At 62.2% G+C, this 115,343-nt stretch carries 100 protein-coding genes and 1 riboswitch (2 of these 101 cut by a window edge); of the genes, 64 read left to right on the top strand and 36 right to left on the bottom strand.

Annotation, left to right across the window (positions count from 1 at the left end; all coding sequences use genetic code 11):
* The 3 genes from GGR30_RS03830 to GGR30_RS03840 all read left to right on the top strand — a co-directional run.
* Nucleotides 1-493: the 3' portion of a DMT family transporter gene (locus GGR30_RS03830; RefSeq protein ID WP_183482761.1), read on the top strand. The gene continues 398 nt to the left of window position 1, outside the view; 493 of the gene's 891 nt are visible here — the last part of the coding sequence; its start codon lies beyond the left edge, outside the window; it ends in the stop codon at nucleotides 491-493.
* Between the two features lie 126 nt (nucleotides 494-619).
* The gene (locus GGR30_RS03835; protein ID WP_183482763.1) at nucleotides 620-1,420 is read left to right on the top strand and encodes a creatininase family protein; all 801 of its coding nucleotides are present in this window, start codon (nucleotides 620-622) and stop codon (nucleotides 1,418-1,420) included.
* Between the two features lie 137 nt (nucleotides 1,421-1,557).
* Nucleotides 1,558-2,376, top strand: a complete 819-nt coding sequence (locus GGR30_RS03840; protein WP_183482765.1) for a hypothetical protein — start codon at nucleotides 1,558-1,560, stop codon at nucleotides 2,374-2,376.
* A 15-nt stretch (nucleotides 2,377-2,391) separates the two neighbouring features.
* On the opposite strand, the gene GGR30_RS03845 is transcribed toward GGR30_RS03840, so the two are convergent.
* Nucleotides 2,392-3,333, bottom strand: a complete 942-nt coding sequence (locus GGR30_RS03845; protein WP_183482767.1) for a LysR family transcriptional regulator — start codon at nucleotides 3,331-3,333, stop codon at nucleotides 2,392-2,394.
* A 193-nt stretch (nucleotides 3,334-3,526) separates the two neighbouring features.
* On the opposite strand from GGR30_RS03845, the gene GGR30_RS03850 reads away from it, so the two are divergent.
* From GGR30_RS03850 to GGR30_RS03880, 7 genes are all read left to right on the top strand, one after another.
* Complete coding sequence (locus GGR30_RS03850; RefSeq protein WP_183482769.1) at nucleotides 3,527-4,534, top strand: ABC transporter substrate-binding protein; 1,008 nt, start codon at nucleotides 3,527-3,529, stop codon at nucleotides 4,532-4,534.
* Nucleotides 4,535-4,610: 76 nt separating this feature from the next.
* Entirely contained in the window at nucleotides 4,611-5,429 is an 819-nt protein-coding gene (locus GGR30_RS03855; RefSeq protein WP_183482771.1) for an ABC transporter ATP-binding protein, read from the top strand.
* Nucleotides 5,429-6,283 carry an ABC transporter permease gene (locus tag GGR30_RS03860; RefSeq protein ID WP_183482773.1) on the top strand — a complete coding sequence of 285 codons (855 nt, stop codon included), beginning with the start codon at nucleotides 5,429-5,431 and terminating at the stop codon, nucleotides 6,281-6,283. The genes GGR30_RS03855 and GGR30_RS03860 overlap by 1 nt, the downstream gene beginning before the upstream one ends.
* Nucleotides 6,283-7,593 carry a cytosine deaminase gene (locus GGR30_RS03865; RefSeq protein ID WP_425488335.1) on the top strand — a complete coding sequence of 437 codons (1,311 nt, stop codon included), beginning with the start codon at nucleotides 6,283-6,285 and terminating at the stop codon, nucleotides 7,591-7,593. Before GGR30_RS03860 ends, GGR30_RS03865 begins: the two co-directional genes overlap by 1 nt.
* Before the next feature lie 2 nt (nucleotides 7,594-7,595).
* Nucleotides 7,596-9,005, top strand: coding sequence for an FAD-binding oxidoreductase (locus GGR30_RS03870; RefSeq protein WP_183482775.1), 1,410 nt, complete (start codon nucleotides 7,596-7,598; stop codon nucleotides 9,003-9,005).
* 1 nt (nucleotide 9,006) lies between these two features.
* Nucleotides 9,007-9,588 (top strand): NAD(P)H-dependent oxidoreductase, encoded by a 582-nt coding sequence (locus tag GGR30_RS03875; RefSeq protein WP_183482777.1) that lies wholly within the window; start codon nucleotides 9,007-9,009, stop codon nucleotides 9,586-9,588.
* Nucleotides 9,589-9,804: 216 nt separating this feature from the next.
* On the top strand, nucleotides 9,805-11,520 hold the full coding sequence (locus GGR30_RS03880) for a GH32 C-terminal domain-containing protein (RefSeq protein WP_343066464.1): 1,716 nt from the start codon (nucleotides 9,805-9,807) through the stop codon (nucleotides 11,518-11,520).
* Nucleotides 11,521-11,797: 277 nt separating this feature from the next.
* Here the strand turns inward: GGR30_RS03880 and GGR30_RS03885 are convergent, their stop codons facing one another.
* Nucleotides 11,798-12,187 carry a RidA family protein gene (locus tag GGR30_RS03885; protein WP_183482779.1) on the bottom strand — a complete coding sequence of 130 codons (390 nt, stop codon included), beginning with the start codon at nucleotides 12,185-12,187 and terminating at the stop codon, nucleotides 11,798-11,800.
* Nucleotides 12,188-12,342: 155 nt separating this feature from the next.
* Nucleotides 12,343-13,044: a uracil-DNA glycosylase gene (ung, locus tag GGR30_RS03890; RefSeq protein WP_183482781.1), complete on the bottom strand. Its 702-nt coding sequence runs from the start codon at nucleotides 13,042-13,044 to the stop codon at nucleotides 12,343-12,345.
* Between the two features lie 133 nt (nucleotides 13,045-13,177).
* Here ung and GGR30_RS03895 point away from each other — a divergent pair, with 133 nt between their 5' ends.
* From GGR30_RS03895 to GGR30_RS03910, 4 genes are all read left to right on the top strand, one after another.
* A complete protein-coding gene (locus GGR30_RS03895; RefSeq protein WP_183482783.1) occupies nucleotides 13,178-13,549 on the top strand; it encodes a DsrE family protein in 372 nt (123 codons plus the stop codon).
* A 196-nt stretch (nucleotides 13,550-13,745) separates the two neighbouring features.
* On the top strand, nucleotides 13,746-14,726 hold the full coding sequence (locus GGR30_RS03900) for an ABC transporter substrate binding protein (protein WP_183483413.1): 981 nt from the start codon (nucleotides 13,746-13,748) through the stop codon (nucleotides 14,724-14,726).
* A 1-nt stretch (nucleotide 14,727) separates the two neighbouring features.
* Complete coding sequence (locus tag GGR30_RS03905; RefSeq protein ID WP_183482785.1) at nucleotides 14,728-15,666, top strand: ABC transporter permease; 939 nt, start codon at nucleotides 14,728-14,730, stop codon at nucleotides 15,664-15,666.
* Nucleotides 15,666-16,463 carry an ABC transporter ATP-binding protein gene (locus GGR30_RS03910; RefSeq protein WP_183482787.1) on the top strand — a complete coding sequence of 266 codons (798 nt, stop codon included), beginning with the start codon at nucleotides 15,666-15,668 and terminating at the stop codon, nucleotides 16,461-16,463. The genes GGR30_RS03905 and GGR30_RS03910 overlap by 1 nt, the downstream gene beginning before the upstream one ends.
* Before the next feature lie 63 nt (nucleotides 16,464-16,526).
* On the opposite strand, the gene pglA is transcribed toward GGR30_RS03910, so the two are convergent.
* The 5 genes from pglA to GGR30_RS03935 all read right to left on the bottom strand — a co-directional run bounded on the left by pglA (nucleotide 16,527) and on the right by GGR30_RS03935 (nucleotide 23,417).
* The gene (gene pglA, locus GGR30_RS23645; RefSeq protein ID WP_343066465.1) at nucleotides 16,527-19,121 is read right to left on the bottom strand and encodes a polygalacturonase PglA; all 2,595 of its coding nucleotides are present in this window, start codon (nucleotides 19,119-19,121) and stop codon (nucleotides 16,527-16,529) included.
* A gap of 69 nt (nucleotides 19,122-19,190) precedes the next feature.
* Complete coding sequence (locus GGR30_RS03920) at nucleotides 19,191-20,465, bottom strand: ABC transporter substrate-binding protein (RefSeq protein ID WP_425488336.1); 1,275 nt, start codon at nucleotides 20,463-20,465, stop codon at nucleotides 19,191-19,193.
* A gap of 35 nt (nucleotides 20,466-20,500) precedes the next feature.
* Nucleotides 20,501-21,613, bottom strand: a complete 1,113-nt coding sequence (locus GGR30_RS03925) for an ABC transporter ATP-binding protein (protein WP_183482791.1) — start codon at nucleotides 21,611-21,613, stop codon at nucleotides 20,501-20,503.
* Nucleotides 21,614-21,618: 5 nt separating this feature from the next.
* Nucleotides 21,619-22,530 (bottom strand): carbohydrate ABC transporter permease, encoded by a 912-nt coding sequence (locus GGR30_RS03930; RefSeq protein ID WP_183482793.1) that lies wholly within the window; start codon nucleotides 22,528-22,530, stop codon nucleotides 21,619-21,621.
* 2 nt (nucleotides 22,531-22,532) lie between these two features.
* Nucleotides 22,533-23,417, bottom strand: coding sequence for a carbohydrate ABC transporter permease (locus tag GGR30_RS03935; protein ID WP_183482795.1), 885 nt, complete (start codon nucleotides 23,415-23,417; stop codon nucleotides 22,533-22,535).
* A 324-nt stretch (nucleotides 23,418-23,741) separates the two neighbouring features.
* Here GGR30_RS03935 and GGR30_RS03940 point away from each other — a divergent pair, with 324 nt between their 5' ends.
* Entirely contained in the window at nucleotides 23,742-24,659 is a 918-nt protein-coding gene (locus tag GGR30_RS03940) for an AraC family transcriptional regulator (protein ID WP_183482797.1), read from the top strand.
* Nucleotides 24,660-24,662: 3 nt separating this feature from the next.
* Here the strand turns inward: GGR30_RS03940 and GGR30_RS03945 are convergent, their stop codons facing one another.
* Both GGR30_RS03945 and GGR30_RS03950 read right to left on the bottom strand, forming a co-directional pair.
* Complete coding sequence (locus GGR30_RS03945) at nucleotides 24,663-25,571, bottom strand: sugar kinase (RefSeq protein WP_183482799.1); 909 nt, start codon at nucleotides 25,569-25,571, stop codon at nucleotides 24,663-24,665.
* Nucleotides 25,568-26,269 (bottom strand): GntR family transcriptional regulator, encoded by a 702-nt coding sequence (locus tag GGR30_RS03950; RefSeq protein ID WP_183482801.1) that lies wholly within the window; start codon nucleotides 26,267-26,269, stop codon nucleotides 25,568-25,570. The genes GGR30_RS03945 and GGR30_RS03950 overlap by 4 nt, the downstream gene beginning before the upstream one ends.
* A 106-nt stretch (nucleotides 26,270-26,375) precedes the next feature.
* Between GGR30_RS03950 and uxaC the strand changes: the two genes are divergently transcribed.
* The 13 genes from uxaC (at nucleotide 26,376) to typA (ending at nucleotide 41,177) form a co-directional block, all read left to right on the top strand.
* Nucleotides 26,376-27,779 carry a glucuronate isomerase gene (gene uxaC / locus GGR30_RS03955; protein WP_183482803.1) on the top strand — a complete coding sequence of 468 codons (1,404 nt, stop codon included), beginning with the start codon at nucleotides 26,376-26,378 and terminating at the stop codon, nucleotides 27,777-27,779.
* Nucleotides 27,780-27,835: 56 nt separating this feature from the next.
* A complete protein-coding gene (locus GGR30_RS03960; RefSeq protein WP_246413593.1) occupies nucleotides 27,836-28,801 on the top strand; it encodes a TRAP transporter substrate-binding protein in 966 nt (321 codons plus the stop codon).
* Between the two features lie 72 nt (nucleotides 28,802-28,873).
* Complete coding sequence (locus GGR30_RS03965) at nucleotides 28,874-29,389, top strand: TRAP transporter small permease (RefSeq protein WP_183482808.1); 516 nt, start codon at nucleotides 28,874-28,876, stop codon at nucleotides 29,387-29,389.
* Between the two features lie 4 nt (nucleotides 29,390-29,393).
* Complete coding sequence (locus tag GGR30_RS03970; protein WP_183482810.1) at nucleotides 29,394-30,674, top strand: TRAP transporter large permease; 1,281 nt, start codon at nucleotides 29,394-29,396, stop codon at nucleotides 30,672-30,674.
* Between the two features lie 176 nt (nucleotides 30,675-30,850).
* Entirely contained in the window at nucleotides 30,851-31,672 is an 822-nt protein-coding gene (gene kduI, locus GGR30_RS03975) for a 5-dehydro-4-deoxy-D-glucuronate isomerase (protein ID WP_183482812.1), read from the top strand.
* Nucleotides 31,672-32,421: a 2-dehydro-3-deoxy-D-gluconate 5-dehydrogenase KduD gene (gene kduD, locus GGR30_RS03980; protein ID WP_183482814.1), complete on the top strand. Its 750-nt coding sequence runs from the start codon at nucleotides 31,672-31,674 to the stop codon at nucleotides 32,419-32,421. Before kduI ends, kduD begins: the two co-directional genes overlap by 1 nt.
* On the top strand, nucleotides 32,399-33,868 hold the full coding sequence (locus GGR30_RS03985; protein WP_183483415.1) for a mannitol dehydrogenase family protein: 1,470 nt from the start codon (nucleotides 32,399-32,401) through the stop codon (nucleotides 33,866-33,868). The genes kduD and GGR30_RS03985 overlap by 23 nt, the downstream gene beginning before the upstream one ends.
* Nucleotides 33,869-33,935: 67 nt before the next feature.
* A complete protein-coding gene (locus GGR30_RS03990) occupies nucleotides 33,936-35,462 on the top strand; it encodes a UxaA family hydrolase (protein ID WP_343066466.1) in 1,527 nt (508 codons plus the stop codon).
* A gap of 302 nt (nucleotides 35,463-35,764) precedes the next feature.
* A complete protein-coding gene (locus GGR30_RS03995) occupies nucleotides 35,765-36,268 on the top strand; it encodes a ferritin (protein WP_246413558.1) in 504 nt (167 codons plus the stop codon).
* Nucleotides 36,265-36,552 carry a FeoA family protein gene (locus tag GGR30_RS04000; protein ID WP_183482817.1) on the top strand — a complete coding sequence of 96 codons (288 nt, stop codon included), beginning with the start codon at nucleotides 36,265-36,267 and terminating at the stop codon, nucleotides 36,550-36,552. The genes GGR30_RS03995 and GGR30_RS04000 overlap by 4 nt, the downstream gene beginning before the upstream one ends.
* 141 nt (nucleotides 36,553-36,693) lie before the next feature.
* A complete protein-coding gene (feoB, locus tag GGR30_RS04005; RefSeq protein ID WP_183482819.1) occupies nucleotides 36,694-38,532 on the top strand; it encodes a ferrous iron transport protein B in 1,839 nt (612 codons plus the stop codon).
* Nucleotides 38,533-38,542: 10 nt separating this feature from the next.
* On the top strand, nucleotides 38,543-39,169 hold the full coding sequence (locus GGR30_RS04010; protein ID WP_183482821.1) for a GUN4 domain-containing protein: 627 nt from the start codon (nucleotides 38,543-38,545) through the stop codon (nucleotides 39,167-39,169).
* Nucleotides 39,170-39,353: 184 nt separating this feature from the next.
* Nucleotides 39,354-41,177 (top strand): translational GTPase TypA, encoded by a 1,824-nt coding sequence (gene typA, locus GGR30_RS04015; protein WP_183482823.1) that lies wholly within the window; start codon nucleotides 39,354-39,356, stop codon nucleotides 41,175-41,177.
* A gap of 66 nt (nucleotides 41,178-41,243) precedes the next feature.
* On the opposite strand, the gene GGR30_RS04020 is transcribed toward typA, so the two are convergent.
* Entirely contained in the window at nucleotides 41,244-41,993 is a 750-nt protein-coding gene (locus tag GGR30_RS04020) for an SDR family NAD(P)-dependent oxidoreductase (RefSeq protein ID WP_183482825.1), read from the bottom strand.
* Between the two features lie 103 nt (nucleotides 41,994-42,096).
* Between GGR30_RS04020 and GGR30_RS04025 the strand changes: the two genes are divergently transcribed.
* Nucleotides 42,097-42,477, top strand: coding sequence for a winged helix-turn-helix transcriptional regulator (locus GGR30_RS04025; protein WP_210287933.1), 381 nt, complete (start codon nucleotides 42,097-42,099; stop codon nucleotides 42,475-42,477).
* A 3-nt stretch (nucleotides 42,478-42,480) separates the two neighbouring features.
* On the opposite strand, the gene GGR30_RS04030 is transcribed toward GGR30_RS04025, so the two are convergent.
* The 3 genes from GGR30_RS04030 to GGR30_RS04040 form a co-directional block, all read right to left on the bottom strand.
* Complete coding sequence (locus GGR30_RS04030; RefSeq protein ID WP_183482827.1) at nucleotides 42,481-43,977, bottom strand: tripartite tricarboxylate transporter permease; 1,497 nt, start codon at nucleotides 43,975-43,977, stop codon at nucleotides 42,481-42,483.
* A 92-nt stretch (nucleotides 43,978-44,069) separates the two neighbouring features.
* Nucleotides 44,070-44,558: a tripartite tricarboxylate transporter TctB family protein gene (locus tag GGR30_RS04035; RefSeq protein ID WP_183482829.1), complete on the bottom strand. Its 489-nt coding sequence runs from the start codon at nucleotides 44,556-44,558 to the stop codon at nucleotides 44,070-44,072.
* A 110-nt stretch (nucleotides 44,559-44,668) separates the two neighbouring features.
* Complete coding sequence (locus tag GGR30_RS04040) at nucleotides 44,669-45,634, bottom strand: Bug family tripartite tricarboxylate transporter substrate binding protein (RefSeq protein ID WP_183482831.1); 966 nt, start codon at nucleotides 45,632-45,634, stop codon at nucleotides 44,669-44,671.
* A gap of 151 nt (nucleotides 45,635-45,785) precedes the next feature.
* On the opposite strand from GGR30_RS04040, the gene GGR30_RS04045 reads away from it, so the two are divergent.
* The 4 genes from GGR30_RS04045 to GGR30_RS04060 all read left to right on the top strand — a co-directional run bounded on the left by GGR30_RS04045 (nucleotide 45,786) and on the right by GGR30_RS04060 (nucleotide 49,169).
* Nucleotides 45,786-46,544: an SDR family NAD(P)-dependent oxidoreductase gene (locus GGR30_RS04045; RefSeq protein WP_210287934.1), complete on the top strand. Its 759-nt coding sequence runs from the start codon at nucleotides 45,786-45,788 to the stop codon at nucleotides 46,542-46,544.
* On the top strand, nucleotides 46,541-47,455 hold the full coding sequence (locus GGR30_RS04050) for an NAD-dependent epimerase/dehydratase family protein (RefSeq protein WP_183482835.1): 915 nt from the start codon (nucleotides 46,541-46,543) through the stop codon (nucleotides 47,453-47,455). Before GGR30_RS04045 ends, GGR30_RS04050 begins: the two co-directional genes overlap by 4 nt.
* A 68-nt stretch (nucleotides 47,456-47,523) precedes the next feature.
* Nucleotides 47,524-48,240: a 5-oxoprolinase subunit PxpB gene (gene pxpB, locus GGR30_RS04055; protein ID WP_343066467.1), complete on the top strand. Its 717-nt coding sequence runs from the start codon at nucleotides 47,524-47,526 to the stop codon at nucleotides 48,238-48,240.
* Nucleotides 48,234-49,169 (top strand): 5-oxoprolinase subunit C family protein, encoded by a 936-nt coding sequence (locus GGR30_RS04060; protein ID WP_183482840.1) that lies wholly within the window; start codon nucleotides 48,234-48,236, stop codon nucleotides 49,167-49,169. The genes pxpB and GGR30_RS04060 overlap by 7 nt, the downstream gene beginning before the upstream one ends.
* A 6-nt stretch (nucleotides 49,170-49,175) precedes the next feature.
* Here GGR30_RS04060 and GGR30_RS04065 read toward each other — a convergent pair whose 3' ends face one another.
* From GGR30_RS04065 to GGR30_RS04110, 10 genes are all read right to left on the bottom strand, one after another.
* On the bottom strand, nucleotides 49,176-49,898 hold the full coding sequence (locus GGR30_RS04065; protein WP_183482842.1) for a GntR family transcriptional regulator: 723 nt from the start codon (nucleotides 49,896-49,898) through the stop codon (nucleotides 49,176-49,178).
* On the bottom strand, nucleotides 49,895-51,184 hold the full coding sequence (locus GGR30_RS04070) for a TRAP transporter large permease (RefSeq protein WP_183482844.1): 1,290 nt from the start codon (nucleotides 51,182-51,184) through the stop codon (nucleotides 49,895-49,897). Before GGR30_RS04070 ends, GGR30_RS04065 begins: the two co-directional genes overlap by 4 nt.
* Nucleotides 51,177-51,692, bottom strand: coding sequence for a TRAP transporter small permease subunit (locus tag GGR30_RS04075; RefSeq protein ID WP_183482846.1), 516 nt, complete (start codon nucleotides 51,690-51,692; stop codon nucleotides 51,177-51,179). Before GGR30_RS04075 ends, GGR30_RS04070 begins: the two co-directional genes overlap by 8 nt.
* Nucleotides 51,693-51,818: 126 nt before the next feature.
* Nucleotides 51,819-52,799, bottom strand: a complete 981-nt coding sequence (locus GGR30_RS04080) for a TRAP transporter substrate-binding protein (RefSeq protein WP_183482847.1) — start codon at nucleotides 52,797-52,799, stop codon at nucleotides 51,819-51,821.
* 4 nt (nucleotides 52,800-52,803) lie between these two features.
* Nucleotides 52,804-54,495, bottom strand: a complete 1,692-nt coding sequence (locus tag GGR30_RS04085) for a hydantoinase B/oxoprolinase family protein (RefSeq protein WP_183482848.1) — start codon at nucleotides 54,493-54,495, stop codon at nucleotides 52,804-52,806.
* A complete protein-coding gene (locus GGR30_RS04090) occupies nucleotides 54,492-56,576 on the bottom strand; it encodes a hydantoinase/oxoprolinase family protein (protein WP_183482849.1) in 2,085 nt (694 codons plus the stop codon). The genes GGR30_RS04085 and GGR30_RS04090 overlap by 4 nt, the downstream gene beginning before the upstream one ends.
* A 196-nt stretch (nucleotides 56,577-56,772) precedes the next feature.
* Nucleotides 56,773-58,386 (bottom strand): BCCT family transporter, encoded by a 1,614-nt coding sequence (locus GGR30_RS04095; protein WP_183482850.1) that lies wholly within the window; start codon nucleotides 58,384-58,386, stop codon nucleotides 56,773-56,775.
* A gap of 61 nt (nucleotides 58,387-58,447) precedes the next feature.
* The gene (locus GGR30_RS04100; RefSeq protein WP_183482851.1) at nucleotides 58,448-58,864 is read right to left on the bottom strand and encodes a universal stress protein; all 417 of its coding nucleotides are present in this window, start codon (nucleotides 58,862-58,864) and stop codon (nucleotides 58,448-58,450) included.
* 365 nt (nucleotides 58,865-59,229) lie between these two features.
* The gene (locus GGR30_RS04105; protein WP_183482852.1) at nucleotides 59,230-61,038 is read right to left on the bottom strand and encodes an ABC transporter ATP-binding protein; all 1,809 of its coding nucleotides are present in this window, start codon (nucleotides 61,036-61,038) and stop codon (nucleotides 59,230-59,232) included.
* Nucleotides 61,039-61,231: 193 nt separating this feature from the next.
* Nucleotides 61,232-63,676: a beta-mannosidase gene (locus tag GGR30_RS04110; protein WP_183482854.1), complete on the bottom strand. Its 2,445-nt coding sequence runs from the start codon at nucleotides 63,674-63,676 to the stop codon at nucleotides 61,232-61,234.
* 213 nt (nucleotides 63,677-63,889) lie between these two features.
* Between GGR30_RS04110 and modA the strand changes: the two genes are divergently transcribed.
* The 4 genes from modA (at nucleotide 63,890) to metE (ending at nucleotide 69,133) form a co-directional block, all read left to right on the top strand.
* Entirely contained in the window at nucleotides 63,890-64,651 is a 762-nt protein-coding gene (gene modA / locus GGR30_RS04115; RefSeq protein ID WP_183482856.1) for a molybdate ABC transporter substrate-binding protein, read from the top strand.
* A 34-nt stretch (nucleotides 64,652-64,685) separates the two neighbouring features.
* Nucleotides 64,686-65,351, top strand: coding sequence for a molybdate ABC transporter permease subunit (gene modB, locus GGR30_RS04120; protein ID WP_183482858.1), 666 nt, complete (start codon nucleotides 64,686-64,688; stop codon nucleotides 65,349-65,351).
* A complete protein-coding gene (gene modC / locus GGR30_RS04125; protein ID WP_183482860.1) occupies nucleotides 65,348-66,424 on the top strand; it encodes a molybdenum ABC transporter ATP-binding protein in 1,077 nt (358 codons plus the stop codon). Before modB ends, modC begins: the two co-directional genes overlap by 4 nt.
* 56 nt (nucleotides 66,425-66,480) lie before the next feature.
* Nucleotides 66,481-66,702: riboswitch (cobalamin riboswitch) on the top strand.
* Between the two features lie 109 nt (nucleotides 66,703-66,811).
* On the top strand, nucleotides 66,812-69,133 hold the full coding sequence (gene metE / locus GGR30_RS04130) for a 5-methyltetrahydropteroyltriglutamate--homocysteine S-methyltransferase (RefSeq protein ID WP_183482862.1): 2,322 nt from the start codon (nucleotides 66,812-66,814) through the stop codon (nucleotides 69,131-69,133).
* Nucleotides 69,134-69,158: 25 nt separating this feature from the next.
* Here the strand turns inward: metE and GGR30_RS04135 are convergent, their stop codons facing one another.
* From GGR30_RS04135 to GGR30_RS04165, 7 genes are all read right to left on the bottom strand, one after another.
* Nucleotides 69,159-70,094 carry a LysR family transcriptional regulator gene (locus tag GGR30_RS04135; protein WP_183482864.1) on the bottom strand — a complete coding sequence of 312 codons (936 nt, stop codon included), beginning with the start codon at nucleotides 70,092-70,094 and terminating at the stop codon, nucleotides 69,159-69,161.
* A gap of 35 nt (nucleotides 70,095-70,129) precedes the next feature.
* Nucleotides 70,130-71,563, bottom strand: a complete 1,434-nt coding sequence (locus GGR30_RS04140; RefSeq protein WP_183482866.1) for an aminobutyraldehyde dehydrogenase — start codon at nucleotides 71,561-71,563, stop codon at nucleotides 70,130-70,132.
* 195 nt (nucleotides 71,564-71,758) lie between these two features.
* Nucleotides 71,759-72,790: an ABC transporter ATP-binding protein gene (locus GGR30_RS04145; protein WP_183482868.1), complete on the bottom strand. Its 1,032-nt coding sequence runs from the start codon at nucleotides 72,788-72,790 to the stop codon at nucleotides 71,759-71,761.
* A gap of 10 nt (nucleotides 72,791-72,800) precedes the next feature.
* Nucleotides 72,801-73,604, bottom strand: a complete 804-nt coding sequence (locus GGR30_RS04150) for an ABC transporter permease (protein ID WP_183482870.1) — start codon at nucleotides 73,602-73,604, stop codon at nucleotides 72,801-72,803.
* On the bottom strand, nucleotides 73,597-74,424 hold the full coding sequence (locus tag GGR30_RS04155; RefSeq protein ID WP_183482872.1) for an ABC transporter permease: 828 nt from the start codon (nucleotides 74,422-74,424) through the stop codon (nucleotides 73,597-73,599). Before GGR30_RS04155 ends, GGR30_RS04150 begins: the two co-directional genes overlap by 8 nt.
* A gap of 357 nt (nucleotides 74,425-74,781) precedes the next feature.
* Complete coding sequence (locus tag GGR30_RS04160; RefSeq protein ID WP_183482874.1) at nucleotides 74,782-75,813, bottom strand: ABC transporter substrate-binding protein; 1,032 nt, start codon at nucleotides 75,811-75,813, stop codon at nucleotides 74,782-74,784.
* 35 nt (nucleotides 75,814-75,848) lie between these two features.
* On the bottom strand, nucleotides 75,849-76,325 hold the full coding sequence (locus tag GGR30_RS04165) for a DUF3830 family protein (protein WP_183482876.1): 477 nt from the start codon (nucleotides 76,323-76,325) through the stop codon (nucleotides 75,849-75,851).
* A 52-nt stretch (nucleotides 76,326-76,377) separates the two neighbouring features.
* Between GGR30_RS04165 and GGR30_RS04170 the strand changes: the two genes are divergently transcribed.
* From GGR30_RS04170 to GGR30_RS04180, 3 genes are all read left to right on the top strand, one after another.
* The gene (locus GGR30_RS04170) at nucleotides 76,378-77,187 is read left to right on the top strand and encodes a DsbA family protein (RefSeq protein WP_183482878.1); all 810 of its coding nucleotides are present in this window, start codon (nucleotides 76,378-76,380) and stop codon (nucleotides 77,185-77,187) included.
* Nucleotides 77,188-77,312: 125 nt separating this feature from the next.
* Nucleotides 77,313-77,924: a DsbA family protein gene (locus GGR30_RS04175; protein ID WP_183482880.1), complete on the top strand. Its 612-nt coding sequence runs from the start codon at nucleotides 77,313-77,315 to the stop codon at nucleotides 77,922-77,924.
* Between the two features lie 145 nt (nucleotides 77,925-78,069).
* Entirely contained in the window at nucleotides 78,070-79,872 is a 1,803-nt protein-coding gene (locus tag GGR30_RS04180; RefSeq protein ID WP_183482882.1) for an adenine deaminase, read from the top strand.
* A gap of 49 nt (nucleotides 79,873-79,921) precedes the next feature.
* Here GGR30_RS04180 and GGR30_RS04185 read toward each other — a convergent pair whose 3' ends face one another.
* Nucleotides 79,922-80,455 (bottom strand): hypothetical protein, encoded by a 534-nt coding sequence (locus GGR30_RS04185; protein WP_183482884.1) that lies wholly within the window; start codon nucleotides 80,453-80,455, stop codon nucleotides 79,922-79,924.
* 221 nt (nucleotides 80,456-80,676) lie between these two features.
* Between GGR30_RS04185 and GGR30_RS04190 the strand changes: the two genes are divergently transcribed.
* The 10 genes from GGR30_RS04190 (at nucleotide 80,677) to GGR30_RS04235 (ending at nucleotide 90,349) form a co-directional block, all read left to right on the top strand.
* Nucleotides 80,677-81,831: a Gfo/Idh/MocA family protein gene (locus tag GGR30_RS04190; RefSeq protein ID WP_183482886.1), complete on the top strand. Its 1,155-nt coding sequence runs from the start codon at nucleotides 80,677-80,679 to the stop codon at nucleotides 81,829-81,831.
* A gap of 2 nt (nucleotides 81,832-81,833) precedes the next feature.
* Nucleotides 81,834-82,991 (top strand): dihydrodipicolinate synthase family protein, encoded by a 1,158-nt coding sequence (locus GGR30_RS04195; RefSeq protein WP_183482888.1) that lies wholly within the window; start codon nucleotides 81,834-81,836, stop codon nucleotides 82,989-82,991.
* A gap of 4 nt (nucleotides 82,992-82,995) precedes the next feature.
* Complete coding sequence (locus GGR30_RS04200) at nucleotides 82,996-83,823, top strand: sugar phosphate isomerase/epimerase family protein (RefSeq protein WP_183482890.1); 828 nt, start codon at nucleotides 82,996-82,998, stop codon at nucleotides 83,821-83,823.
* 162 nt (nucleotides 83,824-83,985) lie between these two features.
* A complete protein-coding gene (locus GGR30_RS04205; RefSeq protein ID WP_183482892.1) occupies nucleotides 83,986-84,996 on the top strand; it encodes a Bug family tripartite tricarboxylate transporter substrate binding protein in 1,011 nt (336 codons plus the stop codon).
* A 145-nt stretch (nucleotides 84,997-85,141) separates the two neighbouring features.
* Nucleotides 85,142-85,642 carry a tripartite tricarboxylate transporter TctB family protein gene (locus GGR30_RS04210; protein WP_183482894.1) on the top strand — a complete coding sequence of 167 codons (501 nt, stop codon included), beginning with the start codon at nucleotides 85,142-85,144 and terminating at the stop codon, nucleotides 85,640-85,642.
* On the top strand, nucleotides 85,639-87,183 hold the full coding sequence (locus GGR30_RS04215) for a tripartite tricarboxylate transporter permease (RefSeq protein WP_183482896.1): 1,545 nt from the start codon (nucleotides 85,639-85,641) through the stop codon (nucleotides 87,181-87,183). The genes GGR30_RS04210 and GGR30_RS04215 overlap by 4 nt, the downstream gene beginning before the upstream one ends.
* Before the next feature lie 12 nt (nucleotides 87,184-87,195).
* A complete protein-coding gene (locus GGR30_RS23325; RefSeq protein ID WP_183482898.1) occupies nucleotides 87,196-87,864 on the top strand; it encodes a TetR family transcriptional regulator in 669 nt (222 codons plus the stop codon).
* On the top strand, nucleotides 87,861-88,700 hold the full coding sequence (locus tag GGR30_RS04225; protein ID WP_183482900.1) for a sugar phosphate isomerase/epimerase family protein: 840 nt from the start codon (nucleotides 87,861-87,863) through the stop codon (nucleotides 88,698-88,700). The genes GGR30_RS23325 and GGR30_RS04225 overlap by 4 nt, the downstream gene beginning before the upstream one ends.
* Nucleotides 88,700-90,055, top strand: coding sequence for an enolase C-terminal domain-like protein (locus GGR30_RS04230; protein WP_183482902.1), 1,356 nt, complete (start codon nucleotides 88,700-88,702; stop codon nucleotides 90,053-90,055). Before GGR30_RS04225 ends, GGR30_RS04230 begins: the two co-directional genes overlap by 1 nt.
* Before the next feature lie 150 nt (nucleotides 90,056-90,205).
* Nucleotides 90,206-90,349: a DUF1127 domain-containing protein gene (locus tag GGR30_RS04235; RefSeq protein WP_138747659.1), complete on the top strand. Its 144-nt coding sequence runs from the start codon at nucleotides 90,206-90,208 to the stop codon at nucleotides 90,347-90,349.
* A 299-nt stretch (nucleotides 90,350-90,648) separates the two neighbouring features.
* Here the strand turns inward: GGR30_RS04235 and GGR30_RS04240 are convergent, their stop codons facing one another.
* Nucleotides 90,649-91,449 (bottom strand): metallophosphoesterase family protein, encoded by an 801-nt coding sequence (locus GGR30_RS04240; RefSeq protein WP_210287935.1) that lies wholly within the window; start codon nucleotides 91,447-91,449, stop codon nucleotides 90,649-90,651.
* A gap of 199 nt (nucleotides 91,450-91,648) precedes the next feature.
* On the opposite strand from GGR30_RS04240, the gene addB reads away from it, so the two are divergent.
* From addB to GGR30_RS04270, 6 genes are all read left to right on the top strand, one after another.
* Nucleotides 91,649-94,849 (top strand): double-strand break repair protein AddB, encoded by a 3,201-nt coding sequence (gene addB, locus GGR30_RS04245; protein WP_183482904.1) that lies wholly within the window; start codon nucleotides 91,649-91,651, stop codon nucleotides 94,847-94,849.
* Nucleotides 94,842-98,366: a double-strand break repair helicase AddA gene (addA, locus tag GGR30_RS04250; RefSeq protein WP_183482906.1), complete on the top strand. Its 3,525-nt coding sequence runs from the start codon at nucleotides 94,842-94,844 to the stop codon at nucleotides 98,364-98,366. The genes addB and addA overlap by 8 nt, the downstream gene beginning before the upstream one ends.
* 59 nt (nucleotides 98,367-98,425) lie before the next feature.
* Nucleotides 98,426-98,797: a thioredoxin gene (trxA, locus tag GGR30_RS04255; protein ID WP_281378101.1), complete on the top strand. Its 372-nt coding sequence runs from the start codon at nucleotides 98,426-98,428 to the stop codon at nucleotides 98,795-98,797.
* A gap of 137 nt (nucleotides 98,798-98,934) precedes the next feature.
* Complete coding sequence (locus GGR30_RS04260) at nucleotides 98,935-100,506, top strand: OpgD/OpgG family glucan biosynthesis protein (RefSeq protein ID WP_210287936.1); 1,572 nt, start codon at nucleotides 98,935-98,937, stop codon at nucleotides 100,504-100,506.
* A 298-nt stretch (nucleotides 100,507-100,804) separates the two neighbouring features.
* Nucleotides 100,805-101,560 (top strand): SDR family NAD(P)-dependent oxidoreductase, encoded by a 756-nt coding sequence (locus GGR30_RS04265; RefSeq protein ID WP_183482910.1) that lies wholly within the window; start codon nucleotides 100,805-100,807, stop codon nucleotides 101,558-101,560.
* A 71-nt stretch (nucleotides 101,561-101,631) separates the two neighbouring features.
* Nucleotides 101,632-102,396, top strand: a complete 765-nt coding sequence (locus tag GGR30_RS04270; protein WP_183482912.1) for an SDR family NAD(P)-dependent oxidoreductase — start codon at nucleotides 101,632-101,634, stop codon at nucleotides 102,394-102,396.
* Here the strand turns inward: GGR30_RS04270 and GGR30_RS04275 are convergent.
* The gene (locus GGR30_RS04275; protein WP_183482914.1) at nucleotides 102,385-103,161 is read right to left on the bottom strand and encodes a SapC family protein; all 777 of its coding nucleotides are present in this window, start codon (nucleotides 103,159-103,161) and stop codon (nucleotides 102,385-102,387) included. The genes GGR30_RS04270 and GGR30_RS04275 overlap by 12 nt on opposite strands.
* 251 nt (nucleotides 103,162-103,412) lie before the next feature.
* On the opposite strand from GGR30_RS04275, the gene GGR30_RS04280 reads away from it, so the two are divergent.
* Together GGR30_RS04280 and GGR30_RS04285 are read left to right on the top strand one after the other, a co-directional pair.
* Complete coding sequence (locus GGR30_RS04280) at nucleotides 103,413-104,225, top strand: Slam-dependent surface lipoprotein (RefSeq protein ID WP_183482916.1); 813 nt, start codon at nucleotides 103,413-103,415, stop codon at nucleotides 104,223-104,225.
* Between the two features lie 154 nt (nucleotides 104,226-104,379).
* Nucleotides 104,380-105,627 (top strand): surface lipoprotein assembly modifier, encoded by a 1,248-nt coding sequence (locus tag GGR30_RS04285; protein WP_183482918.1) that lies wholly within the window; start codon nucleotides 104,380-104,382, stop codon nucleotides 105,625-105,627.
* A gap of 2 nt (nucleotides 105,628-105,629) precedes the next feature.
* Here the strand turns inward: GGR30_RS04285 and GGR30_RS04290 are convergent, their stop codons facing one another.
* A complete protein-coding gene (locus GGR30_RS04290; RefSeq protein ID WP_183482920.1) occupies nucleotides 105,630-106,556 on the bottom strand; it encodes a Gfo/Idh/MocA family protein in 927 nt (308 codons plus the stop codon).
* 94 nt (nucleotides 106,557-106,650) lie between these two features.
* Nucleotides 106,651-107,646, bottom strand: a complete 996-nt coding sequence (locus GGR30_RS04295) for a LysR family transcriptional regulator (RefSeq protein WP_183482922.1) — start codon at nucleotides 107,644-107,646, stop codon at nucleotides 106,651-106,653.
* A 304-nt stretch (nucleotides 107,647-107,950) separates the two neighbouring features.
* Between GGR30_RS04295 and ytfQ the strand changes: the two genes are divergently transcribed.
* The 6 genes from ytfQ to araA all read left to right on the top strand — a co-directional run.
* On the top strand, nucleotides 107,951-108,901 hold the full coding sequence (ytfQ, locus tag GGR30_RS04300) for a galactofuranose ABC transporter, galactofuranose-binding protein YtfQ (RefSeq protein ID WP_183482924.1): 951 nt from the start codon (nucleotides 107,951-107,953) through the stop codon (nucleotides 108,899-108,901).
* Nucleotides 108,902-108,995: 94 nt separating this feature from the next.
* Complete coding sequence (locus GGR30_RS04305; RefSeq protein WP_183482926.1) at nucleotides 108,996-110,513, top strand: sugar ABC transporter ATP-binding protein; 1,518 nt, start codon at nucleotides 108,996-108,998, stop codon at nucleotides 110,511-110,513.
* A complete protein-coding gene (locus GGR30_RS04310) occupies nucleotides 110,513-111,538 on the top strand; it encodes an ABC transporter permease (protein WP_183482928.1) in 1,026 nt (341 codons plus the stop codon). Before GGR30_RS04305 ends, GGR30_RS04310 begins: the two co-directional genes overlap by 1 nt.
* Nucleotides 111,535-112,506 carry a galactofuranose ABC transporter, permease protein YjfF gene (gene yjfF, locus GGR30_RS04315; RefSeq protein ID WP_183482930.1) on the top strand — a complete coding sequence of 324 codons (972 nt, stop codon included), beginning with the start codon at nucleotides 111,535-111,537 and terminating at the stop codon, nucleotides 112,504-112,506. Before GGR30_RS04310 ends, yjfF begins: the two co-directional genes overlap by 4 nt.
* Before the next feature lie 76 nt (nucleotides 112,507-112,582).
* On the top strand, nucleotides 112,583-114,241 hold the full coding sequence (locus GGR30_RS04320; RefSeq protein ID WP_183482932.1) for a ribulokinase: 1,659 nt from the start codon (nucleotides 112,583-112,585) through the stop codon (nucleotides 114,239-114,241).
* Nucleotides 114,242-114,285: 44 nt separating this feature from the next.
* Nucleotides 114,286-115,343 carry the 5' portion of an L-arabinose isomerase gene (araA, locus tag GGR30_RS04325; RefSeq protein ID WP_183482934.1) on the top strand. It continues 451 nt past the right edge of the window, so 1,058 of the gene's 1,509 nt are visible here — the first part of the coding sequence; it begins with the start codon at nucleotides 114,286-114,288; its stop codon lies off the right edge, out of view.

Genomic DNA, 115,343 nt, shown 5'->3' on the forward strand with positions numbered 1-115,343 from the left:
CGTAGCCGTGACGGTGTCCCATGGCGAACTCTCCCGCCTGCTCGGTCTCGAGATCAATTTCGGTGATTTTCTGGTTTTGATGGCGGTGCTTTGCTATTCGCTCTACACGGTCAACCTGCGTTACAAGCCACAGCTTGACTGGCGGGCCATGGCCATGGCCTGCTTCTTCGGTGCGTTCCTCGCCTCACTGCCGATGCTGGCGGGTGAGTTTGCACTTGGCGAGGCCATGTTGCCGCATGATCTCATCGGCTTCGGCGTGATCGTCTTCATCTCCCTGTTTCCCTCGCTCGCCTCCCAGATCATGTTCATCCGCGGCGTGGAGCTGATCGGCCCGAACAGGGCCGGATTGTTCATCAACCTCATTCCGGTATTCGGCACGGTCCTTGCCGTCGTCATCCTCGGCGAAAGTCCGGAAGGCTTCCATGCCGTCGCCTTTGCGCTTGCCATCGGCGGCATTGCGCTTGCGGAATGGGGAAAACCGAAAGAGGCCTGAAGCGCGCGCAAAAAGGCAGCGGACGGAACACAAAACGATGCTTTTGCCCGCATGACGTTTTTCCTACACCTGTGTTGAAGCCGCCCGAAGGGATGCGGCGGGGAACAACAAGACAGGTTGATCGACATGGCCAAGCGCTTCTACTGGAATGAACTGACAAGCCCGGAATTCAGCGCTCTGGACCCGGCGACAACCGTCGCCATCCTGCCGCTCGCCTCCACCGAGCAGCACGGCCCGCATTTGCCGGTCGCAACCGATGTGGCCATCGCCCAGGGCATGCTCGGCACGCTTCAGGAGAACCTTCCCGAACACCTCAACGTCCTGGTTCTGCCCGTCCAGGAAATCGGCAAGGCCAACGAGCATATCCACGGCCCCGGCACGCTCTCCTTCGGCGCGGACCTCCTGATTCCCGCCTGGACGACGATCGGCGAAAAGGTTGCCGCCGCCGGCCTGCGCAAGATCATCATGGTCAACAGCCATGGCGGCAATCTCGACATCATGAGCATCGTCTCGCGCGAGATGCGCGTGCGCTTCAACATGGTTGCCGTTGCCACCCAATGGGCCCGTTTCGGTTCGCCGGAAGGCATGATCAGCGAGGAGGAGCGCACCTATGGCATTCACGGCGGCGAGGTCGAGACCTCGCTGATGCTTCACTTCCGACCGGAACTCGTGAAGATGGAGAATGCCGAGAATTTCGTGTCGCTGGCCAAGTGGCAGAAGGAAAACACCCGCCGCCTGCAGCCGACGCCGCCCAATGCGCTGGCCTGGATCGCCCATGACCTCAACCCCAAGGGCGCGCTCGGCAACGCCGCGATTGCTACGGCGGAAAAGGGCGCGGCCATCGCGCAACACCAGATCGCCGGTTTCATCGAACTGATCGAGGATGTGGTCGCCTATCCGCTCGACAAGCTTTACACGCCGAGTTGAGCATGGCTTTTTTTGAGACGAAAATTCTCCCTCGAAAACAAAATTATTTTTTCTTTATAAAAATCAAATTTAACACATAAAAATAATATATATTTTCATATATTAAATTATACTCCTTCCTAAACGGAGGGGATAATATGTATCACGTTGTTTTCGTACATGGCGTATCTGTGAGGAAAATTCCAGGCAGTGATTCATATGATAAAGCAAAGGCGCTGCGACATAAGCTATTCTCGAAACACTGCTTCCGAGGGAGCGCAACGGCATATTACGATCCATATTGGGGCGGCGACGCAGCAGACCTGGATTTAGACGGCATATTCCTGGATATGCCTTATGGGAATACCCTCGGGGGAGCCGACGCTGGTGAAGCCGTGAGAAGCATGACAGAAATCTGGGCCGAAAGACTAACCAACTCACTCACGCCTGCGATCGCCATTTTCCTCGGAGACGCCTTTGTCTATTTCCACGATAGTCCACGCAGGGAAAGAATACTCGAAGTCGTCAGATATGACTTAATAAGAGCGGCCAAGGGCGCACACGAAGATGGCGGCCCGCTGGTTTTGGTCGGACACTCTCAAGGCGCCAACATCCTTTATGATATCCTCAGCGTCCCTCAGGAAATCGACTCTCTTAGTGAGGAATTGGGGTTCAGGTTTCAGCCTGACCTCTTTCTTTCTGTTGGCACTCAACTCGGGCTTTTCGAGGAACTCAATCTGTTCAAAAGCAGCAGGTCTGGAGTGGCACCTCGTCTGACTTCAGTCAAGAAATGGTGGCATGTCTACAATCGCGCAGACGTGCTTTCATTCGCTGCGGAAGGAATATTCGAGGGTGTCGAGCAATTCAGTATTGACACAGGGGCAGATCTTTCCGAGGCGCATGGCTCATACTTCGACAGGCCGATTTTCTTTCAACAACTCAGAAAACAACTAGAAATTTCCGGCCTGGTACAGTGAAGCGGATATTCGATATCAATGTGGCGCGGGCGGCAGGTGGTGCTTTTCCTGCAGCGTGTCGATGATGGCTGAGAGTTCCTTCAGCAGGTAGTCGACGAACAGGCTGCTTGCCGCATCCATCGGCGCGCGAGCGCGCGAGAACAGTTTCATCGGCTGATGGCGCACATGCGGATCGGCGAGCGGGCGGAAGGCCAGTTCGCCTTTCTGGCATTCGACATAGACGTCGAGCGGATTGAGGAAGGTCAGCCCCGTACCCCGCTTGACCAGAGCTTTCAGCATCTCCGACGAGTTCGTCTCGACCACGGGCTCGATCGGCAGCGACAGCGGTGACAGCGCAAGGTTGATGACGTGGCGCAGGCTGGTGCCGGGCTGGGCAAGCACCAGCGGCTCCTGCACCATGTCGGACACGTTGACGCGCTCTTCCTGCGCCAGTCTGTGATCGGGCGGCATCACTGCCCCGATCGGCACGTCGAAGGAGGCGAGGGTGCGGATGCCCGGCGTCGGCGGAATGTTGAAGCCGAGGCCGAGATCGACATCGCCGGTCAGTACATTGGCGATCGTGGTGGTGCCGCCATCGGATCTGAGATGGATGCGGATTCTTGGATTTTCGTCAACAAAACGGGCGATGATATCCGGCAGCGGCCCTGCGGCGAGGCCCACGGTTGCCACCAGCGTCACTTTTCCCGCCTGCGGCATTTTCAGCGCGCGGATGCGGGTTTCCAGCTTCTCGTAGCTCTTCAGAACCTCGCGAATATGCTCCACGCACATCTCGCCGGCCGCCGTCAGCCGTAAGCCGCGCGGCAGGCGCTCGAACAGAGGCGCGCCGAATTCCTCTTCCAGAGCAAGGATTTGCCGGTTGACGGCGGATGAGGCGACATTCAGCCGCTGGGCCGCCTTGCGGATCGAGCCGCAACGGGCGATCTCATCGATATATTGCAGTTTCCTCGAATGAAGCATGGGCGTAAACTCGTGGCGACAGGAGCCCGCGCTGACCAAATTTTGCGCAGTTCGATTACATTTATAACAATCGTGCCGGTTGTGCAAAAAAAGCATCAATGCGGACGAAAATTGATGCTTCTCAAACAGCGGTGAAGCCGCTCAAATGCAAAAATCGGAAAGCTACACGACGAAAAGCGAAGGGGAATAGCTTATGTCGACTACCTCAAAGACCGCCGCGCTCGCCGGTGCTGCCCTCATGGCAGCGGCCGCAACGCCTGCCTTTGCGCTGGACGAGGTCTCCTATGGCACCAACTGGCTGGCGCAGGCCGAGCATGGCGGCTTCTACCAGGCCGTTGCCGATGGCACCTATGAAAAATACGGGCTGGACGTCACCATCGTCCAGGGCGGTCCGCAGGCCGCCAACCGCGCGCTCCTGATCGCCGGCAAGGTCGATTTCTACATGGGTTCGCCGCAGGGCGAGCTTGACGCCGTGGTTGAGGACATTCCGCTGATCGACGTCGCCGCCATGTTCCAGAAGGACCCGCAGATCCTGATGGCGCACCCCGACCAGGGCATCGAGGAATTCGCCGATCTGGCCAAGCTGCCGACCATCTTCATGGGCAAGGACGGCTTCCTCTCCTACTTCCAGTGGATGAAGGCCAATTTCGAAGGCTTCGATGATGCCCAGTACAAGCCCTACACCTTCAACCCGGCGCCCTTCATCGCCGATCCGGAATCGGCCCAGCAGGGTTACCTGACCTCCGAGCCCTACTCGGTTGAAAAGGAAGCCGGCTGGACGCCGAAGGTCTTCCTTCTCGCCGACAGCGGCTATTCGCCCTATTCGACGATGATTACCGCCCAGAAGAAGCTGGTCGATGAAAACCCGGATCTGGTCCAGCGCTTCGTCGATGCCTCGATTACGGGCTGGTACAACTATCTCTACGGCGACAATGCTGCCGCCAACGAACTGATCAAGGCCGACAATCCGGAAATGACGGACGAGCAGATCAGCTATTCCATCGAGAAGATGAAGGAATACGGCATCGTCGTCTCCGGCGACGCGGATGAAGGCGGCATCGGCTGCATCACCGACGCCCACTACAAGACCTTCTTCGACGACATGGTCGACATCGGCCTGTTCACGTCTGACGTCGATTACACCAAGGCCTTCACGACCGAGTTCGTCTGCAAGGGCGTTGGCATGGACCTGATGAAGTAAGGCGAAGCCACACCGACACTCCGTTTCGCGTCACCCGGCGCGAAACGGCACCTTGAATTGAATGCAGGATAGCCGCATGCCGAACGCTCATGCCGAAACCCCGGCATCGCTACAAAAGCCGCTGGTGAAGATGGAGCATGTCACCAAGATCTTCTCCAACGGGACCATCGCGCTCAACGACATGTCCCTGACGGTGCGTCAGGGCGAGTTCGTCAGCCTGCTCGGCCCCTCCGGCTGCGGCAAATCCACCGCGCTCAGGATCATCGCCGCGCTCGGCGATGTCAGCCGCGGCACGATCGACTGGCCAAGCTCGCGCATTTCCGCCAAGGGCCGTCCGGAAGGCGATATCAGCTTCGTCTTCCAGGAACCGACGCTGATGCCCTGGGCAACGGTCTTCGGCAATGTCTACCTTCCGCTGAAACTGCGCGGCCAATCAAAAGCAGGCACGCGCGACCAGATCATGGACGTCTTGAAGACCGTCGGCCTGCAGGATTTCGCCAATGCCTATCCGCGCGAACTCTCCGGCGGCATGAAGATGCGCGTCTCGATCGCCCGCGCTCTGGTGACCAAGCCGAAGCTTCTCTTGATGGACGAGCCCTTCGCAGCCCTTGACGAGATCACCCGCCAGCGGCTGAACGACGATGTCCTGCGGCTCTGGCACGAGACGGGGATCACCGTCATCTTCGTCACCCATTCCGTTTTCGAATCCGCCTATCTCTCCAACCGCATCGTGGTCATGCGCGCGCGCCCCGGCCAGGTCTTCGACGATTTTCCGCTGGATACCAGCCAGGTCCGCGACGAGGACTACCGCTCCTCCGACGAATATCACCAGGCCTGCGCGAAAGTGTCCCACGCGCTGCAGGGCGCGATCCACGCCGCAGGAGGAGAACACTGATGAGCGACAAGGTGAGCGCCATGCAGCACGACGATGCGGCTTACGCCAAGCCCGGTTTCTGGTCCCGCCATGGCGAGACCATCCTGAAGATCGCGATCCCGATTGCCGTGCTGGCCTTTCTGGTGTTTGTCTGGCAGGCGATCGTCGTCATCTACCAGACCCCGCATTACATCCTTCCCGGCCCCGCGCTGGTGGTCGAGGCCTTTTTCGAGGACTGGGGCACGCTTGCCCCGGCGCTGTGGGTGACGACCAAGATCACCTTCATCTCGCTCGGCCTGGCCCTTGTCGGCGGGGTCGGCCTTGCCGTCATCATGGTCCAGTCGCGCTGGATCGAGACCGCGCTTTACCCGATCACGGTCATCCTTCAGGTGACGCCGATCGTCGCCATCGCGCCGCTGATCCTGATCTATACGCCGACAACGCAGGTCGCGCTCCTGATCTGCGCCTTCCTCGTCGCCTTCTTCCCGATCCTCTCCAACATGGCGCAGGGCCTGAAGAGCGTCGACCATAACCTGTTGAACCTGTTCGAGCTTTACGGCGCCTCGCGCTGGCAGACGCTTGTCCACCTGAAGCTTCCCGCTTCGCTCCCCTATTTCATGACCGGGCTTCGGATCGGCGGCGGCCTGGCGCTGATCGCGGCCGTTGTCGCCGAATTCGCCGCGGGCTCGGCCGGCGCCGGCTCCGGCCTTGCCTTCCGCCTGCTGGAGTCGCAGTACCGGCTCAACATTCCGCGTCTGTTTGCCGCGCTGTTCATGCTCGCCTGTCTCGGCGTGGCGATCTTCGCGCTCACCTCCTTCATTGCCTGGCTGTTCCTGCACCGCTGGCACGAAAGCAGCCTCAAGAGGGAAAACTGATGCCGGGATTCATGACACTGCCGGAAGCGCCGACCTTCGCGCTTCTGAGGGCAACTGTTCCGGCCGTCTGCCTTGCCAATGCGAGCGGCTTCGAGGCCAAGGAAGGTCTCGTCTCGGCCGATATCGTGATCGCCGACGGCAAGATCGACGCCATTCTGCCCGCCGGCACGGCGCCCGCCGCCCTTCCCGCAGCCGACATGCGCGACGGCATGGTCTGGCCGACCTTTACCGATATGCACACCCATATCGACAAGGGCCATATCTGGGAGCGCCGCCGCAACCCCGACGGCACCTTCATGGGCGCGCTTGAAAACGTGATGGCCGACCGGCAGGCCAATTGGACGGCCGATGACGTCGCCGCCCGCATGGAATTCTCGCTGAAATCGGCCTATGCCCACGGCACCGGCCTTCTGCGCACCCATCTCGACAGCCTGCCGCCACAGCACGAAATCTCCTTCGAGGTGTTTTCTCACATGCGCGAGGCATGGGCGGACCGGATCGAGCTTCAGGCCGTCGCGCTCTTTTCCATCGACATGATCTTCGAACCCTTCTTCGACGATCTGACGAAGCTTCTGAAACGCCACAACGGGTTGATCGGCGGCGTGACGCAAATGCTGCCGGATCTTGATGCCCGCCTTGACCGCATGTTCCGCGCGGCTGCCGACAACGGTCTGGACATCGACCTTCATGTGGACGAGACCGAGGATCGCGAGGTCCTGACCCTTGGCCGGATCGCGCAAGCCAAGCTTCGCAACGGCTTCGAGGGATCCGTCACCGTCGGCCATTGCTGTTCGCTGGCCCGTCAGGACGAAGACACGGCAAGGCGCACGATCGATGTCGTTGCTCAGGCCGGCCTTTCCGTCGTCTCGCTGCCAATGTGCAACATGTATCTGCAGGACCGCCATGAGGGTCGCACGCCGCGCTGGCGCGGCGTGACGCTGTTCAAGGAGCTTGCGGCCGCAGGGGTGAAGACGGCGGTCTCCTCCGACAACACCCGCGATCCGTTTTATGCATATGGCGATCTCGATCCCGTCGAGGTTATCCGCGAGGCCGTGCGCATTCTCCAGCTCGACCATCCGCTGGACGAGACCGCCCGCATCATCACCCGTACGCCAGCCGACATTCTCGGCCGGGGCGAGCGCGGGGTGATTGCCGAAGGCGGCTCCGCCGATCTCGTCCTCTTCAGCGCCCGGCGCTGGAGCGAATTTCTTTCCCGTCCGCAGGCTGACCGCATCGTGATGCGGAATGGCATGGGCATCGACCGCAGCCTGCCGGATTACCGCGAACTTGACCCGCTGATGGATAAGTGAACATGCCGGACTATCAACAGATCAAGGCCGAACTCGAGGGCATCACCATCGAGGACAATCCCAACATGGTTCTGCGCAAGAGCCGGGACTTCTACTGGTATTCGCCCATTCTGAAGGAACAGCTTGAGAACGTGACCGGCGATCTGGTCGTCTCGCCGAAGAACGAGGACGAACTGATCCGGATCCTGAAGGTCGCGTTCAGGAATGATGTTCCCGTCACCGCGCGTGGCGGCGGCACCGGCAATTACGGCCAGTGCATGCCGCTTTCCGGCGGCATCGTGCTCGACATGACCAAGATGAACGCGATCAAGGAGATCCATCCCGGCCGCGTCGTCGTCGAGGCCGGCATCATCTGCGCCCAGCTCGACAGGGAGCTGAAGGAGAAATCCGGTCAGGAACTGCGCTTCCACCCGTCGACCACCGGCCAAGCCACGCTTGGCGGCTTCATCGCCGGCGGCTCCGGCGGCGTCGGCTCGGTCCACTGGGGCGGGCTTCGCGATCTCGGCAATGTTCTGCGACTGAGGATCGTGACGCTCGAGGAAGAGCCGCGGGTGATGGAACTGACGGCGCGCGATCTCCTCAAGGTCAGCCACGCCTACGGCACCAATGGCATCATCACCGAGGTCGAAATGCCGCTGGCCCCCGCCTATGACTGGGTGGACGTGATAGTCGGCCACGAGACCTTCATGGACGCGGTGCGCTTCTCCGACCGGCTGGCGAAATCCTCCGGCATTCTGGTCAAGGAAATCGCCCCGATCGCCGCGCCCGTGCCCTATTCCTATTTCAACCGCCACAAGCCTTACCTCAAGGAAGGCGAGAGCGTCTCCGTGGTCATGGTCGCGCCGCACTCGATGGAACCCTTCGAGGCGCTGGTCAACCTCTACAAGGGCGAGATCCGCTTCCGCTCCGACAAGGCGGAAAGCCTGCGCGGCCTGCCGCGCGCCTATGAGCTTGGCTGGAACCACACGACGCTGCGCGCGCTGAAGACAGAACCGGATGCCTTCACCTACCTGCAGGTGCAATATCCCGGCCCCGACCATGTGGCCAAGGTCCAGGAGATGTCCGAACTCTTCGGCGACGAGGTGATCGGCCATCTGGAATTCCTGCGCTTTGACGGTGCGATCCAGTGTTCCGGCCTGCCGCTGGTGCGCTATACCACGGCCGAGCGGCTGGAAGAGATCATCCGTATCCACGAGGAGCACGGCTGCCCTATCTTCAACCCGCACCGCTATACGCTGGAAGAAGGCGGCATGAAGCAGACCGACGAACTGCAGCTTGCCTTCAAGAAGGAAACCGACCCCAAGGGCCTTTTGAACCCCGGCAAGATGATCGCCTGGGAAAACCCGGATTTCGATTTCAAGGCCGGTAAGAACTTCCTGTTCAAGGGCCTTTCCGAGACGGGAGCCGAATAGAATGCGCGTTCTCGTTCTCTTCAGCCATCCGGTGGAAACGAGCTTCGGCGCGGCGCTGCATGCCCAGGTCGTCGAAAGCCTGAAGAAGGCCGGACATGAAGTCGATGATTGCGATCTTTACGCCGAGGGCTTCCAGCCGGTGCTGACCCGCGAGGAGCGGATCGGCTATCACGACTATCCCGAAAACACCGCGCCGGTCGCCGGCTATGTCGAGCGGCTGCGCAAGGCCGAAGCCCTCGTCATCGTCACGCCGGTGTGGAATTTCGGTTTTCCGGCCATGCTCAAGGGCTATTTCGACCGGGTCTGGCTGCCCGGCGTTTCCTTCGCGCTCGAGGACGGGAAACTGACGCCGACGCTGCGCCATATCAAGAAGCTCGCCGCCGTCTTCACCTATGGCGCGACGCCGATGCGGGCGTTCCTGGCTGGCAACCCGCCGAAAAAGATCGTCAAGCGCGTGCTGCGCGCCCAGATCAAGCTCGGCGCTCCGGTGTCCTTCATGGCGCATTACGACATGAACAACTGCACCGACAAGACAAGGGCCGATTTCCTGGCAAAGGTGAAGGCCGAGATGGAAGCTTTCTGACGCTTCCGGCGCCCACCCCCTTTACATCACCGCTCAGACCACTAGGTCTAGGACTATCCCGCAAGCGCTCCCCTTAGGCGCTTGCGGGCTCTTTTGAGCGAGGCCGCAAGCCCCGTCGCACTCTGTTTGCGCGGGATTGGCTGTGGCTTTCAGGAAATACCGCATGGGTCAGGGGGCATTGCCCCGCCATGCGCCAGCAGCGGGGAATAGGGCCGAATGTCCATGCCAGAGCAGAAAACCGCCGATGAGACCCGCCTGCGCAAATTGCGCGGCACCGTACCGGTCAATGCCGTGCTTCATGTCTGGATGAAGGCCATCCACCCACACGCGCCCGCCGAGATTCAGCTCTCGCTCAACGGCAGCTTGTTCGGCAATATCTTTGCCCAGAACGCCGAGGAATATGAATTCCGCATGTTCTTCGTGCCCCATGGCGGCGAGCTGGAATGTTCCTACGATCCCGAGACGACGACGATTTCGGTCGCCTACTGGTTCACCGATGCCAAGGTGCTGGAGGAAGGCATTACCGTGCTGCGCACCCATGCGGCCAATGCGCCGGCCCCTGCCCCCGGCAGCTATCACTTCCGGCCGCCCTTCGGCTGGATGAACGATCCGAACGGCTTCGGCCGCTTCAACGGCTCGGCCCATCTCTTCTACCAGCATTATTCGCACGGGCTGACGTGGAACACGATGCACTGGGGCCATGCGATCTCGGAGGATTACCTGCACTGGCGGCATCTGCCGATCTTCCTGTTCCCCTCCGAGGACCTGACCCACCGCCCGGACAAACGCGGCGGCGCCTTTTCCGGCTCGGCGATCCCGATGGAAAATTCCGCCGGCATCCGCGTGTTCTTTACCGAGCATGTGATCGAGCGCGCACCGGAACGCGAAATCCAGATGGTCGCCACCTCGCAGTCGCTGATCTTCGCCGGCGCCGCGAAACCGCTGATCGACGAACGACCCGAGCTTGAAGGCCTGACGCTTGATTTCCGCGACCCTTACGTCTTCCGAGGGCCAGACGGTTACTGGAAAATGCTGCTCGGCAGCCGTCAGGGCGAGGAAGGCGTGGTCCTCCTCTACCAGACGGCCGACCTGACGGCGGCAGGCGGATGGGAATTCGTAGAAATCCTGCATCGTGAGGGCCGGTTCAACACGCAGGTGGTCGAATGTCCCTGCCTGTTGCCGCTCGACGGCCCGGCCGGTGACCCGCAGACGCATTGGGCGCTGGTCTGCGGCCTGATGCACAGCCACCACGAGGAGACCGGCCGCAAGAACCTGACCATGGCGACCGTCGGCCATTTCGACGGTAAGCATTTCACGCCGGAATTCGAGCAGGAACTCGATTTCGCCACGGACAACTACGCCTTCCAGGCCTTTCTCGACCAGGGCCGCCCGGTCGGCATCGGCTGGCTCGCCAACTGGGCCGATGCCGCGCCGGAAATCGACTTTCCGACGGCCATGACCCTGCCGCGCAATCTCGTCTATGACGCCGCCGACAACACGCTGCTGACGCCGCCGATCGAGGGCGTGGAGGTGCTGCGCGACGAACTGATCGATGACACCGCCCTAGCGGCCGGCGAGCCGGTGATGCTGGAAAAGGGCCAGGCCGAGATCGTCATCGAGCTTGACCGCAATGACGGGCCGTTCGAAATCGATCTCTATCACAACAATATCGAGATCACGGTGAAGATCGATGCGGAGGGGATGAGGCTTCTCTACATGGACGACAGCAAGACGCCGACGCCCGATTATTTCGCCCCTGGCGCCAACCCGAGCCATTTGCGGCTGTTCCTCGATATCGGTTCAGTCGAAGTCTTCGCCGATAACGGCCGCTGGGCCGGCACCAAGCGCATCGCCGGCTTCGACCCGATCCATTCGCTGAGAATCCGCGAAGGCGCGATCAAGTCGGCCAAGGTCTGGTCGCTGGCGCTTTGAGACAGATGGGGCCTGGAGCTTTTGTTTTGACGCATACCCGAGGTCAACAGATGTTTCCATCTGACTGCAAAATGCTCCGGGGCAGCGTGCTGGCAAACGCCCTCACCACCGTCATGCCGGCCTTGAGACGGCATCCAGGACCGAACACCGAGGACCATCGTTCTTAAGTTCTTGGCAAAAAAAGGATTTTTTAGCCCTGGACCCCGGATCAAGTCAGGGGTGACGGACAGTGGGTAGGCAGGCTTCGTTTGTCTGCAACAGGGGATTTCCAGCAGGCTTACGGCAGCTTGGCCGCCGTAACCTCGACCTCGACCAGAAACTCCGCGCGGGTGAAGCCCGAGACGATCAGCAGGGTCGAGACCGGCATGGGGTCGGCGATAAAACGGTCGCGGACATCCATATAGGCCGGAAAATCCTCGCGCGTCGTGACGTAGCCGGTGATGCGGATCACATCCTCGAACCCCATGTCCGCTTCAGCGAGGATCTTGCCGATGGCCGAAAAACAGAGTTCGGCCTGGGCGCTGACGGAACGCGGAATGACCTCGTCCGGACCGATGCCGAGCTGACCGGAGGTGACCAGAAGGCCGGCGCCCGGCGGCACGTACAGACCATGGCTGTAATTGCCGAAGGGCTTGCGAACGCCGGCTGGGTTGATGCTCTTCTTCATGTGAAACCGCCTCGTGAAAAACTGTCAAACCGCATGGCCGCATCGGAGCCCGGCTGTCAAGCGGCCATCCACCCGGACCGAACGATAATGTAGAGGCCGCGACGGAAATTATAAGGCGTCGCGGCGCATAATCCCCGACATTCCGCCCCCGCCCCTTATTCTTCGGCCGGATCTTCCGGCAATTGCCAGTCCACCGGCTCCATGCCCTGTTCCAGAAGAAACTGATTGGCCCTGGAAAAATGCCGACAGCCGAAGAAACCGTTATGGGCGGACAGCGGCGAGGGATGCGGGGCTTTCAGCACCAGATGCCGTGATTTATCCACGAAGGATGCCTTTTTCTGCGCATAGGCGCCCCACAGCATGAACACGACGTGCGGGCATTCGTCATTGACCACGCGAATGACGGCATCGGTGAAGTTTTCCCAGCCCTTGCCGCGATGGGAGGCGGCGGCCGCCTGGCGCACGGTGAGCACCGAGTTCAGCAACAACACGCCCTGGCGGGCCCAATGCTCCAGAAAACCGTGATTGACCTTCTGGAACCCGACATCGGTGGCCAGTTCCTTGTAGATATTGACGAGCGACGGTGGCACGCGCACGCCGGGCTGCACGGAAAAGCAGAGCCCGTGGGCCTGTCCTGGCCCGTGATAGGGGTCCTGGCCAAGGATGACGACGCGCACGCTCTCAAGCGGCGTCAGATCGAGCGCGCGGAAATATTCGCTGCCCTTGGGAAAGACCGTCTGGCCGGCGCGTTTCTCCTCCACCAGGAACGAGCGGAGCTCCGCCATATAGGTGCTCCCGAATTCCGGCTTGAGCTTTTCCCGCCAGCCGTCCTCAAGCCTGATTTCGCTGTCTGCCATTGCACCCTATCCCTTCTCAGCTGCTCTCCTTGTTATCCCCGCCGTCGCGGCGATGCAATTCTCTGCGAAAATGTCACACTTGCGCGCACAGTGCCGCGTACTAGATGTGGAACGACAAAGGAGGACCTCAAAAATGCAGCCAACAGCTTTCGTTTCAACGCTCTTCGACGGCAAATCCAATCCGAACAAGGTCACGGTCGCCTTCACCATGGCGGTCAATGCGCTTGCCAAGGGGCACAGCGCCACCATGATCCTGATGGCCGAAGCCGTGGAACTCGGCCGCCCCGGCGCTAGCGATGGCATGGCGATCGGCGCGCCCTTCGACCCCGTTCCCGACCTTCTGGCGCGCTTCCGCGAGGCCGGCGGCAGGATCGCCATCTGCGGCGCCTGCATGAAGCATAACGGCTTCACGGCGGAAGACATGGACCCCGAATTCGAGATCATCACCGCCCCCGACGTGATCGACCTGCTGATGAATGCGGAAGGCTCGCTCCAGATCACCTGATGCCTCACCCCGGATGGCGTGATCCCCCTTCACCGCAGCCTCTCCGGCGAGTGGACCAATCGTCATGGCTGCGTCAAATAAAGTCGCCGACGGCATGGTTCCGGCGTTGACCGGCGCTTTGCGCCGGGCCAAACTGCCGCGCGTGATCACGCCGCGCAAAAGGCGCGAAAGAACAATCCTGACAGGGGGTTTCGAAATGCTCAATTTCAACAAGGCGGTGCTTGCCACCGCCGCGGTGGCCGCGATTGCGGGGTTTTCCGCGCCGGTTCTGGCGCAGGATGCGACCGAGAAGACGGTCGCCATCACCTATATCGTCGAACATCCCGCCCTCGACGCCGTGCGCGAGGGCATCATCGAAAGCCTCGCCGAAAAGGGTTATACCGAAGGCGACAACCTCACCGTGGTTGCCCGCTCCGCCCAGGGCAACATGACGACGCAGACCCAGATCGCGTCAGAATTTGCTGGCCTGAAGCCCGACGTCGCCGTCGGCATTTCCACGCCGTCGGCACAGGCGCTGAAGAATTCGATGGGCGATGCCCCGGTCGTCTTCGCCGCCGTCACCGATCCGGTTGCAGCCGGCCTCGTTGAAAATCCGGAACATCCGGAAGCCAACATCACCGGCACCTCCGACAAGCAGCCGCCGAAGCCGGCGCTCGAACTGATCCAGTCTCTGGTGCCCGGCGTCAAGACCATCGGCGTCATCTACAATCCGGGTGAAGCCAACTCGGTCGTCCAGGTCGACGAGATCAAGGCAGCCGCCGGCGAACTCGGCCTCGAAGTCGTTGACAGCCCGGCCGCCCAGTCGACCATGGTGCCGGATGCGGCCCGCAATCTCGTCGGCAAGGCCGATGCGATCCTGCTGCCGACCGACAATTCGGTGATCTCGGTGCTCGAGGCCATCATCACCGTCGGCGAACGCGCCAAACTGCCGGTCTTCACCACCGATACGGATTCCGTCGAGCGTGGCGCGGTTGCGGCCCTTGGCTTCAACTATGCCGAAATGGGCAAGGTCACCGGCGACATGGTTGCCGAAATCCTCGCCGGCAAGGCACCGTCGGAAATCGCCGTCCTCGTACCCGGCAACCAGGATCTGTTCCTCAACATGAAGGCTGCCGAAGCCATGGGCATCACGGTTTCCGACAGCGTCAAGAACAGCGCCAAGAAGGTCATCGAATAATATGACGCTTTTTGCTCTCGCCGGGGCCTTTGAGACCGGCTTGCTCTTCGCCCTCGTGGCGTTGAGCATCTTTATGTCCTTTCGGGTTCTCGACTTTCCCGATCTGACGGTGGACGGGAGTTTTCCCCTCGGCGCGGCGGTTTCGGCCGCCGCCATCGTCGGCGGTTTCGATCCTTTCATCGCAACATTCTTCGGCATGCTCGCAGGCGCCGCCGCCGGTTTCGTCACCGGCCTCCTGAATGTGCGCTTCGGTATCATGAACCTGCTCGCCGGCATCCTGTCGATGGTGGCTCTATTCTCCGTCAATCTGCGCATCATGGGGCGGCCGAACCTGCCGGTCTACGGCCAGGATACCGTGTTTTCGCGCTTCGAAAGCGTGGTCGACGCGGGACTCTGGAGCAACACGATCCTGCTTCTGATCATCGCCATCGGCGCCAAGCTGATCGTCGACTGGTTCCTCAAGACCGAGATGGGCCTCGGGCTCAGGGCATCGGGCGAAAACCCCGCAATGGCCGAAGCCCAGGGCATCCGCAACGGCGCAATGACGCTGCTCGGCATGTCGATCGCCAATGCGCTCTGCGCGCTCGGCGGTTCCCTCTTTGCCCAGATGCAGGGCGTGGCGGACGTGACCATGGGCGTAGGCACCATCGTCACCGGGCTTGCCGCGCTGATCATCGGCGAGGCGATACTCGGCCGACGCACGGTGTTCCTGGCAACGCTCGGCTGCGTCATCGGCGCGGTCGTCTATCGCCTGTTCATTGCGCTTGCGCTTTCCGCCGGCTTCATCGGCATCCGCCCGCAGGACCTCAACCTGATCACCGCCGTGGTGGTCGCCGTTGCCGTGGTTCTCTCCCAGAGGCGGGGCAAGCGCGGTCGTAAGCAGCTCTTCAACTTCAAACTGGTGCGCGGCGCCCAACAAAACGACGAGGGACAGAACTGATGCTTTCCCTTTCCGATATCCGCCTTACCTTCAATCCGGGCACGGCGACCGAGGTCAAGGCGCTGCGCGACGTCTCGATGCAGATCGACGAGGGCGAATTCGTCACCGTGATCGGCTCCAACGGCGCGGGCAAGTCGACGCTTCTGTCCACCGTCGTCGGCACGGTCAAGCCGGATGAGGGCTCCGTCAAGCTCGACGGGCTTGATGTGACCGACTGGCCGGCAGCCAAGCGCGCGCGCTATGTCGGCCGCGTCTTCCAGGAGCCGCGCCTCGGCACCTGCTCCTCACTGTCGATCGAGGAAAACCTGGCACTGGCCGCGGCCCGCGGCAAGAAGCGCGGCCTGGGGCTCGCGCTCGGCAGGAAGGGTCAGAAGGCGATGTTTGCCGAACATCTGGAAAAGCTCGGCCTTGGGCTCGAACACCGGATGGGGACGCCGATCGGCGCGCTATCCGGTGGCCAGCGGCAGGCTGTGAGCCTGTTGATGGCGACGCTTCTGCCGATGAAGATCCTCGTGCTCGACGAGCATACGGCAGCGCTCGATCCGTCCGCCGCCCACAAGGTGCTGACGCTTTCGGCCGAAATTGCCCAGGAGCGCAAGCTGACGACGCTGATGGTGACCCATTCAATGCGCGACGCGCTCGCCTATGGCAGCCGCACGCTGATGATGAATGCGGGCCAGATCGTTCTCGACATCAAGGGCGAGGAACGCTCGCGGCTCAAGGTCTCCGACCTGCTGGAACGCTTCGGCCGCGCCGCGGGCACCGAGATCGACGACGACCAGCTGGTGCTGGCGTGAGATCATAAAAAAGGCGGCTGACCTTTCGGCCAGCCGCCAGCCCTGGGAGGAAGGTTTTTCGCGTTACTGCCGGGCCAGAAGCTCGGCAAACCCCATCATGAACGGCCCGACGCCCTTGATATCGTCGGGATTGATCGTCTCGGTCAGGTAGTAACCCGGCGTGCCGTCGCGGTACTGGCCGTTGAAGCCGCCAAGACCGGCCACGCAGACGATGGTGCCCAGCACGCGCCGCCCTTCGGCGTCGACCTCAAAGGCATGTCTGTAGAGCGCTTCGAATGCCGTGCGACCGATAGCGGCGCTGTCGCTCACATCGAGACGGCTGGCCTTCAGATAGGCATAGGCGAACATCGCCGTTGCCGAGCTTTCGGCATAATTGCCGCCGAGATCCGGGCGATCCGGCACCTGCAGCCAGCGTCCGTCGGCTGTTCTCAGCGCGGAAAGCCGTTCGGCAAGCGCGGCCCAGCGGGCTATGATCGCATCGCGGGCGTCACCTTCCGGCAGATATTCGATGAGATCGACCATCGCCATCGCCGCCCAGCCGATGGCGCGCGACCAGTGGGCGGGCGACTGTCCGGTGTCCTTGTCCGCCCAGGGCTGCGCCTTGGCGGAATCATAGGCGTGGCGGTAGAGCCGGCTGTCGGCATCATAGGTGAGTTCGAGCCCGGCCAGCAGTTCATCCGCGGCTTCGGAAACCAGGTCCGGCCTGTCGAAGGCCAGACCGTATTCCGCCTTGAACGGCAGGCCCATATAGAGGCCGTCGAGCCAGACCTGCTCGGGATAGCGATGCTTGTGCCAGTGCGGGCCTTCCTTGACGCGCGGATGATCAGCAAGCTGCGCGACAAGCTGATCGGCGGCCTTGCGATAGCGCGGATCGTTGGAATGCCGTGCCAGCCACACCAGCGCCCGGCCGGAGAGGATGTTGTCGATGTTGAAATCCTCGGCGACATAGCCGTTCATCACGCCATCTTCGTTGACCTGCGCATTGACGTGGCGGACGAGGTGATCGAACCAGCGCGCTTCGCCGGTCGCCTCGTAAAGCGCGATCAGACCGCGATAGAGGCAGCCATCCTCATAGCAGAGCGCCCCGCCCTTGTAGGCACGGTAGTCGGCGGCATATTCGTCGCAGTAGCGCAACAGTGCCTGGCGGTACCAGGGCTCTTCGGCGCCCTCTCGGACGAAAACGACATTGCTGGCCGTAACGGCCGCGTTTTCGGCAATGATGCCGCCGTGGCGAACGGGGTCGATATTACAGGCCATCACAGGCGGCTGGGCCTCGGCGTCCGGCGCATAGGAAACGGTATAGTCCTCGATCGTCACATTCTCGATCGGCATTTCCGGCAGACCGTAAAAGGCTGCGGCGGCGGTGTGGACATTGCGCGCGACGATGCGGCGGAAGGTGATATCCGACATGCGCGGCGTCACCTCGCTGACGGGGTGCGGATCGCGCGACTGGACATAGTCCGACTTGCCGTCGGCGTCGCAGAAATAGAAGGCGTTCATGACGAAGGGGCTGACGACATTGTCCATGTCGCAATCCTCGACGAGGATGCGGGAGACGAAGCCGCCGCGTCCGCGCCGGGTCTTCACGCGCAGGCCGCGATCCGTATCGCGCATCTCGCAGCGCGCCACCGTGACGCCGGACACCGTGCCGCTCATTTCCGAGCCGATGACGACGCCGCCATGACCGCGTTCCATGAAGCAGTTCTCGATGCGGATGTTGCGCGTCGGACCATCAAGCCCGCCCTTGGGATCGCGCTTGCCCGCCTTGATGGCGATGCAGTCGTCTCCGACAGAAAAGTGAATGCCGCGCATGCGGACATTCTCGCAGCATTCCGGATCGAAACCGTCGGTGTTGGGTGATTCCGGATCGCTCTCGATTTTCACGTCGGCCACCAGCATGTCGCGGGTAAAGACGGGATGAACCATCCAGGCCGGAGAGTTGCGCACGGTGACGCCGGTGACGGTGACGTTCTCACAGCGGTTGAAGAACAGGCTGCGCGGACGGCGCGCGCCATTGCGAGTTTCCTTGTGCCAGCTCCACCAGTCGCCGCGATCTCCGCCGGCATCGATGACGCCGCCGCCGACAATGGCGATGTTGGAGGCGTTGATGGCTGTCAGCAGGCTGGCATAGCAGGCTTCCGCCACGCCCTCCCAGGTGCCGAGCACCCGGCCTTTCTCGTCGCGGGCCGCCAGGATCGGGTACTGGTCGCGATCGGCAATGCCGTAAAGCACGGCTTCGGGATCAAGCATCAGCGTCAGGCCGGACTTCAGGAAAAGCGGTCCGCTTTTCCAGACGCCGGGACCGAAATAGAGCGTTGCGCCCTCGGGCAGGTCATCGATCGTCTTCTGGATCGCCGCGGCGTTGTTTTCTGACTGGAGGCTTGCGCCATGAGCGGAAACATCGGCGAAGGCGCTCTCGGTTCTTGTGACGAAATCGAAAACCTCGCCGCCAATGGCAAGCCGGTATGCGGTGTGCGGCTCGAGGCCATTGATCGAGAAGACGGTGCGCTCGCTCACGCCTTCGGCCACCGTTTCATCGGTGCTCTCCGTCGCAAGTCGCCAGGAAACGGGCGCCTTCAGGAAATATTTGTTCTCGCCGGAAAAGACAGCAAAGGTCACCGTCCTCGCCGAAACGGCGAGCAGCTCAATGGCAGTCATCACAATCGTCCAAAAAGGATTTGGGAAGTGGGGGCGGCGGCAAGAAGCGCCGCCCCCGGCAAGGCTTGGTTAGTTGCGGACGCGGTCCAGCACGTCGTTGACATTGTAGATGATGTCATCGGCGGCCGTTTCGGCGTCGATCTGGCCATAGGCGAACTCTTCGAGCGTGTCGCCGATGGCCGAAGCGATCTGCGGATGCTCGAAATAGGGCGAGATCGTCGGGCCGGTGGCATCCAGGATGATCTGGTGGGCGTCGATCTGTTCCTGCTCGATGGCGCCTTCAGCCGTCAGCTGGTCGAACGCCTTCTTCGAGGCCGGAATGCCGCGGGTCGTGCCGAGGATGTCGATTGCGCCTTCGTCGTTCAGTAGGCAATTGACCACTTCGGCGGCCGCATCCCCATTGTCGGAATTGCGCGAGATCGAGAACAGCATGGACGGCTTGCGGTAGACACCATCATTGGTGGCGCCTTCGGCAAGCAGGATCTTCGAGGGAACCAGAACCTGGCCTTCCTGCAGCGGGTCGGAGATCTTGAAATAGACCGTATCCCACTGATAGGTGCCGGCGATGTGGCCATCGGCCCAGGCCGGGTTTTCATGCAGAACCAGATTGCCGCCTGCGGCGACCTTCGGCCAGGGGATGATCACGCCTTCGTCGGTGTAGCGCTTGTACATTTCCAGCGCATCGACCATCTCGTCCATCGTGTAGTTGAACTCCAGCGTCTCCGGATCGATCATCGTCTTTCCGGTCTTCTGGGTGAGATAGGCCGTCATCAGAAGGCGGGCATCGAGGCCGTCGGAACCGGTTGCCTCATAAGGATAGTAGTCGTCGCCGAGCTTTTCCTTGAACACCTTGCCGGCTTCTTCCAGTTCGTCCCAGGTGGTCGGGATCGAAAGGCCTGCCTTTTCGAAGGTCGTCTGGTTGAACCAGGGCAGACGGCCGGTGATCGACAGCGGCAGGCCCTGCAGGTGACCGTTCACGGTCGAAGTGGCAAGTTCCGCATCGGTCCACTGCGAAAGGTCGATGATGTCGGAATACTCGTTGAGATCGGCAAAGCCTTCGCCGTTCGGCGTAAAAAGCGGCAGCCAGGGCCAGTTGATCTGCATGATGTCGGCTTCGGTTCCGCCGGCAAGCTGCGTGGTGATCTTCTCCTGGTGACCGGACCAGCCGGTGAATTCCGGAGAAATGGTGTGGCCGAGTTTCTCGCCGCAATATTTCAGCGCTTCCTGGGTTGCAAGGTGACGGCTGTCGCCGCCCCACCAGGACATGCGAAGATCGGCGGCATTGGCGACCGAAAGCGATGTTGCGGCCATCAGGCCGGCGAGGATTGTCAATTTCATGGTCATATTTTCCTCCCTTTGAAAAAGACGGTTTCGAAGACTTATGCCGACAGCGAGATGTTCTCGCCGGTGCGACGGTGGAAGATGTGCAGGGCGTCTTCATGCGGCATGATGCGGATCGCCTCATCGCGCAGATACTGACGCTCCAGCCCCGTTGCCGGGACGACGACGATGAAGGACTGATCCTCGACAGTGATGTAGAGGTAGACCTCGTGGCCCATGAACTCGACATGGGAGATGCGTCCCAGAAGGCCCTCATCGGCATCCTGATCGACAATGTGGAAATGCTGCGGACGCACGCCGAAGGTGACTTCCGTCGGCGCGTCCTTGTCGATGCGGGCTAGCGCCTTGTCGTCAATGGTAAAGGTCTGCGTGCCGATCCGAAGCTTGTTGCCGCCGACCAGGGTCGCATCGCCGATATTCATCTCCGGCGACCCGATGAAGCCCGCAACAAAGGCATTGGCCGGCTTGCGGTAAAGCGTGAAGGGATCGGCGACCTGCATGATCCGGCCTTCCTTCATCACGCAGATGCGGTTGCCCATGGTCATGGCTTCCGTCTGGTCATGGGTGACGTAGACAACGGTCGAGTGCATGCCTTCGGCAAGCAGCTGCTTGTGCAGGTCGGTGATGCGGACGCGCATCGAGGCGCGCAGCTTGGCGTCGAGGTTCGAGAGCGGTTCGTCGAACAGGAAGACCTGCGGCTTCTTGATCAGCGCGCGGCCGACGGCGACGCGCTGGGCCTGGCCGCCCGAAAGCTGCTTGGGCAGGCGCTCCAGATAGTCCTCGATCTCGAGGATGTGCGAGACTTCCTCGGTCGAGGCGGCGATCTCCGCCTTCGGCGCATGCTTGAGGCGCAGACCGAAGGAGAGGTTGTTCTTCACCTTCATATGCGGGTAGAGCGCATAGTTCTGGAACACCATCGCGATGCCGCGCTGGCCCGGGGGCTTGTCGTTGACGAGATCGTCGCCGATGCGGATCTCGCCGCCGGAGATGCGCTCCAGACCGGCAATCATGCGGAGCGTCGTCGACTTGGCGCAGCCGGACGGGCCGACCAGCACCATGAACTCACCATCCTCGATTTCCAGGTCGATGCCGTGGACGGCCTTGAACTTGCCGTAGACCTTTTCGAGACTCTTAAGCTGAACTCTGGCCATGGTTTTTATCCTTTGACTCCGCCAGCGGAGATACCTTCGATGAAATATTTCTGTGCCATGAAGAACACGACGAGGGCGGGTGTGATCGCGAGCACCGACATGGAGAGGATCTTGTTCCAGGCAAATGCTTCGGTGGTATCGATCGACAGTTTGAGGGCCAGGGAGACCGGGTATTTGTCGACCGAGGACAGGTAGATCAACGGCCCGAGGAAGTCGTTCATCGTCCACATGAACTGGAACAGGCAGACCGAAATCAGGGCCGGCGTGAGCAGCGGGACGACGATGAAGAGAAGGGCCTGCCAGCTCGATGCGCCGTCGACGCGCGCGGCCTCTTCCATGTCGCGTGGGATGGCGCGCAGGAACTGGACCAGCATGAAGACGAAGAACGCATCACCGGCGAGCGCCGAGGGCACCCACAGCGGCAGGAAACTATCGAGCCAGCCGAATTCCCGGAACAGCAGGTACTGCGGGATACGGGTGACGACGTTGGGCAGAAGCAGGATCGCGATCAGCGATGAGAACAGCACCTTCTTGCCGGGGAACTCGAACCGGGCGAAGCCATAGGCGACGGCCGTTGCCGAGATCGCGGTCCCGATCATCTTCGGGATCAGGATCAGGAAGGTGTTGAGGAAGAACCGTCCGAACGTGTAGGGCGTCGAGGTCTTCCAGCCTTCGATATAGCCGCTGACGGTCGGGTGGGTCGGCCAGAAGCCGGCGCTTGTGAACATCTCGGCATTGGTCTTGAACGATGCGCCGATCAGCCAGATCAGCGGATAGAGCATGATCAGACCGACCACGAACAGGATCACATAGCGGAAGATCGACGAAATGAAGATCTTGCGCTGTTCGCGCTTGCGGGCGCGGATGGCTTCGAGATCGCGGGCGGACAGCATGCTCGACAAGGTTTGCTCTGTCATGATCAGCTCCTCTTGTCGCCGGCGTAGTAGACCCAGTGGCGCGATGACCAGAAGGCGATCAGCGTCAGGACCATGATGATGGCGAACATGACCCAGGCAATGGCCGAGGCATATCCCATGCGGAAGTTCTTGAAGGCCTCGTCATAGATGTAGAGCGGCAGCAGGTAGGTCGATTTCAGCGGGCCGCCATCGGTGATGATGTAGGGACCGTTGAATTCCTGGAAGGCCTGGACCGTTTGCATGATGAGGTTGAAGAAGATCACCGGCGTGATCAGCGGCAGGGTGATGAAGAAGAAGGTCTTCCACTTGCCGGCGCCGTCAATGGCGGCAGCCTCGTAGAGCGAGTTGTCGACGCTCTGAAGGGCGGCGAGGAAGATCACCATCGCCGAACCGAACTGCCACAGACGCAGCAGCGTGATCGTGAACAGCGCGTTGTTGGGATCGCCGAACCAGTTGACGCCCTGAAGGCCGATGCTTTCCAGCATCATGTTGATCAGGCCGACATCGGCAAAGAGATAGCGCCACAGCACCGCGATCGCGACCGAACCGCCAAGGATCGACGGCACGTAGAAGGCCGTGCGGAAGAAGTTGATGAACTTCAGCTTGTAGTTCAGGATCACCGCGATGAACAGCGCGAAGGCGAGCTTCAGCGGCACCGTCGAGAACACGTAGATCAGCGTCACCGACAGCGACTTGTTGAAGGTGCGGTCATGGGTGAACAGACGGATATAGTTCTTCAGGCCGACGAAATGCGGCGAGCTCATCAGCGAGTAGTCGGTGAAGGACAACACGAATGACGCAAGAAATGGCACTGCAGTGAAAAGCAGCAGGCCGATGATATATGGGGACAGATAAGCGAGCCCCATGAAACGATTTTCACCGCTCATGACCGCATTCCCGTTTGTTGGTTCCGGCAGGCGCGACTGACCCGTGGGAGCGCATCGCTACGGCTTGTCCGCCTTCAAGGCGGTGAGCTGAGGGCATGCGTAAAGGCAGCCGACCCCGAAGGGCAGCACGGATGTTGTTGTGTTCTGATTTGTGCATGGCGCTAAGGCGCAGGCGAGGGATAAACCCTAGAGGGTCTTGATTTTTCCCATACGAGCGACATCCTCCCAGATGTTTCTTGATGCGATACGCCTTTATTTCGGCGTTCCCACTGTTCATAATCATGTTTGGCCACAAATTTGGAATAGAGGGTTTCGGACAAAAGGATGGATAAAATCGAAGGTGGGGTTCTTGACGGTCTTGCGGTTAACGCCCTCAATCTGACGCTGACCCGTTCGACCATCAGAATGCTGCACACCTCGACCTGGACGGCCGACAAGGTCAACAAGGTGCATGACCTCGTCATCTGCCTGACGGGCAGGGCCGAATACGAGGTCGCCGGCGAGACCTTCGAGATGAAACCGGGCCGGGCCATGCTGATTCCGGCCGGAGAACGCTTCATCGGGCGCTCGACATCCGACGAGCTCTATACCGGCGTGGCCCAGCATTTCCGGGCCGAGGTCTTCGGCCGCATGGACCTGTTCGAACAGATGGACTGCCGGCTCTGGGTCGACTTCCCGCGATGGGAGATGATCGCACCGCTTGCCCGCCACTATCGCGAGACCGCGCCGCTGTCGTCCACCACCTTTGCCCAGCACCACATCTTCATGGTGCTGCTGATCGAGTTCGTCGAAGCCGCCTTCATTCGCTGGCGGCCGCAGCAGGATGTCGCCGTCAACAACCCGGACAGCCTGTCGCTTTCGGTCATGGTCGCCGCATCGCAGATCGCCGCCGACCCCTTGAGCCCGGACACGGTGGACCGCGTGCTTGGCTCGATCCCCTATAACCAGGATTATTTCCGCCGCGAGTTCAAGAAACAGGTCGGGCTCACGCCGCCGAAATATCAGGAGTTCAAGAGGATGGAGCGAGCGATGGCGCTGCTGGCCAGCGGCCAGACCGTGAAACAGGCCTCCGCCTTTGTCGGCTATGACGACAGCTATTATTTTTCGCGGATGTTCAAGCGCTATATCGGCGTCAGTCCGGCCGGCTACAAGATGCTGAACAAGCGCCACCAGGAAGGCGCCTTTCCCCGGCGCGAGGAAGACGGCATGGCCGTCTTCCCCCTGTTGCGCCAGGCGGAGTGAGCGTCAGACGGCCACCAGCGCGCCGCGCGCGCCGATCACCCGGGCCGAAAGCGCCGACCCCTGTTCCAGCGCCTCGACCAGCGGAGCGCCGGTCATCAGCGCGGCGATCAGTCCGGCATTGAAACTGTCGCCGGCCGCCGTCGTGTCCACGACGTTTTCCGAGGGCGTCGGCTTGAAGGTCACCGGACCGTCCGTCTCGTCCTCGGCATGGATCGTGTCGGGTCCGTTCTTGACGATCACGGTCTTCACGCCCGCGGCCCGGTACCTGGCGATCGTCGCCTCAGGGTTTTCATCGCCGAACACCGCGCCGTCCTCGTCGAAGGAGGGCAGGACGATGTCGCTGACGGCGGCCGCCTTCATGATCGTCTCCGCCATGACCTCGCGCGAGGGCCAGAGCCGGGCGCGCATGTTCGGATCGAAGGCGATGACCGTTCCCGCCGCGCGCGCTTCCGCCAGGAGGTCGAACAGGGTCTGGCGATGTTCTTCATTGACCACGGCCATGGTGATGCCGGAGAACAGCACGAGCCCCCTGCCCTTCAGCGCGGCGGATAGGACGTCCGGATCCTCGGCCAGAAGCTTTGCCGCCGACTGGCCGCGCCAGTAGGAAAAGCTGCGCTCGCCATTCTTCAGCGCGATCATGTAAAGCCCGACGGTGCGCTCGTCGATGCGACGGACAGATGAGGTGCCGACGCCGGCCTTCTCCATGAAGGTCAGCATCTCGTCTGAGACCGTGTCGGTTCCCGCGCCGGTGAAATAATCGACGGTGAAGTCATCGGGCAAGGTGCGGGCGAGGTACCAGGCGGAATTGAAGGTGTCGCCGGCAAAGCCGCGCGTATAGGCGCCGTCTTCGCGCGGGGCCATTTCGACCATGCATTCGCCGACACACAAAATGTTCTTGGGCAGGTTTTTCATTCGTCTTCCGTTTCGAAAAAGGCGGGATGCGAGACATTGATACGCTCGACGATCTTGGCAATTTGCGACAGGTGGCTCTTCATGGCGGCAACAGCCGCCCCAACGTCATGCACCTCTATCGCGTCAAGTATCCCGGCATGTTCGTGAAGCGCGCTTTCGGCGCCGAAGGACAGGCTGAGATACCGCACGCGATCCATATGCGCCTTGTGGTCGCGGATCAATGTCCAGGCATCGCCATGACCGGAAAGTTCGCAGATCTGCTTGTGGAACTCATCGTCAAGGGCGTGAAAGCCGGTCTTGTTCCCGGCCCGGACAGCGGCTTCCTGCGCGGCAATGTTATTCCGCAGGATATCGGCATCCTCCTTCGTGCAGCACCGCGCGGCGGCTTCCGCCGTCGCCAGTTCAAGTGCGCTGCGAATGAAATGGGCCTGCATCACCGCCTGCCTGGAAATGTGGGTCACAAGCGTCGCACGCTGCGGGCGGATGAGCAGGAAGCCCTGCTGCGACAGCCGGTAAAAGGCATCGCGCACGGGCTGGCGCGAGACGCCGAGAACGCGCGCGACTTCCACTTCCGAGAGCTTGGAGCCCGGCGGCAGTTCATTCTCGATGACCTGACGATAAAGGTGATCATAGACCAGATCGGTCACGGTCGGCTGGCGGGCCTGTTCAAGCGCCCCGATTTTTAATTTCCCGACCATTCATTCCTCCCATTGACAGGTTTCGCATACTAACATATTAGTTTTCGTAAGAAATGCAATCGCGCATTTCGACCATACAAAAAAACCCGATGCGGGAGGCTATGACATGCTCAACAAGGACCGGCTTTTTCCGACCGAACCGAAGACGCGGGACCTGGCGCGCGCGCTTTACAACGAAATCAGCACGCTCCCGATTGTCAGCCCGCACGGCCACACCGACCCCCGCTGGTACGCCGAGAACGAGCCCTTCCCGGATCCGGCAAAACTGTTCGTGGTTCCCGACCACTATGTCTTCCGCATGCTCTGCTCGCAAGGCGTGAAGCTGACCGATCTCGGCGTGCCGCGCGTCGACGGCGGCGAGACGGAAACCGACAGCCGCAAGATCTGGCGCCTCTTCGCCGAAAACTTCTACCTGCTGCGCGGCACGCCAAGCCGGGGCTGGCTGGAGCACTCCTTCGAGCATGTCTTCGGTCTTACAAAGCGCTTCGGTCCCGAGACGGCGGATGAGTTCTACGACCATATCGACGAATGCCTGCAGAAGCCGGAATTCCGCCCGCGCGCCCTGTTCGAACGCTTCAACATCGAAGTGATCGCGACCACGGAAAGCCCGCTTGATGATCTCAAATGGCACGCGATGATCAAGGATTCCGGCTGGACCGGCGGCAAGGTCGTCACCGCCTATCGTCCGGACCCGGTTGTCGACCCCGACTTCGAAGGCTTTGCCGAGAATATCGAGAAGTTCGGCGAACTGACCGGCCTCGACACCACCAATTACGACAACTATCTCGAAGCCCATCGCGTCCGCCGCGCCTTCTTCAAGAAGTTCGGCGCCACTTCGACCGACCACGGCCACCCCACGGCCCGCACCGAGGACCTGCCGAAGGCTGAAGCCGCCGCCCTATTCGCCAAGGCGCTGAAGGGCGAATGCACGGCCGAGGAAGCCGATGCCTTCCGCGGCCACATGCTGACCGAAATGGCCCGCATGAGTGTTGATGACGGCCTGGTGCTTCAGATCCACCCGGGCTCGACCCGCAACCATTCGGCTGAAGTCATGGCCCGCCACGGTCGCGACAAGGGCTTCGATATCCCCTCGCAGACCAATTACGTCGAGGCGCTGCGTCCGCTTCTGAATGCTGTAGGCATGGAGCCGGACCTGACCATCGTCCTGTTCACGCTCGACGAGACCGCCTATTCGCGCGAACTGGCTCCGCTTGCCGGCGTCTATCCCGCGCTCCGTCTCGGCCCGGCATGGTGGTTCCACGACAGCCCCGAGGGCATGCGCCGCTACCGTGAAATGGTCACGGAAACGGCAGGCTTCTACAATACAGTCGGCTTCAACGACGACACGCGTGCATTCTGCTCGATCCCCGCACGCCATGATGTCGCCCGCCGCGTCGACTGCGCCTTCCTGGCGACCCTCGTCGCCACCGGACGTCTCGATGAAGATGAGGCCCCGGAAGTCGCGCGCGACTTGACCTACAATCTGGTCAAGCGCGCATACCGGCTGTAGCCACAGCCATTTTCAAGCAGGGAGAGGACCTTATGAAAAGCTTGAAAGAACTGGGAATGGGAATTGCAACTGTCGCGATCGTCGCGGCAGGCGCCGTGTCGGCCAATGCGGCTGAAATGACACTGCGCTCGTCGGACACGCATCCGGCGGGCTATCCGACGGTGGTTGCCGTCGAATATATGGGAGAGCAGCTCGAAGCGTGCACAAACGGCAAGATCGGCATCGACGTGTACGATTCAGCCCAGCTCGGCGAGGAAAAAGACACGATCGAACAGGCCCGTTTCGGCGTCATCGACCTTCTGCGCGTGAGCCTCGGACCGTTCAACGGCCTGATCGAGGAAACCCAGATTCCGTCGCTGCCTTACATCTTCCGCTCCACCGACCATATGCACAATGTCATGGACGGCGAGATCGGCGATGAAATCCTGGCCGCCTTCGAACCCTATGGCCTTGTCGGCCTCGCCTTCTACGATGGCGGTTCGCGCTCCTTCTACAACCGCGAAAAGCCGATCACCTCGATGGAAGACCTGCAGGGCATGAAGTTCCGCGTCATGCAGTCCGATATCTTCGTCGACATGGTCAACGCGCTTGGCGCCAACGCCACGCCGATGCCCTATGGCGAGGTCTATTCCTCGATCCAGACCGGCGTTATCGACGGCGCTGAAAACAACTGGCCATCCTATGAAAGCTCCAGCCACTACGATGTTGCCCCCTACTACACGCTCGACCAGCACCTCATCGTGCCGGAAGTGCTGGTGATGTCGAAGGCGACCTGGGACAAGCTTTCGGCGGAAGACCAGAAGTGCGTGCGCGACACCGCCAAGGCTTCGGTCGCCTATCAGCGCGAGAAATGGGCTGAACGCGAGGCTGAATCCGAAGCGCTGGTGCGCGAATCGGGCGTCGAGGTCATCACCGACATCGACAAGACGCCGTTCATTGAAGCCATGGTCCCCGTCTACGAAAAGCATGTCACCAGCGAAAAGCTGAAGGACATGGTCAAGCGGGTTCAGGCCGTCCAGTAAGCACAATCAAGAACGCGGCGGCATGCCCCGCCGCGTTCTCTCCTTGGGGGAGTTGAAAAAGTGCAAGAGACAATGAAATCTGTAGCGCAGGTGCTTGGCGTCGTCGCCAGGATCGCGCTTTGGGGGGCGGCGATCGGACTGACCTTGATGACAGTCTTCATCGCCTGGCAGGTCTTCGGCCGTTACGTATTGAATTCCACACCGATCTGGACCGAACAGACATCCGTGCTGCTCATGGGCTGGTTCATCTTCCTCGGCGCCGCAGTCGGCATCCGCGAAGGCTACCACCTGAGCTTCGACATTCTCATCCACGTCATTCCGAAGAAGCTGAAGCTCACCTTCTTCACCATCTCGGATGCCTTCGTCATCGCCTTTTCCGTCGGCATGGTGGTCTACGGCTCGCAGCTCGTCATCGGCACCTGGAGTGCCACGACGCCTTCACTCGGCATCCCCGGCGGTATCGACTACCTGTCGCTCGTCTGCGGCGGTGTGTTGATGGCCATCTTCTCGCTCGAACGCATCGCGCGGCGCGCGGCCGGCCTTCCGACGGCCCGGTTCGGCGAAACCGACCTTTTCGACGAGGAGTAGGATCATGGAACTTATCGTCCTTTTCGGAACCTTCGTCGTCCTGCTTTTCATCGGAACGCCGGTCGCCTTCTGCCTCGGCATTTCGTCCTTCGCGACCATCCTTTACCTCGGCCTGCCGCCGCTCGTCGTCTTCCAGCGCCTGAATTCCGGCGTCTCGGTCTTCGCGTTGATGGCGATCCCGTTCTTCATCTATGCGGGCGAGATCATGGTGCGCGGCGGCATTGCCCGTCGGCTCGTGGCGCTTGCCGGTGCTGCCGTCGGCCATTTCCGCGGCGGCCTCGGCCAGGTCAACATCGCGGCCTCCGTTCTCTTCGGCGGTATTTCCGGCTCGGCCGCGGCCGACGCGTCTGCCATTGGCGGCCTGATGGTGCCGCAGATGAAGGAACGCGGCTATGACGCCGACTATGCGGTGAACATCACCGTCACCGCCGCCATGATCGCGCTGATGCTGCCGCCGTCCCACAACCTGATCATCTATTCGATCGCCGGCGGCGGACGCATCTCGATCGCCGACCTGTTCACGGCCGGCATCATTCCGGGCATCGTTCTGGCGCTGTCGCTGATGGTCGCCGCCTATCTGGTCGCCAAGAAACGCGGCTATCCGACCGAGGAATTCCCCGGTGCGAAGATGGCGTTCGCGCTGTTTCTTGACGCCATTCCCGGCCTGATCCTGATCGCGATCATCTTCGGCGGCGTCCGCTCGGGCATCTTCACTGCCTCGGAAAGCTCCAACATCGCCGTTGTCTATGCGCTGCTCTGCACGCTGTTCCTCTACAAGACGATGGACTTCAAGACCTTTGTCGACGTCACCGTCGGCGCGGTCAAGACGACGGCCATGGTGCTTCTGGTGATCGGTTCGGCCGCCTGCTTCGGCTGGCTGTTGGCTTATCTTCGGGTCCCCGCCAACATCGTTGCCTTCATGCAGACGATTTCGGAAAACCCGATCGTGATCATGCTGCTGATCAATGTGGCGCTCCTGATCCTCGGAACCTTCATGGACATGTCGCCGTTGATCGTCATCACCACGCCGATCTTCCTGCCGGTCGCCACCGCCTTTGGCGTCGATCCGGTGCAGTTCGGCGTGATCATGATCCTGAACCTCGGCATCGGGCTCTGCACGCCGCCCGTGGGTTCGGTTCTCTTCGTCGGCTGCGCCGTCGGCAAGATCCCGGTCACGCAGGCCATCAGAACCATCTGGCCGTTCTATTTCGCGGCCGTCTTCACCCTTCTCCTGGTAACCTACATCCCGGCACTCACGCTCTTCCTGCCGTCGCTGTTCCACTAGGAGTGAAGTTTGACCGGCAAGCCGGTCCGGAAAATGCCTCTCGCCGAAACCGGCGGGGGGCTCCAAACCTGGTCAAGGCCTTGAACCCAAAGCTGTTGGAGGCACTCGCGGTTCATGGCGACCAAGGCTTCACGTCCCAAGCGTGAGGCATTTTCAATCAAGTGAAGGAGACAACTATGCTGAATATCGAAATTCGCCACGCGATCGATCCGGTCACGGCGAGCACATTCGACACGAGCGAACTGCGCGAGCATTTCCAGACAAGCAATCTGTTCGTCCCCGGAGAAATCAACCTCATCTACACCCATTACGATCGCATGATCGTCGGCGGCGCGTGCCCGGCTGATGGCCCGCTGGAGCTCGATCACGTTGCGCCCTGCGGCACGGATTCGATCCTCGACCGTCGCGAAATGACGATCGTGAAGCTCGGCGGCCCGGGCAAGGTCACCTGCGATGCCGAATATGACATGGTCCATGGCGACATGCTCTATCTCGGCATGGGCGCCGGCAAGATCACCTTTTCGGGCGAAGGCCGTTTCTACATTCTCTCGGCCCCCGCGCACCAGACCTACCCCTCGCGCCTGATCAAGATTGCCGAAGCTGCGAATGTGACGCTGGGCGCTGCAGAGAACTGCAACGAGCGCACGATCTACCAGTTCGTCCATCCGGACGTGATGAAGTCCTGCCAGCTCGTCGTCGGCATGACCAAGCTGCAGAAGGGCTCGATCTGGAACACCATGCCGGCCCACGTTCACGACCGCCGTATGGAAGCCTATCTCTATATCGACCTCGATGAAGAAGCCCGCGTGTTCCACATGATGGGCGAGCCGGATGAAACCCGCCACCTGGTCCTGAAGAACGAGGAAGGCGCGATCTCGCCGCCCTGGTCGATCCATTGCGGCGCAGGCACGTCCAACTACACCTTCATCTGGGCAATGGCCGGCGACAACGTCAACTACAAGGACGTCGAAATGGTATCCATGGAGACGCTCAAGTAATGGCTATTTCTTTCTCTCTTGAAGGCAAGCGCGCGCTGGTGACAGGCGCCAACACCGGTATCGGCCAGGGCATCGCGATTGCCCTCGGCGCCGCTGGTGCGGAGGTTTTATGCACCAGCCATCAGGACAGCGATGAGACGGTCAAGATCATCAAGGACGCTGGCGGCAAGGCCGTCAGCGAGATCCTTGATCTTTCCGATCCGATGAATGGCAAGACGTTCATCGAGGCCTATGACAAGCCGATCGATATCCTGGTCAACAATGCGGGCCTGATCCGCCGCGATGACGCCGTCGACTTCACCGAGAAGGATTGGGACGACGTCATGGACATGAACGTCAAGGCGGTGTTCTTCACCTGCCAGGGCTTCGCCAGGAAGGTTCTTGAGCGCGGCGGCACCGGCAAGATCATCAACATCGCCTCGATGCTGTCCTTCCAGGGCGGCATTCGCATCCCCTCCTACACCGCATCGAAAAGCGGCGTGGCCGGCATCACCAAGCTGATGTGCAACGAGTGGGCGGCCAAGGGCATCAATGCGAACGCGATTGCGCCCGGCTATATCGCCACAAACAACACTGCCGCATTGCGCGCCGATGAAAAGCGCTCTGCGGAAATTCTTGGCCGGATTCCGGCCAATCGCTGGGGTGACCCGGCTGACCTGGGCGGCACTGCCGTCTTTCTTGCTTCGCCCGCGTCCGATTACATCAACGGGGCGATCCTTAATGTCGATGGAGGGTGGCTTGCCCGCTAATGCCGAAAGCCTTCCCCGGTTGAAACGTCCGGACGCGCCGCGTCCGGGCTCGGGGATTGTGCATCTGGGCCTGGGAGCGTTTTATCGCTCCCACGGCGCAATTTACTTTTATGAAGCAATGCAGAAGTCCGGTGGTGACTGGGGCATTGTCGGCGTCAATCTGATGACGCCGCCGAAACAGCGCGAGATCTTCGAGCCGCAGGGCTTTGCCTATACGGCCGTCTCGCTCGCGCCGGAAGGCATCGAGCCGCAGGTTATCCCTGTGCTGAACGATGTGCTTGATGCGCCGGACGATCCGGAAGCCGTCCTCTCCCTGATGGCCGATCCGAAGATCAAGATCGTCACCTCCACGGTGACCGAAAAGGGCTATTGCCACTTCCCCTCGACCGGCAAGCTCAACCGCGAACATCCCTTCATCATTGAAGACCTGAAGGACCCGAACAAGCCGAAATCGGCACTCGGTTACATCGTCCGCGCGCTGGACCGCCGCCGCAAGGCCGGCATTCGCCCGTTCACCATGATGAGCTCCGACAACCTGCCGAACAACGGCCATGTCGTCCACGCCGTCGTCGTCGAACTGGCCGGCATGATCGATCCCGAGTTGCAGGCCTGGATCGAGAAGGAAGTCACCTTCCCCTGCACCATGATCGACCGCATCGTGCCGGCGACCAAGCCGGAAGACATCGAGCGCGTCGCGCAGCTCACCGGCGTCTACGATCCGGTTCCGGTGATGCACGAGCCCTTCCGCCAGTGGGTTGTCGAAGACAAGTTCGTCGATAGCGAGCGTCCGGATATCGGCGCGGTCGGCGCCCAGGTCGTCGAGGACGTGACCCCGTTCGAGCACATGAAGCTTCGCTGCCTCAACGGCACGCATTCCTCGATTTCCTATCTCGGCTATCTGGCCGGCAAGGAAACGATCTATGACACGGTTTCCGACACGGTATTTGCGGCCTACTGCAAGTTCCTGTGGGAGAAGGAAATCATTCCCGCCGTTGATGCGCCTCCCGGCGTCAGCCTCGAGGAATACACCGCTGCCCTGTTCGAGCGCTATTCCAACCCGTCGATCCGCCACCTGACATGGCAGATCGCCATGGACGGTTCGCAGAAACTGCCGCAGCGCATTCTCGAGACGGTTCAGGAAGACCTCGACGCCGGTCGCCCGGTCAAGGGCCTTTCGCTCGCGATCGCGGCCTGGATGCGTTACGTCGGCGGCGTCGACGAACGCGGCAATCCGATCGACGTGCGCGATCCGCTCGCCGAGAAGTTCAAGGCGCTTTCCGATGCCGGCGCAACGCCGCGCGACAAGGTCGAGGCGCTGGTCGGCGTTTCTGACGTGTTCCCCAAGGCGCTGCAGGACAACAAGGACTTCGTGGAAGGCCTCGTTGCCGCCTATGAGGGCCTCGTCGAAAAAGGCGCCCGCGCCATGGCCGAGGCCGTGGTAAAGTAATCCGGGATCAAGGCGCCGGTCCGCCGGCGCCTTTTCCACGCATATGCATTTTTCCAAAGGAGCTACCGTGGCTGAACTCTGTCTCAAACTTCACCCCAAGGACACGGTGTCCATCCTCGCCGGGCGCGCCGACAAGGGTGATACGCCGCTCGGCTTCGGCGTGCCGCTCGAAGCGCCCGTGACCCGTGGCCACAAGATTGCCAATACCGACATTCCCGAAGGCGGCGGCATCTTCAAGTTCGGCCAGTTGATCGGCTATGCCGCACGCGACATCAAGGCCGGCGAGCACGTGCATGTGCACAACTGCACCTTCGGCGACCATGGCCGCGATTACGAGATCGGCGCCGATCTGGAAGCCGCCAGGGCCGCCATCCCCGAAGTCGCGCCCCGCACCTTCATGGGCTATCGCCGCGCCGACGGCTCCGCCGGCACGCGCAACTACATTGCCATCTGCGGAACGGTGAACTGTTCGGCGACGGTGATCCGTCGCGCCGCCGACATCATCAACCATTCCGGCATTCTCGACAAATACCCGCATGTCGACGGCGTTGCCGCCTTTGCCCATGGCACCGGCTGCGGCATGGCCAATTCCGGCCCCGGCTTCGACAATCTGCAGCGCGTTCTCTGGGGCTATGCGACGCATCCGAATGTGGGCGCGGCGCTTTTCGTCGGCCTTGGCTGCGAGCAGATGCAGCTTGCCCGCATGCGCGAGATCCATGGCGAGATGGACGAAAGCCGTTTCTTCATGATGACCATCCAGGAGAACGGCGGCACGCAGAAATCGATCGACAAGATCGTCGACCACATCAAGGCACTCCTGCCGAAGGTCGATGAGGCGCGCCGGGTGGAGATACCGGTTTCCGAGCTGAAACTTGCCCTGCAATGCGGCGGTTCCGACGGCTTTTCCGGCATCACCGCCAATCCCGCGCTCGGCATCGCTTCCGACCTTCTCGTCGGCATGGGCGGCACGGTCGTGCTATCGGAAACGCCGGAAATCTACGGCGCCGAGCAGCTTCTACTGCGCCGCGCGGCCAGCAAAGAGGTGGCCGAGAAGCTTCTCGCCCGCATCAAGTGGTGGGAGGAGTATACCGAAGTCAATCACGGCTCGATGGACAACAACCCCTCGCCCGGCAACAAGCAGGGCGGACTGACCACCATTCTGGAAAAATCCCTCGGCGCGGTCGCCAAGGCCGGCAGCACGCCGCTGATGGATGTTCTCGAATATGGCGAGCAGATCCGCGAAAAGGGCCTCCTGTTCATGGATACGCCCGGATATGACCCGGTTTCCGCCACCGGCCAGATCGCCGGCGGGGCGCAGATCCTCTGCTTCACCACGGGACGCGGCTCGGCCTTCGGTTCCAAGCCGACGCCGACGGTCAAGGTCGCGACCAACTCCGCGCTCTATGCCTCCATGCCCGACGACATGGACCTCAACTGCGGCGACATCCTCTCCGACGGCGCGGACCTTCACAAGAAAGGCGAGGAACTGCTCGACTATCTGATCGCCACCGCCTCGGGCCAGAAGACCAAGTCGGAAGCGCTCGGCCTCGGCGACAACGAGTTCGTGCCGTGGCAGGTCGGCGCGACGATGTAGTCCGACGCCACACCCAAACGTTTTTCAGAGAGGCCGGATGCCGCGAGGCATCCGGCCTTTTTTCGTCCTTGTTTGAGGAAGATAGCGGATCTCAACGCCCGCTGAAGCTCGTATTCTGCCCGCGCCGAAGAACTGTATGCGTTATATTCAGCTAACATTCAGAAATGAACATCTATCAAGAATCATCCGTTTTCGAGCGTGAATACAGTAACTTAAGAAATCTTGCCTATTTTAGTAAAGTATCTTGCGCGCAATCATTCCGCGTGTCATAGAGAGAATAGACGGACAGGAAAGGGCATCACATGACCGTAACCAATGCTGGCGCCATGGCGCCGCAGCTCAATGAACTCCTGAATGGCGAGATGGAAGCCGCCCGCTTCTATTTCCAGGCCGCTGCATGGTGCAACCAGCGCAACATGGCCGGTTGCCAGAGTTTCCTTCTCGGCCATGCCAATGAGGAACTCGACCATATGCGCCGCTTCCTCGCCTACCTGTTCGACCTCGATTTCGCGGTGAAGATCGCCGAGATGGAGGCCCCCGAGATCAAGGCCGAAACGCCGCGCGAAATGTTCGCCGCCATTCTGGAAACCGAAAAGCAGGTGACCCGCAACATCTATGCGGCAACCACCCGCGCGGAAGAGGAAGGCGATCACGCCACCTTCGAATTCCTGCAGTGGTTCGTGCGCGAGCAGCGCGAAGAAGAAACGCTTTTCAGCGATATCCTCGACAAGATCGACCTGATCGGCGATGGGCCGCACGCCAAGTACTTCATTGATCGCGAGATCGCGGCCATGGGGCAGAAATGAGCAACGATCCAACCATGGAGACGCTCCGCGAGGGCCGGATCGTCTCGCTTGAAAGCCTCCAGCCCGGCGAAAGCGGCATTGTCGAAATCGTCGAGGCCGGAAGTTTCGAGAACGGGCTTTCGGTGCGCCTCAGGGCCCTCGGCCTTTCAAGCCCGCACCAGGTCTCCATGGTCAGACGCGCCTGGTTCGGCGGGCCGCTTGTCGTGCGCGCCGGCAAGGCGACGGAAATCGCGATCCGCCGCACGGAGGCCGAACTGGTCAAGGTGCGCAAGATCGAAGACTGATTGAAGACAGAAGCGGCGCGACGAACGCGCCGGCTATCCAGAATACAAAGAATGCCGGAAACGGCGCGCGGGTCAAAACCGAGCACACTGCAAACACCGGCGGGCGGAGCCTTTCCGCCGGCCCAAGCTCCGGAAGACGCCATGTCTCATTGTTCGCCGGCAGAAGCCAATCTCGACCTGAACGACGTTCCCCGCATCGCCATGATCGGCCAGCCGAATACCGGCAAGTCGATGCTCTATAACCGCATCACCGGCGCCAGCGCCTATGTCGGCAACTGGCCGGGCATCACGGTCTCGCTCTCCAATGCGCGCGTCAAACTCGGCGGCAAGACGCTGGAATTCGTCGATCTTCCCGGCATTTACGACCTCGAGGGCTTTTCCGAGGACGAGACCGTCGTCGCCGATTTCCTCAAGACCTATCCCGTCGATCTCGTCATCATCGTCATCAATGCCAGCCAGATCGACCGCCAGATCCTGATGCCGCTGCAGGTCAAGCAGCTCGGACTTCCCGCCGTCGTCATGCTGAACATGGCCGACGAGGCGCGCAAGAACGGCATCGAGATCGATACGGAAGCGCTGTCCGCCCGCCTCGGCCTGCCGGTGCACCTGATCAGCGCCAAATATGGCGAGGGCTATCCCAAGGCGATCGACAGCGTCAGCACAATGCTCGACGGACGAAAGGAAGAGCCGCCGGTTCTGGCCGATTACGAAGCGCTGCGCACCACGCTGATGACCGACGAGACGCTTGCCGAAACGCTTTCCGGCGCCGTCGTCTATCCCGAAGCGCCGCCGCAGACGACCACCCAGAAGCTCGACCGTGTCCTGCTTCACCCGGTTTTCGGCCTGCCGCTGTTCTTCGCGGTCATGCTGTTCGTCTTCTATATCGTCTGGTCCATCGGCCTGCCCTCGCAGGACTGGGTCGGCTTCATCACCGACTGGATCCAGAACCGCATCCTCGAACCGGTGCTGAGCCTCGGACCGGGCTGGCTGCGAAACTTCGTCATCAACGGCATCTGGCTGGGCGTTGCCACCGTCGCCTCCTTCGTGCCGCTGATCATGCTGTTCTTCTTCTGCATGGCGGCGGTGGAAGACAGTGGCTACCTCTCGCGCGCGGCCTATCTGATGGACACATGGATGCGCCGCATCGGCCTCGACGGGCGGTCCTTCGTCATGCAGATGATGGGTTTCGGCTGCAACGTGCCGGCGCTGATGGGCACGCGGGTGATGCGCTCGCAGCCGCTCCGGCTGCTCTCCATGCTGATCATCCCGTTCTCGCTCTGCTCGGCGCGCCTGGCGGTGTTCGTCTTCATCATCGCCGCCGTCTTCCCGCCCGCCCAAGGCCCATTCGTCCTGTTTTCCTTCTACGTCATCTCGTTTGCCGCGGCCTTCCTCGCCGCCGCGATCTTTTCGCGCTCGAAGCAGTTCAGGAATACCGAGCCCTTCGTGCTGGAACTGCCGCCCTACCGGGTGCCGACGCTTCGCCAGGTCTGGCTGCGCGGCTATGGCGAGCTCAGGGAATTCCTGCACCGGGCGACGAATTTCATCATTATCGGCACGATTGCCGTCTGGTTCCTGACCAATTTTCCGACCGATGCCACCGGGCTCGAGACCTGGGGCGGCAAGCTCGGCGAGCTTCTCCAGCCGGTCATGGCCCCGATCGGGATCAACCCCTATCTGACGCTGGCGCTGATCTTCGGCTTCATCGCCAAGGAAGTGGTGATCGGGTCGCTGTCGACGATCTACGCCATGTCTTCCGGCCTCGTCGCCCACCAGATCGCCGTCTCGGTCTCGCCTGCGGCCGCCTATTCCTTCTGCCTGTTCTGCCTGCTCTACACGCCCTGCCTGACGACGGTGGCAACGGTAAAGGCGGAAAGCCGGTCCTGGGGCTTCATGATCTTCTCGCTGATCTTTTCGCTCCTCTATGCCTGGGTGATCGCCTTCCTGTTCTACCAGGGCGCCCTGCTGCTGGGCTTCAAATAGGAGAGAACGGATGCGCCATTTCAGGGAAAACAAGACACTCATCGCGGCCGGCGGCATTTTCTTGATCATCGTCATCTCGGCGCTGACCTTCCTCAAGCCAAAGGGCATGCACGACCCGGCCGCGCGTTACGACCAGTTGCGCGCCTATCTGCAAAGCGGCGATTTTCGCGCCGCCAATACGGAAGCCTCCGAAATCACGCTGGTGCTTGCCGGGCGCACCAATGAGGGCTGGCTCGGTGTCGAGGATGTCGAACGCCTGCCCTGCGCCGACATCGCCTATATGGACATGCTGTTCTCCGAGGCCTCCGGCGGCCGGTTCGGCCTGACGGCCCAGCGCCAAGTGCTGGACGACCTTCCGGAAACGACACCCGACGGCGTGCTGCTCTCCTCCGCGCCGGAAGCGCTGGTAGCCTTCGGCGATGCCGTCGGCTGGCGCGAGAACGGTGCCTGGATCAGCTATGATGACATGCGCTTTTCGCCGGCGGACGCACCGAAGGGCCACCTGCCGGTGTTCAAGCCGAGGGACGGCATCCGCATTCCCTTCAAGTCCCGCGATGGCCGGCCGCAAAGGGGCGGCGCGCTTTACGACCTTCTGACTTCGCGGCTTGAAACCTGCCGGCCCGAGATCGCTGGATAAGGGCGAAGCCGGCCTGACTTATCGTTGGCCGCTCCCAGTCCTTCAGCCCCTGCCACAAAACATTCTCTTTCGTTTTCGTCAAAAAATGTGTATGAGCGCGGCAAGTGTAACAGGCGCCTCCCAATTGGCAGCGGTCCTCCCACCGTTGCGACATGCCCGCGCCCAGCCCCAGAGATCGATAAAAATGGCACTTCGCAATATCGCGATCATCGCGCACGTTGACCATGGCAAGACGACGCTCGTTGACGAGCTCCTGAAGCAGTCCGGCGCCTTCCGCGAAAACCAGCGCGTCGATGAGCGCGTGATGGACAGCAACGACCTCGAGAAGGAACGCGGCATCACCATTCTCGCCAAGGCGACCTCGGTCGTCTGGAAGGATACCCGCATCAACATCGTCGACACCCCCGGCCACGCCGATTTCGGCGGCGAGGTTGAGCGCATCCTCTCCATGGTGGATGGCGCGATCGTTCTGGTGGACGCAGCCGAGGGCCCGATGCCGCAGACCAAGTTCGTGGTCGGCAAGGCGCTGAAGGTCGGCCTCAAGCCGATCGTCGCCATCAACAAGATCGACCGCCCTGATGCCCGCGCCGATGAAGTCGTCAACGAGGTCTTCGACCTGTTTGCCGCGCTCGACGCCACCGACGAACAGCTCGATTTCCACATTCTTTACGGCTCCGGCCGCGCCGGCTGGATGAACACCGCGCCGGAAGGTCCGCAGGACCAGGGCCTCGGCCCGTTGCTCGACCTCGTCGTCGAGCATGTTCCCGCGCCGAAGGTTGCCGAAGGCCCGTTCAAGATGATCGGCACGCTGCTGGAGGCCAACCCCTATCTCGGCCGCATCATTACCGGCCGCGTCTTCTCAGGGTCGATCAAGCCGAACCAGCCGGTCAAGGTCCTCTCGCAAGACGGCAAGACGGTTGAAACCGGCCGTGTCTCGAAGATCCTCGCCTTCCGCGGCATCGAGCGCCAGCCGATCGACGAAGCGCAGGCGGGCGACATCATCGCCATTGCCGGCCTTTCCAAGGGCACGGTTGCAGACACGTTCTGCGATCCCTCCGTGACCGAGCCGCTTCAGGCCCAGCCGATCGATCCGCCGACAGTGACCATGTCCTTCATCGTCAATGACAGTCCGCTTGCCGGCACCGAAGGCGACAAGGTGACGAGCCGCGTCATCCGCGACCGGCTGATGAAGGAAGCGGAAGGCAATGTCGCGCTGAAGATCGAGGAAGCCGAGGGCAAGGATAGTTTTTATGTGTCCGGTCGCGGCGAACTCCAGCTTGCCGTGCTGATCGAAACCATGCGCCGCGAAGGCTTCGAGATTGCCGTTTCGCGTCCGCGCGTGGTCATGCACAAGGACGAGGAAACCGGCCAGTTGATGGAACCGGTCGAGGAAGTCGTCATCGACGTCGATGAGGAACATTCCGGCGTCGTCGTGCAGAAGATGGCCGAGCGCAAGGGCGAGATGGTCGAGCTGCGTCCCTCGGGCGGCGACCGTGTTCGTCTGGTGTTCTTTGCCCCGACGCGCGGCCTGATCGGCTACCAGTCGGAGCTTTTGACCGACACGCGCGGCACGGCGATCATGAACCGCCTGTTCCACAACTACCAGCCCTTCAAGGGCGAGATCGGCGGCCGCAACCAGGGCGTTCTCCTGTCCAACCAGGCCGGCGAGGCCGTGGCCTACGCGATGTTCAACCTTGAGGATCGCGGTCCCATGATCATCGAGCCCGGCGACAAGGTCTATGCCGGCATGATCGTCGGCATCCATACCCGCGACAACGACCTCGAGGTCAACGTGCTGAAGGGCAAGCAGCTGACCAATATCCGCTCGGCCGGCAAGGACGAAGCGGTGAAATTGACCCCGCCGATCCGCATGACGCTCGACCGCGCCCTGTCGTGGATCCAAGACGACGAACTGATGGAAGTGACGCCGAAGTCGATCCGCCTCAGGAAGCTCTATCTCGACTCCAACGAGCGCAAGCGGTTTGAGAAGACCCGCGCTGCGGGCTGAGCAATCATCAATTCCCGAACGAACGAACCCGGCCATCGCAGCCGGGTTCTTTTTTTCTGCAATGAGTCAGACCTGCGCCAAACCGCCGTCGACGAAGACTTCGCTTCCGGTCATGAAACTGCTGTCGTCGGATGCCAGCAACATCGCCGCTGCGGCAATCTCGGACGCATCGGCGACCCTGCCAAGCGGCGTCTGTTCGGCAAAGGCGGCGAACATGGCCTCTTTTTCGACCCCGGCCGAAGACGCCACACCCTCGAGCCCCGGTGTTTGTGTCGATCCGGGAGAGAGAACGTTGACGCGGATGCCCGTTCCCTTGAGATCAAGTGCCCATGAACGCGCGAAATTGCGGATCGCCGCTTTTGTTGCGCTGTAGACGCTGAAGGCCGGCGTGCCCATTATCCCGGTGGTCGAGCCGGTCAGGATAATGGTTCCGCCGGCATTCATCAGCGGCAATCCCTTTTGTACCGTGAAGACCATGCCTCGGACATTGATCCCAAAAGCGTGGTCGAACTGTTCCGGCGTGATGCTGCCGAGCGGCGCCACATCGCCAACACCGGCATTGGCGAAGAGAATGTCGATGCGCCCGACTTCGTCATCGATGGTGGCATAGATCCGGTCCAACTCGTCGAGCTTTGCGACATCCCCCTGGATGGCGCGCGCTCCGTGCCCGATTTCAGCCACGGCTGCATCGAGTGCCGCCTGTCGACGTCCCGTGATATAGACGGTGGCCCCTTCTGCGGCAAAACGCTTTGCGCTGGCAAGTCCAATACCGGTCGAGCCGCCGGTGATCACAGCGATCTTGTTTTTCAATCTCATCTCAGTGTCTCCAGTTTTAGATGGGAGACATCTGGTCTTCCACTTGCCTTTTCTCTAGTATGAACCATTTGGTAAGTAGCAAGATTTTGTCTGGAGAGAGATATTGCGCGACACCACTCAAACCTTCACCTGCGGCCTGCATGCGGCGCTGGCTCTGATCGGTTCCAAATGGAAACCGCTCATTCTCAACTTTCTCGGTCAGAAGACATGCCGCTATGGCGAGCTCAGGCGCAGCGTACGCGACGCGAGTGACAAGGTCCTGATACAGCATCTAAAAGAGCTGGAGGCCGATGGGCTGATCCTGCGCACTGATTTCGGCGAGGTGCCGCCGCGGGTCGAATACTCGCTGACGCCGTTCGGCGCGAGCCTCGTTCAGACGCTCGAGCCCTTATGCGCTTGGGGTGAAGAAAACCGGGCTTCGATAGAGGCCTCCATGTCAAACCGCAAAACCACCCGCATTCCTCTCAACCACACAACGCCTTGACAGTCAGTGCCGGCGCGGTTTCCTCAGTTGTGCAATTCCCATGCGCACCAAGGGCCAGCACAGCGTCATCGCGGTAATCGCAAACAGGATGGCGGCGATCGGGCGCTCGAAGAAGCCCCAGAAATTGCCGTGGGTGAGGATCAGTCCCTGTCGCAGTGACATTTCGATGGTTGGCTCCAGCACCATGCCGATGACGATGGGAGCGACGGGAAAGCGGAAATAGCGCAGCACAACGCCCGCAACGCCTGCAGCAAGCGCCACCCAGACATCGAAGACATTGCCGTTGACGCCATAGGCGCCGACAGTCGCGATGATCAGGATCAGACCGATCAGGATCGGCTCGGGAATGCGCAGCACCCGGGTGAAGAGCGAGGCTCCAAGCGCGCCGGTCAGGAACATCACGATGTTGACGACGATGAGGCAGAGAAAGATCGCGTAGATCAGGTCGAGATGGTTGGCGAAGAGCTGCGGCCCCGGCGCGATCCCCTGGATCACCAACGCGCCGAGCATGACGGCGGTGACCGGATCTCCGGGAATACCGAGCGCGAGCGTCGGCACCAGCGCCGAGCCCGTCACGGCATTGTTGGCGCTTTCGCAGGCGACCAGACCGTCGGGCTCGCCATAGCCGAAATTATCTTTCCGTTTGGAGGCGCGCCTGGCTTCCGAATAGGCGATGAAGGCCGAAGTTGCCGCCCCCGTTCCCGGGAGCGCGCCGACGAAGGAGCCGATCAGCGAACCGCGCAAAAGCATGCCGAGCCGTGCCCGCCAGGCGCTCCAGGGCGGCATGCGAAAACCAACGCGCATCTCGCTCGCCTCCGGGCCTGGGCGGTCCAGCTGCAGCACGCGCAGGAACATCTCGGAAAAGGCGAACAGGCCGACAATGACTGGAATGAGGCCGATGCCGGCGGAAAGCTGGAAGCTGTCGAAGGTGAAGCGCAGATCGCCCGTCACCGGATCATTGCCGACCGTAGCCAGGAGCAGGCCAAGCGCGCCCGCGACAAGCCCCTTGACCAGATTGCCCGACGAAACGCCAGCGATACAGGTCATGGCAAACAGACCGAGCGCGAAATACTCGATCGGCGTGAACTGCAGCGAAAAGGCGGCAAGCGAGGGACCGGCGATGACGAAGACCAGAACCGAGAACAGGCCGCCGAAGGTCGATGCCGTCGTCACCCAGCCGATCGCGAGATCCGCCTCCCCGCGCCGGGCCATCGGAAAGCCCTCGAGAGCCGTTGCCGCTGATTGCGGCGTGCCCGGCGTGTTGAGAACGATTGCGGTGATCGAGCCGCCATAGACCGAGCCGCAGTAGACGCCGAGCATCAGCGCGATCGCAGGGATTTGCGACATTGAAAAGGTGAACGGCAGAACCATGGTCAGCCCGATCACCGAGCCGAGACCCGGCAAAACGCCGACGATAACGCCGACAATGGTTCCGGCGACGATCGCCAGGAGCGTGAGGGGCGTTGAGATCTGGGCCGCGGCCGAGATGATGAGGTCCATGAATAATCCCCAGGGCATGATCCGCTCGAAGCGAGGGATGGCGGAACATGCGGCTAATGCAAGATGTTGGAGCCGGCGCAGGCCGAGCCGGTTCAGAGCGGCCAGGCAAACCCCGGCAACAGGATCAGGAAAACCCGCTCGAACAGCAACCAGACGGCCAGCGAATAGCTGATGGCGACGGCAACCAGCAGGCCGATGTCACGCCGGCCAAGCACGAGCGGAACGGCAACGGCGAAGAGCACGCTTGCCGCCAGAAATCCGATCACGGGCATCAGCGCGCAATAGACGGCGGTCGCAGCCATCAACGCCACCATCTTCAGCGCGGGCGCCAGCGGCGGCAACTCGCGGCTGCCATGCTTGAGCCCGGGCAAGAGCAGCAAGAGAAGAAACGCCATCACCGCCAGCACGAAGCGGGGAAAGAAGAACGGGCCCTTTCCCTGGCTTGCGCGGGCAAAGGCGCTGATTTCCTCGAATGTCTGGATCGTAAAGACGATGACGAGCAGAAAGAGAGCGGCGATGACCGCGGTTTCCGCTGCCCTCGATGCGCGGGATACCGCGCCGCGCCTGTTTGTTTCGGCCATGCTTCCTCCAAGCTCGCCGCAGCATGTTACGTCGAAGAAGACGCCTCCAGCGCCCGCTCCGCCGCGCAAATCGCAAGGCGGGAGCGGTCCGAGCCGCTCCCGTCCGGCCATTAGTTCGCCAGAAGGCCGGCCTTTTCAAGCAGTTTGCGGTTAGTTTCGTACTTCTCGTGTACGAAGGCGGCAAAATCGGCCGCGCCCATATAGGCGGAAGGCTGTTTCAGCGCCTCCATCCGCTCCTGGAAGGGGGCGGAATCGATCGCGGTCTTGCAGGCGGTCTCGAACCTGGAGATATCCGCATCGTCAAGACCGGCAGGCGCGACCAGGCCGCCCCAGATCGGAAAGTCGAGCGGAAAGCCCTGCTCCTCGGCTGTAACCAGATCAGGCTGCTCCTCAAGCCGGCCCTTTTTCAGGAGCGCCAGCGATTTAAGCTGCTCGGCATTGCTGGTGTAGAAGGACACATGCGGAATGAAGAGGTCCGCCGTGCCGTCCAGCAACGCCTTCAGCGCGGGCCCGTCGCCGTCAACCGGCAGGAAGGTCATCTTGATCCCGGCGGCGTCTTCAAGGGCGAGACCGGCAATGTGCGGGATCGAGCCGATCGCCTGCACAGCGAAGGTCAGTTCGCCCGGATTTTCCTTGGCATAGGCGACAAGGTCATCAAGATTGGAAAACGGCGAGTCCTCGCGGACGGCAATCACCGTCGGAGCCGAATAGGCAAGGCAGATATAGTCGAAACTGTCGACGTCATAGGGCAGCTTGCGCAGATGCGGCTGAGTGGTGAGCGGCCCGACCGGGGCCATGCCGAGCGTCGTGCCATTGGGACGCGCGCGGGCAACTTCGCCAACGCCGATCGTGCCGCCGGCCCCGGCTGTATTCTTGACGGCCACGCTGACGTCCAGCGTATCGGCCATGCTCTCCTGCATGGCGCGCGTGGTTATGTCCGTTCCGCCGCCGGCGGCGAAAGGCACGACCACGGTGATCGGCCGGTTCGACTGCGCGGCAGCAGCGCCTGCAATGACGAACACCGAAGCCGACAATACCATACCGAGGCGGCTCACGGCCTCCTTGCGAAATTTCATTGAGAATCTCCTCCATATTCATGGCTCGCTGTGGAGCCTGGCACAAAAACCACTGGCCTGCCGGCCACAAGTTTTGCATAGTGGTATTATGTACCATTTTTATTAATGATCAATCCCTATTCAATCCACCGGGAGGAATGTCTTGAATAGAATGAAGGGAAGAACCGCGCTCGTCACTGGCGCGGCCGACGGGCTGGGAGCGGCGATTGCGGCAAGGCTGGCAAGCGAGGGAGCGCGGATCGGCATTATCGATCGTAGCGAAGAGGCTATCGGAAGGGCGCGGGAGAATGCGGCGCTGGCAGAGGCCTTCTTCGTCGCCGGCGACCTGACCGATGGCGCCGACATCGCCCGCATGATGGCGGAATTTGCCGCGAACGACATGGTTTTCGACATTCTCGTCAACAATGCCGGCGGTTCGCTTCACACCCCACGCGCCTTTCTGGAGGAGACCGACGAAGACTGGGACCGGGTAATGGCGCTGAACGTCACGGCGGCCGTAAGGGTCAGCCGGCATGTTCTGCCGGGCATGATCGAAGGTGGTTTCGGCCGGGTAATCAATCTCGGCTCCAAAGCAGGGCGCTATGGCAGCCTGTTTACCGGCGCCAATTATGTCGCCGCCAAGGGTGCGATCCAGTCGATGACGCTGCAGATGGCGCAGGAATTCGGCCCCAGGGGTATCACCTGCAACGCGGTCTGCCCCGGCGCGATCTCCACGCCGCGCGTGGAACGGCTGCTTAACGAACGCATGTCGCCGGAAGAACGCCAGCGCGCGCTTGAAGGCGTGCCTGTGCGTCGCCACGGCCGTGTGGAGGATGTGGCCGCCGCCGTCGCCTTCTTCGCCTCAGAGGAAGCGGGTTTCATCACCGGGCAGTTGCTCGACGTCAACGGCGGACAGGGAATGGCATCATGAACACCATGGAAAGCAACTCACAGGCGCCGCTCAACGTGCTGGTCACCGGCGGCTCCGGCTTTCTCGGCCAGGCGTTGACGCAGGCCCTTGCCGCGCGCGGCGACCGGGTTACCGTTTTCGATCTCAAGCTGCCGCCCGAGGCGACGCGCATTGCCGGCGTCACTTACGTCGAAGGCGACATCACGCGCCAAAGCGCCATCGATCCGGTGATCGCCCGTTTCGGCATTGATGCCATTCTGCATCTGGCCGCCCTCGTCATTCCCGCCTGCCGGTCGAACCCGGTGCTCGGCGCCGAGGTGAATGTAGTCGGTCACATCAACATCATGGAAGCAGCCCTGAAGGCCGGCATTTCGCGCGTTGTCTATGCAAGTTCGCTGGCGGCGCGGCCGCGCGGGCCATATGCTTCGCCGGTCAATCTCTATGGCGCGTTCAAGCATTGCTGCGAGGAAATTTCCAAGGTCTATTTTCTCGACCATGGTCTGGGATCGGTGGGACTGAGGCCACATGTTGTCTACGGGCCGGGCCGCACGAGCGGGGAGACGGCTGCAATCACGCTTGCCATGCGCGCTGCAGCCCAGGGGGAGCCCTACGAGATCCCTTTTTCCGGGCAGATGTGTTTTCAGCATATCGACGAGGTGGCCGAGATATTCATACGCTCGCTCGAGCACCCTGCCCCTGCGCCGATCGTCAGCGACCTCACCACGGCAATCGGTTCAAGCGAGGATGTAGCGGACGCAATTCGCGCCGTGGTGCCGGAGGCACAGATCACCATTGCCGACCGTCCCCGGCCGATGCCGGACGCGCTCGACAATGCTCCGCTGCGCGATCTTCTCGGCAGTTGGAACGCCGTTTCCCTTGAGGAAGGCACCCGCAGGACGATTGAGGCCTTTCGCGCGACCGCCAATAGCTGATAGAGATGAACCGCGCGGCGCGAAAAGGCGACGCCGCGCGGTGATATCGAGCCAGGGACAGGCTTTTGGTGAGGATCAAACCGGCCGGCGATCAGGCCGTGACGATTGAATTTGGCGATACTATCGACGAAGCCGTCAGCGCGCGCGTGATCGCGCTTGAACGCTCCTTGAAGGATGACCCGGTAGCCGGCATTGCCGAGACCGTGCCCACCTATCGTTCGCTTCTGGTCTTCTACGACCCCGCAATCCTCAATGGCCGCGACCTGAAGGCCATCCTCGGCGAGCGCGCGGAAACCGCCCCTGCAACGGACGATGCACGCGCACGCCATTTCGCCGTGCCGGTCTGCTATCAGGGCGCGGACGCGCTTGACCTCGCAGATGTCGCAGCGGAAAGGAATATAGACCCAGAAGAGGTGATCGCCTTGCACACAAGCGCCACCTATCGGGTCTACATGATCGGGTTTGCCCCCGGCTTTGCCTATCTCGGCGGCCTGCCCTCCGCCCTCCACACGCCACGCCTTGCCGAGCCGCGCCAGAAAGTGCCGGCCGGCGCGGTCGGCATTGGCGGCGCGCAAGCAGCGATCAACTCTCTCGCGGGCCCGAGCGGCTGGCGCTATATCGGTCGCACGCCTCTCAGGCTGTTCGATCCGGCGCGCGCCGACCCGGCCTTCTTCCAAGCCGGCGACATCCTGCGTTTTTTTGCCGTTTCGCCGGACGAGATGACGGCCCTTGAACGGCGGGCGGCTGCGGGCGACGTCATCGTGGAGGCGCAAGCGCCATGGTGATGCTGGAGGTCGCAAAGGCAGGACTGATGGTCACCGTGCAGGCAAAACCGCGCACGGGCTACCTGGCAGCCGGCGTCTCGCCGTCCGGACCGATGGACGAGGATGCCTTCCGGATCGCCCAGGCGCTGGCCGGCAACGGGCCTGACGCGGCCGCCCTCGAATTTGCGCAGTTCGGCGGAAGCTACCGCGTCAGCGAACCGACCCTTGTCGCTGTCACCGGCGGAGCGGCGGAGGTGCAGATCGACGGTCGCCCCGTGCCGTGTTGGGAAAGCCACCGCCTCGAACCGGGCGCGCGGCTCGATGTCGGCGTGCTTCGCGGTGCGATCTGGGGCTATATCGCCTTTTCCGGCGGCATAGACGTTCCCCTCCTGCTCGGCTCGCGCACCACCCACGTGCGAAACGCCATGGGCGGCTTTGAAGGGCGTTCGCTGGTCGCGGGCGACAGGCTTGCGCTTGCGCCTTCCGCGATGCTGACGCCCCGCCGGATGCGTTCGATCTTCCGAAAGCCCTCGGGGCCCATCCGGGTGATTGCAGGCCCGCAGGACGACTATTTCGATGCCCGCGCCTGGTCGCTTTTTCTCGATGAGCCCTTCGCCGTTTCGACCCGCCGCGACAGGATGGCTAGCCTTCTCTTCGGCCCGGCTCTCCACGCCGCGCGTGGCCACGACATCATCTCCGACGGCACGCCGCCCGGCTCCATCCAGGTCCCGGGCTCGGGCACGGCCACCGTTCTGACGGCCGAGCGGCAGACGACGGGCGGCTACCCGAAGATCGCGACCGTGATTTCGGCCGACCTGCCGCGCCTGGCGCAAATGCCGGGCGGTCTGCCCTTCCGCTTTGCGGTTGTGGAACAGGAACAGGCCGAAGACAGCCTTCTTTCCGCGCGGAAGCAGGCCGACACGGTCATCGCCGAGATCGAAAACGGCTGACGCGGTTTACTTCAGCAGCACGTCATTGCGCAACTGGAAGCGCGCCGGGTCATAGATGGCCTGGGAGATTTCGACGAGCTCGCCATTATGGCTGTAGAGCTCGGCCTCGATGGACAGTACCGGCGTGCCTTCCGAAAGGCCGATGGCATCGGCTGCCGGCTGCGGGCAGGCAATCGCATTGGCGCTCTGGCTGACGCGCACGATCGGCCGGTCGAACATTTCTTCGATCAAATTGTAGACCGAACCGACCCGGTGGCGCGACAGCGACGGCTCGATGCCGGCATAGGGCCCGGCGACGAACATGCGCGACCAGTTGAACGGCCTCAATCTTCCGGGAATGCGCCTGACGCCGATCACTTCCAGCCAGAACCCGGTGGCGCTTTCGTGACCGCCAAGCGCCGGATCGGAATGGTTCTCCACATGACGTGAAGTCCAGACTTCCAGAACCGTCTCGCGTGTGACGCGCATCAATTCGGGCATGCTGTTGGTCGCCATGCGAAAATGCTGCTGCGGCGTCTGCGAGGCGATCACCGTGCCAACGCGCTTGCGCCGCGCCACCAGGCCCTCGGCTTCCAGTTCGCTCAACGCGCGCCGCAGCGTCGTGCGGCTGACACCGCGTTCAACGGCAAACTCCACTTCCGGCGGAAGACGGTCTCCGACCTTCCAGCGGCCCGACGTTATTTCCTCGCGTAAAGAACGGGTTAGCAATTTATGTCGTGGTGCGCTCATTCCATCTTTCCGGGCAGCCAGAGGACGATCTCCGGGAAGATCGCCAGTAGCAGCGCAAAGGCGACCAGAATAAGGAAAAAAGGTGCGACTGCGCGGACCAGTTTTCCAATCGTTTCGCCAGTTTGCGCCTGTATGACAAACAGGTTGAAACCCACCGGGGGCGTTATCTGGGATATCTCTACAGCAACAACGACAAAAATACCAAACCAAATCGGGTCAAAACCTGCGGACGTAACCAAAGGTAGTGTAATCGGCAAGGTCATGACGATGATCGACGTGCCGTCTAGGAACATGCCGATCAGCACGTAGAACAGCAGAAGAATGGTAATCAGGGCGAAGGGCGCGAGATCGAGGGCCGCGATCCAGCCGGCAATGGCGCGCGGCAGACCGAGAAAACCGAGAGCCGAATTGAGCAGCGCCGCGCCGATCAGGATCAGGCCCATCATCGCGCTCGTGCGCACCGCGCTGTTGCCTGCAGCAACGAGATTGGAAAAGGTCAGCTCGCGCCTGAGCGCGGAAAGAATGATGGCGCCGAGAACGCCCACCGAAGCCAGTTCCGTCGGGCTGGCCAGGCCGAAATAGAGCGCGCCCATGATGCCCGCGATCAGCGCGACCATCGGCGTGATCTCGAAAAGCCCGCGCCAGCGTTCGGCCCAGGAATAGCGCTCGGCCGTCGCCCGTCCGCCCGAAACCGTGTGAGCAGCGGCGATATAGAGGCTGTAGAGGCAGGCAAGCAGCAGGCCGGGCACGATGCCGGCGATGAACAGGCGCAGGATGCTCTGCTCGGAGACGACGCCGTAGATGATCATGATGATCGAGGGCGGGATCAGGAAGCCAAGCGTGCCCGCGCCCGCAAGCGAGCCGATCGACAGACGCCGATCATAGCCATGGGCCTGAAGCTCGGGCAGCGTCACGCGTCCGACGATCGCCGTTGTCGCGGCCGAGGAGCCGGAAACGGCGGCAAACAGCGTGGACCCCGCGACATTGACATGGACCAGGCCGCCGGGAAGCCGGCTCACCCAGGGCGCAAGACCCGAAAACAGCGAACGGCCGAGACGGGCCGAAACGAGAATATCGCTCATTAGGATAAACAGCGGCAAGGCAAGCAGTTCCTGCGCCGTGCCCGCCTGCCACATCAGCTTGCCGGCGAAGGCCTCGAGCGGAATATTGGGCTTGTAGACGGAAAGCAGGATATAGCCGACGCCGAAAAGCGACAGGCCGACCCAGACGGACCCCAGAAGCAGCACGGCAAATAAAAGGAGCGTGACGAGGCCGATCTCAACCATCCTCCGTCTCCCGTTCAAGCTCCGGTGCCATGCCGAGCGAAAGCCTGAGCAGCCTTGCCGCCATGGCCAGCACGAATTCCACCGCCCCGGCAACCGCAACGGCCTGAGGGATGGCTAGCGGCGTATTCATGTAGCTCGACTGACGCAGCCCGCGCGTGAAAGAGGCTTGAAACACGCTCCAGAACGCCTCCAGCAGCAGGCAGGCGAGCACGAGGCCGATCAGGGTGGCGACGATATCAACGATCCGGGCAAAGCGGGGGCCACGGGAGAGAAGCAGGGAGACCCGCACCTGCGTCCCGTGCTGCAGCGCCGGACCGAGGCCCAGAAGAAACACGCCGCACATGGCAAAGGCGGAATACTCCCAGGAGAAGGCAAGGCTGCGGGCGAGGAAGCCGCGGCTGAAGACCTCAGCCAGCATCATCGCGCAGAAGCAATAAAGCAGGACCATTGCGACGGCTTGCGCAATCCGGGCGGTGAAGTCTGTGAATGTCAGAAAGGCACGAACCATCGCATATCCAGCGCAAGCCGTTTCCGGGACCGCGATCCCGAAAACCCCGTTCATGAAAGAGCAACGCTCGGATGCGGCAGAAGCCGGGCGTTGCCGAAAGACCCGCCAAGAGGCGGACGGAGGCGACTACTTGCCGGCCGCTTCGGTATAGGCTTCGATGACTGGCCCGGCGGCCGGAACCCGCTCGATGAAGCTTCCCCACATTTCGTGACCGGCTTCAGACATGACCGCCTTCATCGAATCCTCGGCTTCGGTAACGGTGATTCCGTTTTCGACGAGAATTTCGGTCTTGCCCTCATCTTCCGCAGCGCTCTGCGCCCAGAATTCGGCCTCCAGCTTCTCGACCACGCCTTCGATCGCGGCCTGGTCGTCTTCGGAAAGAGCATTCCACGCGTCGAGATTGATGGTCACCGCATCGGTCGATGTCGACCACTGCAGCGGGTTGAAATAGGAAGTCGTGTCCCACAGCTTGCCGTCCACGCCGGACGAGGTCGAAGTCGCCACGCCATCGATCGTTCCTGCGGCAAGCGCCGGCACCACATCGCCCCACGGCATTTCCAACGGCGCGGCGCCGAGCTTGGTCAGGAACTCAAAGCTCGCCGGATTGAAGGCGCGGATCCTCTGGCCTTCCAGATCTTCGGCGGTGGTGATCTCGGAGCGCGAGTAGAGCCCCGGCGACGGCCAGGGAACGTAGTAGAGGATCTTCTGGTTGTGGGCTTCGGCAATCTCGTCAAAAACCGGCGAGGCCACTTCCAGGAATGTCGCCATTTCTTCCTGACCCTGGATCAGATAGGGCAGCGTATCCATCGCAAGGATCGGCTCCTCGCCGGCCTGCAGGAACAGCAGGAAATCGGCCATCTGCACGATACCCGTCTCTACCGCCGCCATACTTTCGGAGCCGGACACGCCGATTTCGCCGGCATTGAAGACATTGATCTGCACATTGCCGTCAGTTGCCGTGGCGACGGCTTCCGCGAACTGGCGCGCGGCCTTGGCCTGGAAATTGGTGTCCGGCCACGGCGTGGAAAAATCCAGTGTCGTCTGAGCCGATGCAGCACCGGCGCTCAGGCTGGCGGCCGCAACGACCATCATGGGTATCATACGCATTGCACTATTCTCCTCTGTTGGTTGGTTGCACCCTACCATCGTGTTCACTCTTGTTGTAGCCGTATTCCCGCTCGGCCGAGGCCTGGCTGACGAGCCCGCGCTTGAGGTCGACCGCGAGTTTTTCCCGGTCCCGGCGCTCCGGCGGACCGAAACCGCCGCCACCCGGCGTGCTGAGGATCAGCGCCTCTCCCGGGGGAATGGTATAAAGCCCCTTGGAGGTGATCACGGTTCCGTCGGTGATCTCGGCATGACCCGGCGCGCCGGGCCTTCCGCCTTCCCGGCCGTCCGCGCCCTTCTTCAGGCGTTCGAAGGCTGCCGCCGAAAGCGTCAGGCTCTGGCCGCGCGACGAACGAATCCGGATTTCCTGGCCGAGACCGCCGCGAAATCGGCCCGCGCCGCCGCTGTCTGGAGCAAATTCCTTTTTCTCGTAGATCAGTGGCGCAACGGTCTCCGCAACCTCGACCGGCACCGTGCCGACGCCGGAAGGAAAGGCTGTCGTCGAAAGACCGTCGGAAGCCGGCCTTGCCCCCATGCCGCCAAGCGCGACATTGAGAGAGGCGAAACCGTCCTCGCCTTCGGCCGTGATCGCCAGAACCCAGAGAGCGCCTGCGCTTTCCGCCAGGATTTCGCCACGTCTGGCCTCGGCCAGGCAGCCAAGCATCAGGTCGGGCAGAGCCTGTCCCACGACGTGGCGCGCCGTTACCGGCCAGGGCCGTTCGGCGCTGACGATCAGGCCCGGCGGCGCATCAATCCGGATCGGCGACAGAGAGGCGTGATTGTTGGGAACCTCCGGCGCGATCGCGACCTTGATGCCGAAGGAGGCATAGGCCTGGCTGTAGTTCAGCGGACAATTGATGCCCTTGGCTACGGCCGGCGACGACCCCTTGAGGTCAACGGAGATCTCCCCGTCCCGGACCGTCATTTCCGCCTTCAGCCGGATCGGCGCGTCATAGCCGTCGAGTTCGATCTCGGAACGATAGACGCCTTCCGGCACCTTCTCGATTGCGGCCCGCGTCGCCTCGGCGGAACGCGCGAAGATGAAGCCGGCAAGGGGCGCAAGCGTGTCTGCGCCATATTCGTCCATCAGGGCGAGAAGTCGTCTCAAACCCTCGTCATTACAGCTCATCAGCGAGATCACGTCGCCGCGGGCCTCGCGCGGGACGCGCGAATTGATGGCAATCAGCGAAAGAAGTTCCTCGTTGATCTCGCCCCTGCGCCTCAACCGCGTCACCGGAATGACCACGCCCTCCTCGAACACCGAGCGCGCCTCGGCCGACCAGCCGAGCCCGCCGATGTCGACCACATGGCAGGTCGAGGCGATATAGGCGACAATCCTGCCTTTCTTGAAGACCGGGGTGACCAGCACGAAATCGAAGACATGTCCGGCTCCGAGCCAGGGGTCGTTCGTCACCAGCACGTCGCCCTCTGCCAGGGTATCGGCCGGCACATGTTCCAGCATGGCATTGACCGATTTCGCCATCGTGTTGACATGGCCGGGAGTGCCGGTCACGGCCTGAGCCATCATCCGGCCCTCGGCATCGAAAATGCCCGCCGAAAGATCGCCCGCCTCGCGCACGATGGCGCCGAAGGCGACCCTCAGCAACGCGTTCGCCTGCTCCTCGCAGACCGAGACCAGGCGGTTCCACATCACGTTCATGGCGATGATGTCCGCGTCTGAAAGATGTGTTGCGCTCATGATGCTGCTCCTTCCCGCTCCAGCACGACATGGCCGAGCGCATGGATGTAGCCGCGCCAGCCTGCGGGCGCATAGATCGTGGTCTGGTCCTCGACCATCAGCATGGGGCCCTCGAAAACCGCGCCCGGCGTCGCCTCATCGCGACGGTAGCGCTGGAAGGTGACCCTTTCGCCGGAGGCGGGCGAGAATACGTCAGCCGTGCCGACCGGGGCAGCGGGGCGAGGAACGAAGGACCCGTCCGTCACGGTCGCGACCACGGGGTCCGGCCCCTTGGCGACCAGGCTGAGCGCCACCAGTTCGATCGCATTTCCGGTATGCTCGGCGCCATACACCGAACGATAGGTTTCAACAAAGGCTAAGCGCATCTGTTCCAGGGCATCGGCTGTTTCAACAGGCCCGGCAAGGCTGATCCTGAGCGCATGGCCCTGCCCCTCGTAGCGCAGTTCGGCGGCGATCGCGATATCCGGCTTGACGCCTGCGGGAAGCGCCGGCCTGACCACCGCATTGGCTTCATCGGCCATTTCGGCTTGCAGCAGGCCAAGGCGCGCGAGGTCGATCTTGCCGAGCGGCGCCAGCACGCTGCGCGCCACTTCATAGGCAATCGGCGCGCTCAGGAAGCCGACAGCCGAGCCGACTCCGGCGAAGGCCGGGATGACGACGCGGGCAATGCCGAGCTTTTCGGCGAGGCGAACGGCATGAAGGGGGCCGGCGCCGCCGGAAGCCATCAGCGTGTAGGCGGAGACATTCTTGCCCTGCTCGACGGCGTGGACGCGCGCCGCGTTGGCCATCGCCTCCTCGCCGATCTCGGTGATCCCGGCCGCGGCCCATTCGCACGAACTCATGCCGAGGGGCCCAACAACCTTGTCGTCAATCGCGGCAACGGCCAGGTCCGGCCTTAGCGCAAGCCTGCCGCCGGCAAAGCCTTCCGGGGAAAGCTTGCCGAGGACGACGTTGGCGTCGGTGATCGTCGGCTCGCTGCCGCCGAGGCCATAGGCAGCCGGTCCGGGCGCCGCACCGGCGCTCTTCGGGCCGACGGCAAGGCGGCCAAGCGTGTCACGCCGTGCGATCGAGCCGCCGCCGGCGCCGATCTCGACCAGCTCTGTCGTCGGGATGCGCACGGGAAGGCCAGAACCCTTGATGTCGCGCCAGGCGCGCGCCACTTCGAAACGACGCGCCGTAGCAGGCTGCGCATTCTCCAGAAAGCAGATCTTCGCGGTGGTGCCGCCCATGTCGAAGGCGAGCATTCTGGCTATCCCGATCTCGCGCGAGACCCGCGCACCGAGAGCGACACCGCCGGCGGGACCCGATTCGACCAGCCGGATCGGCATGCGTGCGGCCTGCTCGACCGTGGTCAGGCCGCCGCCCGACAGCATCAGCAGAAACTCGCCGGCAAAGCCGCGCGCGCGCATCGCCGCGTCGAAACGGCTGAGATAGCGCGACATGAGCGGGCGCACATACGCATTGGCGGCGACGGTCGAAAACCGTTCATACTCCCGGATCTCGGGTGAGACCTCGCTCGAGAGACAGATGGTGACATTATCGGGCAGGCGCGCGCGCAGCCAACTGGCCACCTGCCGCTCATGCGCATCATTGGCGGTCGCATGCAGGAAACCGATGGCGACGGCTTCGACCCCTTCAGCGCGAAGCCTGTCTGCGATCGCGCCGATTTCCGCCTCGTCCGGTATGCGCAAGGCTTGACCATAGGCATCCATGCGCTCGTCGATGGTCAAGCGCAATTCGCGCGGCACCAGCGGCGTCGGCAGTTCCAGGTTCACGTCATATTGCTCGAAACGGCGCTCATAGCCCATCTCGAGGATATCCCGGAAACCTCTGGTAGTGACCAGGGCCGTCTTGGCGCCGCGCCGCTCGATGAGCGCGTTGGTCGCAAGCGTCGTACCGTGAATGACGGCAGACACCTCGGAAAACTCCACCTTGTTTTCGGAAAGAAGCGCCAGACTACCTTCAAGCGCGGCCTTTTCGGGGGCCTCCGGGGTCGTCAGCACCTTCAGCGAGGAGAGCCCCTCGCCCTCCAGCACCACATCCGAAAAAGTCCCGCCAATATCGATCGCTAGTCTAAACATAAGATATTATGTTCGTACTTTTTAGCAGGCGTCAAGTCGATTGTCGCCCTCGGGACGTGCGGATATCATTTCGACCTATATCAAAGAATACCCGGCTCCGCCACGGCCGCAAGCAGATCGAAAGGTCGAAAGGAAACGAAAAAAGCGGCGACCCGGACAGGGCCGCCGCCTTTGAGGTTCAACAGTGCCGTCTCGCTTAGCGCGGCTCGCTTCTCAGCCCCTTGATGATGGCGAAGCAGGCGAGCAGCAGCACGATGGTGAACGGAAAGCCGGTTGAAACCGCCATGGCCTGAAGTGCCGTCAGTCCGCCGCCAAGCAGAAGCGCGATTGCGACCAGCCCCTCGAAGCTCGCCCAGAAGACGCGCTGCGGAACGGGCGCGTCGACCTTGCCGCCGGCTGTGATCGTGTCGATCACGATCGAGCCGGAGTCCGACGAGGTCACGAAGAAGACGATGACCAGGATGATGCCGATGATCGAGGTGATCGTGGCCAGCGGCAGCGCCTCCAGCATGACGAACAGCTTCAGGTCGAGCGGCGCGTTGCCGAGCGCCTCGTAATTGTTGACGATGATCTCGCGGATCGCGGTATCGCCAAACACCGTCATCCAGACGATCGAAACGACCGAGGGAATGATCAGCACGCAGGTGATGAACTCGCGGACCGTGCGGCCGCGCGAAACGCGGGCGATGAACATGCCGACGAAGGGCGACCAGGAGATCCACCAGGCCCAGTAGAACGACGTCCAGCCGTCAAGGAAGTTCTTGTCGGTTCGCCCGAACGGGTTGGCAAGCTCCGGCAGGTAGCGTGCATAGTCGACGAAGTTCGAGAACAGCCCGCCGAGAATGGCAAGCGTCGGGCCGACGATAATGACGAAGAACAGCAGGATGCCCGCAAGCGCCATGTTGATCATCGACAGGCGCTGCACGCCGGCGTCCATGCCGGCAACGACCGAACCCAGCGCAATGCCGGTGATCGCGATGATCAGAACCACCTTGGAAAGATCGTCCACGGGCAGGCCGAAGATGTGGTTCAGCCCGGCATTGGCCTGTTCCGCGCCGATGCCGAGCGAAGTGGCAAGGCCGAAGAGCGTCGCAAGAACCGCAAGCACGTCGATGATATGCCCCGTCCAGCCCCAGACGCGGTCGCCGAAGATCGGGTAGAACACCGAGCGCATGGCGAGCGGCAGACCCTTGTTATAGGAGAACAGCGCCAGCGCCAGCGCAACGATCGCATAGATCGCCCAGGGATGAAGCGCCCAATGGAAGATGGTCGCGGCCATCGCCAGGCTTTTTGCTTCCGCGGGGTTTCCGGGCGCGCCGCCGAGCGGCGCCCAGCTTTCGGCCGTTCCGGCGTTTTCGGCGACGGAGGATGTGAAGTGCGATATCGGCTCGGACACGCCGTAGAACATCAGGCCGATGCCCATGCCCGCAGCAAACAGCATCGCGAACCAGCCGGTATAGGAATAATCCGGCGTCGCCTCCGCGCCGCCGAGACGGATCTTGCCGTAGGGTGAGAAGATCAGGAAAATGCCAAGCAGGACGAAGACGTTGCCGGCGATCAGGAAGAACCAGTCGAAGGTCGACGTCAGCCAGTCCCGCATCCCGTTAAAGATGGTCGCGGCCTCCTCCTGAAAGGCCAGCGTCGCCAGCACGAAGGCGACAACGGCGAGACCTGAGATCAGAAAGACCGGGTTATGGATGTCCAGCCCGAAGGGACCGATGTTCGTCGTGATATTATCCTGACCGATCTCGTAATCGGTATCGATAATCTCCGTTTCGCCCTCGGGCTCGGGAATCCCCGTGTCGGTCATAAAAAATCTCCTTGTTTTGCAATCGTTTCGCGCCGGACCGGATTGGCCGGCAACCGCCGCTTCAGCCGCGGACCAGGAATACCGATGCGTCGGTATGGGTAGCGAGCTGGCCGCCATGCGAATGCATGAAGTGGTCCGCAAGATTGGGCACATGAGTGGCCATGATCACCAGATCGCAGCCAAGCTCGCCGACGGTGCGGGCGAGAGACTGATTGAGATCAACGGCGGGATCATGCGCGATAACGGAATGGCTGTCTGCACTAATGCCGTTGCGGGCGGATTGTTCCTCGGCAAAGGTCTTGAGCTTTGCCTCGAATTCCTTGGGATTGTGGCCGAGCGAGCCGGGCGCCGAAGAGGTCACACCGACAAAGGTGACGGGCGCGTCGTAAAGCTTCGCGATTTCGGCTGCCGTCTGAAGAGACCGTGACAGCTTGTCGGCATGCGCAAGGTCGACGGGCACCATGATTTTCTTGAACATCTTGAATTACGGTCCTTCACCGTTTGCGGGCTTGCCGACCCGCATATTTCCTTCCTCTTCTGCCTCGCCTTCAAGGGCGAGCCGGTACGGCTCGACAAAGCCGGACACGAAAATGCCATATTTCAACTAACATCGCCAAAAGCATCACGCAAATCAATCCCTGTCGAGCCTGCTTGTGAGGTACTGCGGCGCGACACTCGCCGGCAGACCACCCACAGCGCCTGCAGTGCAAGGTTTGAGGGCGCGAGGAGCCGGCTCACACAGGCGTCGCGCACTGAGAATGCGGAACAGCTAACGTAAAAAGGCCTCAGCGCTTTGTGCGCCGAGGCCTTTCTGTTTCGACAGGACTGGACGAGGAGTGCGCCTTACGCCTCTTCGAGCTGGGGTAGGATCTGAAGTTCGTAAAGCCTGCGATAGGGTCCGTCGTGACCAAGCAGATCGCGCTGCGGACCCTGCTCGAGGATCTCGCCGTTTTCGAGAACGACGATATTGTCGGCCGAGGTGATGGTCGCCAGACGGTGCGCGATCACGATCGTCGTGCGATCCTTCGTCAGTCGCGCAAGGGCGTCCTGGACCAGCGATTCGGCATAGGAATCGAGCGCGCTGGTGGCTTCATCGAGGATCAGGATATCGGCATCGCGCAGCATGGCACGCGCGATCGCCAGTCGCTGTTTCTGGCCGCCGGAAAGGTTGCCGCCATTTTCTCCGACGAAGGAACTATAGCCATTGCTCATATTCATGATGAAGTCGTGCGCATGGGCCGCCTTGGCTGCCTCGATGATTTCTTCGTCCGAGGCGCCCTGCCGTCCGAGCGCCAGATTTTCCCGGACCGTGCCGTTGAACAGGAATGTATCCTGGCCGACATAGGACATGTGCGCGCGCAGGGACTCGAAGGAAATCTGCCTGAGGTCCAGGCCATTGACCGTGATCACCCCTTCATCCGGATCGAACATGCGCATGATGAGGTTGATGATCGTCGACTTGCCGCCGCCGGAAGCACCCACCAGAGCCGTGGTCTTGCCTGCCGGAAAGACCAGATTGAGGTTCTTGAACAGCGGCTTGTTCTCGTCATAGGAGAAGCCGACATTGTCGAAATGGATCTCGCCGCCGCCGGGGGGGACCGGCTGTGCGTCTTCAGCTTCCGTCAGCAGGATCGGATGATCCTTGAGTTCATACATCATCCTGACGCCGACCATTGCTGACTCGAGGTTGACGCGCATGCGGGCCAGCCGCTTGGCCGGTTCATAGGCCAAAAGCAGAGCGGTGATGAAGGACATCAGCTCACCGGGAGTCTGGCTGCCGCCGACGACCCACAGACCGCTGAGCGCAATCACACCGGCGATCGCGAGGCCGGAAAGTGTCTCCATGATCGGGCTTGTGGCAGCCGAAAGCCTGGCAATGCTGTTGGCGCGATGTTCGACCTGGGTGACCTGCTTGTCCATGCGCGTGCGCATGTGCTCTTCCAGGCCGAATGCCTTGATGATGCGCACGCCGGTGGACGCTTCCTGAACGCTTTCGATGATTTTCGCGAAAGCGGTCAGTTCCTGCTGCATGATATCGCGAACCTTGTTGGTCAGATAGCGAACCCCGACAAAAGCCGCCGGCCCGAGGATGAAGGAGACCAGGGAAAGAATCGGCTGCTGAATGAACATCACGATCACCAACCCGACCAGCGAGAACAAGTCTCGGATCGCTGAGGTCAGAATCAGATCCATCGCCGTCCGCGCCGCCTGCGCATTGTTCGTCAGACGCATGACAAGGTCGGAGGACGGGAACTTGATAAAGAAATTCAGGTCCTGTTGCAGTATCCGGCTGAAAATGCTGCTTTGCGTCTTGGCGATGATATTGTTGCCGGCCTTGCTCAGGATCACGATCTGGAAATAGGTCGCGATACCCTTGACGATGAAGATCAACGCGACGCCGCCGGCAAGCATGAACATCCGGTTCATGTTCTGCGAGACCACGGTCTCGTTGACGATGTCCTTCATGATCCAGGCACTGAGCGAAGTCATGCCCGCAACGATTAGCATTGCTACGGTTGCAAGGGCGTACCAAGGCGCCTGGTCTCGGAGGTTCTCCGAAAGAAGACGATAAAGCAGGCTGCGGTTCGCTCTCGGAAGGAACCGCGCCGCCAGCGCGTTGAGCAAACCGGCGAAAGGCTTGGATAGCTGCATGGGAATCCGCATTTCCATATGGGTTCGTGGCCTCCATTCTTCGAAGGGACGGCGTTTTCGTCGCGTCCTGATCCCTCATCGGCCTCGGCGCGAGAGGAATAGGGCAAACGGCATGCAAGAGCAAGTCCTCGTTTGTCCCGCCTTTAGCGGCATTTCACCGATCTTCGCAGGCCAGGGAGCCCTACATTTCCTCTCAGCCCTTCAGACAACTCACGGTAGGCGCGCCTTGTCTGGATAGATGCGACCGGCGCTCGCGCAGAACAGTGATCGTCTTCGGCACGCCGGGCAGCAGCGTGAAGCAGTTGTCGGTATAGATATCATCGCCGCCATGGTCGTAGGTCACGTAAAGGGCGGGACGATCGCTCGTCAGCGTGATGCGGCGGTTGCCGTCGGTTCCGGTTTCGACTTCCGACCCGATCCGCGGCGCCCCGAAACGGTAGGCCTTCGGCCGTTGCGGCAGATACTCGTTTTCGCCAAGAGGGTTGCCGGCGGCATCCTGCCAGTCGAAGACGAGAAAGGCACCGTCGGCCAGGGTCTCTGGGCGGATTCGCGCGACTTCGACGACACCGGCCGCCCTGGCAGTCATCGGATAGGAGCCGATTTCCGCCACCTTGCCGGACGCCGCCTCGACGCTCCGCAGCCGCACTGTGATCTGGGTGTCCTCGCGCCTGTCGGAAACAGCGAGCAGCGTGATCGCGCCGGTCTCGGGGTCCGGCTGCGCCGTGACCATCAGGTCGGAAAAGAAACGGCGGGCGAGATACTGCGTTGCCTTCCAGCCGCCGCCATATTCAAGACTCGACCAACTCGCCACCGGCCACGTGTCGTTGAGTTGCCAGAAGAGCGTGCCCATGGTGCGCGGCATGCTGGAACGCCAGAACTCGATCGCCGTCTTCATCGCCAGCCCCTGCCCGAGCTGGCTCAGATAGACCATGTCCTCGAAACCGTCGGGGAAGCGGAAGTAGCGGGCTATGGTTTCCACGATCCGGCTGTTGCCGCCTTCATTGCGCTGGTGAACATCCATGACGGCGGAGGAGACGTTGCGGTCCTCCTCGGTCGTGAAGCTCTCGATCACCCGCATGGACGGGAAGGACTGGAAGCCAAATTCCGAACAAAAGCGCGGCCGGACGCTGCGGTAGTGCTCGAAATCCCTGGCCGAGTGCCAGACATCCCAGAAATGCATGTCTCCAGACGTGTCCACATGCCAGCCGTCGCCGAAATCGAGACGCCCGACCGAGGGCGAGGACGGGCGGAAGGGCAGGCCGAGATCCTCGTCCTCCACCGCCTCTTCCAGCGCATGGTTCAGCCGATCGTAGATCGCCAGATAGCGGTCGCGGTTGTCCAGGCTCTCCTTGTACCAGGTCAAGGCGCCGACAAGCTCGTTGTCGCCGCACCACAGCGCGATCGACGCAAAGCGCGAAAGCCGGCGCAATTGCTGGCGCGCTTCCTTTCGCACGAGATCGAGAAAGCGGCGATCATGGGCGGGGTAGAGATTACAGGCGAACATGAAGTCGTGCCAGATCATCAGGCCGAGCTCGTCGCACAGTTCATAGAACCAGTCGGCCTCATACTGGCCACCGCCCCAGATCCGGATCATGTTCATGTTCGCATCGACTGCAGACTGCAACAGGTCGCGGACCTGTTCGGGCGAGGCACGCTCGGGAAGAGCGTCGCCCGGTATCCAGTTCGCGCCCTTCATGAAGATTTCGCGACCGTTGATCCTGAAGGCAAAGCGGTTGCCGATCTCGTCCGCGTCGGTCAGCAATTCGACATCGCGCAGGCCGATGCGGTAATCGCGTGTCTGTCCGCCGAGCGAGACGGCGAGATCATAGAAAGCCTGCTCACCCTGCCCTGCCGGCCACCAAAGGCGCGGATTTTCGACCCTGACGGTGACGCAGACGCGATTTTCGCCGGGAAAGGCCCGCAGCGTGGCCGTGGCCTCATGACCGTCGATGGCGACGACCGCCTCCTCGACCGTCGGAGAAAATGCGAATGCATGCAAGGTCACATCCAGCTCGACCGCGCCATCCTCGTGGCGCTGGCGGATGGCGACGTCGTCCAGGCGCAGGGGGCCGGTGCGTACCAACGTGATATCATCGTAAAATCCGAGCGGGCAGAGCGCGATACCCCAGTCCCAGCCACCGTGGCACTGTGTCTTGCGCAGAAAGTTCAGATGGCCGATCCGGCTGTTGGTCGTGTGAGGCATCGGAAATTCGGAGTTTTCCGCCCGCCTTTCAGCTTCGAGCGAATTGGAGTGAAACACGACCTCGATCACGTTCTCCCCTTCTCTGAGAAGCCCGGTCACATCGAAGTCATGTCTGAGAAACTGGCTTTCACAGAACCCGGCGCGCTCGCCGTTGACAAAGACATCGGCCAGGCAATCCACGCTTTCGAAACGCAGCGAGAAGTGACCTTGCTCAAGTCGATCGAGGTTGAAAGACCGTCTCGCGGTCCAGCCGGAGCGGTGAACCCAGTCGGTTTTGGTCTCGTTGTCGCGCCAGTAGGGGTTTTCGATCCTGCCGGCTGCAAGCAGGGCTGAGTGGACGTCGCCCGGCACAGACAGGCCGACTGAAACGTCCGCTACCTCGCATGTCGCCGTCCAGCCATCATTGAGATTCAGTATTTCTGCAGCGTCTGTCATGATGATCCCGTCCATTCCTTCGTCACAGATGATCCTGCGCGGCAATCCGTCGTTCATCGCCTTTTAATCCATTTAGGTCAGCGCGCGAACCGGCCTGCCACCCGAATCGTCGAAATTTCGACCGGCGCCGGCAAAGGGCGAAGAAAATAGCCGTTTGACGCTTGTGCCATGGGGATGCACTCTTGCGAGAATCATTTACATCCAAGCATCGCCATGAAAAAAACATCTGCACTCTTCGCCATTCTCGTGATCGCCGCCGCCTTCGGCGCCACGCGGCCTTCTGCCGCGGAGACGGTCAATATCGCCGTCGCCGCCAACTTCACTGCGGCAGCCGAGGAGATTGCCACCCTCTTTGCCGAGGAAACCGGCCATGAGGCCGTGCTCAGCTTCGGGTCCACCGGCCGTCTTTACGCCCAGATCCTGCATGGCGCGCCGTTTTCCGTGTTCCTGGCGGCCGATCAGGAACGGCCGCGCCTCGCAGTCGAGGCGGGTCTGGCGCTGGCGGATAGCCGGTTCACCTATGCTCTTGGCGCGCTGGTTCTGTTCAGCGCCGAGGAGGGCTTGGTCGATGATGACGGCAGCATTCTTGAGCGACCGGACGACTTCAACCGGATCGCCATAGCCAATCCCGCTTCCGCTCCCTATGGCGCGGCCGCCGTCGAGACGCTGGAGGCGCTCAAGCTCTACGACAGCCTGAAGGAGAGGATCGTCCAGGGCGAAAACATCACCCAGGCCTTCCAGTTCGTGGCGACAGGCAACGCCGATATCGGCTTCGTCGCTCTCTCCCAGGTGGCCGGACGCGAAGGCGGATCGCGCTGGCGCGTGCCGCAGGATCTCTACCAGCCCATCGCCCAGGACGCCGTGCTTTTGAAATCCGGCGCAGACAATCCGGCCGCCATATCGTTCATGGCATTTCTGAAAAGCGACGTCGCCCACAAAATAGTCCAGAACCACGGATACCAGATCGCCCCGTGATTCCCGCAAATTCTGGCAAGGGCAAGGAGAAGAGATGGGGGAAGCCGTATTTCTGACGCTGAAACTGGCGGCGGTCACCACTTTCTTCCTGATGCTTCTCGGCGTGCCGCTTGCCTGGTGGCTGGCGCGCTCGGAGCGCTGGTGGAAGGAAGTCATCGGCACGCTTGTCGCCCTGCCGCTGGTGCTGCCGCCGACGGTCCTCGGCTTCTATCTCCTGATCGCGCTTGCCCCCCAGAGCCCGCTCGGCGAGGCGATCAAGGCGATCACCGGCTTCTCCCTGCCCTTCACCTTCGCCGGGCTGGTGGTCGGCTCGGTGATCTATTCCCTGCCCTTTGCCGTGCAGCCCGTGCGCAATGCGTTCGAGGCGATCGGCAATGATCCGCTGGAGGCGGCGGCGACGCTGAGGGCCGGGCCGTTCGACCGCTTCTTCAATGTCGCGCTGCCCCTGGCGCGCCCCGGCCTTCTGACCGGCGCGATCCTCGGCTTTGCCCACACCGTCGGCGAATTCGGCGTTGTGCTGATGATCGGCGGCAATATTCCCGGCGAGACCAAGGTCCTCTCCGTTGCCATCTATGACTATGTCGAGACGCTGCAGTGGCAGAAGGCCCATATCCTCGCCTTCGGCATGGTCACCTTCTCCTTTGCCGTGATCCTGTCCACCATGCTGATCGAGCGTCATGTCCGGAGGCGGTTTCCATGAGTGAAGCCATGCTCAAGGCCCGGTTCGAAGGCGCTCTCGGCGCTTTCGCGCTCAATGCCGAATTCGAATTTCCGCAAAACGGGGTGACCGGGATCTTCGGGCCCTCCGGCTGCGGCAAGACTACTCTGTTGCGCTGTTTCGCCGGCCTGGAGCACCTCAGAAACGGCGCATTTTCGATCGATGGCCAAACCTGGCAGGACGCACGACGCTTCCGGCCCGCGCATCGGCGCGAGGTCGGCTATGTCTTCCAGCATGCCAATCTCTTCCAGCACCTGACGGTGAGGGACAATCTGCGTTTTGCTATCAAGCGCGCGCGCGCCGAAAACACCGGCCGCTTCGACGAACTGACATCCCTGCTCGGCCTTGGCGATCTTCTCGAGCGCATGCCGGGCCGGCTTTCCGGCGGCGAGCGCCAGCGCGTCGGAATTGCCAGAGCGCTGCTTTCAGCGCCGCGATTGCTGCTGATGGACGAGCCCATGTCCGCTCTCGACCTCCAGGCCCGTCAGGACATTTTCCCCTACCTGGAAAACCTCCGCAACACGCTGTCCATTCCCGTGCTCTACGTTACCCATGCGCCGGAGGAGGTGGCCCGCTTCACCGATCATCTCGTGGTCATGCGCGAGGGCAAGGTCATCGGCGCCGGTCCGACGCCGGATACGCTGGCCAGGCTCGACCTGCCGCTCGCCCATGAACGCCGCGCCGGCATCGCCGTCGACGCCCGGATTGCCGACATCGACCTCAAATGGCATCTGGCGCTTGCCAAGTTCGACGGCGGCGCGCTCTGGATCAGCGACGCCGGAAAGGCCGTGGGCGAGCGCGTGCGGCTGATGATCCAGGCCCGCGATGTCTCGATCGCGCTTATCGAAAATCCCAAGGTTTCGATCGTCAACCGCATTCCGGCGACGATCCGTCAGATCAGCCGCAGCGAAGACCCGTCGGTTCAGGTCGTCACGCTCGAAATGGGCTCCACCGTGATCATGGCACGGGTGACGGCACGCTCGTCCTATTTGCTCGACCTGAAACCGGGAATGACCGTCTTTGCCCAGATCAAGTCCGTGGCAATGGTCGATTAAAGACTTAACCATATAAATATATCTTTATATGATATTGACAATCATGTCCGACCCAACGACACTGTGCCTGCTTTGGTTCGCGGCGCGGGATCTTCTCCCGTGGCTGCGCTAAGAGGGAATCCGGTGCGCTGTCCGTCCTTATCGTCGGCGGCAATTCCGGAGCTGCCCCCGCAACTGTAAGCGGTGAGTGCCTTTCCAAACCGTCACTGGAAACCCGGGAAGACGGAAGGGCGCATTGACCCGCGAGCCAGGAGACCTGCCAGGGCGTCTTTCTGTCCACGGGCGGGGTGTCCCGGTGGTGCTGCGAATCCGGTGCGGACAGCCCTGTCCGCGCGTGTTTTCCCATGCTTTCCGCCAGCCCATGCCCCCAGCATTTTGGGGTATGAAATGTCTGTTACCAAACCTGCCGTCGCAAGCCTCGGCTTTCCGCGCATCGGCGCCAGGCGCGAACTGAAATTCGCGCTCGAATCCTTCTGGGCCGGCAAGTCCGGCGCCGGCGAACTTCTTGATACGGCCGAGCATCTCCGGCGCAGGAACTGGATTCTTCAACGCGACAAGGGGATCGACGTGATCCCCTCGAATGATTTTTCGCTCTATGACCACGTGCTCGATACCGCCGTGATGGTCGGCGCGATCCCTTCGGAATACGGCTGGGCCGGCGACGATGTTGCACTCGATGTCTATTTCGCCATGGCGCGCGGCGCACAGACCGACGGCGAGGAAGCCGGCTGCGATCATCCGGACCATGGCCGCGACGTCCGCGCGCTGGAAATGACCAAATGGTTCGACACCAACTACCATTACCTCGTTCCGGAACTCACGCAGCAGCAGACCTTCGCTCTCTCCTCGACCAAACCGGTCGATCACTTTCTCGAAGCAAAAGCGCTCGGAATCGAGACGCGGCCGGTCATCCTCGGCCCCGTCACCTTCCTGAAACTTGCCAAGGCCAGGGGCGGCGATTTCGAGCCCCTGACGCTGCTTTCAAGTCTGCTGCCGGTCTATGGCGAACTGCTTTCCCGGCTTCAGCAAGCCGGCGCGATCTGGGTGCAGGTCGACGAGCCGGCGCTGGCTCTCGACCTGACGGAAGGCGAGCGCGCCGCCTATGTTGAAGCCTACGATGCCATCGCCACGGCCGTGCCGGACGTCAAGCTGATGCTCGCCAGCTATTTCGGAAGCCTCGGCGACAATCTCGAAACGGCGCTCAGCCTCCCGGTCGCAGGGCTGCATCTCGATCTCGTGCGTGCGCCCGATGCCCTTGCCGACATCCTGGCGAAGGCCCCGGCGGACCTGGTGCTTTCGCTCGGCGTGATCGACGGCCGCAATATCTGGCGGGCAGACCTTGCCGCAATTCTTGAACGGCTGCGCCCAGTCATCGATGCGAGAGGCGCGGACAAGGTTCAGATTGCCCCGTCCTGCTCGCTGATCCATGTGCCGATCGATGTTGATCTTGAAACCGAGCTCGATGCCGAGTTGAAGGGCTGGCTTTCCTTTGCTGTCCAGAAGCTTGGTGAACTCTCGACGATTTCCGGCGGCCTTGCCGGGGCGAATGTCTCCGATGCGCTGTCATCGGCGAGCGAAGCCCTTGCCGCTCGCGCCGAGACCTCCCGCGTCCACGACAGGGCGGTGTCGGCCCGGCTTGCATCTCTCAAGGAGACCGACCGCAACCGCAGGAGCGGCTTTGCCGACCGCATCGCCCTGCAGCGGAAGAAGCTCGGCCTCCCGTTGTTTCCGACCACCACGATCGGCTCTTTCCCGCAGACGGGCGATGTGCGCAAGGCCCGCGCCGCCTTCAATCGCGGCGATCTCGACCGCGCGGCCTATGACGGTTTCCTTCAGGCCGAGACGGAGAAGACGATCCGGCTCCAGGAGGAAATCGGGCTTGATGTCCTTGTTCACGGCGAATTCGAGCGCAATGACATGGTGCAGTATTTCGGCGAGAAGCTCTCAGGCTTCGCCTTCACCAGACATGGCTGGGTGCAAAGCTATGGCTCGCGCTATGTGCGCCCGCCGATCATCTTCGGCGATGTTTCCCGGCCCGAGCCGATGACGATCGACTGGTGGCGCTTTGCCCAGGCGAAAACGCAAAGGCCGATCAAGGGCATGCTGACCGGGCCGGTCACCATCCTCAACTGGTCCTTCGTGCGCGACGACATTCCCCGCGCCGAGACATGCCGGCAGATCGCGCTGGCGATCCGCGATGAGGTTCAAGACCTCGAACGGGCGGGCGCGGCGATCATCCAGATCGACGAGGCGGCGCTGCGCGAGGGTCTGCCGCTTCGGGTATCCGAGTGGAAGTCTTATCTCGACTGGGCGATCGACGCCTTCCGGCTTTCGGCCTCCGGCGTTTCGGACGAGACCCAGATCCACACCCATATGTGCTACTCGGAGTTCAACGACATCATCGCGGCGATCGCGGCGATGGATGCCGATGTGATCTCGATCGAGACTTCGCGCTCGAAGATGGAACTGCTCGATGCCTTCACCGCCTTCGACTATCCAAGCGAGATCGGGCCGGGCGTCTACGATATCCACGCGCCCCGCATTCCCGCGACCTCCGAGATGACCGAGCTTCTGGATCTTGCCCGAAAACGGCTCGACGACCGCCAGATCTGGATCAATCCCGATTGCGGGCTGAAGACCCGCAGATGGGAAGAGGTTAAACCGGCGCTGAAGAACATGGTGGCGGCGGCCAAAGCCCTTCGGGGATAGGCCTGCCTGAAAAGCCCTCGGCGCTTCATGGCGCCGGCGGCACCCAGGCGCTTTCGGATGCCGCACTATCGCAGAAACTCGCGGCGCTCTTGCGCGCCTCCTCCGCCACGGCACGCAGAATATTCTGGCCGACGGCGGTCTGGTAGCTCGCCACGATCGGCATGGGCGGAAACGGCTTTGCAACGCTGACGCGGCAAAGCAGGCGGTTTTCGAGTTCGCGCGCAATGGCAACCGAGGGGATGGCGGCGACCCCGAAACCGCCGATCAGAAGGTTGATCATGGCGAACAGCGAGTTGGAACTGGTGAGCTTGGAAGCCAGAACCCGCTCATCCTGAAAATAGGGCGCGACATAGGCGTAAGGCGGCGTGCCCTTGGGAAAGGTAATGATCGGCATGTTCGACAATTCATCGACGCTGTAGGTGGTCTTCTCATCGATCACGGCGGGCGCCGCCGCCCAGACCATCTCGTAATAGCAGACGATGAAGGAGCGGAAAGTGTCGCCGATCGCCGGTTCGATGCCGAAGATCAGGTCGAACTCGCCGCGCGACAGGCCGGCGACCAGATCACGCGTGCCTTCTATGGTCAGTTCCACCCTGAGATTGGGCATGGCATGGCTGAGCGCCTCGATGAAGTCCGGCATCCAGGTGGCGACGACGGAATCGATGGCGCCGATACGGACAGTATAGGCTGCATCGCTGCCGCCTTCCTTGAGGTCGGATTTCAGCGTGTTGAGCCTCTCCAGCACCTCCTGAAACACCATCAGCGCCTCTTCGCCGGCGGGCGTCAGGCGGAATTCGCGGTCACCGCGCTCCACCAGCCGGCAGGCATATTCGCGCTCCAGAATGGCAAGACGCGAGGAAATGGCCGGCTGCGTGGTGTTGAGCTCCTGCGCCGTCCGGCCGAAATGCCGGTTGCGTGCCAGGGCAACAAAGGTGGCCATGTCGATGATGCGCATGGGCATCTTTTACCAGCCTCCCTTGCAGCAGACAATCTGGCTCAGTCGAGCGCCGTCATCACATGGCGGACCTGGGTATAGTCGAGAAGCGACTGCATGGAGAGGTCCGAGCCATAGCCGGAATTCTTCATGCCGCCATGGGGCATCTCGGTGGCGAAGACGCCGTGGGTATTGATCCAGGTGACGCCGTATTCGAGCGCGCCGGCAATGCGCGCCGCGCGTGCGCTGTCCTTCGACCAGACGGAGGAGGCGAGCCCGTATTCGGACGCATTGGCGATGGCGAGCGCTTCCCTCTCGTCGGCGATGCTTGTGAGCGAGATCACCGGGCCAAAGACTTCCTTCTGCACGATCTCGGCTTCGGCGCGCGCTTCCACCAGCGTCGGCTCAAAGAAATAGCCTTCGCCTTCCGGCGCCTTGCCGCCGGCAAGCACCGTGCCGCCATCGGCTTGCGCGCGCTCGACGAAACCGGCGATGCGGTCGCGATGGCGGGCGGTGATGACGGGGCCGAATTCGACATCGTCGCGTTCCGGCGCGCCATAGGTGAGATCGCCGATCATGGCGACGAGACGCTCTTTCAACTCATCGGAGCGCGACCGCTCGACGAGAATGCGGCAGGCGGCGGTGCAGTCCTGCCCGGCATTGTAGAAACTCGCCTCGCGCAGCGTGGCGACAAGCTTTTCCAGATCGGCATCATCAGCCACGATGACCGGCGCCTTGCCGCCAAGCTCCAGATGGGTGCGTTTGATCATCGGACCGGCGGCAGCCTGCAGCACCGCGCGGCCGGTGCGCACATCGCCGGTGAGCGAAATCATCCGCACCAGATCGTGCGAGATCAGCTTCTGGCCGACGGCAAGCCCGTTGCCGAGCACGACATTGACGACGCCCGGCGGCAGAAGATCGCCGATGATCTCGGCAAGCTTCAGCAGGCTGAGGGGCGTGTGCTCGGATGGCTTGATCACCACCGTATTGCCGGCCGCCACGGCCGGCGCGATCTTCCACGCCGCCATCAGCAGCGGATAGTTCCACGGTGCGATCTGGGCAATCACGCCAACCGGATCGCGCCGCATCACGCTCATCATCGAAGGGGAACGATAGTGACCGCCGGCCGTTGCCGGCATGTTGCGAATGGCGGAGGCGAAGAAGCGGAAGACATCGGCCACATTGGCAAGCTCGCCGGCAACGACAAAACGCAGCGGCTTGCCGGCATTGACGGATTCGATTGCCGCGAGATCCGCATTGCCCTCGACCTTGTCGGCAATCGCATTGAGGGCGGCGGCCCGCTCCTTCGGCGTAGTCAGCGCAAAACCGGTTCGCGCGGCGTCGGCGGCTTCGACGGCGCGGTTCACCTGCGCTTCGCTGGCCGAAGCGACATCAGCGAGCTTCCTGCCGGTTGCGGGCTCGAACGCGGTTTCAGGGCTGCCCTCGCCCGCCTCGAACCGGCCATTGATGAAAAGTCGCGTCTCGAAATCCGACATGGGGATCTTCCTTCGGTTGAATTCAGGCGTTCTAGTGGTCCGATTCCAACATTTGGTTCCCGTTTCAGCGACCTCGGTGCCAAATGTTGGAATCAACAGGACCACTAGCAAGTTTATGTTTCTAGTGGAATTTTCGAATTTGACATTTGATGTATGCGCTCGCTGAGACGGGAATCAAATGTCAAATTCATTCCACTAGCGATCAAGAATGCGGATGCGGTCTGCGGCGATGGCAAGCGCCACCTCTTCGCCCGGCTTGAGCACGACCTCGTTTGCCGTCAGCATGCGGATGGTCTGGCCGGCAAGCGACAGGACGTACCGGTTGCGTCCGCCGAGATAGACGCGGGTCTTGACCTCTGCCTTCAGGCCGGCGCCATCGGCGGCGACGCCGAGGTCTTCCTGCCGGAGCGCAACGGAGACGGGGCCATCCGGCCTGTCGGACATCGGCAGGTCGAGGCGCTGTCCGTCCTCCAGCACAGCCGCGCCCGCCTCGATCTTCGCCGGCAGGATATTAGCCGAGCCGATGAAGCCGGAGACGAATTCGGTAGCCGGTTCGGCATAGATTGCCTCCGGCGCGCCTTCCTGCTCCACCTTGCCGGCGTTCAGCAGCACCACGCGGTCGGAAAGACTGAGCGCCTCCTCCTGGTCGTGGGTGACGAACAGCGTCGTCAGGCCGAGACGGCGGTGGATCTCGATCAGTTCCACCTGCATGTCCTCGCGAAGGCGCGCATCGAGATTGGAGAGCGGCTCGTCGAGCAGCAGTACTTTCGGGTTTGACACGATGGCGCGGGCAAGGGCGACGCGCTGCTGCTGGCCGCCGGAAAGCTGGCGCGGGTAACGGTCGGACAGATGCGGCAATTGCACGGTCTCCAGCGCGTCCTTCACCCGCTGGTCCTGTTCGGCCCGCGTGCCGATGCGGCGCATGCGCAGGGGAAAGCGGACATTCTCATAGACGGAGAGATGCGGCAGCAGCGCATAGGACTGGAACATCATCGCGATGTCGCGCCGTTCCGGCGGCAGGTTGGTGACATCCTGATTGTCGATGACCACCCGCCCGGCGGTCGCGGCCTCAAGGCCCGCCACGGTGCGCAACAGCGTGGTCTTGCCGCAACCCGAAGCGCCCAGAAGGCTGACGAATTCCCCGGAGGCAAGCTGAAGGTCGATGCCGTGCAGCACTTCCACGGGGCCATAGGATTTTCTGATCTGGTCGAGATGAATGTCTGACATGATTTTATTCCTATGCGCTCGCGAATTTGCCGATCCCGAGAACGCGGTCGATCACGAGAATGAGCAGAACGGTGAGCGCGATCATGATCGTGGAGACTGCGGCGACGGAAGGGTCGGGGCTGAATTCGAGCTGGCCGTAGATCTGCACCGGCAGCGTGGTGAGATCGGGTGTTCTCAAGAACAGCGACAGCACCGCCTCGTCAAAGGAGATGTTGAAGGCGAAGAAGGCGCCGGCGGCAAGGCCCGGCCGGCATTGCGGCAGCACCACGAAGAACAGCCGCTGCAGGCGTCCCGCGCCCATGGTGCGGGCCGCCTCCTCGATGAAGGGGTCGGATTCCGTCAGCACGGCAAGCGTGGTGCGCACCACATAGGGCAACGTGATCGCCGTATGCCCGATCCACAGCGTGACGAAGGAGACGCGGCCGAAGGTGGCGCTCCAGAACATCAGGAGGCCGATGGCATAAATGATTGTCGGCAGGATCAGCGGCGACAGGAACAGCGCGCCGAGAAGCTCCGATTTCGGCAATTGCCGCCGGTGGATCGCAATCGCCGCCGCACCGCCGACGATAACGGAGGAAAGCGTGACCAGAAGCGCGATCGCCAGGCTGAGGCCCGCCGATCCGAGATAGGCATCCGACGACAATACCTTCTGATACCATTCCAGCGAAAATCCCTTCGGCGGGAAGGCAATGAACTGATTGGCCGAAAAGGACGTACCGACCACCACGACAAGCGGCGCGAGCATCAGCACGACGATCAGTGCGATGAAGACATAGGTCGCAATCTTCAGCCAGAGCGGAACCGCCTTAACCATGCCGACCTCCCGTGAGCCTGAAATAGGGAATGAGGGTGAGCGCGATGCCGAGGAACAGGATGACCGCCTGGGCGGCGGCGAAATGCCAGTCGAGCGTCTGCGTCACCGATGAATAGATCGAGGAGGCAAGAACCTGAAGCCTCGGACCACCAAGCAGGCTGGGGGTTACAAAGGAGCTTGCCGACAGCGTGAAGGCAAGCAGCGATCCGGCGGCGATCCCCGGCATGGAAAGCGGCAGCACGACATGGCGGAAGGACTGGAGGAAATTGCAGCCCATGGTGCGCGCGGCTTCTTCCAGCCGCTGGTCGATGCGGGTGATGACGCCGAGGATCGACAGCGTCATGAAGGGCAGCAGCACCTGGACCATGCCGATGACGATCGCGGTTTCGGTGCGCATCAAGGTGAAATTGCGCTTTACCAGCCCGAGATCATAAAGCGTGCTGGAGATGATGCCGCCGCGCTCGAAGATCACCATCCAGCCGAAGGTGCGGATGACGACGCTGGTCATCAGCGGCAGCAGGATGACGATGATCAGCCACAGACGCGCACGCGGGCCGGAGCGCGCCATGATGTAGGCGAGCGGAAAGCCGATCAGGGCGGAAATGACGGTGATGATGAAAGAAAGCCGGATCGTGCGCCACAAGACGCCGAGATAATAGGGTTCGCTCAGGAACTGGACGAAGTGGTCAAGCGTGAAGCCCCCCTCTTTCGCCATCACCGAAAGCCCCAGCATGCGGGCAATGGGCAGGAAGAAGGCAAGCGCCAGCAGCAAGAGCCCCGGCGAAACCAGAAGCGCGTTTTCTGCACGGTCGGTCTTCATCCAACTTCCTCTCGACTTTGATGCTGCGGCAATCAGTTTGTTGACGAGGGTCCACAGGCACGTCCGTCATGCCGGGCCTGACCCGGCATAAAGGGCCAGATATCGAGGACTATCAAAAATAAACTCGTTGCATGCAAGGCGTTCCACAGCCCTTAACCCCGGATCAAGTCCGGGGTGACGGACAGAGGATGAGCGCATTGCGCGTGATTGCAAACCGGTTTGTCGTCACTCCGAAACTCCCTTCTTAAACATGGGAGATCGGCTCTTCGCGGGATCCGGCTGTGATTTGCCATCGCGCGATTTGATCGCCCCGCATTCCGGTGGGGTCCGGAATGCGGGGCGCGGGCGCACCCCGTATTATTGGGCGATTGCCTTGTTCCACTCGACGACCCAGTCGGCGCGGTTTGCCTCGATCACGGCCGGATCGAAACGCAGAAGGCTCTTCACACCTTCCTCGCCGTAAGCGACGTCGGCGGCGACCTCTTCCGGCAGTTCGGTCTTGGAATTGGTCGGCGTGTAGCGCAGCGCCTCGGCAAAGCAGGCCTGGGCCTCTGGCGAGAGCTCGATATCGATGAACTTCAGCGCCAGATCCTCATTGTCGCGGCCCGCCACCAGATTGGTGGTGATGTAGCTTGCCGGCGTGCCTTCCGCGCCCTGCTGGAACTTGACCGGCAGACCGGCCTTTCTCAGCGTATAGGCATAATCCGAGGCGTAGGGAGCAATGAACGCGCCGCCCTGCGCGAAGGACTGCTGGATTTCCGGCGACTTGGAGACGACATAGGCGCCGTTTTCAAGCATCGATTTTACCGCCTCGAGACCCGGCTCGATATTGTCGAGATCGCCGCCGGCAACCTGGTTCAGCATCAGGAAGCCGAACAGGCCATAGGTGTTGGAGATGTCGGTCAGCACCAGGCCCTCGGCCATTTCCGGCTTGGTCAGGTCTGCCCAGTTCGCCGGTGCCTCGGAAAGCTCGTCGCTATTGTAAAGCAGGCCGATGGCCGCGATCTGGTAGGCCGGGCCTTCGCCCTTTTCCATGTTGGCGCCGGCGAAGGGGTAGAGGTCGGCGGCGTTCGAAAGCTTCGACGGATCGATCGGAGCAAGAAGCCCTTCCGCAGCGCCGACGATCTCCTGACCGCCGGAGAAATGGATGACGTCGAACTGCGGCGCGTCCTTCTGGGCGCGAAGCTGGGCGAAGGCGTCGGCCGAATAGGCGGTGACGATCTTCACATCCGCGCCGGTTTCTGTCGTGAACGGCTCGATGACGCATTTGCGGTGAGCCTCCTCATAGGCGCCGCCGAAGGAGTTGATGGCGATCTCCGCCGCGAAGGCGGGAGCCTGCGAGGCGGCGAGAACTGACACAGTCGCCAGCAATGTGGTTACGCGTTTCATGCTATTCCCTTCCTCTTTTTATGGTTTCGGGTGGCTCAGGCCAGACGGCCAACCTCCACCCGCTTTGCGCCCTCGACGCGGATGAGTTTGCACTGCTCGGCAACCGCATCAAGGTTTTCAGTCATTTTTCCGATATAGGTGCAGGATATCCAGCCGGTCGGACCGAAGGTGCGGCCGCCTTTTCCATAGAACATGCCAAGTTCCCAGAATTCCGAAGGATCGTCCTTGAAGAAATTCTTGGGCTGATAGAACCACAGCATTTCGCCGGGCTCCGGCAGAATCGTCTGGTTTTCCGGCGGGAGTTTCGTCGGGTCGAAGTTGCGCGCTTCTTCCGGCAGGCCCATCATGATCTCGGGACCTGCGAACATGGCATGCGTCGCCGGCCACTGGATCGGCTTTTCGAGCGCCCCCCAGATTGCCGCGCAGGTCTCGGGCGCATTTTCCCAATAAAGAGAAATTATGCCCTGCACGTTGGCGTCGATGAATTTGAGATAGAGTTTCTTGTCGGTCACCTGATCGCTCCCTTCATTTTCTTATGGTGAATGAAGCGGAACAACGCTGTCCATGTCCAATTTCAATTTCTCATGTTTCGATAGATTTTTTTTATCGTTTTTCAATTTTCGAAAATTTAGCGCCCGAACCCGATCCGCCGTCTTGCTGACATCGTTATTGAAGCGCCATCCCAAAAAAGTGGATCCAACACACCGCGCGGTATTTCGCCGGGCGCATTATCACAAGCGAAAACAGAACATCATGCATAACAGACGCAGCCTTCTCAAGGCGATGCTGGCGCTCGGCGCGGCGCCGCTGTTCGGCGCCGACCGCGCGAATGCCGCAGCAACCATCCCGACCGCCGCCTTCGATTACGATCTCGTGCCCGCCTTCGGCAATCCGCACGGGGATGTCACCATCGTCGAGTTTTTCGATTATCAATGCGGCTATTGTCGCGAGATGTACAAGATGCTTCATCGCGTTGTTGCCGAAGACGGCAATATCCGGCTGGTGATGAAGGACTGGACCGTTTTCGGGCCCGATTCCGTCTATGCCGCGACGGCGGTCGCCGCCGCCGCCAAACTCGGTCGCTATCGGGCCGCCCACGACGCATTGATGCGCAGTTCCGGGCGGCTTTCGCAACGCAAGACGGATGCCCTTCTATCTCGCCGCGCCGGTATCGACGAGGCGACCCTGGCGGAGACGATCAACGCATATCGAACGGAGATCGGCAGTGCGCTGCAACGCAATGACAACCAGGCGCGCGGCCTGCGGCTGAAGGGCACGCCGACCTTCCTCATGGGCGACCAGATCTATTCGGGCGCCCTCTACAAACGCGAAGTTCTGCGGGCGATCGAAAAGGTGCGAACAGCCGGAGTCTGAGCAGGCCCGTGTCAGGGCCGGCCGAAACCCGCTCTGTTCCATGACGCCGATCACGCGCTTGTTGGTTGCAGATCGCGCATCGCTGGCCGAACATGATCGTTCGCAATTGACGAAAGGACTGCGCCATGACGAAGAGACGCACGGTTTTGAAAGCCATGCTTGCGACGGGCGGGCTCGCCGTGATGCCCTTTGCGGCGCGGGCTCATGAACCCACGCCACAGCAGGTGTTTGCCGACCCCAACGCGCCTGTGCTCGGCAATCCTGACGGCGACGTGACCGTGGTCGAGTATTTCGATTTCCAGTGCACCTACTGCAAGCGCGACTACCCGATGGTGCGCGATGTTGTTGCCAAGGACGGCAATGTGAAGCTGGTGATGAAGGACTGGCCAATCTTCGGCGAAGCCTCCGTCTATGCGGCGCAGGCGGTTCAGGGCGCGGCGGCGCTCGGCCGATATGACACCGCCCTCAATGCGCTTATGACCGCCGAGGGCCGGCTGACCCATGCGCGGATCGAGGCGCTTCTGACCGGCGCGGGCCTTGATTTCGACGCGATCGCAGAGGCGGTGAAGGCAAATGAGCAAAAGATCTCCGCCCTGCTCGACAGCAATTACCATCAGGCCGAGGCCTTCCAGTTCAACGGCACGCCGTCTTACGTGATCGGCCGGATGGTCTATCCGGGCATCCTCGACAGGATCATGCTGGAATCGGCGATCGCCGAGGCAAGGTCGGCGGGTTGAGCCTTCGCCCGCAATTCGCCGGAAACATGGTTTTAAAGAATTATCTGGACCGCATCCCGCCCTGCCGTTAGCCTCCGGCATCACAACGCCTTGAGGCGGAAACCGTCCGCTCCGCGCGCCACCTTGACCAGCACGAAGGCCCATCATGAGCAAGCTGACCCGTTTTTCCGTCGCCCCACTCTCGGACATGACGCGGCGGCTAGCCGACGTCGCCTTCGAACGCGAGGAACCCGATCTCGTCATCACCGGCGCGCGCGTTCTATCGACCTATTCGGAACGGATGCTGGATGACCGCGAGATCTGGATTTCCGGTGGACGCATCGCCGCGATGAAGCCGGCCGGCGCCTATCTTGGCAAGGCGGCAGATGTCTACGACGTCAAGGGCGGCATCATCGCGCCCGGCCTGGTGGATCCGCATCTGCATATCGAATCCAGCATGGTGACGGCCTGCGCCTATGCCGAGGCAGCCCTCCTGAACGGCACCACGACGATTTTCTGCGACAGCCACGAGATCGGCAACGTCATGGATGTCGAGGGTGTGGAAGCCATGCTGGAGGACGCCCGCGAGGCGCCGCTTTCGATCTTTCTCACCGTTCCGAGCACGGTTCCCGCCACCAGCCCCGACATGGAAACCGCCGGCGGCGACCTGACGCCGGAAAAGATCGCGAAGATCTTCGACCGCTGGCCGGAAGCCGTGGCGCTTGGCGAGAAGATGGACTTCGTGCCCGTCGCCATGAGCGACGAGCGCTCGCATGCCATCATTGCCGAATCACTGAAGCGCGGCCGTCCCGTTTCCGGTCATGTCTATGGCCGCGATTTCGTTGCGGCCTACGCTGCTGCAGGCGTCACCGACACCCATGAGGCGATCGATCGCGAGATCGCCAATGACCTGATCGAAGCCGGTGTGTGGATCTTCCTGCGCGGCGGCCCGCCGACGACGCCCTGGCATTCTCTGCCCGAGGCGATCAAGGCGATCACCGAACTTGGCGCATCGCACAAGCGCGTTGCCGTCTGCACCGACGACCGCGACGCCGACGATCTCCTGATGTTCGGCCAGGACTGGGTGACGCGCCAGGCGGTCAAGGCCGGCATGAAGCCGGAACAGGCCTGGTCGATGGGCTCGCTCCACGGCGCCACCCGCTTCGGCATGGGCGACGAGATCGGCGGGCTTGGCGGCGGAAGGCGCGCCGACATCGTGCTGCTCGACGACACGCTGAAGCCGGTCAACACCTGGTATGGCGGCGAGCTTGTCGTGGAAGACGAGAAGGTGACATCGCTGCTCGACGAGGCCCTTTCCGAGCGCTACCGCTATCCCGACGCCGCCTATCACACGGTGAAGCTGCCGAAAGAGGTCAAGCTGACGCCAGATCTTCCGACCGAGCGGGTCGTCGCCCATTGCATTCGCACCGAACTGCCCGGCATCACGCTGATCCACGACAAGATCGAGCTCGAACTGGCCAATGACTGGCAGGACCATTTCGACCGGCACGACCTCTGCTTTGTCTCGGTGATCGAGCGCCACGGCAAATCCGACGGCAATGTCGCCAACGGCCTGCTGTCCGATTTCTCGCTGAAGCGCGGCGCGGTCGCATCATCCGTCGGCCATGACAGCCACAACATCATTGTTGCCGGCACCAACGAGGCCGACATGCAGGTGGCTGTTCGCGCGATCGAGGAGAGCCAGGGCGGCGTCTGTGTGGTCAATGAGGGCAAGGTCCGCGCCATGGTCGAACTGCCGGTCGCGGGCCTTCTCTCCGACAAGCGCGTCCACGATGTCGCCGACGCCGTGCGCGTGCTGAAGCTCGAATGGGAGGAGGCAGGCTGTGCCATCCCCTATATGGGCTTCAACCTCATCCCGCTCTCCGTCATTCCCGAAATCCGCCTGACCGACAAGGGACTGGTCCTGGTGCCGGAGATGGAAGTGATTGATCTGTTCGAGACGGTTTGAGCGGGAGCCCTGACCGAGTCAGCGGGACAAAAGCGTCAAGGTCAAACGGTCATGATGGATTCGGGCATTCACCTTTCCTGAAATAGTTGGTGCTAATGCCCAGTCGACCATCCGTGCTACTCAACTGCACGTTCACACTCAGTCCATCCAAATCCGCAAACCGCACATCCACATTCGAAATCCGAGTCGCGCCGGCAAAGAATGTCGCGACCTGCATATCCGGTTCAGTTTTTCGGTGTGTTCTCTGAAGCTCCATCACAATTCTAGCGAATTCATCGAGATCCCCGGATGCATACTTGTGCACACCGGAAATGACGTGGCCGCAAACAAATAGACCTATCTTGCCGTGGGCGTTTCCTTCCACGATCCACTGACCAGGCAATTCAGGAGAAAGCCGGACGAGTCGCCAGCCTTGCATGCTTGCATGGTGCTTTGCTTCATCAAGCGAACGGCCGATTTCGAAGCCGCCCGGAAGTTCAACCGGCTCCGATCGAGCTTCTGCGCTGATACAAATCATGGCAGCAACGAAAGTCAGCGACACTCTTAACAGACCTTCTTTGCGATTGGCTGCGTTTTTCGACATCTGATTTTCTCACTGACAACAGGCGACCGAACCAAACCACGTCAGATATTATCCGGCGAAGCATTCGACGCAACTCGCGCCGCTCCCATTCTACCCCCTTTGATAATACCTCGAAGCTCGTAGAAACGCTTCTCTATCAACACCATCATTTTCCTTCTCGCCGTCCTTGACCGCCTTATTACTAACTGGTAGGTAATAAACAGATTGATGGGAGGAAATCTATGTCTGATACCAATCGTATCGGGATTATCATGCACGGTGTTACCGGCCGCATGGGCATGAACCAGCACCTCATTCGTTCGGTGCTGGCCATTCGTGATCAGGGTGGGCTTCGGCTGAAGGATGGCTCGAAGGTGATGCCGGACCCGATCATTGTCGGGCGCAACGCCGGAAAGATCGAGGAACTGGCACGCCGCCATAACGTCGAGCGCTACACCACCGATCTCGATGCCGCCCTTGCCGACCCCTACAACATCATCTTCTTTGATGCCGCCTCCACCAAGCTGCGCCCGACGCTGCTGAAAAAGGCGATCGATGCGGGCAAGCATGTCTATTCCGAAAAGCCGGTTTCCGAAGGCCTGGAAGAAGCGGTCGCAATCGCGCGCTACGCAAAGGAAAAGGGCGTCAAGAACGGCATCGTCCACGACAAGCTGGACCTGCCGGGCCTCATCAAGCTGAAGCGCCTGCGCGACAACGGCTTCTTCGGCAAGATCCTCTCGGTCAAGGGCGAGTTCGGCTACTGGGTCTTCACCGGCGAGGACCAGCCGGCCCAGCGGCCGAGCTGGAACTATCGCGCAGCTGACGGCGGCGGCATGGTCTCCGACATGCTCTGCCACTGGCGCTATGTGCTCGACAATGTGGTGGCGCCGGTGAAATCCGTGTCTTGCACCACCGCGACCCACATCCCGACGCGCTATGACGAAGAGGGCAAGGAATATCAGGCAACGGCCGATGACGCCGCCTATGCCACCTTCCATCTCGAGGGCGATATCGTCGCCCATATCAATTCCAGCTGGTGCACCCGCGTGCGCCGCGACGATCTCGTGACCTTCCAGATCGACGGCACCCATGGTTCCGCCGTGGCCGGCTTGCACAAGTGCTACAGCCAGCACCGCGCCAACACGCCGAAACCGGTCTGGAACCCCGATGAGCCGCAGAAGATGAACTTCTTCGACGACTGGCAGGAAGTGCCGGACAACACGGTCTTCGACAACGGCTTCAAGGTGCAATGGGAGCAGTTCCTGCGCCATGTGCTGGAAGATGCCCCCTTTGCCTACACGCTGAGTGAAGGCGCCAAGGGCGTGCAGCTTGCCGAGGCCGGCTACAGGAGCGCGCGCGAGCGCCGCTGGGTAGACATTGAAGATCTGGGAATCTGACCATGAGCACGATCACGCTACCGACCGCCTCCGGCGCTCTTGAAAACTTCACGTTCTCCGGCGCTTCCATTACCGCCGACAAGGGCGAATGGAACCGCTCCGTCTTCGCCGCCGCCCATGTCGTCGTCGATCCGCTCGCCGACAACAACCCCTGGTCGGACTGCAATGTCGACTGGGACAGGACGCTCGCCTTCCGCCATCATCTCTGGTCGCTCGGTTTTGGCGTGGCGGAGGCCATGGACACCGCCCAGCGCGGCATGGGCATGGACTGGCCAACCTCGCTGGAACTGATCCGGCGTTCGGTGAAAGAGGCAATGGCTGGCGGTCACTCGATCGCCTGCGGCGCGGGTACCGACCACCTCGACCCGGCAGATGCCAAGACTATTGATGACGTGATCGCGGCCTATGAAATGCAGTGCGAGGCCGTCGAGGCCACCGGCGGCCAGGTCATCCTCATGGCCTCGCGCGCGCTGTGCAAGGTGGCGAAAAGCGCCGACGACTATGCCCATGTCTATGGCCATATCCTGCAAGGCCTGAAACAGCCGGCCATCCTGCACTGGCTCGGCGAGATGTTCGATCCGGCGCTTGAAGGCTACTGGGCCAGCACGGACCACATGGTGGCGATGGATACCTGCCTGAAGGTGATCGCCGAAAATGCCGACAAGGTCGACGGCATCAAGATCTCGTTGCTTTCGGCGGAAAAGGAAATAGCCATGCGCCGCCGTCTGCCGGAAGGCGTGAAGATGTATACCGGCGACGATTTCAACTATCCCGAACTGATTGCCGGCGACGACCAGGGCTACAGCCACGCGCTTCTCGGCATTTTCGATCCGATCGCGCCTGTCGCCGCTACCGGTCTAGCGGCCCTTGCCAAGGGCGACATGCAGCGCTGGGGCGCCGTGATGGAGCCGACCGTTCCGCTTTCGCGCCATATCTTCAAGGCGCCGACGCGCTACTACAAGACCGGCGTCGTGTTCCTGGCCTATCTGATGGGCCATCAGGATCATTTCACCATGCTCGGCGGCCAGCAGAGTGCCCGTTCCGCACAGCATCTGGCTGATGTGGTCCGGCTTGCAGACAAGGCCGGGCTTATCGCCGATGCCGACATGGCGGGGACCCGCGCGGCCCGCGTGATGGCGACGCATGGCATCGGGGTCTGAGCGCATGGAAACGATCACCCCCGAACGGCTTTCGCTGAACACCGCCACCACGCGCCCGCAATGGACGCTCGACAAGGCGATTGACGGGGCGGCCCGTCACGGCTTCGGCGGGGTTTCGCCCTGGCGGGACCAGTTGCAGGCGCTTGGAGCGGAAAAGGCCGCGCGCCAGTTGCGTGAGGCAGGGCTCGGCGTCTCCGGGCTTTGCCGCGGCGGCTGGTACACCGCAGAAGGCGCGCTCACGGATGCCGTTATCGACGACAACCGTCGCGCCGTTGATGAAGCGGCGACAATAGGTGCCGCCTGCCTCGTCATGGTGGTCGGCGGACTTGCCCCCCGAAGCCGCGATCTTGCAAGCGCGCGCGCCATGATCGAGGAAGGTCTCGGCAAGACGCTGGAATACGCCCGCGCCGTCGGCGTCAAGATCGCCATAGAACCGCTCCACCCGATGTATGCCGCCGACCGCGCCGCCGTGAACACGATGGCCCAGGCGCTCGATATCTGTGACCGCCTCGGCGACGGCATCGGCGTTGCCGCCGACGTCTACCACATCTGGTGGGATCCGGCAGTCAAGGAACAGATCAAACGCGCCGGCCGCGATCGGCTGATGGCCTTTCATCTCTGCGACTGGCTGGTGCCGACCACCGACATGCTCAACGACCGCGGCATGATGGGCGACGGCGTGATCGACATTCCCGACCTCAGGCAGGCTGTGGAGGCCGAAGGCTTTGCGGGCCTCAACGAGGTCGAGATCTTCTCGGCGGACAACTGGTGGAAACGCGACCCGGACGAGGTGCTGGAGGTAATCATCACGCGCGCTGCCAGCAGCTGCTGAGCATGATCCATGCCTGCCCGCGCAGGCAGGAGGCCGCACGCCGCAACTCGGGAAAGAGGAGTTTCCCCGGCGGCAGACCCGGCCAGAAAACTGCGCATTCGCCGCGCCCGGCGACATACCGGGCGCGCTCAACCGACCATCCGGTCGTCAAGGGAGGAGACTATGAATACCAACTTCTTGAAGCTGGCCGCGTCCGCGGCCGCATTCGCCGTCATTGCCGCAGGCAGCGCCACCGCTCAGACCTGGCAACCCGACCGCCCGATCAACATCATCGTGCCATGGTCGGCCGGCGGCTCGACCGACCAGGTGACCCGCGTCGTCGCGCCGATCCTCGAGGAAGCGCTCGGCACAGAAGTCGTTGTCGTCAACCAGCCCGGCGCCTCCGGCTCGATCGGCACCAAGGCGGCGCTGGACGCCCCGCGCGACGGCTACACCTGGACGGCAAATGCGATCGCCAACAACGCGACCTATCAGGTCTCGGGCCTTCTGGAGGAATCCGGCATCGATGACTATCGGGTCTATCTCCATGTTGCCAACGCGCCGGTGATCTCCGTCAATGCCAACGCCCCCTACAAGGATTTCGGCGAACTTCTGGAAGCGATGAAGACGGGGAATGTCACGGTCGGCACGGCCGGCGTAACATCTTCCGGCGGCATGGCGCTGGCAGCGCTTAACGATGCTTCCGGCGGCGACATGACCGCGCGCATGGTGACCTATGACGGCGGCAACCCGGCCGTGATCGCGGCGGCCTCCGGCGAGGTCGACATGACCACCCAGCTTGCCGTGGAACAGACGGAAATGATCAAGGCCGGCCGCCTGCGCCCGCTCGCCGTCATCTCCGATACGCCGCTTGAAATCGAGGGACTCGACCCGGTTCCGCCGGTCACCGACTGGCTCGACATGCATGTCGCCCCCGACTATTTCGGCGTCTTCATCCCGACCGGCGCTCCCCAGGAGGTCTACGATACCGTCGACCAGGTCTGGGAGGAGCATGTGATGAACGCCCCGGCGCTGAAGAAATATGCCAATGAACGCGGTGCCATGTTCAACCCGAGCTTTGGCGATCAGGCCCGCGAGCGCGCCATGCCGGTGGTCATCTCGGAAGCCTGCGCCCTGAAGTCGCGTGGCGAGGCCGTCAAGGACCCGTCCGAGCTCGGCATTTCCTGCGAATAAGAAAAGAACCGGCCGGCTCCAGCCGGCTGCAATTTGGCGGGGCCACAAGGCCCCGCCCTCTTCCTCCGTCGCCTGCGGTACGCGGAAGAAGCGTTGGCGGTGACGCACGATCCGCCTCGTTAATGCTCGAACACCGGAGAGTTTCATGCTGAAGCTACGTTCCGTCGACCTCACAGTGACCGCTATCCTGCTGGCGATCGGGATTGCCCAGTTTGTCGGCGGGTTTACCATGGACCGGCTGGAGGTGCGCCGCATCCACCCTGCCAGCATTCCCGGCCTTCTGCCCATGATCCTCGGTATCGCCATCACGATCGTAGCCGGACTGCAGCTCTGGGGCCTGATGCGCAGCAAGGGAAACGATGACGGCGCCCATGTTTCAGGCCTGATCGATCGCGCCGAACTGCTGAAGCTTCTCGGCCTCATCGCGATCTGCGCAGCCTATGCCCTCGTTCTCGTTGGCCGCATTCACTTCTGGGCGGCGAGCAGCCTGTTCGTCGCAAGCTTTGTCATCATCTTCGAGTTTTCATCCGGCATGTCGCGCAGGGCGCTGTTCTTGATGGTTGCCCGCGCGGTGATCATCGCGGTCGTCTTCGGCGGCGCTCTCTCATACCTCTTTGAAGATCTCTTTCTGGTGCGGTTGCCATGAACACGGTTTTCGACGCTCTATTCTCCGCCTTCGCCAACCTCTCGACGCCGATGATGCTGTTCAACGTCGTCTGGGCGACACTGCTCGGCATCTTCGTCGGCGCGCTGCCCGGCCTGACGGCGACCATGGGCGTGGCGCTTCTGACGACGCTCACCTACTCGCTCGACCGCGATGCGGCGATCCTGGTCCTGATCTGCATGTATGTCGGCGCGATCTATGGCGGCTCGCGCAGCGCCATCCTGCTCAACATTCCCGGAACGCCGGCCAGTGCCGCGACCGCGCTCGACGGTTTCCCGCTGGTGCGTCAGGGCAAGGGCGCGCTTGCCATGGCGATCGCCACGCTCGGATCCATGTTCGGCACGCTGGTCGGCATCGTCATGCTGATTGCCATCGCTCCGCCTCTGGCGGAAGCCGCCTTCGGCTTCGGCTCCTACGAATTCTTCTGGCTGGCGCTGTTCGGCATCATCATTTCCGGCCAGTTGACCCATTCCGGCGAGCCACTGAAAGGCTATATGGCCGGGTTGATCGGACTTTCAGTCGCCATGATCGGCTCGGAAGGCATTCATTCCTATGTCCGCTTCAATTTCGATATTCAGCAGATGAATGGCGGGATAGATCTGATCCCCGCCATGGTCGGCGCCTTCGGCTTCGCCGAGGTGCTGTTTGCCATGACACTGCCGGCCGCCCAGATGGTGGAAAAGAAATCGGTGCGCGCGCCGATCCGCGAGCTCCTGACCAGCGTGTGGGGTTACAAGCGCACTGTTCTGGAGTCAGGCGTCATTGGCACGCTGGTCGGCATCATTCCAGGCGTCGGCGAGGATATCGGCGCCTGGGGCTCCTATGCCGCCGCCAAGCGCCACTCAAAGGAACGCGACCAGTTCGGCAAGGGTAGCCAGGAGGGCCTGATCGCAGCCGAAACCGGCAATTCCGCCGTGGTGCCCGGATCGCTGATCCCGACGCTGACGCTTGGCGTTCCCGGTTCCGCCTCGGCGGCGGTGCTGATCGCGGCACTCTTCCTTCACGGCGTGCGGCCCGGCCCGATGATCATGTTCGATCAGCCGGAGATGATCTACACCATCGCCGTGATGCTGATCTTTGCGACGATCGCCATGGGCGTGTTCGGCATGGCGCTGACGCCGGTTTTCGTTCGCGTGCTGAAAGTGCCGCGCACCATCTTGATGCCGCTGGTCTTCTGCCTCTGCGTCATCGGCCCCTATGCGCTGACACAGCGGATCTTCGATATCTGGGTCATGTTCTTCTTCGGCGTCGTCGGCTATGTGCTGCGCCGGCTGAACTATCCGATGGCCCCGCTCGTGCTCGGCATCATCCTCGGCAGCCTGCTCGACAAGAGCCTGCGGCGCGGCCTCATCCTTTCGAACGGCGATATCACCGCCTTCTTCACCCGGCCGGTGTCGGCGGGCTTCGCAATCCTGATCGCGCTGATCATCCTGTTCTCCATCCCGCCGGTCCGTCGTCTTCTGCAGTTCAAACGCAGGGGCGGCAATGCTAACAGTCAGGAAACGTCTGACGGCAAGGAATGAGGAGAAACCCAAGTGGCGAGAAGCGGCAAGGCAACGGCAACACGGACAAGGCGCGGCGTGCGCGACGCGGAAGCCTCGCGCGCCGCTATCCTCCAGGCCGCGCTCGACGAATTCTCCTCGGTCGGCTATGACGGCGCCCGCGTCGACCGGATCGCCGCCGAGGCAGGCCTTTCGAAACCGCTGCTCTACGATTATTTCGGCGACAAGGACGAACTCTACAAGGCTGCGTTGCGCGAGGCCTATGTGCAGATCCGCGCAGGCGAGGAAAACCTGGCCCTGGACGCGCTGTCCCCGGAAGAGGCCGTCGCCGCTCTGGTGATGTTCACCATGACCCATTTCCGCACGCGGCCCTGGTTCATCACCATGCTCAACACCGAAAACCTTCGCCACGGCTCGTCCGTCAGCGCCATCGGTGACCGGCGTGAGATCCAGTCAAAACTGCTGGTCAAGCTTTCGGACGTGCTCGAGCGCGGCTGGGAGGACGGTGTTTTCCTGCGCCGGGCAAAGCCGGTGGAAGTCTATATCATGATCGCCTCGCTCTGCTATTTTCCGGTTTCCAACCGATTTACGCTCGCCGAAGTGTTCGGCTTCGATACCAGTGAGGAAGGATTGAACGCCCATGCCCGACGCGCCACCGAGGCTGTAGTCGGCTGGCTGAAGCAGAAGGGGGAGGAGACATGATACGCCTTGTCTGCTGCAATGAACTCCTGAGCCGCCAGGGTCTCGATTTTGCCGACCAGTGCCGCTTTGCCCGCGCCGTCGGCTATGAAGCGCTTGAGCTCGCCGTCGAGAGCTTTCCTGACGATCCGCGCGACATTTCCATGGCGGAGATCCGCAAGATGCGCGCCATCGCGAAGTCAGAGGGCCTCGACATAGCCGGGCTGCACTGGCTGCTCTCGTCCGCGCCGGAACTCTCGATCACCGATCCGGAAGCATCACGCCCGACGGCCGACTATCTGTTGCGCCTTTTCGACATCACGGCCGAGCTTGGCGGCAGAGTGCTGGTGCACGGCTCGCCCCGCCAGCGCCGGCCGCCCGAAGGCGAGCCCCGCGATAAGACACTGGAGCGCGTGGCGGCGTTTTTCGCGCCTGTGGCGAAGGCTGCGGCCGATCGCGACCTCTGCTACTGCATCGAGCCGCTTTCACGCGACCAGACGCCCTTCATCAACACGCTCAAAGAGGCCGCCCGTCTGGTCGGGATGGTCGGCTCCGATCACTTCAAGACCATGCTCGACTGTTCCTCTGCCGCGCTTGCCGAAGATGAGGACGTGCCATCGCTCATCGAGATGTGGATGCCGACGGGGAACATCGCCCATATCCATCTCAATGATCGCAATCGCGGCGCGCCCGGCACCGGCTCGGACGATTTTTCCGCGATCATCGCCGCCATTCTCAAAAGCGGCTATTCGGGCGATCTTTCCGTCGAGCCATTCAAGACCTGCTACAGCGCAGAAGTGACGCTCGCGATCGCCGCTGCGACCGTGGAGGCCCACCTTCAGACGCACGGGAGAAAATGATGACCGGCGCGCCGCGACTTGAAGTCGGTTCCATCTCCTTTGACATGCGGCCTGTCGTCTTTCGCCTGCCGTTCCATTTCGGAAATACCGTGGTTACCGAAACCGACCAGGCCTTCGTTTCGGTGTCGATTGCCGTCGGCGGCCAGCGGGCCGAAGGGCGCTCGGCCCAGTTGCTGGTGCCGCGCTGGTTCGACAAGCGCCCGACCCGCAGCAATGACGAGACAGTCGAGGATCTCCGGCTGTCGCTGTCGCATGCCTGCCGGCATGCCGAAACCATTGCCGGCGACACCGTAGCCGAAGCGACCACGCGGCTTCGCGCCGCCGTTGAAGCGGATATGCCCGCGACGCCGCGCCTTGCCGCTCATTTCGGCCCTGCCCTGGTCGAAATGGCGCTGATCGATGCGCTGTCGATCGCCTTCGGCCTCAACTTCGCCCAGGCCGCCCGGGCCGATCTCTTTGGCGTTGCCGCCATGGAGGCGCCGGATATCGCGCCGCAGGCCATCACCGCGGCCCTTGCGGCGATCCGGCCCCTCCCCGCGATCATGCCGCGACAGACCGTCGGCTTCGACGCGCCGCTGAGAGAGACCGAGGTGGCCGGCGATCACCCGGATGATGGCCTGCCCGTGAGCCTCGAGGCGATCATCCGCGCCACCGGCATCCGCGCCTTCAAGATCAAGCTTGCGGGCGACCCGGAGGCCGATATCGACAGACTTACCGCGATTGCAGGCCTTGTCGGGAACATGGACGGGTTGCGCGTGACGCTCGACGCCAATGAACAATATGCGCCCGACCGCTTTGCCGGTTTTCTCGATATGCTGTTTGCCGACGATGCGCTTTCGCCCTTTCGCCAGGCTATCGGCTTCATCGAACAGCCCTTCCCCCGCGAGACGGCCCTCGCCCAGGGTATCGCGCCGGACCTTTGCCGTTTTCCACTGATCATCGATGAAAGCGATGATCATGACGGAGCCTTTGCGAGCGCGCTGGAGCGCGGGTGGTCGGGAACCTCGATCAAGAGCTGCAAGGGCGTCCTGCGCGCGCTTCTCAACTTCTGCCGCGTGAAGGCGGGAAGGGCTGAGGGCCGGAACCTGTTCATTTCCGCGGAGGACCTGACCTGCCAGCCCGGCCTTTGCTGGCAACAGGACACGATGGTGGCAGCGACGCTCGGCCTTCGCGACGTCGAGCGCAACGGCCATCATTTCGCCGGCGGAATGCAGGGCTGTGACGACCTGCAGAAGGCACGGCTCCTGTCCACCCATCCGGACATCTACCTGAAGCAAGACGGCCATATCGGGCTCAGAATCGAGGACGGGACGATCGCTGTCGGCTCGTTGTTCGTGCCCGGCTTCGGCCGGTAGCCGCCCCTTGTGCCCAATATTGAGGCGTCCGAAGCGAGCCTTGCGTTTTTTGCATAGGGGCATTGCTTTTGCCCCACTGCCTCACCCCGAAGCGTCGGCGTATATAAGTATCAACAACAGCGAAGACGAAGCCAACAAAGGAGACCGGAAATGAGCATGACCCGTTCGTTCAACAACTGGCTCAAATACCGCGAGACCGTTACCGAGCTTGGCCGCATGAGCACCCGTGAACTGCACGACCTCGGCATCAATCGCGAAGATATCCGTCGCGTCGCCCGCAAGGCCGCGTTCTAAGCAATTCCTTCGGCTCGCAAAAAGCCGAAACACATGTTTTCGGAGCCGCGCCCTCCTCCTCCCAGCGCGCTTCGATTTGGACCGGCGATCCTCCTCCTCCCAATCGCTGGTCATCATGATGACGCCCACCGGATCCTCCTCCCCCGGTGGGCGTTTTCTTTTGTCTTCTCCAGCGCACCACAAACAATCAGGCCTTCCAAATCCGCGAAGTTGCGTTCGTTGAAGGCAAGCACGGCTCCTTGCCTGCGATCAGACGATCGCAAGCCTTCAGATTGTGTCATGACATTATCGCCGGTCGCTCAACGCGGAGGCTGACCGGAGGTTGCCTGGATGAACTCGACCTCGCGCTCCGGCCGGATGATGGCGGCCGTCAGGCGGTCGGTGGCATAGGCGCCGGTATCGATCGAGATCACACCGTTTGCCATTTGCGGAACCTGCACGATCGTGTGGCCATGGACGATCCATAACCCGTCTCGCCGCGGCAAATGACCGAAGTCCTGATGGCCCCAGGTGAGATTGCGCTCGGGCTGTTCATCGAGCGGCATGCGCGGATCGGCGCCGGCGTGAACCACGGACATGTTTCCGCTCGACCAGACGAGCGGCAAGCCTCTCAGCCAATCGAGCTGCTCCTGTCCGAGGCTTTCGATGACTGCATCGCGCAGGCTGAAAATGTCTTTCCGGCCATAGGCATCGCCCGCAGGACCGAAACTGGCGACGGTCTGCAGGCCGCCGTAACGCAGCCAGCGCTCGCCGCTCTTTTCGGGCTTGTCGAGAAACTCGAGAAACATCTCCTCGTGATTGCCCATCAGGCAGGCGATATCGCCGCGCTCGCGCTGACGGTCGAATAACATTTTGAGCACCTGGGCCGAATGTTCTCCCCGATCGACATAGTCACCGACATGCACCACGGGCATACCCGGGACCATAGCATCGATCTTCTCCCACAACCGGTCGAGATTGTCGGCGCAGCCGTGAATGTCACCGATCGCGACGAAAGCCTCTTCGGGCTTGGGCATGCCGCCGCGAAAACCCGGCGTCGGCCCCGGGCGCGGCGCGGATCTCGGCTTCGGCGAGGTGAACAGGCGGCGTAGAGATTTCATCGACGGAGCTAACCTCTGTTGGATGACGTCCGGGCCGGCCTGCCGCCGATCCGGCTCTCCTAACATTAGGCCCCGGAACACGGCAGTTCAACACGTCATCCGGCCCGGCCGTTCCGGTTTCCCTTTTTTGCCCGCGCTTGCGTGGGCCGCTTTTGGCCCGTAAAACCGTCGATGAATCGGATGGAAACGGGAGCCCGGCATGGTGGAGGCGACGAGAGCCGGATTGTGGACGATACCGCCAGGCGTGCCGTTTCTGCAAAGCCTTGCCCATAACATGCTCTCGGGAAGGTTGGCGCCTTCCTTCCGCTACGACCCGAAAGATCCGCTCGCCCTTGCCGATGTGAGGATATTCCTGCCAACGCGGCGAGCAGTGCGCGTGCTGCGCGGCGAGTTTTCCACCCTTCTCGGTGGCGCCGCCGCGATCCTGCCGGAAATCCGCGCGCTCGGCGAAACCGACGAGGACGAGCACTATTTCGAGGAAAGCCTGCCCGAGAGTGCGGAAAGCCTGCCGCCGATCGAACCCGTTCCGCGACTGCTGGAGCTTGCCGGCCTGATCCTGCCCTGGCGCAACCGGCTGTCGGACGAACTTGCCGGACTGCATGGCGGCTCGCCGCTCGTCGCGCCCGCAAGCCCCGCCGATGCCGTCTGGCTTGCCCGGGATCTCGCCGAACTCATCGATGCCATGGAGACGGAACGGATCGGCTGGGACAGTCTGACATCGCTTGAGCAGGAAAACTACGCCGTCTGGTGGCAACTCACCGCCGAGTTCCTGAAGATCGCGGCGCATTACTGGCCCGGCCGGCTGGACGAGCTCGGCCGCTCCTCGGCGATTGCGCGCCGCAATGCACTGCTCGCCGGCGAGGCCGAACGGATCGCCGCGTTGACGGGGGACGCGCCGGTCATCATTGCCGGCTCCACCGGCTCCGTTCCCGCCATCGCCGACCTGATCGCGGCCGTTGCCGGCCTGCCGCAGGGCGTGGTTGTCCTGCCAGGGCTCGATCGCGAGATGACAGGAGAGGACTGGCAGGCGCTGACAGCGGCAGACCCGGAACCCTCCCTGCCCGATCCCTCGATCCGCAGCCATCCGCAATACGAGATGGCGCGCCTGCTCGAGCGCCTTGCCCTGAGCCGCGATCATTTTGCCACGCTTGAGGAAGCTGACCCGTCGCGCGGCATTCGTGGTCGCGTGCTCGCGGCAGCCTTTGCGCCGGCCGAGACGACCGACCGGTGGGAGATCTGGCGGGCGACTTTCGAGGCCGGTGAGATCGACCGGGGCTTTTCCGATGTCGCGCTGCTGGAGGCGGCCAACGAACGGCAGGAGGCGCTTGCCATCTCCACGGCCTTGCGGCTGGCGCTGGAAAGGCCGGGCGAAGATGGCAGACCGGCCCGCGCGGCCCTGATCACACCCGACCGCAACCTTGCCCGCCGCGTCGCCGCCGAACTTCATCGTTTCGCAATCGATGCGGATGATTCAGCCGGTACGCCGCTTTCGGCGACCGGCCAGGGAACGCTTTTGACGCTGCTTCTGGAAGCGGCGCTGAAGCCGGGCGAGCCCGCCACGCTTGCAGCGCTTTTGAAACACCCGCTCTCGCGTTTCGGCCTCTCCGCCCGGAAAATGCGGTCCGCCGGCGCCGCCTTCGAGCTGATCGCGCTGCGCGGCGGCACCAGAGCAGCCGACCTCGGCAATCTCCAGGCCTTTGTCGCGGAGGCACTGGAGGTTCAGAAGGATGAACGCCATCCGCCGCGCTGGCGCACCGCATTGCCGAAGAGCGCAGCGGCAGATGCCCTCGACCTTGCAGAGAGGATCGATCTGGCACTCGCCTTGCTGATCGAAACCCACGTCGCGCGCGGACCCGACCAGCCTCCGCTGACGGAAGCAATTCCGCTTTCCGACTGGGCGGCGCGCACCGGCCGGGCTCTGGAAGCGGTCGCCGCGGACGAGGCGGGCGACCTTTCCGCCCTCTGGTCCGGCGAGGCTGGCGAGCGGCTTTCGACCGTGTTGTCGGAGACAATGGGATCTGAAAGCACGATCGAGGCCGACGGCCCGCAATGGATCGACATCGTCGCGGCGCTTTCCGCATCCGAAGCGGTGAAGCCGCGTTCCATGGGCAATCCGCGGGTCTTCATCTTCGGCGCGGTGGAGGCGCGCCTGCAGGATGTCGAGACCATCGTCATCGGCGGGCTGAATGAAGGCATATGGCCAACACAGGCGAAGAACAATCCTTTCCTGTCGCGTGGAATGAAGGCGGAGATTGGACTGGAGCCGCCGGAAAAGCGCGTCGGGCAACTGGCCCATGACCTGATCATGGCTGCCGGCGCGCCGCATCTGCTTTTCTCGCGCGCGCTGCGTCAAGGCTCGGCCCCGACGGTAGCCAGCCGCTGGCTGCAACGGCTCCTGGCCTTTGCCGGACCCGGCCTCGAGGCCGCGATGAGGAAACGCGGCGATGTTCTCCTGGGCTGGGCGAGCGCACTTGACGATCAGCCGCGCACGCCGATCCCGCCGCGCCCCGAACCATACCCGCCGGCAGACAGCCAGCCTAAGCGTTATTCCTTCTCCGAAATCGGCAGGTTGCGGCGCGATCCTTACGCGATCTACGCCCAGAAGGTGCTGAAGCTCGACCCACTCGCCCCCTTCAACGCGGACCCCTCGGTGAAGGAACGCGGCATTCTCTATCACGCGCTCGCCGAACGCTTCATCAAGACCGGCGCTGATCCTTCGGGCGAGGCCGGGCGGGCGGCGATGGGGGATGTTCTGGCCGGACTTCTGCTGGAGGCCGAGCTGCCGCCGCATCTGGCCCTGAGCTGGGTGCCGCGGCTTGAATCCGTGGCGGAGGAACTGCTGAAATTCGAGGCGGCCAGGCGCTTGTCGACGCCGATCGACGCAACGCTGACGGAGGCCGGCGCGGGCTTCGACATTCCTCTTGCCGAAATCAGGCTGACAGGCATTGCTGACCGGATCGACATTCTGGATGACGGAACGGCTGAGATCATAGACTACAAGACCGGCATCTCACCTTCGCTCAATCAAGCGCGCTCGCTTCTCGAACCGCAATTGCCGCTTGAAGCCGCGGCCCTTTCTGCCGGCGCCTTCAAGAACGTGCCACCGCTTGAAACGAAAAGTCTCAAATATGTTCGGCTGAGGCCCGGCCATCGTTTCGGCGTCGACTCCCTCGAAAAGGCGGAAACCAAAAAGGACCCGGCAATCACGGCGGAGGAGCTTGCAACCGACGCGCTCCGCGAGTTCACACGCTTCGTCACGGCGCTGAAGACCGGACAGCGGCCGTTTGCCTCGCGTCTCATTCCGGCAAGCGCGCGTGATTTTGGCGGCGAATACGACCATCTCGCGCGCGTCGCGGAATGGTCGACGGTCGATGACGATGGGGAGGGCGGCAATGACTGACGATCCGGACGCGAATGCCAGCCCCGAGGACTGGCTTTCCTGGACGACCGGGCGACAGAGGCTCGCCTCGGATCCGGCCCGCACGGTATGGGTCTCGGCCAATGCCGGCTCCGGCAAGACCCATGTGCTGACACAGCGCGTGGTCCGGTTGCTGCTCGCGGGCGCCAGACCGTCCGCCATTCTCTGCCTCACCTATACCAAGGCGGCGGCTTCCGAAATGTCGAATCGGGTCTTCGCCCGGCTTGCCGAATGGGCGGTGCTGCCGGAGGAAGACCTAGCCGCCGAGATCGCTGAAATCGAGGGCGCGCGACCGGACGGGCTGAAGATCGCGGTGGCGCGCCGGCTCTTCGCTCATGCGCTGGAGACGCCCGGCGGGTTGAAGATACAGACCATCCACGCCTTTTGCGAGAGCCTGCTGCATCGTTTTCCGCTGGAGGCAAATGTCGCCGGACACTTCTCCGTGCTGGACGATATCGCCGCCGCCACGCTGCTCGCCGATGCGCGCCGGCAGCTTCTGACCGCGACGGCAAGCCGGGAGGATCCGGCGTTGTCGGTCGCCTTCCAGACGGTTCTGGACATTGCCGACGACAGCGGGCTTGAGAAACTGCTTGGCGAGATCGTCGGCGCGCGCCATGCGATCCGCCCGTTTCTGGAAGAAGCGCGGCGCAAGGACGGGCTCGCGGCCAGACTGCGGGTGGTCTACGGTTTTGACGCAGACACCGACGAGGAAAGCATTGCCGGCGAAGCCTGGCCGCTTTCAGGGCTCGAAAATCTTGCGGCGCTGGTAATAATCGCGCGCGATGACGGCGGTTCGCGCGCCGCCGGCTTTGCCGATGACCTGCAAAAAGCCGTCGAGGCAGGTGATGCGGCCTCCCGCTTTGCCGCTCTCGAAAGCGCCTTCCTGACATCTGCGGGAACACCGAAGGCGGAATCCACGCTCGTCTTCAAGTCACTCAGGGTCAAGGCGCCGGAGCTTGGCGAGGCGGTTCTGGCCGCCGCTCAACAGGTCTTCGCACTTCGCGACCGGCTGAACCGGTTCCGCATCTTCGAAAAGACGCTTGCGGCGCTCATCCTCGCCGACCGGCTCGACACGCGCTACGAGGCGCTGAAACAGCGGCGCGGCAAGCTCGATTTCGAGGACCTGATCGCCCGCACCGCAGCGCTTCTGTCGCGCTCGGACGCCGGTCCATGGGTGCATTACAAGCTCGACCAGGGCATCGACCATATTCTGGTCGACGAGGCGCAGGATACCGCGCCCCTGCAATGGGACGTGGTGCGGGCGTTGAGCGAGGATTTCTTCACCGGCGAGGGCGCGCGGTCCGGGCTTCGCACAATGTTCGCCGTCGGCGACGAGAAACAGTCGATCTATTCCTTTCAGGGGGCGCGGCCCGAACGCTTTGCCGCTGAAGGAAGACTGACTGAAAAGCGGGTCGCTTCGATCGCGGCGGATTTTTCAAGGATCGGCCTGCCGCTTTCCTTCCGCTCCACCGCCTCGGTTCTTTCGGCGGTCGATTGCGTGTTCTCGATCCCTGAGAACCGCAAGGGCCTTTCGGCCGAGGGGGAGGATACGGTGCATGTCTCCAACCGCCTCGGCCATCCGGGCAATGTCGAAGCCTGGGAGATGATCGCGCCTTCGGAGGCGGAAGACGAGGAGGACTGGACCGCCCCGTTCGACGCAACGCCGGAACAGGCTCCGGCGGCCATTCTGGCGCGACGCATCGCCCACCGCATCTCGCAGACGGTCGGCCGCGAGACGATCGTGGAGAAGGATCGCGAACGTCCGGTGCGCGCCGGCGATATTCTGGTTCTGGTCAGGAAGCGCGACGCCTTTGTCAACGCGCTGACGCGCGCGCTGAAATCGCCCTACGACATTCCGGTCGCCGGCGCCGACCGGCTGAAACTCGCCGATCACATCGCGGTCAAGGACCTGATGGCGCTCGGGCGCTTCGCGGTCATACCGGAAGACGATCTCTCGCTCGCCGCCATTTTCAAGAGCCCGCTTCTGAACCTTTCCGAAGACGATCTCTTTGCTGTCGCGGCGCGGCGAAGGCCAGACGAGCATGTCTGGTCGGCGCTTCGGCGTCTCGCTGCCGCCGGTGACGAGACCTTCGCTGAAGCCGTCGCAACGCTGGAACGGATCATTAATGCGGCTCGCCGCCGCACCGCCTTCGACTTCTACGCCGACATTCTTGCGCGCGAGGGTGGCAGGCGCGCCTTCCTCGCCCGGCTCGGCAGCGAGGCAGGGGATATTCTGGACGAGTTTCTGAACGCGGCGAAGGATCACGAGGATACAGGCCTGCCGGGCCTGCAAAGCTTCCTCGACGTGATGGAAACGGGCGGCCTCGAGATCAAGCGCGAACAGGACAAGGGCCGCGACGAGGTGCGGATCATGACGGTCCATGCCTCCAAGGGGCTTGAGGCGCCGATTGTGTTCCTGGTCGACAGCGGCGGCCGGCCCTTCATCGCAAGCCATCTGTCCGGCTTCCGGATGATGGAGGCGGGGCTGCCCGTCTGGCATTCGTCAAAGAAGGAAGCTGACAGCGGCGTTCTCGCCGATATCGCGCGGCGCGAAGACGAGGCGAAGGAGGAATATCGACGCCTCCTTTATGTGGCGATGACCCGGGCCGCCGACCGGCTCTTCATCACCGGTTACCGGGGCAAGACGGAAGTGCCGGATTGCTGGCACAGGATCGTATGGTCGGCGCTTTCCGCCGATGAACAGGGCCGCTCGGAAACGATCGAGGTGTCCGGGCCCTTCGCAGAGAGCTGGCCGGGACTTCTGTGGAAAGAGAATATTCCGCCGCGCGCATTCGCAAGCAAGGCCGGGAGCGCGGAACAGGAAGAAGCGCTTCCGCCATTGCCCCAGGCGCTTTTTGAGCCGTTCCGGGAGGCCGCCCGCCCGGCACCGCCTCTCAGCCCATCCCAAGCGGGCCTTGAGGTGGAGGACCCGCCGCCGGTTACCGCCTCGCCGCTTTTCGGCAAACCCGCCGCCAATATTGCGCTGGAGAGAGGGCGGCTGGTCCACCGCCTCATGCAATTGCTGCCGGGCTTCGATGTTTCAGACCGCGAGGACGCCTGCCGCCGCTATCTTTCACGCGCCGCGCTCCAACTGCCGGAGGAAGCAGGCGACGCCATCCTGAAGAACGTGATGTCGGTGATGTCGGATCCCGAACTGGCGCCCGTATTCTCATCCGCCGCCCGGGCCGAGGTTTCGGTGACGGGAACCGTCCGGCTCAAGGCCGCCGATTTTACCGTTTCCGGCCGGCTTGACCGGCTGGCGGTCCTGGAAGAGGCGGTGCTGCTGGTTGATTTCAAGACAAACCGAAATCCGCCCGGCGCGGATGATCCGGTGCCTTTCTCCCATGCCGCGCAGATGGCGGTCTACCGGGAAATTCTCTCGCCGCTCTACCCTGAGAAAACGGTGGAATGCCTGCTGGTCTATACCGAAACGTCATCAGTGCGTCGCCTGACCTCGAGGGAACTTGAAGAGGCGCTTGCGGCACTTTCGACAAAGTGAGAGTTGCAGCCATTGATTTTTCCTCTGCCTGTGCTCACATGGAGGACAAATCTACGATAATGCGAAAGTATCCAGGAGTGTATTTCGCCTTTGCCAAGGAGTTCAATATGACGACAGTCAAGGTCAATACCGCCAATTTCAAGCAGGAAGTGCTCGACTCCGAACAGCCCGTCGTGGTTGATTTCTGGGCCGAATGGTGCGGCCCGTGCCGGATGATCGGCCCGAGCCTCGAAGAGATCGCCGATGAAATGGACGGCAAGGTCAAGATCGCCAAGGTCAATGTCGACGACAATCCCGATCTCGCGGTCAAGTACGGCGTCCGTTCCATTCCGATGCTGGCGATGTTCAAGGGCGGCGAGCTTGCCGACGTCAAGGTCGGCGCCGCGCCGAAGACGGCCCTTTCGAGCTGGATTTCCGGCGTCGTCGGCTAAGCTGACAGCAGGACCTTTCGCTATTCGAAGCCCGCGTTCGCGCGGGCTTTGCCATATTGGAAGGAAAGCGGGAACCTGGCGGCCTCCAGAACGTTCACGCATTCAGAGTGTTTTCGGCCCTTTCGGAGTTTGCCCTGATGACGAACCGTATGCCTGCCCGTCTTTCGCCTCTGTTTCTGCCCGTGTTTGCGTTGTTCTCAATGCCCGTCGCAGCCGCCGCTCAGGATTTCGAGCCCGCCCTCGGCCCGGCCGAACCCTTTTCCTTCGAAAGGCTCGCCGACGAGGCGAAGGCGATTTCGGAGAAACCGTTCGAGCCCTATCCGGTCGAGCATCCGGAACTCTTCGACGCGATCGATTACGATGCCCACTGGAAGATCATGTTCCGCAAGGACCATACGGTCGATGTCGGCGACGCCCCGGTACAGTTCTTCCATGAAGGCCGCTATTTCAAGGAACCTGTAACCATCAGCCTGGTCGAGGACGGCGAGGCGCGCGAGGTGCTCTACAGCGCCGATTATTTCACCATGCCGGAAGACAGCCCCGCCAAGGCGGTCGAGGATTTCGCCGGCTGGGCAGGTTTCCGGGTGATGCGGCCGGACATGAAGACCGACTGGATCTCCTTTCTCGGCGCGAGCTATTTCCGCACCGACGGACCGGACAGGCAGTACGGTCTCTCCGCCCGCGCGCTTGCCGTCGATACCGGTCTTGCGCGGCCGGAAGAGTTTCCGCGCTTCACGTCCTTCTATCTAGAAAAGGACGACAAGCCCGGCGACAGCATCGTCATCTACGCCCTGCTCGACAGCAAGAGCGTTTCCGGCGCCTATCGCATCGAGGCGGAAAACGAGGATGGCGAAGGTCAGGTTCTGCACATCACCAGCCGGCTTTTCTTCCGCGAGGCTGTGGAGCGGCTCGGCGTCGCGCCGTTGACCTCGATGTACTGGTATTCCGAAACCCACCGCAACATGGCCTTCGACTGGCGCCCGGAAGTTCATGACAGCGACGGGCTGGAAGTGGTCACCGGTTCGGGCGAGCAGATCTGGCGGCCGCTCAACAACCCGCCGCGCGTCGTCACATCGAGCTTCTTTGACGAGAACCCCGAAGGTTTCGGCCTGATCCAGCGCGACCGGAATTTCGACCACTATCAGGATGACGGCGTGTTCTATAATCGCCGGGCGTCGGCCTGGGTCGAACCCGAGGGCGACTGGGGCCGAGGGGCGGTGCAGCTTGTCGAACTGCCGTCGGATGATGAGATCTACGACAACATCGTCGCCTACTGGCTGCCGGAAGACCTGCCCGAGGCCGGCGACGAACGCGATTTTTCCTATACGCTGACCTGGGCGAAGACCGCGCCGCCGAATGAGCGCCTGGCCGAGACGACAGCAAGCCGGATCGGTCGCGGCGGCGTGCCTGGCCAGCCGCGCCCGGGCGATCAGGTCAAGGTCGTCGTCGATTTCTCCGGCCCGGCCGTTGAGGGCCTGACGGCCGAAGACGGCGTGGAAGCCGAAATCTCGGTCGGCGGCGCCGCCGAGGTCATCAACGCCTATGCGATGCCGATCGTCGGCACGGACGACTGGCGAATGACCTATGACCTCAAATTCGACGGAACCGCCGATACGATCGATGTACGCGCCTATCTTTCCGAGGATGGCGAGCCGCTGACGGAGACCTGGCTCGGCCAGTTCCATCCCGGCCAGTTCGCGCCGCACTAGAGCGCCGTGCATCCATTCGGATGCACAAAGGACGCTCTAGCTTATTGAATCTACGCATCGTGCTTTCCGAAAATCGATTCCGATTTTCGGGCCGATGCTATTAAGCAACTCCAGATGAAGTGGACACCGGTTCACCGCCCGGAATTGCGAAAAAACAAAGAGGTAGAGCGGTACGGCGTTTCCGTGAAAAGCTGAACCGCTCTAAGCGGCCGGGCGGCGACGGTGCAAGAAACGCCATCGCTCTGCCGCAAGAACGGCGTTATCCTCCGCCGGAAAAAAACCTGCGGGAGGCGTGAACATGGGTGAATTTCAGGGGCGGCGGATTCTCTACACGGGTGCAGCGGGCGGGCTCGGGCTTCCGGCAAGCCTTGCCCTGATGCAAGCCGGCGCCGAGGTGATCGTGCTCGACAATGATCCGGCCAAGATCGCGGCACTGAAGGCCGCGGCGGCGGCCAGGGATCTCTCGGAGAGGCTTACAGTCAGCAAGGTTGATCTCACCGACAAGACGGCGCTTGAAGAAACGCTTTCCGGACTGCTCGCCCGAGGCCCGGTCGACACGGCGATCAACAATGCCGCGATCTATCCGTCAAAGCCGTTCGAGGATTTCACCATGGATGAGCACGCGAAGATCCATGCCGTCAATGTCGAGGCGGCGCTTATGATCGTCAAGGCTCTGCTCCCGGGCATGCGCGAGGCCGGTTTCGGGCGGATCATCAATATCAGTTCGATCACGGTCTCAGGCGGCTGGGAAAACCTCACCCCCTATATCCAGTCGAAGGGCGCGCTGATCATGCTGGCGCGCGGCTGGGCGCGCGAATTCGGCAAATGGGGCATTACGGTCAACACGCTGTCGCCCGGCGCTTTCCCCACGGACGCGGAGAAGATCCATCCGGATCAGGAGGCCTATCAGCGCCGTATCATCGATAGCCAGGCGATCAAGCGCCGGGGCGCGCCGGAAGACCTTGCCGAGGCGCTGATGTTCCTGATCTCGACGCGCGCCGGCTTCATCACCGGGCAGAACCTTAATGTCGATGGCGGCTGGGTGATGCATTGACGCTGCGGCTCGCCTTTGCCGGCCCGATCGGTCTATAGAGGATCACGACAGACTTAAGGAAAGGGAACCGCATGATACCCGTCAATGACATTCAAGGACTGAAGGTTCTCATCACCGGCGCGAGTTCCGGCATCGGGGCGGCCGCCGCGCGCGCCTTTTCGCGCTCCGGTGCGGAGGTGACCATTCACTACAATAAGCGACGGGAAGAGGCCGAGAGCCTTGCCGCGGCCCTGCGCGAGGAGGGCGGCACGGCGCATGTCGTCTCCGGCGACGTGACCCGGGCGGAGGATGCTGAGGACATCGTCGCGCGGTCAGTGGCGATGATGGGCGGGCTTGACTGCCTGGTGAACAATGCCGGCGCCATCCTGCGCTCGCCGTCGGCCGATTTCGACGAGGCGATCTATGATCAGGTCTTTGACCTCAACACCCGTTCGATCCTGCGCATGGTGCGCTATTCGGGGCCTGCCCTGAAAGCGAGTGACCGCGCCTCGGTCATCAATCTCGGATCGATCGCAGGCCGCAATGGCGGCGCGCCGGGCTCCGGCCTCTATGCCGCCGCCAAGGCCGCCGTGCATTCGCTGACACGGGCTTTGGCGCGGGAAATGGCGGCGGACGGCGTGCGCGTCAACGCGATCGCGCCCGGCGTCATCGAAACGCCCTTCCATGACGAGACGCCGGAATCCGCGCTTAACGCGGCGCTGGCCGCGATCCCGCTCGCAAGGCTCGGCACGGCGGAAGACTGCGCCTGGAGCTTCGTCTTCCTCGCCTCGCCGACCATGGCCGGCTATATCACCGGCCAGATTCTCGATATCAATGGCGGCCAGTTAATGCCGTAGGCGCGCGTCCTTGTCGCCGGCGGAGACCAGCCGGTTGCGCTCCATCATCAGCCCCCAGTTCTGGGCGGAGGCAAGGTGCAGAGCGATTGCGTCCGTCCAGCCCTTCTCCGTCCACTGCTTGAGCGTGCGGGCGGGGAGGTTGCGGTAGCGCTCGTGGTCGATGACGCTGAAGCCGTCGAGCCGGTAGCGGCTCTTGTCGGGGAACTCCATGTCCACATGGCGGGCGAGCAGGATATCGGCCTCGGCAATTGCCTTGAGGAAGGCCGCGTCCTGGGCGCGGTGCTGGTGGTAGGCCTCGCAAAGTTCCAGCATCGGCGCAACCGTCTTGCTCGCCGCGCCGTCGTCGTTGAAGATCGGCGCGGCGTCGGGGTTCTCGGCAAGCGGCTTCACCCGCCCGCTCTCGCTGTCATAGGCGAGATAGCGGGTATCCTCGTCGGGCGATTGCACCAGAATGAAGGGATAGCGGCGGATATAGGCGGGCACATAGGCATGCGGCGCCCAACTGCCGTCCTTCTCCAGCATCAGGTTCTGGCCTTCCCTGAGACCGACAATGGCAACCGGGGCCGGCTGGCCGGCAGCCTCGATGAAGACGATCGGATAGTGGCGCACGGCCGGCATGAACTCGCTCACCGAAAGCGGGATCGCCGTCGCCTCGGCGGAGAATGCGTAGTCGTTCCTCGCCACCAGACCGAGGCCCTTGTGTTCTTCGAAGCGTAGCACCTGCGGTTTCTTGTAAAAAAGCGGCATGGCGTTCTGAGTGGTCATCGATCAGGTCTCCTTCATCCGACGGCCGGAACACGTCTTCTACTATTGATGCCCGCAGGCGACAATCGTCAGGTTAGGTCTCTTTCATGTTGCAGCGCTGCATGTCATAGATTCCCGTATAGATTGAGCTTTCGGTTGAAACACGACTGCGCCTCTCGCTTTCAGCGCCTGATGCGGTTGACAGCGTCGCGCGCCATTGCGAAGGTTTACAAGTTCTTAACAACGCAAGAGAGCAGGACAGGAGCGGGGACATGAAAGCATCGATGACGGCGCTGATGGGGACAGTGGCGCTTGTGGCCCTCACCGGCTGCAGCAGCGGCGGTGGTGGAGGCGGATCGGTTGCGCCGAACGCGCTCGGCTATTATGGGGATGTCGACACATGGAACGCTGCCGTGACGGGTTCCGGATCGGCATCGGCCAATATCCAGATGAATGGCGACGACACCGTTAGCGTCGAGATCACCGGCGGTCCCGACGCTGGCGAAACGGCGCTGTTCTACCCCGACGGCGAGGGTTACACCGCCGATCTTGGCGACGGCGCCGAAGCCTATATGCGGCTCGGTTATTTTGGCGTCGACGGCATCAAGGACGGGCCTGTGGTCGCCCTGATCGACGCCGACACCTGGGATGACAACGTCGTGGCGATGGCGTTTCGCTCGACCGACGGCGTGACCGCGCCCGGCGACATGCCGCTTAGCGGACGTGCGACCTATTCCGGCCAGCATCTCGGCGCGGCAGCGCTTCCGGGCGAATATCTCGACTATATCGACGGCTCGTTCAACGCCGATGTGGACTTCGGCAGCGGACAACTGGACGGCGCGATGGTCACACAGGTGGGTGACGTCACTTTCCAGGCAACGATCGCCGGCTCGGAGTTCAACTCCAATGCCAATTCGATTGCCGTCGGCAATGATTACGTGAACGTCGATCAGGCAAACTCGAACGTGAACGGAGCCTTTTACGGCAACCGCGCCGCCGGCATTGCCGGAACCTACAGGGTGAACGGCGCGCGGGCCGATGCCGGGGCGGGTATGATCGGCACCTTTGTTGGCGAACGGAACTGAGTTTTCACGCCCTTGAGAATTGCGCCGGGCCGGTTGTCGGCCGGCCTGGCGTTTTCTGTATCGCGTTTTGAGTTCCGGGGTTTTCATGCGGCATTTTCTGCCATGGATGCGTTTGAGGCTGGCAAGATCCTTTGGGGGCCTCGTCTGTCTGCTGATGGTTTTTATCGCCGGCACGGCCGTCGCGGTCGTCAATCCGTTTCCGCAGATCAAGGTGCTGATCGAGAGCGGCCAGTATGAACAGGCCATGGCGCTTTCGGCCGAGCTTTCCGATGATCCGGAACTCTCCGCGCTTTCCCAGCAATTTACCTACGCGCTGATCCTCAAGCATGAGGGGCACTTCAAGGAAGCGGCGATCCTGATGCGCGGCGTTCTCGACAAGAAGCCGGATTTTACCCGTGTGCGGCAGGAGCTTGCCCATACGCTGGCGCTGATGGGCGAGAAGAAGGCGGCGATCTATCACTTTTCGCTTCTCGCCGACAATGCGCCGAGCGAATCGCTGCGCTCCTTCTACGAGGACTTCATCGACCGGGTGAATATCGACCGACCCTGGACGCTCGGCGGCTATCTGGCGATCGCGCCGAGCACGAATATCTCCAATTCCACCGACGAGACCCTCGTTCATGTCGGCGGCATTCCGCTCGCGCCCGGCACCCGGGCGGAAAGCGGCGTCGGCCTCAATTACGGCGTCAACGGCACCTATTCCTTCGATCTCGAAGACGACCTGTCGCTCACCTTCGGCGGTTCCGTCACCGGCCTTGCCTACAAGGAAAAGGTCTACAACCAGACCCAGTTCGGCGGATTCTCGCAACTGTCCTGGCGCAATGATCCGTGGATCTTCAGCGGCGGCATGGCGGCGGAATATGTGCTGATGGGCAATGAGCCCTACCGTGTCGGCTACGGACCGGTGTTTTCGGTGCGCCGCTCCTTCGGTCCGTTCGGCGTCACGTCGGCCAATTTCTCGTTCCAGTGGCTCGATTACCACGACATGGATGCCTATGACGGCTATGAGGCCGGCATGAGCATCAATCACCGCTATGCGTTGACGCCGTCGAGCAGCATCCGCATGGGCGGCGGGTTCAATTATGTCTCCGCCGAGAAGGACTTCAATTCCTATTACGGCTACAACATCAACACCAAATATGCCCGCGAATGGTCGGGCGGAATCCTGACCGATATCGAGGTCGCCGGCACGCTGCGCGACTATGAGGGCGAGTTTCCGCTGATGACCAAATCGCGGCTTGACCGAAGGCTCGATATTGCCGTCGGCGCGACCTTCCGCACCCTTGCGATGAAGGGCTTCGCGCCGCGCCTCGAATATGCCTATTCGAAGAATTTCTCCAATGTCGAGCTCTACGAATACGACAAGAGCACGGTCTCGCTGTTCGTCACCAAGCAGTTCTGACCTCAGCAGAAGAACGGCTCCGTCGTCTTCTGCTCGGCTGTTGCGAACGCCTCTCCGACATGGCCGAGCGGCGTCGCGTCGACGTCGCTTTCGCCGCTGCCGATCAGTGCGGCGAAACGGCTGTAGACGGCCTCATATTCCCGCTGCGGCCTGTCGAGAAGCAGGGCGCCGTTGAAGGCGAGCCGTTCGCCGCTGCGGTCCAGCAGGAGCATGCCGCGATCGGTCTCCACCTCGAGCGCCTTGTCGTCGGCGCCGTTATGGTTCCAGTCGAAGGCGGCCAAAAAGTTGTCGCAGCCGTCCATGGCGATGTCGAGCATGGCCGTCACCGGAACCTTTCGGTTCTCAGGATAAGCGAGCGTCGCGCCCTGCACGGCAAAGGGGGCCGGCAGCACGGCCGAGGCGAGTGACAATCCGTTGATGCCCATGTCGAAGACGCCGAGGCTTTCCGGCTCGAAGATCCAGCTCTGATCCGGGTGCCAGCGACGCACGTCTTCCTTCCAGGTCAGCCTGACCGAACGGATATGGGCATCGGACAGCAGGTCACGCGCCGTGGCGACGCCCGGGGCAAAGCGCGAATGCCAGGCGGCAAACAGCGACAGCCCCTTTGCCGCTGCTTTTTGTCGCAGCGTCTCGATCTCCTCCAGCGTCACGGCCGGCGGCTTCTCCAGCAGCACGTGCTTGCCCGCCTCAAGCGCCTCGGCGGCAAGCGCAAAACGGGCAGCCGTCGGCACGCAGAGCGCCACGCAATCGACCGCCGGTCCCGCGTCGAAGAGGCTGGAAAGATCGGAGAAAACCGGCGTGCCGGAAGGCGCGGCGCCCTTGGTGACGATCGCGGCGAGTTCGAAATCGCCGCTTCGATCGATCGCCGGACGATGCTCGTCGCCGGCGATCTTGCCGTAACCGACGATCGCGATCCTGAATGCGCTCATGCTGTCCTCGATGCCTCGGCAGGCAGAAGGAATGACAAGCCTGCGCTTCATCGTTAACGCGCTTGCGGCCGGTTGGAAAGAGCCGGCACGACTTTCACCGGCCGATCAGGTCTTCGGGAAACTGCTCGGGCCTCAACTTGATCTCGCGATCGATCAGCGCCAGCACCCGCTCCACCGGCGGCGGCTGGACGGAGGTGACCCGCTGGATGATCGAATAGGGGCTGACATCGATGCTCTCGCGAACCGGAAGCTGGCAGATGGCCGCGCCCAGCGTGCCGTCGACATGCAGGAAATCCGCCACAGGCCGGGCAACCGGCGTCACCGCATCCGTATCGGCAATGATTGCAAGCGACAGGAGCGGCGAGGTGGTGACGAAAACATGGCGCGGCAGGGTGAAGCCGTTGGCCAGGAGATGCGCCTCGATCGACCGGCGCATCGGGGCGCCGACGGGCTGCAGCACCCAGTCATATTCGAGGCATTCGCCGATCGAGACTGTCTGTCTCCCGGCAAGCGGGTGGCCTGTCCGGGCGATCATGTTGACGGGCTCGACGCCGAGCGGGCGCATGGTCACCGACTTGGCGTCCACTTCCTCCGGCAGACGGCCGATATAGAAATCGAGATTGTGGGAGAAGAGCGCTTCGGCCAGCTTGTCGGAGGTGTCGACCAGCACCGAAAGCTCGATTTCGGGATAGTTCTCCCTGAGTTCGCGGATCACCGGCAGCACAAGCTGCATCGAAGGCCCGGTCACCGCGCCAATGCGCACCTGGCCGCGCGCGCCGTCAACGATCTGCGATATCTCCTGGTGAGCGCTGTCAAGCTGGTTCAGGATGATCAGCGCCTGGCGCGCCATCGCCTGTCCGGCCTCGCTCAACACGACGCCGCGTCCGTGGCGCTCGTAGAGCTTCGCGCCGACGGTGTGTTCGAGCTCCGACAGCAGACGCGACGCCGCCGACTGGGTCATCCCCAGCTGCGCCGCAGCCGAAGAGATCTGTCCCTTGCGGTCGAGAAGCGCGATCAGCCGCATCTGCGAGAACCGCAGGCCGCGGCGGATGAATTCGTCCTGACTTTTCTGGCGTAGGTCATGCGCCATGGGATCCATACCAATTCTGCTATATCAGAAACACGATTATTCATTTGTCCGTATCAAGGGAAATTGCAAGAATTCCCTCGTCGCAAGGCCCTTTTAACGCAGAAAAAGCGGGGTGATCACCCCTTTGACGCTGCGACAGGGCGACACGGTTTCGCCGGGAGGAAAAGGCCGAACACCGTATCACCCTCGGCAATGCGATCGATCGGCCGCAAGGGCCGAAAGGCAGGGTCTCCCCGTCCGGCGGAGGCCGGTGCCGGAACGGCAATCCAGATTGCCATCTGTTCCTAACGGGAGGACAAAACTGATGAAATCGATACTTCTTGCAGGCGTCGCCGCATTCACCCTCGCCGCGACTGCCGCTTCGGCGCAGACGGTCGGCTTTTCGCAGATCGGCTCGGAATCGGGCTGGCGCGCGGCCGAAACCACGCTGACCAAGCAGCAGGCGGAAGAACGCGGCATCGACCTGAAATTCTCCGATGCCCAGCAGAAACAGGAAAACCAGATCGCCGCCATCCGCGCCTTCGTCGCCCAGGGCGTCGACGCCATCCTGCTCGCCCCGGTCGTCGCCACCGGCTGGGATTCGGCGCTGGAAGAGGCCAAGGATGCCGACATTCCGGTGGTCCTGCTCGACCGCCAGGTCGACAGTTCCGATGACCTCTACCTGACGGCCGTCGGCTCAAACCTCGTGCATGAGGGCGAAGTGGCCGGCCAGTGGCTGGTGGATACGGTCGGCGACCAGCCTTGCCGCGTTGTCGAACTGCAGGGCACGACCGGTTCGTCGCCGGCCATCGACCGCGCCACCGGTTTCCGCAATTCGCTGGAAGGTCACGACAATCTCGAGATCGTCCGCAGTCAGACCGGCGACTTCACCCGCTCGCAGGGCAAGGAAGTCATGGAAAGCTTCCTGCAGGCCGAAAACGGCGGCGCCGATATCTGCGCGCTCTATGCCCATAATGACGACATGGCCGTCGGCGCCATTCAGGCGATCAAGGAAGCCGGCCTGAAGCCCGGCACCGACATTCTGGTCGTCGCCATCGACGCCGTGCCGGACTACTTCCAGGCCATGGCCGCGGGCGAGGTCAACGCCACGGTAGAACTGACCCCGAACATGGCCGGTCCCGCCTTCGACGCGCTGGAAGCCTACTGGGCCGATGGCACCATGCCGCCGAAATTCATCCAGACGGAATCCAAGCTCTATACCCAGGCTGACGATCCGCAGGGCGAATACGAGCGCCGCAAGGGCCTCGGCTACTAAGTCCGCTTCCTCCCGGGTGCGGTCGGGACTCCAGGGTCCCGGCCGCCTCGGTTCATGATCATGGCGCCGCGCGATCGATCCAAGGTGCTGGGAAATGCTTCTGACAATCAAAAACCTGACCAAGACCTTTGTCGGCATGAAGGCGCTCGATGACGTTTCGTTCGAGCTTGAAGCCGGCGAGATTCACGCCCTTCTCGGCGAAAATGGCGCCGGCAAATCGACCCTCATCAAATGCCTGACCGGGGCCTATAGCCGCGATTCGGGCGTCATCACGCTGAATGGCGAGACCATCTCGCCGCGCTCCACGCTGGAAGCGCAGGATCTCGGCATCGGCACGGTCTACCAGGAAGTGAACCTCCTGCCGAACCTCACCGTTGCCCAGAACCTTGTCTTCGGGCGCGAAAAACGCCGCTTCGGCATTATCGACGGGCGCGCCATGCTCCGCGATGCCGAGGCGATGCTGGAAGGCTACGGCCTCGATATCGACGTCAACCGCGACCTTGGCAGCTATTCCGTCGCCGTCCAGCAGATTGTCGCCATTGCCCGCGCGGTGGCGCTGTCCGGCAAGGTGCTGATCCTCGACGAGCCGACGGCAAGCCTTGATACGCGCGAGGTCGAGATGCTGTTCGATGTCGTCCGGCAATTGCGCGACAAGGGTCTCGGCATCATTTTCGTTTCGCACTTCCTCGACCAGGTGTTCGAACTGACGGACAGGCTGACGGTGCTTCGAAACGGCTGCAAGATCACCACGGAAAAGACCGCCGAACTCGACCGGATGCGGCTGATTTCCCACATGCTCGGCCGCGAACTGGACGAGGCCGAGGAGATCGGCGGCCAGCGCGATACGGCGGGACGCGTCGGCGAAAAGCCGCTCCTCAGCTTCAAGGGCGTCGGACGGAAGAACTATGTCGAGCCCTTCGATCTCGATGTGCACAAGGGTGAGGTCATCGGCCTTGCCGGGCTGCTCGGCTCTGGCCGCACGGAGACGGCGGAACTTGTCTTCGGCGTGCGCACAGCCCAATCGGGGACGGTCTCGGATGAGAACGGCAAAATCTCGATCGGCAGTCCGCGCGACGCGATCGCCGCGGGCTTCGGCTTTGCCCCGGAAGACCGCAAGACCGACGGCATCATCGCCGATCTCTCGGTGCGCGAAAACATCGCGCTGGCGCTGCAGGCGCGGCGCGGCTGGGCGCGGCCGATCAGCCGGGGCGAACAGGCGCGGCTTGCCGCCGATTACATCGAAAAGCTCGACATCCGCACCTCGAGCGCTGAAAAACCGGTCGGCGAACTGTCGGGCGGCAACCAGCAAAAGGTGGTGCTTGCCCGCTGGCTGGCGATGAACCCGCGCTTCCTCATCCTTGATGAGCCGACGCGCGGCATCGATGTCGGGGCGCATGCCGAAATCCTGCATCTCATTCACCAGATCACGGCCGAGGGCATGTCGATCCTGATCATCTCCTCCGAACTCGACGAACTGATCGCGGTCTCCGACCGGGTCATCGTCGTGCGCGACCGCCGCCATGTCGCCGAACTGACGGGGGCTGAAATCGCCACGGAAAACATCGTCAAGGCGATCGCCACATCGGCCGCCGAGAAAAGGGAGGCGGTCTGATGCCCGGCGGTCTGAAGCGGGTCATCCCGCAGCTTGTCACGCTCGTCTTCCTGGTGGGGCTGGTGAGCCTATTCTTCCCGACCTTCCTGCAGGTCGAATATTCCGGCGGACGCTTTGTCGGGCCGGTGATCGATGTTCTGAAACGGGGTGCGCCCGTAGCCCTGCTGGCGATCGGCATGACGCTCGTGGTCGCGACGCGCGGGATCGACCTTTCGGTCGGCACCGTGATCGCGATCTCCGGCGCGGTCGGCGCGGCGACGATCGCAAGCGGTTACGGCCTTGTGCCGGCGCTTGTCACGGCGATCGCCGCAGGGCTTGCTGCTGGCCTTTTCAACGGCATTCTGGTCGCCTTCATCGGCATCCAGCCGATTGTCGCGACGCTGATCCTGATGATCTCCGGGCGGGGCATCGCGCAGTTGATCACCGAGGGGCGGATCCTGACCTTCAATCTGCCGAGTTTCGCCTTTCTCGGCTCCGGCGATGTTCTCGGCATTCCGGTGCCGGTCTGGATCTGGGTGCTGACGGCGGCGCTGGTCATCTTCCTCGTCCGTCGCACCGCGCTTGGCCTTCTGATCGAATCGATCGGCGTCAACCGGCGGGCAAGCGCCCTTGCCGGCGTCAATGCGCGGGTTCTGCTGATCGCCGTCTACATGGCGTCGGGCTTCTGCGCGGCCCTTGCCGGCATCATCATCACGGCGGATATCCGCGGCGCGGACGCCAACAATGCCGGGCTCTGGCTCGAGCTTGATGCCGTGCTTGCCACCGTCATCGGCGGCAATTCCCTGATGGGCGGCCGCTTCTCGATCTCGGCCGCCGTCATCGGCGCGATGATCATCCAGACCATCGACACCGGCATCCTTCTGGCGGGCTTCCCGTCGGAATACAATCTGGTGATCAAGGCGGTGCTGGTCGTCATCATCCTGGTGCTGCAGTCGCCCAACATCACCGGCGACCTGAAATTCCTGAAGCAGAACCTGTTTGCGGGGCGGGCCAAACCCGAAGCCCGGCAGGAGGCAGGCAAATGAAAAATCCGCGTCTCTATCCCCTGTTTGCCACCATCGCCATCTTCATCGTGGCCTATGCGATCTGCTACATCCAGTTTCCGTTCATGCTGTCGACCCGGGTGGCGGGCAATCTTCTGACCGACAACGCCTATCTCGGCATCGTCGCCGTCGGCATGACGGTGGTGATCCTGTCGGGCGGGATCGATCTTTCCGTCGGCTCGGTGATCGCCTTTTCCGGCGTGTTCATCGCCGTGCTTCTGCGGGATACGGGCCTTCATCCGCTTGTCGTCTTCGCCCTGCTCCTGGCGGTCACGACCGCCTTCGGCGCGGCCATGGGCTGGTTGATCTACACGCTCGGCATGCCGGCCTTCATTGTCACGCTGGCCGGCATGTTCCTGGCGCGCGGCGTCGCCTACATGCTGACAATCGATTCCGTGCCGATCGACAATCCCTTCTTCGACATGCTGCAGGGCGCTTACTGGCTGATGCCCGGCAAGGGGCGGCTGACGCTGATCGGCGTGATCATGCTGCTCGCTTTCGTCATCGGTCACTTCGTTGCCCACAAGACCCGTTTCGGCGCCAATGTGTTCGCGATTGGCGGCGGTCAGCAGACGGCGACGCTGATGGGCTCGAAGATAGGCCAGACCACGGTGATGATCTATGCCTTCTCCGGCTTCATGGCGGGTCTGTCCGGCATCGTCTTCGCCATCTACACCGGTTCGGGCTATCCGCTGGCAACTGTCGGGACCGAACTGACGGCGATTGCGACCGTCGTCATCGGCGGCACGCTTCTGACGGGTGGCGCCGGTTACGTCTTCGGCACGCTTTTCGGCGTGTTGACCATGGGCCTGATCCAGACCTACATCGTCTTCGACGGGACGCTCTCCAGCTGGTGGACCAAGATCGCGATCGGCATTCTGCTTCTGCTCTTCATCGTGCTGCAGAAGGGCCTGCTGAAACTGACGGTCGAACGCACAGCGGCTCCCTGATCAACAAAAAAACACGTTACCGGCACAGGCAAGGCGGCGCCGGTAACACAACGAGACAATAAGAACGAGGCACACCATGTTCTCCATCGGAATCGATTACGGAACCAATTCGGTCCGCGCGCTCGTTGTGGGCTGCGACGATGGTTTTGAGTACGGAACCCATGTCTACAACTACCCAAGCGGCGACCAGGGCGTGCTGCTTGACCCCTCCGACCCGCTGCTTGCCCGCCAGAGCCCGGCGGATTATCTGAAGGGTCTTGAGGAGAGCGTGCGCGGCGCGCTCGCCGAGGCGGCAAAGCATGAGGCCTTCGACGCGGCGAAGGTGATCGGGATCGGCGTGGATTCGACCGGCTCCAGTCCGCTTCCGGTCGATGAGAACAACGGCGCGCTGTCGATGGACCCACGCTTCACCGACAATCTCAACGCCTATTGCTGGCTGTGGAAGGACCACACGAGCTGGCGCGAGGCGGAGAAGATCACCGCCCTCGGCAAGGACGAGCGGCCGGAATACCTCGCCATGGTCGGCGATACCTATTCGTCGGAGTGGTGGTGGTCGAAGATCTGGCATTGCCTCAATGTCGATCGTTCCGTTTTCGATGCGGCGGCATCCTGGGTGGAGCTTGCCGACTGGATTCCCTCCGTGCTTGCCGGCGTCAAGGCGCCGGCCGACGTCAAGCGCGGCGTCTGCGCTGCCGGCCACAAGGGGCTTTATAACCCCAAATGGGGCGGCCTGCCGGACAAGGAGTTCCTCGGCAAGCTCGATCCCGCCATCGCCGACCTGCGCGACCGTCTCTATGACACGGCGCAGGACATCTCCGTGCCCGCCGGCGCGCTCTGCGCCGAATGGGCGGAGAAGCTTGGCCTGCCGGAAGGCATCGCCATTGCCACCGGCGCATTCGACAACCATCTGGGCTCGATCGGCTGCGGCATCGAGGAAGGCATGCTGGTCAAGGTCATCGGCACGTCGACCTGCGACTGCGCCATTGTCGACCTGTCGAAGTCCGACACCATTCCCGGCGTCTGCGGCATTGTAGAAGGCTCGATCCTGCCGGGTTTCTTCGGCATCGAGGCAGGCCAGTCGGCCGTTGGCGACATCTTCAAATGGTGGGTGGAACGCGTGTGCCAGGGCGGGCCGGACCTGCACCGCGAACTGACGGAGGAAGCAACGGCGATGAAGCCCGGCCAGAGCGGCCTTCTGGCGCTCGACTGGAACAATGGCAACCGCACCATCCTCGTCGACCAGCGGCTGACGGGGCTGATGATCGGCCAGACGCTCTATTCGACCCGTGCGGAAATCTACCGCGCCCTCGTTGAGGCGACAGCCTTCGGCGCGCGCGCCATCGTCGAGCGCATGACGGATTTCGGCGTGCCGATCGACAAGGTGGTCTGCGCCGGCGGCATTGCCGAAAAGAACCCGATGCTGATGCAGATCTATGCCGATGTGATGAACCGCACCATGCTGGTCACCCGTTCGGCCCAGACCTGCGCGCTGGGGGCTGCCGTGGCGGCCGCCGCCGTTGGCGGATCGCACGAGAATATAGGCGAAACGACGCGCGCGATGACCGGTCTGAAGGACATCCGCTATGACCCCATTCCCGAAAACGTCGCGATCTACGAGGAGCTCTACGGGCTCTACCTGACGCTCCACGACGGGTTCGGCGGCATCACCCGCGACAGCGACATGTCCCAGGTGATGAAGGATTTGATCGAAATTCGGGACAAGGTGCGCGGCTGAGGCTGGCGCTTTCAACCCGGTTTATTTGAGAAGGATTAAGTAACATGATCGGCCTGAAGCCCCTCAAGATCTGGTTCGTGTGCGGCTCGCAGCACCTTTACGGGCCTGAAGCGCTGGCGGAAGTCGACGCGCAGTTCAACGCCATTGCCGCCGCCCTTTCCAAGGACGGCAATCTGCCGCTCGAAATCGTGCCGCAGCCCGTCGTCAAAAGCCCGGCGGAAGCCGCTGAGCTTGCCGTGCGCGCCAATTCCGATCCCGAATGCGGCGGGCTTATTCTCTGGATGCACACATTCTCGCCGTCGAAAATGTGGATCCGCGGGCTTTCCATGCTCAACAAGCCCTTCCTGCATTTCCATACGCAATATGCCCGCGAACTGCCGTGGGACACGATCGACATGGACTACATGAACCTCAACCAGTCGGCCCATGGCGACCGCGAGGCGGGCTTCATCCACACCCGCATGCGGCTTGGCCGCAAGGTGGTTTCCGGCCACTGGTCGGATCCGGAAGTCCATGCGAGGATCGATGCCTGGATGCGCGCCGCGCGCGCCTGGGACGACTGGCAGGGCGGCCGCTTCTGCCGCTTCGGCGACAATATGCGCGAGGTCGCGGTCACCGAGGGCGACAAGGTGGCAGCCGAAATGAAGCTCGGCTTTTCCGTCAACGGCTACGGCATCATGGACCTCGTGGACGTGATGAACACGCTTTCCGACGACGATGTCGCAGCGCTCGCCGCCGAATACGAGAACCAGTATGACGTTGTCGATGTGCTGAAGAAGGGCGGCGAACGCCATGATGCGCTGCTCAACACCGCGCGCCAGGAGCTTGGCCTCAAGGCCTTCATGGAAGCCGGCGGCTTCAAGGGCTTCACCGATACGTTCGAGGACCTGCACGGCATGGAGACCCTGCCGGGCATGGCCGCACAGCGGATGATGGCGGCAGGCTACGGTTTTGCCGGCGAGGGCGACTGGAAGACGGTGGCGCTGGTGCGCGCGCTGAAGGTGATGGGCCACGGCATGAGCGGGGCAACCTCGTTCATGGAGGACTATACCTACCACATGGCACCGGGTCACGAGCAGGTGCTCGGCTCGCACATGCTGGA

This window comes from Martelella radicis, assembly GCF_014196625.1.
Taxonomy (GTDB): domain Bacteria; phylum Pseudomonadota; class Alphaproteobacteria; order Rhizobiales; family Rhizobiaceae; genus Martelella; species Martelella radicis.

Coding starts and splice junctions, on each gene's coding strand:
- GGR30_RS03835 (WP_183482763.1), top strand. CDS start 620: ATGGCCAAGCGCTTCTACTGGAATGAACTGACAAGCCCGGAATTCAGC.
- GGR30_RS03840 (WP_183482765.1), top strand. CDS start 1,558: ATGTATCACGTTGTTTTCGTACATGGCGTATCTGTGAGGAAAATTCCA.
- GGR30_RS03845 (WP_183482767.1), bottom strand. CDS start 3,333: ATGCTTCATTCGAGGAAACTGCAATATATCGATGAGATCGCCCGTTGC.
- GGR30_RS03850 (WP_183482769.1), top strand. CDS start 3,527: ATGTCGACTACCTCAAAGACCGCCGCGCTCGCCGGTGCTGCCCTCATG.
- GGR30_RS03855 (WP_183482771.1), top strand. CDS start 4,611: ATGCCGAACGCTCATGCCGAAACCCCGGCATCGCTACAAAAGCCGCTG.
- GGR30_RS03860 (WP_183482773.1), top strand. CDS start 5,429: ATGAGCGACAAGGTGAGCGCCATGCAGCACGACGATGCGGCTTACGCC.
- GGR30_RS03865 (WP_425488335.1), top strand. CDS start 6,283: ATGCCGGGATTCATGACACTGCCGGAAGCGCCGACCTTCGCGCTTCTG.
- GGR30_RS03870 (WP_183482775.1), top strand. CDS start 7,596: ATGCCGGACTATCAACAGATCAAGGCCGAACTCGAGGGCATCACCATC.
- GGR30_RS03875 (WP_183482777.1), top strand. CDS start 9,007: ATGCGCGTTCTCGTTCTCTTCAGCCATCCGGTGGAAACGAGCTTCGGC.
- GGR30_RS03880 (WP_343066464.1), top strand. CDS start 9,805: ATGTCCATGCCAGAGCAGAAAACCGCCGATGAGACCCGCCTGCGCAAA.
- GGR30_RS03885 (WP_183482779.1), bottom strand. CDS start 12,187: ATGAAGAAGAGCATCAACCCAGCCGGCGTTCGCAAGCCCTTCGGCAAT.
- ung (WP_183482781.1), bottom strand. CDS start 13,044: ATGGCAGACAGCGAAATCAGGCTTGAGGACGGCTGGCGGGAAAAGCTC.
- GGR30_RS03895 (WP_183482783.1), top strand. CDS start 13,178: ATGCAGCCAACAGCTTTCGTTTCAACGCTCTTCGACGGCAAATCCAAT.
- GGR30_RS03900 (WP_183483413.1), top strand. CDS start 13,746: ATGCTCAATTTCAACAAGGCGGTGCTTGCCACCGCCGCGGTGGCCGCG.
- GGR30_RS03905 (WP_183482785.1), top strand. CDS start 14,728: ATGACGCTTTTTGCTCTCGCCGGGGCCTTTGAGACCGGCTTGCTCTTC.
- GGR30_RS03910 (WP_183482787.1), top strand. CDS start 15,666: ATGCTTTCCCTTTCCGATATCCGCCTTACCTTCAATCCGGGCACGGCG.
- pglA (WP_343066465.1), bottom strand. CDS start 19,121: ATGACTGCCATTGAGCTGCTCGCCGTTTCGGCGAGGACGGTGACCTTT.
- GGR30_RS03920 (WP_425488336.1), bottom strand. CDS start 20,465: ATGACCATGAAATTGACAATCCTCGCCGGCCTGATGGCCGCAACATCG.
- GGR30_RS03925 (WP_183482791.1), bottom strand. CDS start 21,613: ATGGCCAGAGTTCAGCTTAAGAGTCTCGAAAAGGTCTACGGCAAGTTC.
- GGR30_RS03930 (WP_183482793.1), bottom strand. CDS start 22,530: ATGACAGAGCAAACCTTGTCGAGCATGCTGTCCGCCCGCGATCTCGAA.
- GGR30_RS03935 (WP_183482795.1), bottom strand. CDS start 23,417: ATGAGCGGTGAAAATCGTTTCATGGGGCTCGCTTATCTGTCCCCATAT.
- GGR30_RS03940 (WP_183482797.1), top strand. CDS start 23,742: ATGGATAAAATCGAAGGTGGGGTTCTTGACGGTCTTGCGGTTAACGCC.
- GGR30_RS03945 (WP_183482799.1), bottom strand. CDS start 25,571: ATGAAAAACCTGCCCAAGAACATTTTGTGTGTCGGCGAATGCATGGTC.
- GGR30_RS03950 (WP_183482801.1), bottom strand. CDS start 26,269: ATGGTCGGGAAATTAAAAATCGGGGCGCTTGAACAGGCCCGCCAGCCG.
- uxaC (WP_183482803.1), top strand. CDS start 26,376: ATGCTCAACAAGGACCGGCTTTTTCCGACCGAACCGAAGACGCGGGAC.
- GGR30_RS03960 (WP_246413593.1), top strand. CDS start 27,836: ATGGGAATTGCAACTGTCGCGATCGTCGCGGCAGGCGCCGTGTCGGCC.
- GGR30_RS03965 (WP_183482808.1), top strand. CDS start 28,874: ATGAAATCTGTAGCGCAGGTGCTTGGCGTCGTCGCCAGGATCGCGCTT.
- GGR30_RS03970 (WP_183482810.1), top strand. CDS start 29,394: ATGGAACTTATCGTCCTTTTCGGAACCTTCGTCGTCCTGCTTTTCATC.
- kduI (WP_183482812.1), top strand. CDS start 30,851: ATGCTGAATATCGAAATTCGCCACGCGATCGATCCGGTCACGGCGAGC.
- kduD (WP_183482814.1), top strand. CDS start 31,672: ATGGCTATTTCTTTCTCTCTTGAAGGCAAGCGCGCGCTGGTGACAGGC.
- GGR30_RS03985 (WP_183483415.1), top strand. CDS start 32,399: ATGGAGGGTGGCTTGCCCGCTAATGCCGAAAGCCTTCCCCGGTTGAAA.
- GGR30_RS03995 (WP_246413558.1), top strand. CDS start 35,765: ATGACCGTAACCAATGCTGGCGCCATGGCGCCGCAGCTCAATGAACTC.
- GGR30_RS04000 (WP_183482817.1), top strand. CDS start 36,265: ATGAGCAACGATCCAACCATGGAGACGCTCCGCGAGGGCCGGATCGTC.
- feoB (WP_183482819.1), top strand. CDS start 36,694: ATGTCTCATTGTTCGCCGGCAGAAGCCAATCTCGACCTGAACGACGTT.
- GGR30_RS04010 (WP_183482821.1), top strand. CDS start 38,543: ATGCGCCATTTCAGGGAAAACAAGACACTCATCGCGGCCGGCGGCATT.
- typA (WP_183482823.1), top strand. CDS start 39,354: ATGGCACTTCGCAATATCGCGATCATCGCGCACGTTGACCATGGCAAG.
- GGR30_RS04020 (WP_183482825.1), bottom strand. CDS start 41,993: ATGAGATTGAAAAACAAGATCGCTGTGATCACCGGCGGCTCGACCGGT.
- GGR30_RS04030 (WP_183482827.1), bottom strand. CDS start 43,977: ATGGACCTCATCATCTCGGCCGCGGCCCAGATCTCAACGCCCCTCACG.
- GGR30_RS04035 (WP_183482829.1), bottom strand. CDS start 44,558: ATGGCCGAAACAAACAGGCGCGGCGCGGTATCCCGCGCATCGAGGGCA.
- GGR30_RS04040 (WP_183482831.1), bottom strand. CDS start 45,634: ATGAAATTTCGCAAGGAGGCCGTGAGCCGCCTCGGTATGGTATTGTCG.
- GGR30_RS04045 (WP_210287934.1), top strand. CDS start 45,786: ATGAAGGGAAGAACCGCGCTCGTCACTGGCGCGGCCGACGGGCTGGGA.
- GGR30_RS04050 (WP_183482835.1), top strand. CDS start 46,541: ATGAACACCATGGAAAGCAACTCACAGGCGCCGCTCAACGTGCTGGTC.
- GGR30_RS04060 (WP_183482840.1), top strand. CDS start 48,234: ATGGTGATGCTGGAGGTCGCAAAGGCAGGACTGATGGTCACCGTGCAG.
- GGR30_RS04065 (WP_183482842.1), bottom strand. CDS start 49,898: ATGAGCGCACCACGACATAAATTGCTAACCCGTTCTTTACGCGAGGAA.
- GGR30_RS04070 (WP_183482844.1), bottom strand. CDS start 51,184: ATGGTTGAGATCGGCCTCGTCACGCTCCTTTTATTTGCCGTGCTGCTT.
- GGR30_RS04075 (WP_183482846.1), bottom strand. CDS start 51,692: ATGGTTCGTGCCTTTCTGACATTCACAGACTTCACCGCCCGGATTGCG.
- GGR30_RS04080 (WP_183482847.1), bottom strand. CDS start 52,799: ATGCGTATGATACCCATGATGGTCGTTGCGGCCGCCAGCCTGAGCGCC.
- GGR30_RS04085 (WP_183482848.1), bottom strand. CDS start 54,495: ATGAGCGCAACACATCTTTCAGACGCGGACATCATCGCCATGAACGTG.
- GGR30_RS04090 (WP_183482849.1), bottom strand. CDS start 56,576: ATGTTTAGACTAGCGATCGATATTGGCGGGACTTTTTCGGATGTGGTG.
- GGR30_RS04095 (WP_183482850.1), bottom strand. CDS start 58,386: ATGACCGACACGGGGATTCCCGAGCCCGAGGGCGAAACGGAGATTATC.
- GGR30_RS04100 (WP_183482851.1), bottom strand. CDS start 58,864: ATGTTCAAGAAAATCATGGTGCCCGTCGACCTTGCGCATGCCGACAAG.
- GGR30_RS04105 (WP_183482852.1), bottom strand. CDS start 61,038: ATGCAGCTATCCAAGCCTTTCGCCGGTTTGCTCAACGCGCTGGCGGCG.
- GGR30_RS04110 (WP_183482854.1), bottom strand. CDS start 63,676: ATGACAGACGCTGCAGAAATACTGAATCTCAATGATGGCTGGACGGCG.
- modA (WP_183482856.1), top strand. CDS start 63,890: ATGAAAAAAACATCTGCACTCTTCGCCATTCTCGTGATCGCCGCCGCC.
- modB (WP_183482858.1), top strand. CDS start 64,686: ATGGGGGAAGCCGTATTTCTGACGCTGAAACTGGCGGCGGTCACCACT.
- modC (WP_183482860.1), top strand. CDS start 65,348: ATGAGTGAAGCCATGCTCAAGGCCCGGTTCGAAGGCGCTCTCGGCGCT.
- metE (WP_183482862.1), top strand. CDS start 66,812: ATGTCTGTTACCAAACCTGCCGTCGCAAGCCTCGGCTTTCCGCGCATC.
- GGR30_RS04135 (WP_183482864.1), bottom strand. CDS start 70,094: ATGCCCATGCGCATCATCGACATGGCCACCTTTGTTGCCCTGGCACGC.
- GGR30_RS04140 (WP_183482866.1), bottom strand. CDS start 71,563: ATGTCGGATTTCGAGACGCGACTTTTCATCAATGGCCGGTTCGAGGCG.
- GGR30_RS04145 (WP_183482868.1), bottom strand. CDS start 72,790: ATGTCAGACATTCATCTCGACCAGATCAGAAAATCCTATGGCCCCGTG.
- GGR30_RS04150 (WP_183482870.1), bottom strand. CDS start 73,604: ATGGTTAAGGCGGTTCCGCTCTGGCTGAAGATTGCGACCTATGTCTTC.
- GGR30_RS04155 (WP_183482872.1), bottom strand. CDS start 74,424: ATGAAGACCGACCGTGCAGAAAACGCGCTTCTGGTTTCGCCGGGGCTC.
- GGR30_RS04160 (WP_183482874.1), bottom strand. CDS start 75,813: ATGAAACGCGTAACCACATTGCTGGCGACTGTGTCAGTTCTCGCCGCC.
- GGR30_RS04170 (WP_183482878.1), top strand. CDS start 76,378: ATGTCCAATTTCAATTTCTCATGTTTCGATAGATTTTTTTTATCGTTT.
- GGR30_RS04175 (WP_183482880.1), top strand. CDS start 77,313: ATGACGAAGAGACGCACGGTTTTGAAAGCCATGCTTGCGACGGGCGGG.
- GGR30_RS04180 (WP_183482882.1), top strand. CDS start 78,070: ATGAGCAAGCTGACCCGTTTTTCCGTCGCCCCACTCTCGGACATGACG.
- GGR30_RS04185 (WP_183482884.1), bottom strand. CDS start 80,455: ATGTCGAAAAACGCAGCCAATCGCAAAGAAGGTCTGTTAAGAGTGTCG.
- GGR30_RS04190 (WP_183482886.1), top strand. CDS start 80,677: ATGTCTGATACCAATCGTATCGGGATTATCATGCACGGTGTTACCGGC.
- GGR30_RS04195 (WP_183482888.1), top strand. CDS start 81,834: ATGAGCACGATCACGCTACCGACCGCCTCCGGCGCTCTTGAAAACTTC.
- GGR30_RS04200 (WP_183482890.1), top strand. CDS start 82,996: ATGGAAACGATCACCCCCGAACGGCTTTCGCTGAACACCGCCACCACG.
- GGR30_RS04205 (WP_183482892.1), top strand. CDS start 83,986: ATGAATACCAACTTCTTGAAGCTGGCCGCGTCCGCGGCCGCATTCGCC.
- GGR30_RS04210 (WP_183482894.1), top strand. CDS start 85,142: ATGCTGAAGCTACGTTCCGTCGACCTCACAGTGACCGCTATCCTGCTG.
- GGR30_RS04215 (WP_183482896.1), top strand. CDS start 85,639: ATGAACACGGTTTTCGACGCTCTATTCTCCGCCTTCGCCAACCTCTCG.
- GGR30_RS04225 (WP_183482900.1), top strand. CDS start 87,861: ATGATACGCCTTGTCTGCTGCAATGAACTCCTGAGCCGCCAGGGTCTC.
- GGR30_RS04230 (WP_183482902.1), top strand. CDS start 88,700: ATGACCGGCGCGCCGCGACTTGAAGTCGGTTCCATCTCCTTTGACATG.
- GGR30_RS04235 (WP_138747659.1), top strand. CDS start 90,206: ATGAGCATGACCCGTTCGTTCAACAACTGGCTCAAATACCGCGAGACC.
- GGR30_RS04240 (WP_210287935.1), bottom strand. CDS start 91,449: ATGAAATCTCTACGCCGCCTGTTCACCTCGCCGAAGCCGAGATCCGCG.
- addB (WP_183482904.1), top strand. CDS start 91,649: ATGGTGGAGGCGACGAGAGCCGGATTGTGGACGATACCGCCAGGCGTG.
- addA (WP_183482906.1), top strand. CDS start 94,842: ATGACTGACGATCCGGACGCGAATGCCAGCCCCGAGGACTGGCTTTCC.
- trxA (WP_281378101.1), top strand. CDS start 98,426: ATGCGAAAGTATCCAGGAGTGTATTTCGCCTTTGCCAAGGAGTTCAAT.
- GGR30_RS04260 (WP_210287936.1), top strand. CDS start 98,935: ATGACGAACCGTATGCCTGCCCGTCTTTCGCCTCTGTTTCTGCCCGTG.
- GGR30_RS04265 (WP_183482910.1), top strand. CDS start 100,805: ATGGGTGAATTTCAGGGGCGGCGGATTCTCTACACGGGTGCAGCGGGC.
- GGR30_RS04270 (WP_183482912.1), top strand. CDS start 101,632: ATGATACCCGTCAATGACATTCAAGGACTGAAGGTTCTCATCACCGGC.
- GGR30_RS04275 (WP_183482914.1), bottom strand. CDS start 103,161: ATGACCACTCAGAACGCCATGCCGCTTTTTTACAAGAAACCGCAGGTG.
- GGR30_RS04280 (WP_183482916.1), top strand. CDS start 103,413: ATGAAAGCATCGATGACGGCGCTGATGGGGACAGTGGCGCTTGTGGCC.
- GGR30_RS04285 (WP_183482918.1), top strand. CDS start 104,380: ATGGTTTTTATCGCCGGCACGGCCGTCGCGGTCGTCAATCCGTTTCCG.
- GGR30_RS04290 (WP_183482920.1), bottom strand. CDS start 106,556: ATGAGCGCATTCAGGATCGCGATCGTCGGTTACGGCAAGATCGCCGGC.
- GGR30_RS04295 (WP_183482922.1), bottom strand. CDS start 107,646: ATGGCGCATGACCTACGCCAGAAAAGTCAGGACGAATTCATCCGCCGC.
- ytfQ (WP_183482924.1), top strand. CDS start 107,951: ATGAAATCGATACTTCTTGCAGGCGTCGCCGCATTCACCCTCGCCGCG.
- GGR30_RS04305 (WP_183482926.1), top strand. CDS start 108,996: ATGCTTCTGACAATCAAAAACCTGACCAAGACCTTTGTCGGCATGAAG.
- GGR30_RS04310 (WP_183482928.1), top strand. CDS start 110,513: ATGCCCGGCGGTCTGAAGCGGGTCATCCCGCAGCTTGTCACGCTCGTC.
- yjfF (WP_183482930.1), top strand. CDS start 111,535: ATGAAAAATCCGCGTCTCTATCCCCTGTTTGCCACCATCGCCATCTTC.
- GGR30_RS04320 (WP_183482932.1), top strand. CDS start 112,583: ATGTTCTCCATCGGAATCGATTACGGAACCAATTCGGTCCGCGCGCTC.